This window comes from Aquimarina hainanensis (assembly GCF_042684685.1).
Classification (GTDB): Bacteria; Bacteroidota; Bacteroidia; order Flavobacteriales; family Flavobacteriaceae; genus Aquimarina; species Aquimarina hainanensis.
On record NZ_JBHULX010000004.1, the window covers coordinates 115,343 to 230,685 of the forward strand.

100 protein-coding genes (1 of these 100 cut by a window edge) are annotated in these 115,343 nt (G+C 35.2%); 55 read left to right on the forward strand and 45 right to left on the reverse strand.

Annotation, left to right across the window (positions count from 1 at the left end; translation table 11 throughout):
- Nucleotides 1-7: 7 nt before the first annotated feature.
- Complete coding sequence (locus ACFSTE_RS05960; RefSeq protein ID WP_378257642.1) at nucleotides 8-358, forward strand: hypothetical protein; 351 nt, start codon at nucleotides 8-10, stop codon at nucleotides 356-358.
- Between the two features lie 105 nt (nucleotides 359-463).
- Here ACFSTE_RS05960 and ACFSTE_RS05965 read toward each other — a convergent pair whose 3' ends face one another.
- The 3 genes from ACFSTE_RS05965 to ACFSTE_RS05975 form a co-directional block, all read right to left on the reverse strand.
- The gene (locus ACFSTE_RS05965; protein ID WP_378257640.1) at nucleotides 464-1,687 is read right to left on the reverse strand and encodes a phage integrase SAM-like domain-containing protein; all 1,224 of its coding nucleotides are present in this window, start codon (nucleotides 1,685-1,687) and stop codon (nucleotides 464-466) included.
- Between the two features lie 566 nt (nucleotides 1,688-2,253).
- Nucleotides 2,254-2,778, reverse strand: a complete 525-nt coding sequence (locus tag ACFSTE_RS05970) for an acyl-CoA thioesterase (protein ID WP_176028248.1) — start codon at nucleotides 2,776-2,778, stop codon at nucleotides 2,254-2,256.
- A gap of 222 nt (nucleotides 2,779-3,000) precedes the next feature.
- Entirely contained in the window at nucleotides 3,001-3,954 is a 954-nt protein-coding gene (locus tag ACFSTE_RS05975) for an HU domain-containing protein (protein WP_378257638.1), read from the reverse strand.
- Nucleotides 3,955-4,158: 204 nt separating this feature from the next.
- Between ACFSTE_RS05975 and dprA the strand changes: the two genes are divergently transcribed.
- Nucleotides 4,159-5,259: a DNA-processing protein DprA gene (gene dprA, locus ACFSTE_RS05980; protein ID WP_378257636.1), complete on the forward strand. Its 1,101-nt coding sequence runs from the start codon at nucleotides 4,159-4,161 to the stop codon at nucleotides 5,257-5,259.
- Here dprA and ACFSTE_RS05985 read toward each other — a convergent pair.
- The 5 genes from ACFSTE_RS05985 to ACFSTE_RS06005 are packed head-to-tail and all read right to left on the reverse strand — an operon-like array spanning nucleotide 5,256 to nucleotide 9,700.
- Complete coding sequence (locus tag ACFSTE_RS05985; protein WP_378257634.1) at nucleotides 5,256-6,179, reverse strand: polysaccharide deacetylase family protein; 924 nt, start codon at nucleotides 6,177-6,179, stop codon at nucleotides 5,256-5,258. The two genes, dprA and ACFSTE_RS05985, sit on opposite strands and share 4 nt — an antisense overlap.
- Before the next feature lie 15 nt (nucleotides 6,180-6,194).
- Nucleotides 6,195-7,292, reverse strand: a complete 1,098-nt coding sequence (locus tag ACFSTE_RS05990) for a glycoside hydrolase family 3 N-terminal domain-containing protein (RefSeq protein ID WP_176028252.1) — start codon at nucleotides 7,290-7,292, stop codon at nucleotides 6,195-6,197.
- 33 nt (nucleotides 7,293-7,325) lie between these two features.
- Nucleotides 7,326-8,174, reverse strand: a complete 849-nt coding sequence (locus ACFSTE_RS05995; RefSeq protein ID WP_378257632.1) for a sulfurtransferase — start codon at nucleotides 8,172-8,174, stop codon at nucleotides 7,326-7,328.
- Nucleotides 8,175-8,205: 31 nt separating this feature from the next.
- Nucleotides 8,206-8,658 (reverse strand): nuclear transport factor 2 family protein, encoded by a 453-nt coding sequence (locus ACFSTE_RS06000; RefSeq protein ID WP_176028254.1) that lies wholly within the window; start codon nucleotides 8,656-8,658, stop codon nucleotides 8,206-8,208.
- Between the two features lie 46 nt (nucleotides 8,659-8,704).
- Nucleotides 8,705-9,700, reverse strand: coding sequence for an NAD(P)H-dependent glycerol-3-phosphate dehydrogenase (locus ACFSTE_RS06005; RefSeq protein WP_176028255.1), 996 nt, complete (start codon nucleotides 9,698-9,700; stop codon nucleotides 8,705-8,707).
- Nucleotides 9,701-9,907: 207 nt separating this feature from the next.
- On the opposite strand from ACFSTE_RS06005, the gene ACFSTE_RS06010 reads away from it, so the two are divergent.
- Together ACFSTE_RS06010 and ACFSTE_RS06015 are read left to right on the forward strand one after the other, a co-directional pair.
- Nucleotides 9,908-10,825, forward strand: a complete 918-nt coding sequence (locus ACFSTE_RS06010) for a nicotinic acid mononucleotide adenyltransferase (RefSeq protein WP_176028256.1) — start codon at nucleotides 9,908-9,910, stop codon at nucleotides 10,823-10,825.
- Between the two features lie 222 nt (nucleotides 10,826-11,047).
- The gene (locus tag ACFSTE_RS06015; protein WP_176028257.1) at nucleotides 11,048-11,581 is read left to right on the forward strand and encodes a 3-hydroxyanthranilate 3,4-dioxygenase; all 534 of its coding nucleotides are present in this window, start codon (nucleotides 11,048-11,050) and stop codon (nucleotides 11,579-11,581) included.
- A gap of 86 nt (nucleotides 11,582-11,667) precedes the next feature.
- Here ACFSTE_RS06015 and ACFSTE_RS06020 read toward each other — a convergent pair whose 3' ends face one another.
- Nucleotides 11,668-14,142 (reverse strand): T9SS type A sorting domain-containing protein, encoded by a 2,475-nt coding sequence (locus ACFSTE_RS06020; protein WP_378257629.1) that lies wholly within the window; start codon nucleotides 14,140-14,142, stop codon nucleotides 11,668-11,670.
- 293 nt (nucleotides 14,143-14,435) lie between these two features.
- On the opposite strand from ACFSTE_RS06020, the gene amaB reads away from it, so the two are divergent.
- The 3 genes from amaB (at nucleotide 14,436) to ACFSTE_RS06035 (ending at nucleotide 20,484) form a co-directional block, all read left to right on the forward strand.
- On the forward strand, nucleotides 14,436-15,989 hold the full coding sequence (gene amaB / locus ACFSTE_RS06025) for an L-piperidine-6-carboxylate dehydrogenase (protein ID WP_176028259.1): 1,554 nt from the start codon (nucleotides 14,436-14,438) through the stop codon (nucleotides 15,987-15,989).
- Between the two features lie 264 nt (nucleotides 15,990-16,253).
- Nucleotides 16,254-19,913 carry a T9SS type A sorting domain-containing protein gene (locus ACFSTE_RS06030; protein WP_378257627.1) on the forward strand — a complete coding sequence of 1,220 codons (3,660 nt, stop codon included), beginning with the start codon at nucleotides 16,254-16,256 and terminating at the stop codon, nucleotides 19,911-19,913.
- A gap of 127 nt (nucleotides 19,914-20,040) precedes the next feature.
- Complete coding sequence (locus tag ACFSTE_RS06035) at nucleotides 20,041-20,484, forward strand: hypothetical protein (protein ID WP_378257625.1); 444 nt, start codon at nucleotides 20,041-20,043, stop codon at nucleotides 20,482-20,484.
- Between the two features lie 122 nt (nucleotides 20,485-20,606).
- Here the strand turns inward: ACFSTE_RS06035 and ACFSTE_RS06040 are convergent, their stop codons facing one another.
- From ACFSTE_RS06040 to ACFSTE_RS06065, 6 genes are all read right to left on the reverse strand, one after another.
- Complete coding sequence (locus ACFSTE_RS06040) at nucleotides 20,607-21,710, reverse strand: hypothetical protein (RefSeq protein ID WP_378257623.1); 1,104 nt, start codon at nucleotides 21,708-21,710, stop codon at nucleotides 20,607-20,609.
- A gap of 425 nt (nucleotides 21,711-22,135) precedes the next feature.
- Nucleotides 22,136-23,044, reverse strand: coding sequence for a DUF5694 domain-containing protein (locus ACFSTE_RS06045; RefSeq protein ID WP_378257621.1), 909 nt, complete (start codon nucleotides 23,042-23,044; stop codon nucleotides 22,136-22,138).
- A gap of 567 nt (nucleotides 23,045-23,611) precedes the next feature.
- A complete protein-coding gene (locus tag ACFSTE_RS06050; protein WP_378257619.1) occupies nucleotides 23,612-24,712 on the reverse strand; it encodes a DNA helicase PriA in 1,101 nt (366 codons plus the stop codon).
- Nucleotides 24,713-24,769: 57 nt separating this feature from the next.
- Nucleotides 24,770-25,915: an SPFH domain-containing protein gene (locus ACFSTE_RS06055; protein ID WP_176028265.1), complete on the reverse strand. Its 1,146-nt coding sequence runs from the start codon at nucleotides 25,913-25,915 to the stop codon at nucleotides 24,770-24,772.
- A gap of 101 nt (nucleotides 25,916-26,016) precedes the next feature.
- A complete protein-coding gene (locus ACFSTE_RS06060; RefSeq protein WP_176028266.1) occupies nucleotides 26,017-26,745 on the reverse strand; it encodes a metallophosphoesterase in 729 nt (242 codons plus the stop codon).
- 9 nt (nucleotides 26,746-26,754) lie between these two features.
- Nucleotides 26,755-28,275, reverse strand: coding sequence for a polyamine aminopropyltransferase (locus tag ACFSTE_RS06065; RefSeq protein ID WP_378257617.1), 1,521 nt, complete (start codon nucleotides 28,273-28,275; stop codon nucleotides 26,755-26,757).
- 50 nt (nucleotides 28,276-28,325) lie between these two features.
- On the opposite strand from ACFSTE_RS06065, the gene ACFSTE_RS06070 reads away from it, so the two are divergent.
- Nucleotides 28,326-28,889 (forward strand): hypothetical protein, encoded by a 564-nt coding sequence (locus ACFSTE_RS06070; RefSeq protein WP_176028268.1) that lies wholly within the window; start codon nucleotides 28,326-28,328, stop codon nucleotides 28,887-28,889.
- Nucleotides 28,852-30,033, forward strand: coding sequence for a glutathionylspermidine synthase family protein (locus ACFSTE_RS06075; RefSeq protein WP_378257615.1), 1,182 nt, complete (start codon nucleotides 28,852-28,854; stop codon nucleotides 30,031-30,033). Before ACFSTE_RS06070 ends, ACFSTE_RS06075 begins: the two co-directional genes overlap by 38 nt.
- Before the next feature lie 37 nt (nucleotides 30,034-30,070).
- On the opposite strand, the gene speD is transcribed toward ACFSTE_RS06075, so the two are convergent.
- From speD to ACFSTE_RS06095, 4 genes are all read right to left on the reverse strand, one after another.
- Complete coding sequence (gene speD, locus ACFSTE_RS06080; protein ID WP_176028270.1) at nucleotides 30,071-30,442, reverse strand: adenosylmethionine decarboxylase; 372 nt, start codon at nucleotides 30,440-30,442, stop codon at nucleotides 30,071-30,073.
- Nucleotides 30,443-30,475: 33 nt separating this feature from the next.
- A complete protein-coding gene (locus ACFSTE_RS06085; protein WP_176028271.1) occupies nucleotides 30,476-31,012 on the reverse strand; it encodes a hypothetical protein in 537 nt (178 codons plus the stop codon).
- 53 nt (nucleotides 31,013-31,065) lie between these two features.
- The gene (locus ACFSTE_RS06090; RefSeq protein ID WP_176028272.1) at nucleotides 31,066-32,202 is read right to left on the reverse strand and encodes an ATP-binding protein; all 1,137 of its coding nucleotides are present in this window, start codon (nucleotides 32,200-32,202) and stop codon (nucleotides 31,066-31,068) included.
- An 83-nt stretch (nucleotides 32,203-32,285) separates the two neighbouring features.
- The gene (locus tag ACFSTE_RS06095; protein ID WP_176028273.1) at nucleotides 32,286-33,041 is read right to left on the reverse strand and encodes an SDR family NAD(P)-dependent oxidoreductase; all 756 of its coding nucleotides are present in this window, start codon (nucleotides 33,039-33,041) and stop codon (nucleotides 32,286-32,288) included.
- A 325-nt stretch (nucleotides 33,042-33,366) separates the two neighbouring features.
- Here ACFSTE_RS06095 and ACFSTE_RS06100 point away from each other — a divergent pair, with 325 nt between their 5' ends.
- The 12 genes from ACFSTE_RS06100 to ACFSTE_RS06155 all read left to right on the forward strand — a co-directional run bounded on the left by ACFSTE_RS06100 (nucleotide 33,367) and on the right by ACFSTE_RS06155 (nucleotide 47,533).
- Nucleotides 33,367-34,368 (forward strand): AAA family ATPase, encoded by a 1,002-nt coding sequence (locus ACFSTE_RS06100; protein ID WP_176028274.1) that lies wholly within the window; start codon nucleotides 33,367-33,369, stop codon nucleotides 34,366-34,368.
- Nucleotides 34,369-34,439: 71 nt separating this feature from the next.
- Nucleotides 34,440-35,306 (forward strand): DUF58 domain-containing protein, encoded by an 867-nt coding sequence (locus ACFSTE_RS06105; RefSeq protein WP_176028275.1) that lies wholly within the window; start codon nucleotides 34,440-34,442, stop codon nucleotides 35,304-35,306.
- A 6-nt stretch (nucleotides 35,307-35,312) separates the two neighbouring features.
- Nucleotides 35,313-36,965, forward strand: a complete 1,653-nt coding sequence (locus tag ACFSTE_RS06110) for a DUF4381 domain-containing protein (protein WP_378257611.1) — start codon at nucleotides 35,313-35,315, stop codon at nucleotides 36,963-36,965.
- A gap of 2 nt (nucleotides 36,966-36,967) precedes the next feature.
- Nucleotides 36,968-37,972 carry a vWA domain-containing protein gene (locus tag ACFSTE_RS06115; protein ID WP_176028277.1) on the forward strand — a complete coding sequence of 335 codons (1,005 nt, stop codon included), beginning with the start codon at nucleotides 36,968-36,970 and terminating at the stop codon, nucleotides 37,970-37,972.
- A gap of 124 nt (nucleotides 37,973-38,096) precedes the next feature.
- Nucleotides 38,097-39,131 carry a VWA domain-containing protein gene (locus ACFSTE_RS06120; RefSeq protein WP_378257608.1) on the forward strand — a complete coding sequence of 345 codons (1,035 nt, stop codon included), beginning with the start codon at nucleotides 38,097-38,099 and terminating at the stop codon, nucleotides 39,129-39,131.
- Between the two features lie 37 nt (nucleotides 39,132-39,168).
- Complete coding sequence (locus ACFSTE_RS06125; RefSeq protein ID WP_378257606.1) at nucleotides 39,169-40,050, forward strand: tetratricopeptide repeat protein; 882 nt, start codon at nucleotides 39,169-39,171, stop codon at nucleotides 40,048-40,050.
- Nucleotides 40,051-40,208: 158 nt separating this feature from the next.
- Nucleotides 40,209-41,978, forward strand: a complete 1,770-nt coding sequence (locus tag ACFSTE_RS06130) for a BatD family protein (RefSeq protein ID WP_378257604.1) — start codon at nucleotides 40,209-40,211, stop codon at nucleotides 41,976-41,978.
- A 14-nt stretch (nucleotides 41,979-41,992) separates the two neighbouring features.
- Nucleotides 41,993-42,745 carry an SH3 domain-containing protein gene (locus ACFSTE_RS06135; RefSeq protein WP_176028281.1) on the forward strand — a complete coding sequence of 251 codons (753 nt, stop codon included), beginning with the start codon at nucleotides 41,993-41,995 and terminating at the stop codon, nucleotides 42,743-42,745.
- A 63-nt stretch (nucleotides 42,746-42,808) separates the two neighbouring features.
- Complete coding sequence (locus ACFSTE_RS06140) at nucleotides 42,809-43,138, forward strand: hypothetical protein (RefSeq protein ID WP_176028282.1); 330 nt, start codon at nucleotides 42,809-42,811, stop codon at nucleotides 43,136-43,138.
- Nucleotides 43,139-43,300: 162 nt separating this feature from the next.
- On the forward strand, nucleotides 43,301-44,878 hold the full coding sequence (locus ACFSTE_RS06145) for a SulP family inorganic anion transporter (protein WP_176031059.1): 1,578 nt from the start codon (nucleotides 43,301-43,303) through the stop codon (nucleotides 44,876-44,878).
- Between the two features lie 8 nt (nucleotides 44,879-44,886).
- A complete protein-coding gene (locus tag ACFSTE_RS06150) occupies nucleotides 44,887-45,525 on the forward strand; it encodes a carbonic anhydrase family protein (RefSeq protein WP_176028283.1) in 639 nt (212 codons plus the stop codon).
- 160 nt (nucleotides 45,526-45,685) lie between these two features.
- Nucleotides 45,686-47,533, forward strand: coding sequence for a SulP family inorganic anion transporter (locus tag ACFSTE_RS06155; protein ID WP_378257601.1), 1,848 nt, complete (start codon nucleotides 45,686-45,688; stop codon nucleotides 47,531-47,533).
- 41 nt (nucleotides 47,534-47,574) lie between these two features.
- Here the strand turns inward: ACFSTE_RS06155 and ACFSTE_RS06160 are convergent, their stop codons facing one another.
- On the reverse strand, nucleotides 47,575-48,084 hold the full coding sequence (locus ACFSTE_RS06160) for a CvpA family protein (RefSeq protein ID WP_176028285.1): 510 nt from the start codon (nucleotides 48,082-48,084) through the stop codon (nucleotides 47,575-47,577).
- A gap of 84 nt (nucleotides 48,085-48,168) precedes the next feature.
- Here ACFSTE_RS06160 and ACFSTE_RS06165 point away from each other — a divergent pair, with 84 nt between their 5' ends.
- The gene (locus ACFSTE_RS06165) at nucleotides 48,169-48,411 is read left to right on the forward strand and encodes a hypothetical protein (RefSeq protein WP_378257599.1); all 243 of its coding nucleotides are present in this window, start codon (nucleotides 48,169-48,171) and stop codon (nucleotides 48,409-48,411) included.
- 4 nt (nucleotides 48,412-48,415) lie between these two features.
- Entirely contained in the window at nucleotides 48,416-48,691 is a 276-nt protein-coding gene (locus ACFSTE_RS06170; RefSeq protein ID WP_176028287.1) for a hypothetical protein, read from the forward strand.
- A 13-nt stretch (nucleotides 48,692-48,704) separates the two neighbouring features.
- On the opposite strand, the gene ACFSTE_RS06175 is transcribed toward ACFSTE_RS06170, so the two are convergent.
- From ACFSTE_RS06175 to ACFSTE_RS06185, 3 genes are all read right to left on the reverse strand, one after another.
- Nucleotides 48,705-51,326, reverse strand: a complete 2,622-nt coding sequence (locus ACFSTE_RS06175) for a carboxypeptidase-like regulatory domain-containing protein (protein ID WP_378257595.1) — start codon at nucleotides 51,324-51,326, stop codon at nucleotides 48,705-48,707.
- A 707-nt stretch (nucleotides 51,327-52,033) separates the two neighbouring features.
- Nucleotides 52,034-52,936: a FecR family protein gene (locus ACFSTE_RS06180; protein ID WP_378257593.1), complete on the reverse strand. Its 903-nt coding sequence runs from the start codon at nucleotides 52,934-52,936 to the stop codon at nucleotides 52,034-52,036.
- A 195-nt stretch (nucleotides 52,937-53,131) separates the two neighbouring features.
- Nucleotides 53,132-53,644 (reverse strand): RNA polymerase sigma factor, encoded by a 513-nt coding sequence (locus ACFSTE_RS06185; RefSeq protein WP_176028290.1) that lies wholly within the window; start codon nucleotides 53,642-53,644, stop codon nucleotides 53,132-53,134.
- Nucleotides 53,645-53,718: 74 nt separating this feature from the next.
- Between ACFSTE_RS06185 and ACFSTE_RS06190 the strand changes: the two genes are divergently transcribed.
- The 6 genes from ACFSTE_RS06190 (at nucleotide 53,719) to ACFSTE_RS06215 (ending at nucleotide 59,810) form a co-directional block, all read left to right on the forward strand.
- Nucleotides 53,719-55,281: a 7TM domain-containing protein gene (locus tag ACFSTE_RS06190; RefSeq protein ID WP_378257591.1), complete on the forward strand. Its 1,563-nt coding sequence runs from the start codon at nucleotides 53,719-53,721 to the stop codon at nucleotides 55,279-55,281.
- 424 nt (nucleotides 55,282-55,705) lie between these two features.
- Nucleotides 55,706-56,587 carry a sugar-transfer associated ATP-grasp domain-containing protein gene (locus ACFSTE_RS06195; RefSeq protein ID WP_378257589.1) on the forward strand — a complete coding sequence of 294 codons (882 nt, stop codon included), beginning with the start codon at nucleotides 55,706-55,708 and terminating at the stop codon, nucleotides 56,585-56,587.
- Between the two features lie 24 nt (nucleotides 56,588-56,611).
- Nucleotides 56,612-57,742 carry a hypothetical protein gene (locus ACFSTE_RS06200; protein WP_378257588.1) on the forward strand — a complete coding sequence of 377 codons (1,131 nt, stop codon included), beginning with the start codon at nucleotides 56,612-56,614 and terminating at the stop codon, nucleotides 57,740-57,742.
- A gap of 72 nt (nucleotides 57,743-57,814) precedes the next feature.
- On the forward strand, nucleotides 57,815-58,171 hold the full coding sequence (locus ACFSTE_RS06205; protein ID WP_176028294.1) for a hypothetical protein: 357 nt from the start codon (nucleotides 57,815-57,817) through the stop codon (nucleotides 58,169-58,171).
- A gap of 187 nt (nucleotides 58,172-58,358) precedes the next feature.
- Nucleotides 58,359-59,378 (forward strand): phenylalanine--tRNA ligase subunit alpha, encoded by a 1,020-nt coding sequence (gene pheS, locus ACFSTE_RS06210; RefSeq protein WP_176028295.1) that lies wholly within the window; start codon nucleotides 58,359-58,361, stop codon nucleotides 59,376-59,378.
- Nucleotides 59,379-59,414: 36 nt separating this feature from the next.
- Nucleotides 59,415-59,810: a hypothetical protein gene (locus ACFSTE_RS06215; protein WP_176028296.1), complete on the forward strand. Its 396-nt coding sequence runs from the start codon at nucleotides 59,415-59,417 to the stop codon at nucleotides 59,808-59,810.
- Between the two features lie 223 nt (nucleotides 59,811-60,033).
- Here ACFSTE_RS06215 and ACFSTE_RS06220 read toward each other — a convergent pair whose 3' ends face one another.
- Entirely contained in the window at nucleotides 60,034-60,462 is a 429-nt protein-coding gene (locus ACFSTE_RS06220; RefSeq protein WP_378257585.1) for a DUF3592 domain-containing protein, read from the reverse strand.
- A 218-nt stretch (nucleotides 60,463-60,680) separates the two neighbouring features.
- Nucleotides 60,681-61,583 (reverse strand): hypothetical protein, encoded by a 903-nt coding sequence (locus tag ACFSTE_RS06225; RefSeq protein WP_176028298.1) that lies wholly within the window; start codon nucleotides 61,581-61,583, stop codon nucleotides 60,681-60,683.
- Nucleotides 61,584-61,860: 277 nt separating this feature from the next.
- Here ACFSTE_RS06225 and ACFSTE_RS06230 point away from each other — a divergent pair, with 277 nt between their 5' ends.
- The gene (locus ACFSTE_RS06230; RefSeq protein WP_378257581.1) at nucleotides 61,861-62,313 is read left to right on the forward strand and encodes a BLUF domain-containing protein; all 453 of its coding nucleotides are present in this window, start codon (nucleotides 61,861-61,863) and stop codon (nucleotides 62,311-62,313) included.
- A gap of 176 nt (nucleotides 62,314-62,489) precedes the next feature.
- Here the strand turns inward: ACFSTE_RS06230 and ACFSTE_RS06235 are convergent, their stop codons facing one another.
- The 3 genes from ACFSTE_RS06235 to trpS all read right to left on the reverse strand — a co-directional run bounded on the left by ACFSTE_RS06235 (nucleotide 62,490) and on the right by trpS (nucleotide 68,295).
- Complete coding sequence (locus ACFSTE_RS06235; RefSeq protein WP_378257579.1) at nucleotides 62,490-62,933, reverse strand: response regulator; 444 nt, start codon at nucleotides 62,931-62,933, stop codon at nucleotides 62,490-62,492.
- Entirely contained in the window at nucleotides 62,930-66,946 is a 4,017-nt protein-coding gene (locus ACFSTE_RS06240; RefSeq protein WP_378257577.1) for a chemotaxis protein CheB, read from the reverse strand. Before ACFSTE_RS06240 ends, ACFSTE_RS06235 begins: the two co-directional genes overlap by 4 nt.
- A gap of 380 nt (nucleotides 66,947-67,326) precedes the next feature.
- Nucleotides 67,327-68,295: a tryptophan--tRNA ligase gene (trpS, locus tag ACFSTE_RS06245; RefSeq protein WP_176028302.1), complete on the reverse strand. Its 969-nt coding sequence runs from the start codon at nucleotides 68,293-68,295 to the stop codon at nucleotides 67,327-67,329.
- Nucleotides 68,296-68,368: 73 nt separating this feature from the next.
- On the opposite strand from trpS, the gene ACFSTE_RS06250 reads away from it, so the two are divergent.
- Nucleotides 68,369-69,130 (forward strand): lysophospholipid acyltransferase family protein, encoded by a 762-nt coding sequence (locus ACFSTE_RS06250; protein ID WP_176028303.1) that lies wholly within the window; start codon nucleotides 68,369-68,371, stop codon nucleotides 69,128-69,130.
- On the opposite strand, the gene ACFSTE_RS06255 is transcribed toward ACFSTE_RS06250, so the two are convergent.
- The 4 genes from ACFSTE_RS06255 to recA form a co-directional block, all read right to left on the reverse strand.
- On the reverse strand, nucleotides 69,127-70,605 hold the full coding sequence (locus ACFSTE_RS06255; protein ID WP_378257573.1) for an outer membrane beta-barrel protein: 1,479 nt from the start codon (nucleotides 70,603-70,605) through the stop codon (nucleotides 69,127-69,129). The two genes, ACFSTE_RS06250 and ACFSTE_RS06255, sit on opposite strands and share 4 nt — an antisense overlap.
- Nucleotides 70,602-71,153, reverse strand: coding sequence for an RNA polymerase sigma factor (locus ACFSTE_RS06260; protein WP_378257571.1), 552 nt, complete (start codon nucleotides 71,151-71,153; stop codon nucleotides 70,602-70,604). The genes ACFSTE_RS06255 and ACFSTE_RS06260 overlap by 4 nt, the downstream gene beginning before the upstream one ends.
- A 12-nt stretch (nucleotides 71,154-71,165) precedes the next feature.
- Nucleotides 71,166-71,615 (reverse strand): hypothetical protein, encoded by a 450-nt coding sequence (locus ACFSTE_RS06265; RefSeq protein WP_378257569.1) that lies wholly within the window; start codon nucleotides 71,613-71,615, stop codon nucleotides 71,166-71,168.
- Between the two features lie 102 nt (nucleotides 71,616-71,717).
- Nucleotides 71,718-72,731: a recombinase RecA gene (recA, locus tag ACFSTE_RS06270; protein WP_176028307.1), complete on the reverse strand. Its 1,014-nt coding sequence runs from the start codon at nucleotides 72,729-72,731 to the stop codon at nucleotides 71,718-71,720.
- Nucleotides 72,732-73,260: 529 nt separating this feature from the next.
- Here recA and trhO point away from each other — a divergent pair.
- The 7 genes from trhO to ACFSTE_RS06305 all read left to right on the forward strand — a co-directional run bounded on the left by trhO (nucleotide 73,261) and on the right by ACFSTE_RS06305 (nucleotide 80,773).
- On the forward strand, nucleotides 73,261-74,292 hold the full coding sequence (gene trhO / locus ACFSTE_RS06275) for an oxygen-dependent tRNA uridine(34) hydroxylase TrhO (RefSeq protein ID WP_378257567.1): 1,032 nt from the start codon (nucleotides 73,261-73,263) through the stop codon (nucleotides 74,290-74,292).
- A 149-nt stretch (nucleotides 74,293-74,441) separates the two neighbouring features.
- A complete protein-coding gene (locus tag ACFSTE_RS06280; protein WP_176028309.1) occupies nucleotides 74,442-75,743 on the forward strand; it encodes a PSP1 domain-containing protein in 1,302 nt (433 codons plus the stop codon).
- Nucleotides 75,730-76,224, forward strand: a complete 495-nt coding sequence (locus tag ACFSTE_RS06285) for a gliding motility lipoprotein GldH (RefSeq protein ID WP_378257565.1) — start codon at nucleotides 75,730-75,732, stop codon at nucleotides 76,222-76,224. Before ACFSTE_RS06280 ends, ACFSTE_RS06285 begins: the two co-directional genes overlap by 14 nt.
- A gap of 4 nt (nucleotides 76,225-76,228) precedes the next feature.
- Entirely contained in the window at nucleotides 76,229-78,559 is a 2,331-nt protein-coding gene (locus ACFSTE_RS06290) for a penicillin-binding protein 1A (RefSeq protein ID WP_176028311.1), read from the forward strand.
- Between the two features lie 90 nt (nucleotides 78,560-78,649).
- A complete protein-coding gene (locus tag ACFSTE_RS06295) occupies nucleotides 78,650-79,348 on the forward strand; it encodes a CoA transferase subunit A (protein ID WP_176028312.1) in 699 nt (232 codons plus the stop codon).
- A gap of 61 nt (nucleotides 79,349-79,409) precedes the next feature.
- A complete protein-coding gene (locus ACFSTE_RS06300; protein WP_176028313.1) occupies nucleotides 79,410-80,051 on the forward strand; it encodes a peroxiredoxin in 642 nt (213 codons plus the stop codon).
- Nucleotides 80,052-80,116: 65 nt separating this feature from the next.
- On the forward strand, nucleotides 80,117-80,773 hold the full coding sequence (locus ACFSTE_RS06305; protein ID WP_176028314.1) for a CoA transferase subunit B: 657 nt from the start codon (nucleotides 80,117-80,119) through the stop codon (nucleotides 80,771-80,773).
- Nucleotides 80,774-81,262: 489 nt separating this feature from the next.
- Here ACFSTE_RS06305 and ACFSTE_RS06310 read toward each other — a convergent pair whose 3' ends face one another.
- Complete coding sequence (locus ACFSTE_RS06310) at nucleotides 81,263-82,954, reverse strand: ABC transporter ATP-binding protein (RefSeq protein WP_378257562.1); 1,692 nt, start codon at nucleotides 82,952-82,954, stop codon at nucleotides 81,263-81,265.
- 152 nt (nucleotides 82,955-83,106) lie between these two features.
- Here ACFSTE_RS06310 and ACFSTE_RS06315 point away from each other — a divergent pair, with 152 nt between their 5' ends.
- Together ACFSTE_RS06315 and ACFSTE_RS06320 are read left to right on the forward strand one after the other, a co-directional pair.
- The gene (locus ACFSTE_RS06315) at nucleotides 83,107-84,519 is read left to right on the forward strand and encodes a sensor histidine kinase (RefSeq protein ID WP_378257560.1); all 1,413 of its coding nucleotides are present in this window, start codon (nucleotides 83,107-83,109) and stop codon (nucleotides 84,517-84,519) included.
- A 204-nt stretch (nucleotides 84,520-84,723) separates the two neighbouring features.
- Nucleotides 84,724-85,503: an enoyl-CoA hydratase/isomerase family protein gene (locus ACFSTE_RS06320; RefSeq protein WP_176028317.1), complete on the forward strand. Its 780-nt coding sequence runs from the start codon at nucleotides 84,724-84,726 to the stop codon at nucleotides 85,501-85,503.
- 130 nt (nucleotides 85,504-85,633) lie between these two features.
- Here ACFSTE_RS06320 and nadD read toward each other — a convergent pair whose 3' ends face one another.
- From nadD to hemH, 6 genes are all read right to left on the reverse strand, one after another.
- The gene (gene nadD / locus ACFSTE_RS06325; RefSeq protein ID WP_176028318.1) at nucleotides 85,634-86,224 is read right to left on the reverse strand and encodes a nicotinate (nicotinamide) nucleotide adenylyltransferase; all 591 of its coding nucleotides are present in this window, start codon (nucleotides 86,222-86,224) and stop codon (nucleotides 85,634-85,636) included.
- Between the two features lie 13 nt (nucleotides 86,225-86,237).
- Complete coding sequence (gene gmk, locus ACFSTE_RS06330) at nucleotides 86,238-86,813, reverse strand: guanylate kinase (protein WP_176028319.1); 576 nt, start codon at nucleotides 86,811-86,813, stop codon at nucleotides 86,238-86,240.
- 47 nt (nucleotides 86,814-86,860) lie between these two features.
- Nucleotides 86,861-87,718, reverse strand: coding sequence for a YicC/YloC family endoribonuclease (locus tag ACFSTE_RS06335; RefSeq protein ID WP_176028320.1), 858 nt, complete (start codon nucleotides 87,716-87,718; stop codon nucleotides 86,861-86,863).
- Between the two features lie 139 nt (nucleotides 87,719-87,857).
- A complete protein-coding gene (locus tag ACFSTE_RS06340) occupies nucleotides 87,858-88,409 on the reverse strand; it encodes a CopD family protein (RefSeq protein ID WP_176031060.1) in 552 nt (183 codons plus the stop codon).
- 75 nt (nucleotides 88,410-88,484) lie between these two features.
- Nucleotides 88,485-89,876, reverse strand: coding sequence for an MATE family efflux transporter (locus tag ACFSTE_RS06345; protein WP_176028321.1), 1,392 nt, complete (start codon nucleotides 89,874-89,876; stop codon nucleotides 88,485-88,487).
- Between the two features lie 12 nt (nucleotides 89,877-89,888).
- A complete protein-coding gene (hemH, locus tag ACFSTE_RS06350; protein ID WP_176028322.1) occupies nucleotides 89,889-90,911 on the reverse strand; it encodes a ferrochelatase in 1,023 nt (340 codons plus the stop codon).
- A 220-nt stretch (nucleotides 90,912-91,131) separates the two neighbouring features.
- Here hemH and ACFSTE_RS06355 point away from each other — a divergent pair, with 220 nt between their 5' ends.
- Nucleotides 91,132-91,296 (forward strand): hypothetical protein, encoded by a 165-nt coding sequence (locus tag ACFSTE_RS06355; protein ID WP_176028323.1) that lies wholly within the window; start codon nucleotides 91,132-91,134, stop codon nucleotides 91,294-91,296.
- A gap of 102 nt (nucleotides 91,297-91,398) precedes the next feature.
- Here ACFSTE_RS06355 and ACFSTE_RS06360 read toward each other — a convergent pair whose 3' ends face one another.
- Entirely contained in the window at nucleotides 91,399-92,289 is an 891-nt protein-coding gene (locus ACFSTE_RS06360; RefSeq protein ID WP_176028324.1) for a helix-turn-helix transcriptional regulator, read from the reverse strand.
- A gap of 205 nt (nucleotides 92,290-92,494) precedes the next feature.
- On the opposite strand from ACFSTE_RS06360, the gene hemA reads away from it, so the two are divergent.
- The 7 genes from hemA to ACFSTE_RS06395 all read left to right on the forward strand — a co-directional run bounded on the left by hemA (nucleotide 92,495) and on the right by ACFSTE_RS06395 (nucleotide 98,738).
- Nucleotides 92,495-93,745, forward strand: a complete 1,251-nt coding sequence (gene hemA / locus ACFSTE_RS06365) for a glutamyl-tRNA reductase (RefSeq protein ID WP_378257554.1) — start codon at nucleotides 92,495-92,497, stop codon at nucleotides 93,743-93,745.
- A gap of 2 nt (nucleotides 93,746-93,747) precedes the next feature.
- The gene (hemC, locus tag ACFSTE_RS06370) at nucleotides 93,748-94,668 is read left to right on the forward strand and encodes a hydroxymethylbilane synthase (RefSeq protein WP_176028326.1); all 921 of its coding nucleotides are present in this window, start codon (nucleotides 93,748-93,750) and stop codon (nucleotides 94,666-94,668) included.
- Nucleotides 94,665-95,333 (forward strand): uroporphyrinogen-III synthase, encoded by a 669-nt coding sequence (locus ACFSTE_RS06375; protein WP_176028327.1) that lies wholly within the window; start codon nucleotides 94,665-94,667, stop codon nucleotides 95,331-95,333. The genes hemC and ACFSTE_RS06375 overlap by 4 nt, the downstream gene beginning before the upstream one ends.
- Nucleotides 95,334-95,390: 57 nt before the next feature.
- Nucleotides 95,391-96,419 (forward strand): uroporphyrinogen decarboxylase, encoded by a 1,029-nt coding sequence (gene hemE / locus ACFSTE_RS06380; protein ID WP_176028328.1) that lies wholly within the window; start codon nucleotides 95,391-95,393, stop codon nucleotides 96,417-96,419.
- 83 nt (nucleotides 96,420-96,502) lie between these two features.
- A complete protein-coding gene (locus ACFSTE_RS06385; protein WP_176028329.1) occupies nucleotides 96,503-97,279 on the forward strand; it encodes an EI24 domain-containing protein in 777 nt (258 codons plus the stop codon).
- Entirely contained in the window at nucleotides 97,276-98,178 is a 903-nt protein-coding gene (gene hemF, locus ACFSTE_RS06390) for an oxygen-dependent coproporphyrinogen oxidase (RefSeq protein WP_176028330.1), read from the forward strand. The genes ACFSTE_RS06385 and hemF overlap by 4 nt, the downstream gene beginning before the upstream one ends.
- A gap of 158 nt (nucleotides 98,179-98,336) precedes the next feature.
- Entirely contained in the window at nucleotides 98,337-98,738 is a 402-nt protein-coding gene (locus tag ACFSTE_RS06395; RefSeq protein WP_176028331.1) for a hypothetical protein, read from the forward strand.
- A 314-nt stretch (nucleotides 98,739-99,052) separates the two neighbouring features.
- Here the strand turns inward: ACFSTE_RS06395 and ACFSTE_RS06400 are convergent, their stop codons facing one another.
- The 4 genes from ACFSTE_RS06400 to ACFSTE_RS06415 form a co-directional block, all read right to left on the reverse strand.
- Nucleotides 99,053-100,849, reverse strand: a complete 1,797-nt coding sequence (locus ACFSTE_RS06400; RefSeq protein ID WP_378257548.1) for an NACHT domain-containing protein — start codon at nucleotides 100,847-100,849, stop codon at nucleotides 99,053-99,055.
- 745 nt (nucleotides 100,850-101,594) lie between these two features.
- Nucleotides 101,595-103,085 carry a carboxypeptidase-like regulatory domain-containing protein gene (locus ACFSTE_RS06405; protein WP_176028336.1) on the reverse strand — a complete coding sequence of 497 codons (1,491 nt, stop codon included), beginning with the start codon at nucleotides 103,083-103,085 and terminating at the stop codon, nucleotides 101,595-101,597.
- 202 nt (nucleotides 103,086-103,287) lie between these two features.
- The gene (locus ACFSTE_RS06410; protein ID WP_378257546.1) at nucleotides 103,288-106,890 is read right to left on the reverse strand and encodes an ABC transporter permease/M1 family aminopeptidase; all 3,603 of its coding nucleotides are present in this window, start codon (nucleotides 106,888-106,890) and stop codon (nucleotides 103,288-103,290) included.
- 94 nt (nucleotides 106,891-106,984) lie between these two features.
- Nucleotides 106,985-107,872, reverse strand: coding sequence for an ABC transporter ATP-binding protein (locus ACFSTE_RS06415; RefSeq protein ID WP_176028338.1), 888 nt, complete (start codon nucleotides 107,870-107,872; stop codon nucleotides 106,985-106,987).
- Nucleotides 107,873-108,036: 164 nt separating this feature from the next.
- Between ACFSTE_RS06415 and hemB the strand changes: the two genes are divergently transcribed.
- The 5 genes from hemB (at nucleotide 108,037) to ACFSTE_RS06440 (ending at nucleotide 112,644) form a co-directional block, all read left to right on the forward strand.
- Nucleotides 108,037-109,011: a porphobilinogen synthase gene (gene hemB / locus ACFSTE_RS06420; RefSeq protein ID WP_176028339.1), complete on the forward strand. Its 975-nt coding sequence runs from the start codon at nucleotides 108,037-108,039 to the stop codon at nucleotides 109,009-109,011.
- A 189-nt stretch (nucleotides 109,012-109,200) separates the two neighbouring features.
- Complete coding sequence (locus ACFSTE_RS06425; protein WP_378257544.1) at nucleotides 109,201-110,307, forward strand: DNA alkylation repair protein; 1,107 nt, start codon at nucleotides 109,201-109,203, stop codon at nucleotides 110,305-110,307.
- Between the two features lie 110 nt (nucleotides 110,308-110,417).
- Nucleotides 110,418-111,602 (forward strand): 2-dehydropantoate 2-reductase N-terminal domain-containing protein, encoded by a 1,185-nt coding sequence (locus tag ACFSTE_RS06430; protein ID WP_378257542.1) that lies wholly within the window; start codon nucleotides 110,418-110,420, stop codon nucleotides 111,600-111,602.
- A 35-nt stretch (nucleotides 111,603-111,637) separates the two neighbouring features.
- Nucleotides 111,638-112,072 carry an SRPBCC domain-containing protein gene (locus tag ACFSTE_RS06435; RefSeq protein ID WP_378257540.1) on the forward strand — a complete coding sequence of 145 codons (435 nt, stop codon included), beginning with the start codon at nucleotides 111,638-111,640 and terminating at the stop codon, nucleotides 112,070-112,072.
- 74 nt (nucleotides 112,073-112,146) lie between these two features.
- Nucleotides 112,147-112,644 carry a hypothetical protein gene (locus ACFSTE_RS06440; protein ID WP_176028343.1) on the forward strand — a complete coding sequence of 166 codons (498 nt, stop codon included), beginning with the start codon at nucleotides 112,147-112,149 and terminating at the stop codon, nucleotides 112,642-112,644.
- 68 nt (nucleotides 112,645-112,712) lie between these two features.
- On the opposite strand, the gene ACFSTE_RS06445 is transcribed toward ACFSTE_RS06440, so the two are convergent.
- Nucleotides 112,713-113,711: a sphingomyelin phosphodiesterase gene (locus ACFSTE_RS06445; RefSeq protein WP_378257538.1), complete on the reverse strand. Its 999-nt coding sequence runs from the start codon at nucleotides 113,709-113,711 to the stop codon at nucleotides 112,713-112,715.
- 499 nt (nucleotides 113,712-114,210) lie between these two features.
- Between ACFSTE_RS06445 and ACFSTE_RS06450 the strand changes: the two genes are divergently transcribed.
- Both ACFSTE_RS06450 and ACFSTE_RS06455 read left to right on the forward strand, forming a co-directional pair.
- Nucleotides 114,211-114,786: a GrpB family protein gene (locus tag ACFSTE_RS06450; RefSeq protein ID WP_176028345.1), complete on the forward strand. Its 576-nt coding sequence runs from the start codon at nucleotides 114,211-114,213 to the stop codon at nucleotides 114,784-114,786.
- Nucleotides 114,787-114,961: 175 nt separating this feature from the next.
- Nucleotides 114,962-115,343 carry the start of a hemolysin family protein gene (locus ACFSTE_RS06455; RefSeq protein ID WP_176031061.1) on the forward strand. It continues 692 nt past the right edge of the window, so only the first 382 of its 1,074 coding nucleotides appear in the window; the start codon lies at nucleotides 114,962-114,964; its stop codon lies off the right edge, out of view.

The window sequence follows — 115,343 nt, forward strand, 5'->3', positions numbered from 1 at the left end:
AATAAGAATGCATTTTGAAAATATTAATCAAGCAAAAAAAGAGTTAGTTGAAGCTATATTAATTCAACACAAAGCACTACTTGAGGATGATGATAAAACTCAGGAAGACAGTATAAATAGAGCTTTTAAAATCGATGAGTATATTAAACAAAACTTTGATTTAAGAGAAATGAAAGATTTACTGATGCATAATGACCTTGGTGTTAGATCATGGATTGCCAATATGCTACTACCTATATATGAAGATATATCTTTAGAAATTCTGAATAATATTTACAAACAGAATATTCCATTTATATCAATGAGTGCTCGAGCTATGTTTTGTAAATGGAAAAATGAGCCTATTTCCTTTGATTAAATGTAATAGTTAAGCTTGATCTTAGATTTTAATAAACTAACTTCTTTTTATAAGAATAAATTAAAAGGCACTGGAACTATTAACCCAGTGCCTTTTCCTTTTGATTTAATAATTTAAAACGTTTTGTAATGCTTCGTCGGTTTGTTTATGATCAAAGTTTTTTTGATAATTTGCTGTCGTACTTAAATCAGAATGCCGGTAGAGTTTCTGTAGTGATCGAATAGGAATTTTTCCTCCTGAAATATTACCAAAAGAATGCCGTGAGATATGGCAAGATAGTTTCTTTTTTATTTTAGCCAATTTTCTGATACGCCCTAAGTAATAGTTTATAGAGGCTATAGCCCTTTTTACTGCATAAAACAACTCCTCTTTATCGTTAAAATTAGTTCCTTCTAAAAATACAAATACAGGGCTTTCTGGACTTGTTTTATACTCTTTTAATTCCTCTAATATATCTAACGCTTGTTTAGGTATTAGTAGAGAATCGTATTTCCCGTTTTTTTTCATAGAGTAGTGTAAACGATTGTTAATTATTTTATTCCATAGTAGGGCTAATGCATCGCTCATTCTCATACCTGCCAAATAAAAGGAGAATAAAAAGATTTTTTGCGTATGCCATATCTTACTTCCTTTTTCAAAATTAAGTCGCTCTATTCTTTTTATTTCATCGGAATCTAAGCCTATTTTTTCACTCTCAGGAGGTGTCATTTTTATTTTTTTACCCTTTCTCTTTTTCCTAAATGGATAAAGCTCTGGTTTAATCAATTCTTGATCTATTGCATCATTAAACATATTTCTTATAAAAGAAAGAGAGTTTACTATTGTTCCTTCTTTATACCCCTCTAATTCTAAAAACATAATAAACTCTTTGATTCGTTTTCTGGTAATTTCTTCAAAGGTTATATCTTTTCCTTTATTATATTTTCGAAACCGTTGAGCAGCATATTTTGCATTATTCATAGTAGGAATCTTTTTCTTTCTCCTAAATTCATCTTCATACTCTTTTGCTAAATCAAAAAAGCTAGTTCCTGTTTTTTTTCCTTTTAGACGTTTTATCAGCATCGAAAAATCATAATCTTTACCATCGACCTCAAACTGGGTAATCATATTTTTGGCAGTGGCAAGTTTATTGGTTGCTTTATTATTTATTTGGAGATGGTTTAAATGAGTGCTTTTTACTTCATTGTTTTTATAATCCCAATGTTTCTCATCAATCCAGTCTATATGCACATATTTAGGTACTCTGTTTTTGGTAATTCTAAGAGAAATTGAGTACTGCCCTAAACTGTTTTTATTACTCTTATATAATAGTATTTTAAAGGTAGCCATTAATGATTTTTTTGACGTTATCACTCAAATCTAATATTAAACATTCATTAAACAAAACATGTATTTTAATGTGTTTTAATGATTTAAGAAGAAACGTAACCCCTTGTAAACACTATATTTTTAAGCATTTGGATATATTAAAATATATTAGAATACATTTTTTGTACTTGAAGAAAAAAAATATAGGGTTACAGAAAGTGGATTAACATGGTTTTCTACTATCGGAATTGACATTGATCGTATTAAAAGTAAAAAAAGATCTTTTGCCCATGCATGTTTAGATTGGAGTGAAAGACGATATCATTTAGCAGGTGCATTGGGGGCGGCTTTATATCATACTATGGTAGATAAAGATTGGATTCGAAGAAAAGAAAACACCAGAGAGGTAGTCCTTACATCCCATGGAGAGCAGGAATTAAATGCTCGCTTACAATTGAATATTAGAGAATAAGCATTTCATGACCTTAAAAATCATATGTTTTGTATATATAAAATATATAATTTAAAAGAAAGCCATCATAAAGATTTCTTTGTGATGGCTTTTATACAGTTATTTTTAAAATCGTTTATTTGTTTTCCTGAGCAACAAAAAGCGCTTTTAATTCAGTAGCATCATCCGGTTTCATTTTGCCGGCAAGTACTAAGCTTAGTTGTTTACGCCTCAGTGCGGCGTCAAAACGTTTTTTCTCTAATTCTGTTTGTGGTTTTATAGGAGGAACAGAAACAGGAGTTCCTGTTTCATTAACAGCTACAAAGGTATAAATAGCTTCGTTTGCTTTTGTTTTTTCACCGCTTTGTCTGTCTTCTACCCAAACATCGATAACCACCTCCATAGAGGTTCTAAAAGCTCTTGAAACTTTTGCTTCTACAGTAACTACACTCCCCAAAGGAACACTTTTGTTAAACGCAACATGATTTACTGATGCAGTAACGACAATTCTTCTGGAATGCCTTCCTGCAGAAATACCTGCAGCTCTATCCATTCTAGCTAGAAGTTCTCCTCCAAAAAGGTTATTCAATGGGTTTGTTTCTCCTGGTAATACAAGATCTGTTAAAACAGTTAGAGATTCTGAGGGGTATCTTGCTTCCATAATTATATACAATTTTAGAGCAAAGATAAAGAGGAGTATCGAATTGACGATACTTTCAGTATAAATATTCGACAAGTCGCTAAAAAATTATTATATAATGACCATTAGTCTTAAGAAAAATAGAAAAATAACCTCTTAATAAGGGATATGATTGATAAAAATGTAAAAAAAAGCCTATCCAAAATTAGATAGGCTTTTCTATATAATGTTTTTATGATTGGGTTATGGTAGTTCTTTTACTAATAACCAAGCTCTTTTATCATTGGTGTTTTTTATTTCCTGTAATGCTGTTAATGCCTCTTGTCTGGTAGAAAAACTAACGTAAGATACTTGATGAAGACCGAACTGATTAATTCCGATAAGTCGTGGCGAGAATCCTTTTTCTTGCAACTCTTCTATTTTTTTGTTTGCATTATCTATAAACCGGAATGCTCCTGCAACTATATGATATTTATGTGCTTTCGAGGGCACTTCTTCTTTTAGTGTAGATAAGCTTATAGCAGGAAGTGGGCTACTAATTTCAAAAGTAGCTTCCTGTATCCGTTGTTTGATAGTTTCAGTGGCTTCTTTATGCTCATTATCATTATAAGTGATTGTCTGATCATTGTATTTCTTTACACCAAAAAAACCACTCACACCAATAGCTATTGCTAAAACTGCTGCATATTTTAGGTAAGGACGCTCACGACGTTTTTCAGGAGTGAAGGCAATAGGCGCCTTTTCTTCTAGAGACTCAGTTTCTTCTTTATAAATTTCTCTTTGAATTGTAGGAGAAACAAAAGAGCTAAGTCCAAAAGCTTCAGTCAGGTAATTGTGTTGCTCAAAAGGTTCGAATTGAAGAGTGTCTTCTATCGAAACAAAGAAAGAACCAATTCCCTCTATAGAAACACGTTTTCCGTTAGTAAGTTCATTTTTTAAAGAAGCTACATATCGCTGAATTTTAGAAATGGCATCCGTATAGGAGATTTGTTCTGCAGAAGCAATATAGTTCGCTAATAACCCATCATTATTCTGTAACTGACGATTAAAAGAGATCAGTTTTTTTGGAGGGTAAAAAGCATTCGTAGCACTGTGAATAGAAGCCGACTCCCTTTTGGTCAAAAAAGCACCAAAATCAGGAATAATAACACATTCATAGCGGTATAAAAGTTCACTTATATAAGTAGCTGTATTCATTTATTTTCCTTAAAAAAATCAGAGGTTTCTGAAAGTCAATTAGATGGCGAGAATACATGCTCAATAATGAGTCATAACAATACATCAAGCCACCTAAGTCCAAAGGTAGAAAAAAATAAAAATGATATTAAAAGATCATAAGTGATTTTATTAACAGATTGGATTTTTTTTTGTTTCTTATGTTGATATACAATTGATTACGAAATGGAAGAGAAGCTAAAAGCTGTAATGATTTTAAAAAAAGCAGCAAATTTAGGAGATAGTTCTATTAAGAAAATGATACAAGCTGTTGGAAGTGCAGAAGGAGTACTGAAAGAAAAAGCAGCGAATCTTCTTAAAATTGAAGGAATTGGCAGTCAGCGGATACATGACATACATAATCCGGCATATGAGGCAGCGGTAGAAGAGGAGCTTTGTTTTATCAGAAATAATGCAATTGATTGTTATTTGTATGATGCTCCTGACTATCCATATAGACTAAAGCAATGTTTGGATGGTCCGGTTTTATTATTTGGGAGAGGGAACATATGTATGACACAAAAAAACGTAATCAGTATTGTTGGTACTAGAAGGGCTACAAGCTATGGTATTCGGTTTTGCGAAGAGCTTATAGAAATGTTAGCTCCTTTGGATCCGATAATTGTATCTGGTTTTGCGTATGGAATTGATATCACAGCACAGCGAGCAGCTTTAAATGCTGGTTTGCAGACGATCGGTTGTCTGGCACATGGATTAAACCAACTATACCCTAAAACACATAAAAAATATACAACTGCTATTGAAGAGAATGGTGGTTTTTTTACAGATTATTGGAGTACAGACCTGTTTGATAGAAAGAATTTTTTAGGTAGGAATCGCATTATTGCAGGAATCAGTGAAGCGACAGTAGTTATAGAAAGTGCAAATAAAGGAGGATCTCTGGTAACAGCAGAGTTAGCACATTCTTATAACAGAGATGTTTTTGCTGTACCAGGACGTGTTACTGATGTATACAGTCAAGGGTGTAATATGCTTATCAAAACACAAAAAGCGCATGTATTGACCACGGCTGCCGATTTGATTTATATGCTCAATTGGGAATTAGAAGAGAAACAACAACAGGCGCAACAAAAGCAATTGTTCGTGACCCTAGATGAAGAAGAGAAAACAATATTTCATTTTTTGGAAAACAATAATAAAGAATTATTAGATCATATTGCTCTTCATTGTCATATGCCTACATTTAAAGTTGCTTCTCTTTTACTTACAATGGAACTAAAAGGAGTAGTTCGTCCGCTACCAGGAAAACGTTTCGAACTTATCTAATGTGATTCCAACAGTTGATTGTACATCTTATTCATTTCTTTATTATCAGGAGCAGCTTTTAATAATTTGCTTCTCTTTTTTGGATCTTGAATCCACCGATACATCCAGGAAATACCCCATTTTTTATAATATGTGTTTTTAGAAGAGTATACGGGATCTTCTAATGCTTCTTTTATTGATATGAAACGATATTCTTTGGATTGCAAATGCTTGATGATTTTAGGGAGATAATCTGTGTTTAACACGTTATCATGACATAAGAAAATATGCCGTATGTTTCGTTTGTATTGATCTTGTGATAGTTTTTGATGGTACTCAAATACATTCAGGGTGTATGAAAGATATGTATCTCCAATATATCTCGCATTTTTAAAATCTTTTTTTTGCAACGCATTTTCATACAATGTATTAAAAAGCCAGTCCTCACTTTCTATGGTGAAAGGAGTAATTGTATACCCTTTACGAGAAAGAAAGTGCGCCATTTTCTTCTGAGAAATACTGTCTTTTCCCAGATTATTATACGGAAATCTAAAGTATTTCAGACTGTCTTCCTGTTGTGCCAAAACTTCTTTGGTAATTACCGCTCCTTTAATAATGTCTTCGGTAAAGGAGCTGTATTGTTCGTATGCCGTATGTCCATATGTATGATTTCCTGAAGTTACATTTTTGTTCGTAATCCATTGGACAAGTTGATTGTAATTCTGATGATAGTTTTTGTTTTGATAGAGAAATCCTTCGTTGATAAAAATAGCTACAGGCAATTGCATGCTATCTATTTTTCGTAATAATTCAGAAGAAAAATTGGTTTTTTCGAGTAATTGTACATTCGGTACATCATCAATGGTTATAGAAACAAAATTCTTTTGGGCAGCTAATGATTGAAGTAAAAATAAACTGCCAATACATAGGATTCTATACATGGGTATGAAGAAGGTTTATTGAATAATTCCCGCGCAGATTTTTAAACGAATTATTTTTTTTACAGAGGTAGCAACCTGTTTTTTATAAGCAGGATCAGAAAGGGTTTCCTTATAGATATTTTGCATCGTTCGTTCTTCATTTTGAGGCATTAAAATGAGATCACAACCTGCCTTTGATGCTAATAAAGGAGCGTTTTTTAGAATAGTAACCGCTTTCATGATGTTTAGAGCATCAGAAATGATAATCCCTTTGAATCCCATTTCTTCTTTTAATAGTCCGGTTACAATTTTTCGAGAACAGCTAGACGGGATACCATCAGTGGCATATTTGTCATTGTTTTGTATTGTTATATGAGCAATCATGATTGAAAGAACGCCATCTTCAATAATTTTTTTGTAGTTAGCAACCTCTTGTAATGGTCCATCTATATATACACTTCTTTTGTGAGTATCTCCTTTTACCAGTCCATGTCCTGGAAAATGCTTTGCAGTGGCAATAATTCCTTCTTTTTGAGTATGAAGAATAAACCGGTTGGCAAGTGCTACTACAGTGTCTTTATTACTGCCATAACTTCTTGATTTAATTGCTTCATTGGCAGCACTAACATCAAGAACAGGAGCATAGTTATGATGTACACCAATTTCTTTGAGTTCTTTATTAATAGTACTGGTAACCTGATCAGATTGTTCAACTGTTTTGATGTCAATAGTTTTGCCAACATTTTTGGCTCCTTTTATTCTACTACTGAATAAACTAGGTTCTGCATCCATACTAAATAATAAAGGGATGGAGTTATTTTTTTTGCTGATGCTATTGAGCGTATTGATATGTTGGATATGTTTCTTTTTATAGCCTTTTAAGAAAACGACTCCTCCTATTTTGTTAGCAGAAGCTAACTTATTAACGGTTGCTACAGATTTTCCCAGTTCTCCGGCTGAGGTAATGATCATTTGTGCAATTCGTTCTTGTTCACTTAGACTATTATATACAGAATCTACCTTGGCAGTCAATAAGGAATCTGAGGAATAGAAATCTTGTAGAGAAAACTGCTGTTGGGCAACAATTGATAATGGAAGGAGTAAAGCAATAAGGAATTGAGTGGTTTTTTTCATAATAATATAATAATAGGCTAGAGAATATAAAGGTTATGAGGTAATAGGTACATTAGGTAATTGACCCCATTCACTCCAGGATCCGTCATAAATGACTCCCATAGGATACCCTGCAAGTTGAGAGGCTAATAAAATGATACAAGCTGTAATTCCTGATCCACAACTAAAAATTAATTTCTTATTAGCAATAGGCAGCGAATTAAATAAGGATTGTAATTGAGCTGTTGGCAATATCGTTCCATCATCAGATAAGACGCTGGTATAAGGTAAACTAATAGAGTTAGGAATGTGACCTCCTTTTAGATCAGCTCTTGGTTCCGGGGCTGTAGCTTCAAAACGCCCTTTAGAACGAGCGTCTAATATACAGTTGTCTGTATGGTGGATACTATTCATAATATCAGTAACAGAGGCTACGTGTTCAGGGCGGAATGATGTTTTGAAATGAGTAGTAGAAAAATGAGATCTCTTCTCTACAGAGGTTGTAGGGTATCCTGATTTTACCCAAACAGGAAGTCCTCCATCTAAAACAGCTACATTTTCGTGCCCCATTGTTTTGAACATCCACCAAGCCCTGGGACTACTATAAATTCCCAATGTGTCATATATGATTATGGTATGATCAGAGGAAATCCCTAATTCTTCACAACCTTTGGCAAATACCTCTGGCGTTGGAAGCATATTTGGAATTGAATTTGTCTTGTCCGAAAAAGTGTTTTTAATATCGAAAAAACGTGCATTCTTTATCTGAGAAGTAACTGATACATGATCAGATGCAGTTACTTTTTTTATACTGGCATCCAGAATGATAATGTCAGGATGATCTAGATGTTCTGCTAGCCACGCAGCAGAAACAATAGGAGAAGAAAGCGTAATTTTTTTCATTGTAGAATGTGTTTTTTAAAATAGTCGATTTCTATTTTTCAAATCGATCAAGCATATTCAGTACCTGTTTTCTAAGTTTTTTTCTGAAAAAAGAAGTTCCTCCTAATAGTTTTCCTTTCCACCCTAATGCCTGACCAGCCCAGTTACGGATGTTAAACTCATCATGGTGTTCTATAATTTTACCGTCCTTAAATACAAAAGAAGCACGAATTGTATTGGTGACAGCCCGTCCTGTTTTACTAAATGTATATTGCGCTTTCCAATTAGCAGAAGCTTCTTTTTCTGTGGCTTTTACATCAGAAAACTCCACGCGGAGATCCTTTCCGTTTTTGCAAAGCATTCGCCACATCTTTTTTGCCTGTTCTCCTTTAAGCGTTCCAAAAACCGGATCACTAAAAGTAACATTGCTGTGATAACAAGCGTTCATTTTTGTAGCATCACGTTCCTGAAATGCTGTGTAAAAATTCTGAATTAATTCATCCATAACCTTATTCTGTAAGAATCTATAGAAGGTATGAAGATAAGAATAATTAATCCAGTTTATCGGCTAATTTTCTAAAAACCTTACTAGGATCTTTATGATTGTATAGGACGTTATAAACAGCGTCGATAATAGGAGTCCTTGCTCCTTTAGACTCATTGAGCACATAAGCACTTTTAGTTGCGTAAAAACCTTCTGCCACCATATTCATTTCCATTTGAGCACTTTTTACGGTATAGCCTTTCCCAATCATATTTCCAAACATACGATTTCTGGAAAAAACGGAATATCCGGTCACTAATAGATCTCCTAAATAAGCAGAATTGTTAATATTTCGCTTCATTTTATGAACTTTCTTGATAAAGCGTTTCATTTCCCGAATGGCATTACTCATTAATACACTCTGAAAATTATCTCCATACCCTAGTCCATGGGCAATACCTGCAGCAATAGAATATATGTTTTTGAGCATAGCAGCATACTCAGTTCCGATGATGTCATCACTGATTTTACACTTTATATATTCGCTTTCCAAATGAGAAGCCATTAAAGTGGCTTTTTTCTCATCAATACTAGCAATCGTTAGATAGGATAACCGTTCCAGAGCAACTTCTTCTGCATGACAAGGTCCTGTAATCACACCGATGTTATCTAATGGGATGTTATACTCCTGATTAAAATGTTCCCCTACAATCAGCCCTGTTTCAGGGACAATTCCTTTAATTGCAGAAAAAACTATTTTACCTTTTAGATCAGTATTCAGTTTTTTTAATTCACTATATAAAAAAGCGGAAGGGATGGCAAATATCAGATAGTCAGCATAGGCTACCGCTTCATTAATATCATCAGTTAGCTTGAGCTGATGCGTTTTAAATTCTACGGAGCTGAGATAATTAGGATTATGTTGTTGTTTTTTTAGATGCTCTATTGCATAAATACTTCTCATATACCATCCTACTTCTGTAAGATTTTCACAAAGCATTTTTACGATTGCTGTTGCCCAGCTTCCTCCACCGATTACGGCAAATGTTGGTTTTTCTTTCATTCAAGTAATTTTCAATTAACATCCAGTAGTTGATGATTTGGGTTTTCTTAGATGCCTTTGTAGTTCCAAAAAGAGGTTTACACACAAATTAATTGAGTGCTCAAAAGTAAGTAAAATACACTATAAAATAAACTTCTGTATATCAGAGTTTTATTTTTTTGGCATGCGTTTTGGTTCTCTAAAAGCAAATAGTAAACCGATACAATTATGAAAACACTAAAAATACTTTCGGCTTTTATCCTGGGGATATTACTTTTTACTTCATGTACAAGTGAAGTAGTTGTTAACGAGTTTCACGAAGAACCTGTTGTTACTTTAGATGAGGTATTGCATAGCTATGAAATTTGGTATGTAGATATCGAAAGAACACAAGGGAATGGAGAAATTCCATTTTTTCAGCAGGCATTTACTGTGTCTTTTAGAAATGATACATTCTTTGCGAATAACAATTTAGTGGGTATTGGGGATAATGGAAATGGTTTTGGGTTAGACGTCGGTTTTTTTGATGCGTTTGGTACAGAATTAACAATAGATCACGATATTGATGGGGTTTATAATTTGATTATTACTCAATTAGCAGATAATGAGATTCGTGTTCATGATCCCGTGTTAAATACAAGTTATTATTTAATAGGGTATCAAAGAAATACCTTTGACTACGACAGGGTTTTTTATGACAATATTCATTACTTTTTACAAGAATATACCACATGGGAGAAAGTATATACTAGTGAATTTGGTGTGATTAATGAATTTGATGAAGAGACCTATATTGCTTTTTTACCTTTTGGAGCAGGAGACAATTTCAAGAGTTCTAAAGACCCAAACGGTATGCGAATCCCAAGTATTTTCTATGATTATGAGGGGCATTATGAAATACAAGACGTTTTTAACAACTTAAATAGGAAAATTTTAACACTTGATTATAGCTATCTAGGCAATGAACACTTTGAGTTGTCCGTTATAAACGATAGAAAGATAGAGTTGCTTCACCCCTCTTCAGGAACGGTGTATCATTTTGAAGGAAGAGAATATGTGCAGATAAAAAAGTCTACTCATGGAAAAACAACTCAAAACACAAAGAAAAGAATAAAAAAAGCTGATTTTATGAAGCTTTCAAGATAGTAAGACTTTTGGTTGGTTATTTAGTTGGAAATCGCTCTGCAAGAATTTTCTTGTCTGAGCGATTTCTATTTTTTAGAAGTTTTTGTTTTATTCATTAGAGAGAAAAAATAACCCAATCTAGGTTTTTAACAGATGCTTTTTTTAAAGAGTTAATATGAGAACAAGTGCAATGGAGAAAGTTCTCAGGTAATTCCGTAATTTTATACACTAAAATTGCATGATATGGGAATTCAAAAACCATTCAATCTCAATCAATGGATTGAGGAAAACAGAGATACATTAAAGCCTCCCGTAGGAAATAGAAATTTATATAAAGATGCTGGAGACTATATAGTAATGATTGTAGCAGGTCCTAATGCTAGAAAAGATTATCATTATAATGAAACAGAAGAGCTTTTTTATCAGTTAGAAGGAGAGATAGAAGTTCATATTCAGGAAGAAGGAGTAAAAAAAACGATGAAATTAGGACCTGGAGATATGTATTTGCACCCGGCAGGTGTTCCGCATTCACCAGTACGACATGAAGGTTCATTAGGTTTGGTTATCGAAAGAAAACGAGATCATTTAGAAGCAGATGATGGATTGTTATGGTACTGTGATCACTGCAATACCAAGTTGCATGATGTGTATTTCAAATTGAATGATATAGAAAAAGATTTCTTAAAACACTTTAAAGATTTCTATTCTAATAAAGAACTTCGTACCTGTAATAATTGTGGTAAAGAAATGCCGGTAGATAAGCGATTTATCGGGTAATAAAAGAGGGGCTCGTACGAGCCCCTCTTCTTTTTTGTACTATATCCATTTCTATAACTAGGATAAGATTCTTACGGAAGCACTCCCTATTTTTTGAATACTTTTTTTACCGTTGTTTTACCGTTTATTGTAATGGTCAAGAAATATATACCTCTTCGCAAAGAGGCAATGTCAAACTGTTGAGTAAAAACGCCTTTTTTCTGATGCTTGATTTCATCGGAAAGAAGAGAGTCTCCTTCCATATTTTTCAAAGTGAAGGAAACCGTATTATTGGTTTTTTCTGTTTGATAGGTAATCGCTAGTTGCTTGGTGGCCGGATTCGGATAAACATTCAGGTTAATAGCAGGTTTGCTGTTTTCTTTGAATATATCCTCTTCTTTTTGACCATATACGATATCAAAACGCTCCCCTCCGATAACACCTCTTTTGTTACTTTGAACTACATCATAAATAAAAGGACGTCGGTATGGAGTGTCTTTGAATAATTTGAATTGCATTTGTAAAGAGAATGTTTCTCCGGGTTTAAGAGGAATTCCTGTCATTACAGCTTTTGGTTCGAAAATTTGAATGGTATTTCTTCCAACAACTTCGATCCCTCTACCATCTCCATAGGCTTTCCAGCGCTCGAATAACTCCGGACTCATTGTGGCAGTAATATTTCCGTGTTTTAAGAAATGGTTGGTCGTGTTGGTTCCGTATATTCCATCATAGAAGTTCAGATCAATAATATCTTCTCTTTTAAGATCAGTATTGCGCACATATACATTCGTATAACTTACATTATTCGATGGGTTGGCATCATAAACAGATACATTTTTCCAGGCAACATTATTATTGTTTCTGGTATTACTGTTTACAGATGAGGTTTCTACACCAATCGGGTCTATTTGAGAGATAACTCTGGCGATTAGACAAAAATGATGCTTGTCATAATCAAAATCATTCGGATTTGGAGGATACCATGGAATTTCAATAATAGTTTCATCTCCGGGATTCAAATTCGGAATATTTAATGGAATACTGGTAATTTCATCCCCATGTAATAGATAGGAACCTCCAGGAGTAAAATCATAAAAGTTGATCCAGTTTGTCGGCCATGATAAACCTGTGGATGCCTTGGAGAAATAAACACGTAGTTTCCCATCTGAAATAGGAGCACAACCTCTGTTTTTTACTCGTACATATACTCCATTAGGACTGGTCGTTTTGTACTCCGGGTTTTGATGGCTGGTTCCTCCGTCCATATTTTGACGTACCCAGATATCTCTACTCGTGTACATGGGTCCGCTAAATGGGTTGGGTTCTATTCCAGTGTCACTACTACTGTGATAAGGAGTACGATTATCCATAATGTATAAATCCCCTGTCCCATTTAGGGTAAGTTGATCTCCCAGGTTAACCGGAACCTCATCAAATTGAGGGGTTTCTGGTCTGGAATCTTGTGTTTCTGCGTAATCAAAAGCTTCTCTTTTAGTAACTACCCCATCTGCATTTACATCAGAACCTACAAAAACCCCTGAAGGAAAAGCTTCATTGACAGCAGATGTCCAATAATAGACGAATTCATCCGTATTAATAGTGGGACCTGCCCAGGACAGTTCATCATGTCTGGCAGCTGTAGCAATCACTCGATTTGGTCCGGAAAGGTCATCAATAAACCCTCCACTGTTACATTGTTCCATTACAATAGAAATTTTACCAGCATTTACTTTGTTTACCTCGGTAGCAAATTCATCGTCATTTATAGTCTCTCCCCAAAGGTATAATAAAGTATCCCATGCAGTTGCTCCAGAAGTGTCAACACCTCCATGGTCAGTAGTAAAAATAAAAAGTTCGTCATCTTCATCCAGAATTCCAGATAGGGTATTGAATACTGAAGTAATATTCGCATGCGTAGCAGAAAACTGAATGTCATTGTCCCCATCTCCGTCGAGGTCAGGATTAGAATTCGTCCCGTTGGAAATATCAGCTGCAGGATTAGTTCCGTCTGACATCAATGTATAAATATTAGCATCTGCATATCCGTATTTGTTAACCAAAGTTTTGTAAACGAAAGAGCAGTCATTCCAGTATCTTACATGGTTATTCCCCTGATTCCATCCTCCACTGATAATTACTGCGTATTTATTAGAAGAAGTACCACAAGGAATATTGTTTACCTGCTTTGCAAAATCTAGAAAGCGTTCCCGGGTTTCTATATGTTTTCTCAATACTTTCATCTCCCGGATCATATCAGGAGGAGTAGTAGCTTTGGTAATTTCATAACGAGCTGTTTCTACATCAAAAAAGATGTATTGAGCAGGGTGTTCCCAGTTAGCATAAGGCGCTTCATCAATAAAAAAGAGCCAGGAATGTGATTTAGGACTCCTAATGGTTTTGTTAAAACTTCGAATGCTGTAGTTAGGAGGGAGAACCTCCTGAGAACCATAAACCCACTGGTTTTTATCTTGTGATATAACTCCTTTTTCCAATAGAATTTCATAAGCTTTTTCCATTGGAATCTGCGACCATATGTGGGCGCTGGTCAAAAAAAGAAATGTGAAAATTACTAGATTTTTCATAATTGTCGGTTTTAATATTAGTGAGTGCAAAGGTTTGTTTTTCAGAAGGATAATGTAAGAGTTGATACCCTGTTTCTAAACAGGTAAATAACTAGGCTACGGTAAGGTCATTCCGTAGAATTAAAACGTATAAAACCAAATCATTTCTTTTTGTGTGAGAATTGTGTGAATTTGATTAAATTTATGAGCTAATGAAAAAAAATAACTTAAAATATCTCTGTAAAAAGAGAAATAGAATTTTCATTACAAAAACACAGTATCTTTACCTTTTTCTTTAAAAAAACAACAATAAAATGGCAGCGATTGCAACAGATTTTGGAATTCAGGAAGCGCTACAACAGTTAGGTGTTTCTGAACAGAATAAAGGAACATCTACCGGAGCAGACTGGTTTTCTTCTGGAGAAGAAATCTTGTCTTATTCACCTGTTGATGGAGCATTGATAGGAAAAGTATTTACCACAACTCAGGAAGATTATGAAAAAGTTATTCAGACAGCAACAACAGCTTTTGCTTCTTGGAGAAAAGTACCGGCGCCTCAGCGAGGAGAAATTGTCAGACAATTTGGAGAAGAGTTAAGAAGATTAAAAGAACCTTTGGGGAAATTAGTCTCTTATGAAATGGGGAAATCCTACCAAGAAGGATTAGGAGAAGTGCAGGAAATGATTGATATCTGTGATTTTGCCGTTGGGTTATCTAGGCAGTTGCATGGATTGACAATGCATTCAGAGCGTCCGGGACATAGAATGTATGAGCAATATCACCCGCTGGGAATTGTAGGGATTATAAGTGCGTTTAACTTTCCGGTAGCTGTATGGTCATGGAATACAGCATTAGCATGGATATGTGGAGATGTATGTGTGTGGAAACCAAGTGAAAAAACACCACTTTGTGGGATTGCCTGTCAGAATATAATAACTAAGGTCTTACAAGAAAACAACCTACCTGAAGGAATCTCCTGTTTAGTTAATGGAGATTATAAGGTTGGGGAAATGATCACTACAGATAAGAGAATTCCTTTAGTTTCAGCTACAGGCTCAACCAGAATGGGGAAGATTGTTGCAAGTACAGTTGGACAACGATTAGGAAAATCATTGTTAGAATTAGGAGGGAATAATGCGATTATTGTGACACCCGATGCAGATATCAAGATGACAGTTATCGGAGCAGTTTTTGGAGCAGTTGGAACAGCAGGTCAGCGATGTACCTCTACACGTAGATTAATAATTCACGAATCTATTTATGACAAAGTGAAAAATGCAGTAGTAGATGCGTATAAGCAATTGAGAATAGGAAACCCGCTAGATGAGAATAATCATGTAGGTCCTCTTATTGATAAAGATGCTGTAAAAGGATATCAGGAAGCGTTACAAAAAGTAGTAGAAGAAGGAGGAAATATTATAGTAGATGGAGGTGTTTTATCAGGAGAAGGTTATGAAAGTGGTTGTTATGTAAAGCCAGCTATTGCAGAAGCAAACAACACTTATGAAATTGTACAACATGAGACCTTCGCCCCGGTATTATATCTGTTGAAATATAGTGGAGAAGTAGAAAATGCTATTGAAATACAAAATGGAGTGACACAAGGACTTTCTTCGGCAATTATGACAAATAACCTTAGAGAGGCAGAACGATTCTTATCAGCAGCAGGTTCTGATTGTGGGATTGCCAATGTAAATATAGGAACCTCAGGAGCTGAAATCGGAGGAGCATTCGGTGGAGAAAAAGATACCGGAGGAGGAAGAGAATCCGGTTCTGATGCCTGGAAAGTCTATATGAGGCGTCAGACAAATACAATAAATTATACTACAGAATTGCCCTTAGCACAAGGTATTAAATTCGACCTCTAAGTAGGGAATTCTTAATTTTAAGAGATTAAAAAAGCATCGTTTCAAATAGAAAATTGAAACGATGCTTTTTTTATTTTTTTTACTTAAAAAAAAGAAGAGAGGATGAGTGTTATACATAGATAAACAAAGGGAATATTGTTGATTCACAGGAGGAGAATACTTGTGATATTTGCGGGTTAAGTGTAAAATTTTTGCTAAAAATTAAGACAATTGATATAATTTTAGGTTAAATTTGGATAATTCTCACAAATTAAATTTGAAATTATGAAATTGTCATTACTCTTCACACGAAAGAGTGTTTCAGTTTTTGCAGTGCTGTGTATTGGATATACAGCCGGGGCTCAACAACTGAAGACACAAGCCGATCAGCAACCCATTACAAAGGGGCACTCGCTTTACAAAGCATCTAAACTTTATGACAGTAAATCCGGTCCTGTTGAAACAAAAATCTCCAGAGTAGGAGATAGAGCATTGGACAGGATGGAGTACGAATTCAATCTTTTAAAAAACCCTTACTCCGGAAAAATTCCAAAAGGAATCAAAGATTTAGAAATTGAATTCTCTAAGAAAATCAATACCGGAGATGATTTTAAGAAATCTGCAGCTTCTATGAAAGGAAGTTTTTCGTATTGGAAAAATCGGGGACCTCATAATGTTGGAGGTAGAACAAGAGCATTAGCAATTGATGCGACGAATGAAAATGTAATTTTTGCAGGAGGGGTTTCTGGAGGACTTTGGCGTTCAACTAACGGAGGAACCACCTGGAAAAAAGTAACACGACCTAGACAATCCCCCAGTATTACCTGTATTGTTCAGGATCCAAGACCGAGAAAACAACATATTTGGTATTATGGGTCAGGAGAAAGATCAGGAAACTCAGCTTCTGGAGGAGGAGCGTTTTATGGAGGGAATGGAGTTTATAAGTCCATGAATGGAGGAAGAACCTGGAGATTACTTCAAGCTACAAATGATGGAGAAATTGGTTCTTTTTCTTCTTTTGATTTGATTAATTCTATTGCAGTAGACCCAACAAACGGAGATCTATATGTAGCAACCTTTGAAGGATTGCACCGTTCTCAGGATGGAGGAAGATCATTTGAAGAAGTGCTAGCAGGAGGTCGTGATAACCGAGTAGAAGTAACGATTTCTTCTACAGGAGTTATCTATGCAACCATCGATTCGGAAGGAGATCCAAACAAAGGATTTTTTACATCTACTGATGGGGCAAACTGGACTGATATTACCCCAGAAACAATGCCGGAAACATATGGTAGAACTGTCATGGGGATTGACCCTTCTAATGAAAATACTGTTTACTTTTTCTCACAAACCCCAGCTGGAGCAGGAGAATTATTATTCAAATATGATGCAGGAGCAGGAAGCTGGACTGAGCTTACAGAAAACTTGCCAAATACCATTGGAGGAAGAGCAGGAAACCTGAACTTACAGGGAGGATATAATATGGTTGTAAAAGTACACCCTTCGAATTCTGATATGGTATTTGTAGGAGGAACAAACTTATACAGATCTGAAACAGGATTTACAACTCCTACAGGAAGAGAAGGATGGGTAGCAGGATATACCGCAGCTAGTGATAGTTATGCACTGTATCCAAACCAGCATCCAGATCAGCATGCCTTAGTATTCTATCCGTCGAACCCTGATAAAGTATTGACAGGAAATGATGGAGGAGTTTTTGTTACAGAAGATATAACCGCTACATCTGTAGATCCAGAAGCAGTAGTATGGACTTCATTAAATAACGGATATGTAACTACACAACCATATGCGTTTTCTTTTGATCCAGATGCTAATAGTGATGATATGTTAGCAGGATTTCAGGATAATGGAACCTGGTTTACGAATTCTACGAATCCAACAGAAGCATGGGCAGAAGATTTTGGAGGAGATGGATCTGTGAATGCAATAGCAGACGGAGGAAGAACCAGATATGTTTCTTCGCAATTCGGAAATGTATATCGACTTAATTTTGATGAAGCAGGAGAATATGAATCTTTTACGAGAGTACGTCCCGCAGGAGCAAATGGTCTTGGTTTTGTGGCTCCATTTATTTTGGATCCTAATAATGACAACATTATGTATATGCCTGCAGGAAATATTATCTGGAGAAATAATAATCTGGATGAGATCCCATTATTCTCTAATGCATTGGCAACGGTTAATTGGGTAAGTTTAGCGAATACTGCTGCAGGAGGAACGATCACTGCTCTTGGAGTTTCTAAATATCCAGTAGCAAATCGCCTGTACTATGGAACTAATAATGGGTTTATATACAGAATGGATAATGCTAATATCGATAATCAGGCAGTAGTAGATATCTCCAGTGGAAAAGGGTTACCTCCAGGGCATGTAAGCGATATTACAGTAGATCCATCTAATTCGGATCGATTAATCGTTTCATTTTCTAATTATGGGATACAAAGTTTATTCTTGTCAGATGATGCAGGAGAAACATGGGTGAATATTAGTGGTAATTTAGAAGAAAACCCTGATGGAACAGGAAATGGACCTTCTGTACGAGGAGCGGCATTCTTTGGTAGTAGCCAAGGGTTCTTTGGTACTAAAAGACAAAAAGTATTTGCAGCAACCAGTACAGGGTTATATTATGCAAATAGCTTAAGAGGAGAAAAGACACGATGGATTAAAGAGCCAATAGTTATCGGTAATGCGGTAATTCATCAAGTAAAAACAAGAAAAGATGGTTTTGTTGGTGTAGCTGCACATGGAAACGGACTATTTAGTGCCAGATTTCCTATGATTTTAAATCAGTTGCCAGAATCTACATTAAGCGTTGCATATTTATTACCAGATTTGGACGCAGATGTGAATAGCGAAGATACTGTAATTGATGTGGAAGGACTATTTACACAATCAGCAGGGAATGCTATTTCAATAGAGTTAACAAATTCGAATCCTGATTTAGTAACAGCTACCTTAAGTGGGAATACATTGACACTATCGTATGCAACTGATGGCGTAGGGCAGGCATCTATAGGATTGATTGCTACTTCAGGAAAAGAAAAAGTAGCCGAAGGATTTACAGTAAGTGTAAGCAAGCCTGCTTTATATGAGCAGACTGCTGCAGCAATTAATTCAACCCCATCCCAATTATTCCTTGATTTTGGAGGATTGGCACAATCAGCTGATGATTTTGTCGTACCAGAAGGGTATACCTGGAAAGTAGACCGTGTATTAGCATTTGGAGGGGCGAATAATGCTCCGGAATTAACAAATGCGACAGTAGTTATTTATGCGGACAATGGTGGAGTACCAGGAGATGAGGTGTATAATAGTGGAGCACTGGCACCGATTTCAGAGCCTAATGATGCAAACCTGAATCTGTTACTTCCCGAAGAATTGGTATTGGAAAGTGGTAATTACTGGTTATCTGTATATGTAAATCTGACATTTAATCCTGGGGCTACTCAATGGTTCTGGTCTTCTCAGGAAGCAGGAATAGGAGCAGAGTCTCATTTTAAAGATGATTTGAATCTATTTGGAACAGGAGCAACTGACTGGACTTCTCTTTCAGTAGCTTTTGGAAAACCACAATTAGATCAGGTATTCCAGATTTACGGAATTATACAGGAGTCAGGAACTGCTGGAGTTGGACAAGAAGTAGCTAAGGATGAGGCGTTAGTAACATTGGATGCAGAATTAAAAACTGCGATCTGGCCTAACCCTTCTTACAATACATTTATGTTTAATTTCAGAGCGATGGGAGCTCAGAAAAAAGTATCTCTTCACGTATTTGATATTACAGGAAAAATGGTGCATGAAGCTTCTGATATTGATGTGAGATCTGAATATGTTTGGAATGCATCTGATAGACCTGCTGGATTCTATTTTGTGAAAATAGAAGGAGAAGGAATTAGTAAAAACCTAAAGCTTATCAAACGATAAGTAATATATAAGCTTTAAAATAAGAATCTAAAGATTGCCTGGGAATGATTTTTGTAATAATTCATTACAAAAAAGTTACCAGGCAATTTTTTTAATTTTAAAAAAAATAATTGATAAAAATATAGTGATGAGTAAGGTGTTATTTGTGCTTATATGTATCGGATGTATTTCTTGTAAATCACCAGGGATTGCACAAGAAAAAGATGTGAAAAAAGAAAAACCAGCTACGACAGTAAAGAAACCTCAATATATGGGAGAAGAGGAAGCCATTAATCCGGGAACCCTTCTTTTTACAGCGGAATTGATCAGCCTGTCAGAAAACAAAAAAGCAAATGCATGTGCCCAAAAGAATACGACAGTTGCAGTGGTCCGTGTGATTACTCTTATTGGAGCAGGAGCAGGGGTGACTCGTGTGGTAAACCCAGGAGAAGAAATAGCACTGGGAGTAAGTGCTGCATTTTATAAAAGAAATAAGGGGGATACAAGTGGAAAGAAATTGAAGATTCAGGTGTTGGAGGAAATCTGTTTCACCAATAATCAACCGGGATATAAGGTATTGCGAATTGAATAAAAAAACTTTCTTGTCTTTATAGAGAAAGAAAGCTGTTTAGCTACGCTAAGATAATGGTCAATCTGGGGAAAAGAATTAATAGAAAATGCCAATAGCTTTTTACTATTGGCAATAAGATTTCTTTAGTCTTTTATGTTTTCTATCGTTTTGTTTATAACATAACAGAGATCAGGTCTGAATAAAGGAAAAGGAGGAAGACCAATGGAGTTGCATTCTTTTGAATACCATTCGTTTAAATCGGTTAGTAGTTTTTCTTTTTGAGGGTAATTGAGAGGTTTTTTTCCTGTAATATAATCTCTCAAATCCCAATCGATGTATGTACTTTCATAGGCGTTTTGTATAAGAACACTGAGCTCTTCACAGGACATATTTTTGGCTAACTTTGGTATATGATTGATATCACTTATAGGATTGTCGTTGGAACATCTATCGGCATTTGCCGGCCAGTCTCGTAAATATTCGGCACACGGTAGGATTTTCCAGGTGATTACATCTTTAGTAAAGTGTGTTATCGGATCAGTGTTTCCAAGGGATGCATCTTCGAATCCGCAAATTCTGGGAGAGACTTTGTCTGGAGTTCCTGCTGCAATACCAGAGGTGATTAATTTTCCACTACTATCATACGTACATTGTTGTCCGGGAAATTTTTTTCCATCAGGAATCCATCGAACTTCTGTAGTTGCTCCATAGTGATAATCTTGATTGGCAGCACCGCAATCCTGCCATTGTCCAGGAGGGTTCAAAGTTTTCCCTAAAGAAGATGCATCAAAATAAAAACAAGGGCAATCAGGAAGATATTCATACCATTTTTGAGAGATAGTAAATACGCCACCTTCTGAGGAGGGTTGATTAGGGTAATACCAATTTCCAGACAGTTCTTTTTCGTTAGAAAAAGGAACAGTATATTCTCCGTTTAATACGATATTGGATCCGCTTATTAGATGGGGTTCTGTCCAAAAGAGCATATTGTTTTTAAAATGCCCTTCCATCACTGTTACACTATTTCGTAAAGTTGGCCAATAGAGTTCTCCTGAAAAATGACAACCGTCAACATTTTTTACAATCATAATCATCGGGTATTTTCCATAGTTATACTGATGAAATTCTCCAATCCATTCTCCTTTTAAAAACTCCAGATCAATACAGTTTGTAGATGCATCATCTTTTTGGCAAGCAAATATGGCTAATAGTAGAATGGATAGGACCAGGTAGGTTTTTTTTATCATGGTTTTCTTTTTTGTTCATTAGTAATAATCTTGCTATGGGATTACTGAGTAAAAACCAAAAATGATCTTAACTGGTTCCATGGTATTTTAGTAGCGGTAAAGGGTAAAAACTACTCTTTTTAAGCTTTAGGGAGGAGCTTTACTTATAAATAACAAGGAAGAGATTAAGGAAAGTACGGGGCAAAGGTATTCTTTTGAGTAAATGATTACAATAGAGGAAAGTGGGGATTTTTCCCCTTTTTTTGAGCAGATTTTAGGAAGAATATAATTGACCAGTGTTTCTTAGGTGCTATAATCGGATACGAGAGCTTCTAAATAACTCTTAAGAAATACAAATTTCATGTGTTTATCACGGAGAGAAGGTTTCTTGAGTATTATTTAGCTATAGAATAAAAAAGCAAGATAATAGATGTTGAGTTGTAGGTTTATTTTGTTAAATAACTGTTTGTTTCTATATAATCAAAATCTGGGGAATCAGTAAAGAATTGCCGTAATTGCCAAACATGTCCAGCTCCATAAATAAGCAAAAGTCTTTCTTGTTGATCAAAATTAGTAAGATCGTATGCGTTTGCAAAAATTCTTAGGTTTCTACGATACCATCTTCCAACAGAATCTGCTCCTACGTAATGATCTCCAGCTCCTTCTAAAATAGTCTCGGTTAAATAAGCCTGATGATCTTTTAAACGATTTGAAGGGGTATTTATTAAAGTCAGATGTTCTGTTAGTGATTGGGTTGAAGTTAAGGAGTCATGTAGTCTGTATAAAGCGTTGTAGTCATAACGACTTGTTTTATTGTATTGCCCTGTAGATTTGAGATAAGCCTCTCTGTTGTATGAGTCCCAATCTAAATTAGCACCGAACCATTCAGAAGGTGCATCAGTACAATAAATCTTATCATGCTTTAGTTTTTTAGCTAGTTTAAAAGCAATTTGGTATGTCTCATCTCTCTTGCTGGTAATATCATATGAGTCATGTACATATTGTTGGTATTGTTCATTGATGCGATCGTTCATTTTAATACGATCAGATTCGATCAATATTTTTGTTGGGTTGTATTTTGCAATTTTATGTAGTAATATTTCTAATTCTTTCTGTCTGCTTTCTTTTAGAATGTCAAAAGAGTATTGTTTTTTGTAGCTATCGAAATTGGGGTTATTAAAATGAAAGATCCCTAAAATCATCACTTTAGCTTTGTGTTTCCCTATAAAATGTTCTGGCTTTATCACCAAATTTTCTTGTTTTGATGATGTAGATTTTTTGATAGCTCTGTTTTCTTGAGATATACAAGAGAATGGTAAGATTAATAGTGTAATTCCATAAATGAGCTTTTTCATAATACGATATTTCGTTTTCTAAAAGATAAAGAGTTTACCGGATTGTTACAGCTTATAGAGTAAAGAACCGTATTTATGAAATGTGATTGTGGGTGGGTATATAAAGTAACCGGAAGAGAGGTGTTTAATACGTCTCAAAGTTGAACGACAGCCTCTTCTGCCACTGTTCGTTTCAACTTTGAGATCATTTGCTATTGCTACGGGTTATGGGGTAAAATATATTATAAATTTCATTTGTATATGTTTCTTTTTAGAGGCAACTAATGGTACTTACTTTATGTTTCATATACATTGAATATTCTTAAAAATCTTGTTGTAAAAGTAGTAGGAAAGAGAAAAAAAATCGAGAGAAGATAGTTTAAAAACAAATCACTGTAGATGAAACTATGAGAAAGTATCGATGAATGGAACTTGATAAAAAACTAATTTTTTAAAAAAAAGAAAAAACACACACCCTAATTCAGAAAAATAAGCAGTTATGTTTCCAAATTCTTGTTCGTTTATAACAAGGGGTTTGTGTTATATAGACCTGATATAATGATGGGGGGTGATTTTTTTATGTTTTATTTATTGAAAAAACACTACCAGAACCCCAATAACCAGTATTATAAACAAAACGAAGAAAAAGATCTTCCAAAAGGAATAAGGACGTTTCCCTGAGATTGTACCGGTTTGTCCATTGATGAAAAAGTTGTACTTGGTTCCACTATACTGATATGAGCTAACATATACTGGTAATAAAATGTGCTTAAATGTTTCTTCAGATAAGTTCATATTTATGTTGTGTACTCGTTGTTCATCTCCTCCAATATCTCTTTTTGCCCAGGAAGTTGCGATTTTTTTAGCCTCTTTGTTAGACTGTAAGTGCCCATCTTTTAGTGATATTGTGTATTTCTCGGTAATAAAACCTGCTAGAAAGCTGCTGTTAAAAGGTTCTAAGGCGTCGAGTTTCCAGTTGGTTATTTTTGCAGGGATTTGATTTCTGTGTTGATTAGAAGCACTGATAAGTGTATCATCGATGAAACCAGTAATAGTCCCTTTTGTAGAAGACCATCTTGTACGGCGTTCACTGCGAGTTTTGGTTACTGTTTTCCCATTTACAGTGGTGGTGTAAGGAACCGTTACATAATAATACGTTCCACGCTGTCCTGTATAGGAGGCATACAGCTGTGCATCAAAAGTCCAATAAGGGAGATATAGCCCTTTGGTATATTGAGGATCCAAAGCTGCTTTTTTTAGATTATTAGGGGCAAACCATAAGTCTTTTACCCAATTCATAAAAATCTGATGAGATTTTTTCTGATCGAACTGAAAAGGGAGAATTGCTCCAGGTAATATCCAATCTTCCGTATAGGTGTCTTCTACAATTAATGGCATTGTACAATACACACAATGCAAGGATTTGTAGTTCTCTTCTATATGTTGATTGGCACCACAGTTTTTGCAGTGAAGCATAGTGATCTCTTCTGAGTGAGACTGAGATCCCATTTCATTGAGATATGGCTTAAGCTCTAATTCTTCGAATCCAATTTCTGAAGGGCTGATTTCTTCTTTGTGACCGCAATAATCACAAGTAGTCATGTGGGTACCAGGCTTGTATGTTAATTCGGCCCCACAATTAATACAGGACTTCTTTTGTTCAGAAATCGTTCTTTTTTGTTTTTCCATAGGTATAAAATCCCGGCTTTTGACAGCCGGGAGATTGCGAATGTAATCAAAATGTATTTATGCTCCAGGTAAGGGAGGAGGTGTGTTGCCACCTAAAAATACTTTTAATTCTTCAATATCTTTTAATGCTGCCCAATTAGCCATTCCTTGTTTCCAGATCAGTGTATCTTTATTAATAGTTCGGTTAGCAAATAGCATTTTTAATTGTTCAAAAGGAACGGGTCCTGCTTGTTGTCCGTTAAATGCATAATGATATACCGTTTGAGCAGGCATTGGAGGAGGAGTCGAATGGTTGGCAGCAGTTTGTTGAGGAGTAGTTTGTTGTACTTGTGATGCCATAGGGTTCATCATTCCGCCCATTTGTTGCGCCAGTACAAATCCCATTCCCATTCCCATTCCAGCTCCAGCAGTTCCTCCTTCATTTGCAGCAGCAGCTTCGATTGCCTTGGCTGTTTTGAATTTGGTCAACCTGTCCAGATCAATCTTGTCAATACGACTATATTCAAAAATTTCTTTCTTTAATTCTTCCGGCATAGAGACATTTTCTATGTAGAATCGCTCTAAAGTAATTCCTACCAGATTAAATTCAGGTTGCATCACTTCCAGGCAAGTCTCTGATAATTCGCTCGTATTTGCAGCATATAGTTCTATCGGAAGATTAGCTTCTCCAATAGTATCTGTAAAACGAGTAGCGATCAGGCTTTTGAGGTGTTCATTGATCTCAAAATTAGTAAAGTTAGGATGTGTTCCTACTACATCAATAATAAACTTACCAGCATCACTGATTTTAAAAGCATAGGTACCAAAAGCCCTGATTTCTACAAGACCAAACCGATCGTCGTTTAATGTAATCGGATTTTTTGTTCCCCATTTTTCATCTGTAAATAAACGTGTATTTACAAAATATACTTCGGCTTTAAACGGGCTGTTGAATCCATATTTCCAACCTTTTATGGTTGTTAATATGGGTAAGTTTTGTGTGTTTAGTGTATATGTTCCCGGAGTAAATACATCGGCAAGTTGCCCTTCACTGATAAAAACAGCAGTTTGTCCCTCTCGAACAATAAGTTGTGCTCCGTTTTTTATCTCGTTCTGATAGCGCTCGAATCTGTGAACAATTGTATTATTGGTGTTGTCTAACCACTCTACAATGTCAATAAATTCATGGCTTAATTTTTTCTTTATTTCGTCAAAAATTCCCATTATGTTCAATAATTATGAATACTAGTTTCTAAAACTACGAAATAGAACCGAAAAAAAACAGTAGGAGGTGTGCCGTTTTGATTTTCGGGGATCTTTCTATACTAATTTCTTCCTTTTTCACCTGGATATAGTTGAAAAACAGGGTCACTCTGCCAATATTCTTTGGTATCTGCATTTAAGATCGTCAAAGGACCTTTAAAGGCAGCTCCGGTGTCGATATTCCAAACAGAGGCAGCCTGAGTTGGAATCGTTTTATTAATGCGAGTTACAGGAGTGTGACCGATAAAGATCTCGTCAAAAAGTAATAATCTTTTTGGATAATGTATACTAGACTCGTCCAAATTAGGGTCTAATGCGAGTGCCATTTCCCAAAGAGTGCGATCCCAATAAAAATTTTTGGGAAAATATTCCAAGTGAGGTCCTTTTAGATTTGTGAACCCCGCGTGCAAAAACAAACGATTCTTAGCATCAATATGATAATTATTCAGGCGTTCATAAAATTGAATATGTAGGGAGGTTTCTTCTTTGGATAGTGCGTTGTATCCATCCATGGTTACTTTTCCTCCGTGTTGTAACCATTCCGGGAAATACTGTTTTTCTGACAGCCAAGTATAGCAAAGATCGTCGTGATTTCCCCGAATAAAAATACATTGATGTGTTTGTTGCAGCTCAATTAAATAAGAAACGAGTGCTGTGCTGTCACTCCACCCATCTACATAATCCCCTAAAAAAATTAAGGTATCTTCTGGAGTTACTTGTGCTTTTTCTATTACTTGTTTTAGTGCTTTGAGTGCACCGTGAATGTCACCGATGACAAGGGTTCTGTTCATTTGTGTGATTTATTTTGTGTTTGTGGTAAAATCTGATTTCCAGGTATTCCAGTCGTCCAAAAAATAATCTAATATGATGGGGTTGTCCAAGGTATTGATCTTGGTAGCTGCAATAGAAATATCTTTTGGCATTTGAAACGAGGAAACAGCTTGTTTGGTATCTAAAAATTGTAAATTATCGGTAATGGTAAGTTGATCTGGGTCGATATCGTTATTTGCTGCGATATGAAAACCCCAATCTCCAAAGGAAGGAATATATGTATGGTATGTTTTGACAAATGGGAATACAGTATTCAAGGTTCTGTTGATACAGCTGAAAACAGTGTTAGAGAAATAAATTTCACCGGATTGAGTAACAAAAACCCCATCTTTCTTTAAGTTGCGTTTAGCCATTAAAAAAAACTGCTTGCTGTACAATCGAGCAATTGCTTCATTTACCGGATCAGGGAGGTCGGCTATAATAATATCATAAGGTTCCTGGTTGGTGAATAAAAACGTAAATGCATCTTCAGTAATAAGGTTTACTTTTGGGTGGGTTGCAGCATGTTGGTTGATATGAGTCAGGTGCGGGTTTGTTTTTGCCAGATAAAACATGGTGCTATCGATATCTACAACATCAATCTGAGAAACCAGAGGGTTTTTTAATACCTCCCTGCTTGCCAGATTTTCTCCTCCACCAAGAATCAGTACTTTTTCAGGTCTGGAGTGTGCGGCAAGGGGTATATGAACTAAGCTTTCATGATATCGATGTTCATCTGCAGAAGAAAACTGAATTACCCGATTTAGGTAGAGCCGAACATCCTCCTGCTTTTTGGTTAGTACTATTTTTTGATAAGGTGTCTGAACATTCAGAACAATGGGATGTTTGTATATTTTTTGATCCCATATTTTTAATAACTGCCCTCCAAAGAGCACAAGAGTAAGAAGCAATAGGAGAGCAAAAATTCCAATTAAGGTAGTTGCTATTTTCTTTTTGAAGAAAGTGATATTCAGAAATAATCCCAATAGGATATTGACAATTCCAAAAAGAATAGAAGAGTAAAAAAGACCAACAAAAGGAAGTAAAATAAAAGGAAATAGTAAGGTGGCAATCAGACCTCCTATATAATCTAGTGATAAGACATGAGAGAGATTGCTTTTAAAGTTTTTAGTGCTGGAGGCAAATGTAAGTAAAGGAACTTCCATACCGGTTAATAATCCGATGATGAAAATAATACACAAAATCAATATTTGTAGTACAGTTGTATTAACATTAACAAAAAGAAAATAGAGAAGAGGAACGGAGATCCCTCCAATAAAACCAAGTGCATACTCAATGAGGATAAAGAATTGAAGAGATTGGTTTTTTAGATATTTAGATAAAAAAGCTCCAATCCCCATAGAGAAAAGATAAATACCAATAATAATAGAGAATTGGCGGACACCATCCCCTAGAAAATAGGTGGCAGTCGTACTAATCAGGAGCTCATAAATAATGGAGCATAGTCCGGCAATAAATACGGCTAGGGGTAATAGGATTTTTTTTTTCATATAAATTGACTATGTTTGAGGAAATATACTGACCCAATTAAACTTCAAAGATGAACAAAAAAACCATAAATGCCTTTGTCTTGTCCAGAAAAATGGTAGCAGCAGGTCTTATTTCTACCAGTTTGTTAGTGCAGAGTTGTGGAGGAGATGGTTCTCCAAGAATTAAGGACTCTGTAGAAAAAACAGTGTACGAGTCTACTAAAGGTGTTGTTACAGAAGTAGAAGAGGTAGAACCAGGTAATGAATATAAGATTATTGATGAACGTATTATTGATGAAAAAGAAAAGTCAATAGCAATTGTTCATACATTAGAAGGAACTACTGATACATTGTCGCTTCGTACAATGAAAGACGAGAGCAGTTCTAATGGAAGCTATAGACATTCTGGTTTGAGAAGTATTTTACTGTATTCATTAGCAGGTTCTTTTTTTAACAGAAATTTAGGAAGTGTATCTCCGAATGCGAATAATTATAAAACACCTGGTGCTTATGAAAAGTCAACTGGGTTAAAAAATGATTTAAAAAGTTCTGCGACTACACGTAGGGTTCGTGTTCCGGGAAGTTCATCAACAGGATATGGTAAAGGAAAATCTTTTAGATCCTTTGGAGGATAGTCGTTTTAAGGAAATTAAGCGATTAAAAAAGAAACATGTTCCTCATCAATTACATTGGTATTTGAAGGAGGATTATTTTTCAGAAGAGTTGTTAGGGGTTTATCCCTCTGAGATACATCAATTTACAAAAGCAGCTGAAGAAGCATACCAATTGTTTGAAAAAGCGACAGCGCATATTATTGCCAATGATGCTTTGGAAAAACTACAAATCCCATCTTTTTTTAAAGAGTGTATTGTGCATAGCTGGAACAATCGTAAGAAGCATGCCTTTTTATACGGGCGCTTTGATCTTAATGCCGGATTCAATAATACAAGAGCGAAGGTTATTGAGTTTAATGCAGATACCTGTAGCACATTACCAGAAACTATTTTTTGGCAACCCTTACAATTAGAAAAACTAGGAAACCAGTTTAGGCAGTATAATACACTGGAAAGAGATATTACCGAATCGCTGAAAAACTTACGCAGTTCCATGTCTCATGAAAAACCAGTTTTTCTGGCTTCTACATTCGGATATAAAGAAGATATATTGAATGCCAATTGTGTAATGGGTGCAGCTTATAAGGCGGGGTATGAGCCTTTCTATTGTGATCTGGAGCAGGTTGTTTTTTCTGAAGAAGAAGGAGTTTTTTACGAAGTTGGAGGAGAATATCAACCCGTAGATGTATGGTTTAAAATTGTGCCTTGGGACTGGATGTTTACTGAGGAACCGGAATTAGCAAAAACATTGGCAACCATTGTTCAAAAAGAGTTATGTGTGGTGTTAAATCCTGCATATACAGCTATTTGGCAAAACAAAAAATTCCTGGCGTATATTACAGAGCATTTTCCGAATCAGGTGATTGCAGAAACATATCTGACAGAAGAAAAACTGCAAGGAAGAGACTATGTGTCTAAACCTATATATGGACGGTTGGGGGAGAATGTTACCCTTTCCAGAGGAAAAGAAATACATTCTAAAGGAGATTATGGTCAGCAGTCCAGAGTGTACCAACGATTTTATCCTTTGGTAAAAGACAAAGAAGAGTACTATTATCAGACAGGAGTTGTGTATACCCAGAAGCCCTCTGCAATAAACTTTAGAACACAAGAGAGTCCCATTATTACAGATGATTGTGAGTTTATGTCACATTTTATCTGGTAATGTTTTTAAGAGGATTTATAGGCGGCTTTCTGCTGTATTAAGAGGCATTTGAAGCTCCACTTTGACTAATATTTCCCCTTTTTAGCTCGTGGATTTCAATCGTATCAGAATGTAATAAATCAGCAAGCATGTTCTTGACTAAGGTTACGTCAAAATCTTTGCAGGAAAACACATCGATAGCAGCATAGCTATGTTCTGGCCATGTATGGATGCTGATATGACTTTCCTCTAATAATATAAACCCGGTAACTCCAATAGGATCAAACTGCTTAAATGCTTCCTGAACTTTGGAAAGTCCTAGTTCGTCTACTACCTTATGAAGTACTTCTCTGATATACGGAACGTAAGAAAGTTTTTGGGTGTCGTTAGTATACACATCCCATGTACAATGTAAGCCTAAATGAGGCATAAATCTTATGTAAGAATTAAATTATTAGTTCTGTTATTCTTCTCCTCTGGAGCTTTGTATTTGCTCCATCAATTCATAAGGGTCACTTAGTTTTAATAAAAGCGTGTATTGTTCATCACTGTCAACCTGTACCATTTCCGGAAGCGATTCTCTAGGGCCGTAATCCCAGGATACTTTTGTAATTACATTGCTTATTACATCGTAATTTCCTTCTATCTCTGTTCCTAAATAAGTGATTTTTTTAGAAGGAAGTGTGCTGATGTAACTATTTTGAAATGCAGGACTTCCATAATATTGTTCACTGAGAAGGTATCTCGTTTCTGTAGGGTTCACCATATACAGACGTTCTGTAAAGTTGTGAGTAATAATACTATCATTAGCCAGAGTAACCGTATGTTCCCCTTTTCCCATTTCTACCCAGACAACTTCTTTGGCAGGGACTTCAACAAGTAAAGTGTCTATTTTTACCTCTACAGGAAGGTTAGTAGGATTGTCAATAGCTAAATCTACATTGTTGCTGCATGATAGCGCAAGAAAACTAATAAATACAAGAAGAAATATTTTTTTCATAATTGGGATTGGGCTTAGTAAACTGAGGCTAATATAACGAAAATAATAAAGAATCAGCTATATCTTACTTTTCTTAAAATACGAATGGATTCTTTGTACAATTGATAGACCTCTGTACTGTACAATTTTATGTATGGTTTAGCACCTTCCAGTTTTTCTTTTGCTTCTTTGAACTCATTAAAATAACAAATAAGATAGGTTCCAGGTAGCGCAAACAGGTCTTTTTCTTCTTGCGGGGATAATGGAACCTTGTTTTTCAGCTTTTCCAGAATTGCATTGTTGTTGTTGTAAAAATGATATAAGGTTTTTCTGTTGAATTTTGGAGGCTTGAATAAAAGCTTATTCTCTATATCATAGCTGGCATTGTTTTTAAAAGAAATAGTAACCTCCTCCAGGGGGTAATACTTATAAGAGTTGTTAAGTCCGAGTTGTACATACTCGATAATTTTGAATTTTTCATCCGAAATATAGATACTTACCTCATCAAACTGAGAGTAGAACAATTTTACCTGTTCATTGATAAGAGCGATATCTACACGGGAATAATAAGTATCTTCTTTGGTTTGCTTCTCCTTACCAGCCCAGCAAATAACAAAATACTCCTTAAATACCTTGTAGTTAGGGTTGTAGTCTTTTCTGGAGCTCATAAAATCAAAGACTCCATCTAGTGTAAGTTTGATGTTATTACGTGCATGGCTTTCTATTGCTTCTACAACTGTGGAGTTGGTGTCTTTTAGCTCTATGTCAAAAACCTTAGGCATACTCATGCTACCTTCTCTAAAGAAGACACTGCCTCCATAGTATTTCCAAATATTTTTTCTCAAAGAACAGATCTTGTTCTTGATGGCACGAATAGAAACAAGACCGACAACTTTATCACTGGGTAAATGAGGGAAATGGATATTTTCATAAGCAACCAGAGGGGGGTTGTCCAGATAGGCATTTACCAGATTTTGAATTTTACTGTCATCAAAAAAATCTACTCCAACAATTCTGTTGTCGTCATCTTCAACTCCGATAACGATATAGGAATTGTTTTCTGGGTTAGAATTAGCCAAAGCGCAAATGTGTTTCAGAAACTTGGCTTTTCCTTCCTTTTCAGACAAGTTTAGTTTTCGTTTTTTGTCATAAAAACTATTTTCATCATTATGAGCCAATAAATTTTTAATAAGAAGACGTTTGTTAATCACAATAAAAATGTTTTTTAGTAGAGGTTAATGCTTCTTGGTTGGACTCAGTATTTTTTGATTAATGATCTGTGTGTCGGGTGATATCAGACAGAAGTCTTATTAATAATAGAGGCTGTTGCCTGGGCGGTAGGATATACAACCAGGTCAGCAATATTGACATGATAAGGTCGAGTTACAACAAAAGCTATAATATCGGCAATATCTTCTGCAGATAATGGAGTGTATCCTTCATAAACAGGTATTGCTTTTTGTTGATCTCCTTTAAAGCGAACTTCACTGAATTCAGTAGCGACCAATCCGGGATGTATTGCCCCAACTCTGATACCGTGCTTATTGAGGTCTATTCGCATTCCTGTATTGATGGCATCCACAGCAGATTTACTAGCACAATATACTCCTCCATTAGGATATACACTTTTAGCAGCAATAGATCCAATGTTAATGATGTGCCCTGATTGACGGCTGACCATTCCTGGAATAATTGCTTTAGAAACATACAGTAATCCCTTTACATTAATATCAATCATAGCATCCCAGTCATCAATATTCCCTTCTTGAATTGGATCGAGCCCATGTGCATTTCCAGCATTGTTGATTAGAATATCAATGTTTTTAAAATTATCAGGAAGTGAATCGATTTGTTTTAATGTTTCTTCCCGGTCTCTGATATCAAAAGCTAAGATGTGTACTTGCACCTGTTTTTCTAATTCTTCCTTTAATGCGAGTAATCGTTCTTTTCTTCTTCCACATAAAATGAGATTTATTTGGTGTTTAGCAAGTTCAATTGCAGTAGATTTTCCGATACCACTTGTCGCACCAGTAATGAATGCCGTTTTCATAGTTTTTTGTTTTTTTCAATCCTGCAACATTACAAAGTGAGTTTCGTCTTTGGGATATACCATTGCAGAAGGCGATGAAAATCGCTATGTCAAATTTTTCTTTAAATATAATGCAAAAAAAGAGTTTAATAGAAATTGTTTTGCGTAATGATTTTAGCAGGCTATTTTGTAGTTGATTTATAAAGTAGCTGTTTGAAAGAAACTTTTAAAATTAGGATAGTTGAGGAGAAGCAAATCTCATCTGGTAAGTTAAACGAAAAATATTTGGACGATTTGCAATGTTTGTATAGGAATATTAAATTCACGGCTTTAAAAATAAAAATAGATGGAAGAAAACAGTTCTATTGATATTACCTCAATAAATGAAAAGATACAACAGGAATCTGCTTTTGTAGACTTGTTAACTATGGAAATGAATAAAGTGATCGTAGGTCAGAAACACATGGTCGAACGATTACTGATAGGGTTGTTAGGACAAGGTCACATTCTATTGGAAGGGGTTCCTGGTTTAGCAAAAACCCTGGCGATTAATACGTTGTCCAAAGCAGTACATGGAGATTTTAGCCGAATTCAGTTTACTCCGGATTTATTACCGGCAGATGTAATAGGAACCTTGATTTATAATATGAAAGAGAATGATTTCTCGATCAAGAAAGGACCAATTTTTGCTAATTTTGTTTTAGCGGATGAGATTAACAGGGCTCCTGCCAAAGTGCAAAGTGCCTTACTGGAAGCAATGCAGGAAAAACAAGTGACAATCGGAGATGAAACTTTTGTGTTAGATAAGCCATTTTTGGTAATGGCTACTCAAAACCCGGTAGAACAGGAAGGAACATACCCGCTACCAGAAGCACAAGTCGATCGTTTTATGCTGAAAACAGTTATAGACTACCCTAAATTAGAGGAAGAGCAACTGATTGTACGAGCAAATCTTAAGGGATCTTTTGATACTGTAAATCCAGTGGTTTCCTTAGAACAAATCCTTAAGGCACAACAAGCTGTGAAGGAAGTGTATATGGATGAGAAAATCGAGAAATACATTCTCGATATCATTTTTGCAACGAGATATCCAGAACGTTATGGACTGGAAAACCTAAAACCATTAATCGGTTTCGGAGCTTCTCCGAGAGGGAGTATCAATTTGGCAACTGCAGCAAAATGCTACGCCTTTATTAAGAGAAGAGGATATGTAATTCCTGAAGATGTGAGAGCTATTGTACATGATGTATTAAGACATCGAATTGGAATTACTTATGAAGCAGAAGCAGAAAATGTAACTTCAGTAGATATTATCAATAAGATTGTCAACGAGATCGAAGTGCCATAGAGAACAGTTGTCAAACTGTTAGAACCCTGTATAGAACATACAATTACATGAGCACCTGCTGAAACAAGATTATGGATACGAAAGAGCTACTAAAAAAAGTACGAAAAATAGAAATAAAGACACGTCGTCTTAGTGATCATATCTTTGGAGGAGAATACCACTCTACTTTCAAAGGTAGAGGGATGACGTTTAGTGAGGTTCGTCAATACCAGTTTGGAGATGATGTACGGAATATTGACTGGAATGTAACCGCTCGTTATAACGAACCATATGTAAAAGTTTTTGAAGAAGAAAGAGAGCTAACCATGATGTTAATGGTAGACGCTTCAGGTTCTCAGTTGTTTGGTACAAAACAGCAGTTCAAAAAAGAAATCATCACAGAAATAGCGGCAACACTTGCTTTTTCTGCAACTCAAAACAATGATAAAATCGGACTTATTCTATTTACGGATGAAATAGAACTCTTTATTCCCCCTAAAAAAGGAAGATCTCATGTATTGAGGATTATAAGAGAATTACTTGAATTCGAACCGAAAAGTAAACAAACAAATATCACGGAAGCACTCAAGTTTTTGTCTAGTGTTATGAAGAAAAAAGCGATTGTTTTTATGCTTTCTGATTTTATAGCAGATGAATATCAGCAAACGCTAAAAATAGTAGGGAAACGACATGATGTGACTGGTATCAGAGTGTATGATCAAAGAGAAGAAGAAATTCCGAATCTCGGATTGGTACAGATGGAAGATGAGGAAACCGGAGAAAGTGTTTTGGTGAATACCAGTTCTAAGAAGGTAAGACGTAATTATGCCGCTTTTTATGCAGAAAAGACAGCGTATTTTAAAGATAGTTTTACCAGAAGTGGATCGGGCTCATTAAGTACTAGGGTGGATGAGAGTTATGTGAAAAAATTATTAGGATATTTTAAACGTAGAGGGTAGTTAAACATGATGCAGATACGGAAAAAAACAGAAGATACATACAATAAAAGCTACCTGATACTCGCTTTAGTTGTCTTTTTATTGGGGCTGGGAAAGCATCAAAGTTATGGGCAGGTAAAAACAAGTATCAATGCAACTTCTATAAAAATAGGTGAAGAGTTGAAGTATACTCTTAAGGTAGAGGTAGATACAACAGCAGTAGTAGTGTTTCCTGAAGGAGCTACTTTTTCTCCTTTAGAAGTTATTGAATCATATGCGATAGACAGCACAAAGAAAGATGGAAAGTTACAGTTATTGAAAGAATATGGTTTGACTCAATTTGATTCTGGTCATTATACGATTCCTCAACAGCACATTCGGTTAGGGGATAAAATAATACTGACAGATTCCTTAAAGGTTGAAGTGCGTGATGTACCGGTAGATACTACTAAGCAAAAAATGTATGCGATCAAACCTTTGGTTGAGGTAGAATCTAAAGCAGAATATTCCGGGATATTACCAGTGGTTTTGATGATTATAGGAGGGGTACTGCTGATAGCTGTTATAGTATTTTTGTTACTGAGAAAACGCAAGAAGAAGATCGCAAAAGAAAAAGAATTACCACCCTATGAGAGAGCTATTCAAACCCTTCAGGAGATTGATCAATCGGGATTATTAGCAAAGGATTCTCATAAAGAATATTATTCTAAGTTGAGTGATACCGCGAGAAAATATATAGATGAAGAGATATATGATCATGCGATGGAGAGTACAACGGATGAGCTGATTACACGATTAGAATCAGAGATTGCTTCCGGGAGTTTGACACTGGATATCGAAACAGTAAAGGAGTTGGAAAACGTTTTGAAAACAGCAGATATGGCTAAGTTTGCAAAATCAAAACCAGATTTAGGGATTGCCAAAGCTGACCGAACAGTGATTGAGCAAATCATTCATAAGACTAAGGAGGCTATTCCAGAACCAACCGAAGAAGAACTGTTAGCAGATGAAACATATCGTCAACAAGTAGCGATAAAACAACGGAATAAAAATATTGTCATCGGTAGTGTTGCTACAGTAGCATTGGTAACAATCATGATTGTCGTATTGGGATTAGTAAGAGGTTTTGGAGTACTTAAAGATGATATATTCGGGCATCCAACCAAAGAATTGGCAGAAAAACAGTGGATAACAAGTGAATATGGAGCGCCAGCTGTAACTATTTCTACTCCAGAAGTATTGATCAGAAACACATATCAGTTGACAGAAGAGCAAAAACAGATCCTGAAAGGGAATGAGAGTTTTACTTATGGAAGTTTGTTGGATAACTTTTATATCGTCATTTCTGGAGTAAAGTTCAAGAAGGATACAGAAGTTGATCTGAAAAAAGCAGTAGAAGGAGTTGTAGGTTCTTTTGAAGCTCAGGGAGCAAAAAACATTACCGTTAAAGATGACGAATACAAGACATTGGCAGGAGCAGAAGGAATTAAGATTTTCGGAACATTGGAGGTAGAGAATCCGGTATTAAAAGAAACGCTAAAGAAAGAATATGTTATGCTAAACTTTGCAGAAGGAGGAGGGTTTCAGCAGATAACAGTAGTTTATAATCAGGAGGACCGATATGCGAAGGAGGTAGCCGACCGAATAGTAAACTCTGTAGAATTAAAAAGCACCAAATAATTATGTTTGAAAATTTCACATTCGAGAACCCACAGTTTTTTTGGTTGTTTTTATTGCTGCCAGGGGTAATTGCCTGGTATTTTTGGAAAAGAAATAAACAACAGGCGGTACTGAAAATTTCCAGTGTCAAAGGATTCAAAGCAGAAACCTCTGTATTAGCTAAAATAAAGCCAGTGTTGTTTTTACTTAGAATACTTTCTCTGGCATTGCTGATCATTGCATTGGCACGCCCAAGAACGGTAGATGTTTCTTCGAGAACTAAAACTACAAAAGGAATTGATATTGTGATGGCAATAGATGTATCTGGTAGTATGTTGGCAAAGGATTTGCGACCTAATCGTTTAGAAGCTTTAAAAAAGGTAGCTGCTGATTTTATAAAAGGTCGCCCAAGTGATCGTATTGGATTAGTAGTATATGCAGGAGAGAGTTATACCAAAACTCCGATTACTAGCGATAAGACTATTGTTTTAGGAGCGCTTAAGGATATTAGGTATAACAATGTTCTGGAGAATGGAACAGCTATTGGAATGGGGCTGGCAACAGCTGTTAATAGATTAAAAGATAGTAAGGCAAAAAGCAAAGTGGTTATTTTGCTTACGGATGGTTCTAATAACTCAGGATTTATTGACCCTAAGATAGCCTCGGAACTTGCAGTAGAATATGGAATAAAAACATATACAATAGGAATAGGTACCAATGGAATGGCATTGGCTCCAGTAGCAATACGCCCTAATGGCTCGTTTCAATATGGAAATGTACAAGTAGAAATAGACGAAAAGCTATTAAAGGAAATAGCAAAGGTGACCAAAGGAAAATATTTTAGAGCAACTAATAATTCAAAACTAAAAGAAATATATCAGGAAATAGACAAACTAGAAAAAACCGATATAGAGGAATTTAAATTCTATAACTATGAAGAAAAATTCAGAATGTTAGTTTTGCTTGCTGGTTTGTTTTTGTTGTTGGAGATCTTGTTGAGGTATACGGTTTTTAGAAGTTTTGTCTGATAAACAAAAAAAGAACCTCAATAGAAGTCTTAGGGGAGTATTTTGAAATAATTTTTGATTTTGAGGGCACACCTCAAAATAGTAATAGCTCACTTGGTGAGTACAATATTAGGAATAGTAAGTTATGTATGTACTGGAAGAAAAGATATATTTTTGGCTGTTGTTGGTGATTCCCATCATTGTACTTCTGTTTGTAGGAGTATTAGTTTGGAAGAATACCACTCAGAAAAAATTTGCAGAGAAACATTTGCTAAAAAGATTAAGTCCGGATCAATCTGTACTGAAGTCTATTCTCAAAGTAACTGTTGCTTGTCTGGCAATTGCTTTTATGATTATAGGGTTGGTTAATCCTAAGATGGGAACCAAACTAGAAACTGTAAAAAGAGAAGGGGTGGATGTTGTATTTGCTATTGATGTTTCTAAAAGTATGTTGGCAGAGGATATCGCTCCTAACCGATTGGATAAGGCAAAGCAGCTAGTAACTCAAATCGTGAATAATCTGGCGAGCGATCGGGTAGGAATTATAGCTTATGCAGGAAGTGCATTTCCTCAGTTACCCATTACTACAGATTATGCTTCTGCAAAAATGTTTTTGCAGTCAATGAATACGGATATTTTATCATCACAGGGAACGGCTATTAATGAAGCAATACAACTGGCAAAAACATATTATAATGATGAAGAGCAAACAAATAGGGTGTTATTTATTATTAGTGATGGAGAAGATCATGAAGGAAATGTAGGAGCGATAGCTAAAGATGCAGCAGCAGAAGGAATTCGTATTTTTACCATTGGGGTTGGATCAGCAAAAGGAGGCCCTATTCCTATTAAGAGAAATGGGGTAGTTCAGAACTATAAAAAGAACAATCAGGGAGAAACGGTAATCACCAGACTGGATAAAAATACCTTGCAGGAGATTGCCGATCAGGCAAATGGGGAGTACATCGATGGGAGAAGTACGAATAAGGTAATTGAAAAAGTAACATCTCTATTACATAATATGGATAAAAAAGAGTTTGAAACCAAACAATATGCAGACTTCAAAGATCAGTTCCAATGGTTTCTGGGGATCGCCCTATTTTTATTAATTTTAGATGTTTTTTTATTAGAAAGAAAAACAGCCTGGTTAAAGAAATTAAACTTGTTTAATGAGCGATAGTATTAGTAGAGAACAAGTGCTAACATAAAATAAGCAGATGAAGACGAAAATAATACTCTTATTTATTCTACAAACAATTGTAGGGTTTGGACAAGAAGAGAGACAAAAAATAGAAGAAGAAGGGACGCGTTTTGTAGCAAATGCTAATGAAGTATTGGTTAAAGATGGGAATTTCCCAAAAGCAGAAGGAGAATATAGAAAAGCAATTGCAGTAAACCCGGCAGATGCTACGGCAAAGTATAATTTAGCAAATGCATATTACAACTCCAGTAAGTTTGACGAAGCGACAAAGCGATATAGCGACATGGTCAAGGTGGCCACAACCAAAGCAGAAAAACACAAAGCTTTCCACAATCAAGGAAATGTGTTCATGGAGCAAAAAAAATACAAAGAAGCGGTAGAAGCGTATAAGAATGCGTTGAGAAATAACCCAAAAGATGAAGAGACGCGTTATAACCTTGCTTTGGCCAAAAAGAAATTAGAAAAGGAACAAAAGAAAAATAAACAGAATAAGGATAATAAAGACAACAAAGATAACAAAGACAATAAAGATAAAGATCAAAAGGACAAGGATCAGAAAGATAAAGATCAGAATAAAGACAAGAAAGAAGGAGGCGATGAGAAGGAGAATAAAGGAGATAAGGGAGATGAGAAAGATAAAAAAGGAAAGGATGAAAAAGATGATCAGGGAGATCCTAAAGATAAAGATGATAAAAAAGATAAAGGAAAAGAAGGAGATAAAGAGAAGAAGGATCAAAAACCAGAACAGGGAAAACCGAAGCAAATGCAAGGAAAGCTTTCTCCTCAGCAGGTAAAAAGCTTATTAGAAGCAATGAATAATCAGGAGAAAAAAGTCCAGGATAAAATAAATGCTAAAAAAGCCAAAGGCGCAAAAGTAAAAACAGAAAAAGACTGGTGATTTTATGAGATAATCAACTGCCTCGGGGACAAGCACATGAGGCACTCAAAGGAAACTACCATAAAATATTTCGGCATACATGTCGGAGCAGTTACACCTCACTTAGTGAGTAAAGCAATGCAAAGAACAGTCTGTAGAAAGAAATGCTATAAGAACAAATGAAATTACAATTAATTTTTCTAACGCTATTTTTAACGCTGATACAAGCGGTAGAGGCTCAGGTCAAATTTGAAGCCAAAGTGAGTAAGGAAAAACTCGGGATGAATGAGCGGTTGCGGGTGGATTTTGAAATGAATCAGGATGGAGATAATTTTACACCCCCTAATTTTTCAGGTTTTCAGGTGATAGGAGGTCCTAACCAATCGATTAGTAATACCTGGGTAAATGGAAAACGTAGCTATTCGAAATCATTCAGCTACTATTTGTCGCCAACACGTCGTGGGAAATTTACTATTAAGCAAGCAACTATAGAGATCAATGGAGAAACCTATAAAACACTACCTGTAAAAGTAGAAGTTACAGCATCAGTTGATAAGCCTAAGGATGGGAATAGTTCGGATGTTATTGCTAGTGAGAACTTGCATTTGGTAGCAGAAGTATCCAAATCAACTCCTTATCTGAATGAAGCAATTACTGTAGAGTACAAACTTTATGTGAGTCCCCGGATTAATGTGAGTAACTGGAAAGAATTAGATAGTCCCAAATACAGTGATTTTTGGAGTCAGGCTATCGATATGAAACAACTCAAAGTAAGAAATGGAGAGTATAATGGAGAACCTTATCGCTATGTAGTTTTGAGGAAAACAGTGTTATATCCACAAAAGACAGGAAAACTGAATATAGAACCGTTAACGCTTTCTGTAACGGTAGATGTGCCAACAAATAGACGCGATTTTTTTGGAGGTAGATTGTATACATCTATCGATAAAAGGGTAGCTGCAGGAAACAGAACCATACGCGTAAAACCTTTGCCAGAACAAGGGCGTCCAGATGACTTTACCGGGGCGGTTGGTACTTTTGAATTTGATGTGAAAGTAAACAAGAAAGTCCTGAGCGCTACAGAATCGCTAGAAGCTAGAGTGTCTGTTTTTGGGAATGGGAATCTGAAATTATTTGACATACCTACTTTATCAGTGCCTAATGGATTAGAGAAGTACGAACCAGAGCATAATGAACGTGTGCGTACAAATCTGTCAGGAATGGCAGGAACGATATCCGATACGTATACGTTGGTACCGCAATATAAAGGGAAGTATCCTTTGCCTTCTTTGTCGTTTAGTTATTTTGATCTAAAGACAGAAAGTTATAAAAGAATTACTTCAGATGAGATTATAATAAATGTTAATAAAGGACCAGAGGGGAATACTGAAGTTGAAGGAAATGATGAATCAAATGAGACGTTTAAAAAAGTGGTAACCCAGGTGGGAAATCAATTTCGATTTATAAAAACAGATACGACTTTGACACTGGTTGAAAAAAAATATTTCTTTAAATCTACCCCGTATTGGTTAGCCCTGACACTCCCTTTATTAGCTATTCCAGTATTTCTTTTTCTAGGGAAGAAACGGGAGGAAAGAAAAAGTGATGTCAAAGGAAACAGAGTGAGAAAAGCTGATAAGCTGGCGAGAAAATACCTGTCTGAGGCGAAGAAAAATCTAGGAGACCAAAAGGCATTTTATATTGCCATGGAAAAAGCATTGCATAATTACCTGAAAGCAAAATTGTCCATTCAGACAAGTGATATGAGTAAAGAACGTATTCAGCGCTTACTAAAAGAAAAGAATGTGGATGAGGCAACTTCTATTGAGTTTATAGCGTTATTAGAGAGTTGCGAATTTGCGAGGTACACACCTTCTTCTGGTTCGGCAATGCAACAAGATTACGACAAGGCATCAAGAGTGATTGCAGCAATGGATAAACGATTATAAAACAAAGCTGAAAAATGAAGAGAATAATTTATATCATAGTTTTATTATGTTCAGCGATAGTAACAGCGCAAGGTCAAACGTTTCTTGAACAGGCAAATGCATTATATACCTCTGAGAAATATCAGGAGGCAATTAATATGTATATGAAGGTAATTGATCAGAAACAGGAAGAGTCAGTTGCTTTGTATTATAATTTAGCAAATGCGCATTATAAATTGAGTAATATCGGACCGAGTATCTATTATTATGAAAAAGCATTAAAACTAGATCCTAGTGATAGCGATGTATTGAATAACCTTGCTTTTGCACAAAAGGCAACCATCGATAAGATAGACAGTATGCCAGAAGGAGTAATTACGAAAGTAATAAAATCTGTAACGAACCTGTTTACTTTTGATGGGTGGGCATGGATTTCTGTAATAGGAATTATTTTGTTTGTTGTTTTATTCTTTTTGTATAGTTCAGCAACGATCGCTATGAGAAAAAGGTTTTTCTTTATAGGGGCGTGGGCAATGTTCTTTATAGGATTTTGGGCTGTTTTTATGGCCTTTAGACAGTATGATTATGTAACAGAAAATCAATTTGCGGTTATTTTTTCATCAGAGGCTGAGGTAAAAAGTGAACCAAATTTGAAGAGCGAAAGAGTCTTCGAGCTACATGAAGGAACCAAGGTGAAAGTGCTTGAAACAGTGAATGATTGGAAGAAAATAAGACTAACAGACGGTAAAATAGGATGGATGCCGGCTGATAATCTAAAAGAATTATGAATTTTAAAGAGGATTTAACAATTCCTTGAACAAGTGTTAGTATATTTACATAAAATTGCAATAATGTTCGCAAGAAAAAGACAAATAGCGAAAGTATTAATCGTGTTTGGTTTTATTCTTAGCCTCTCTAACTATGGATTGGAGCTGGTGAACGTTTTCATGTGCCATGATGAAATAACCTATAGCCTTATTGATTCAGAAGAAAATACTGACCCCAAAGAAAAAGAAGGAAAAGAAAAGGAAAGTGTCGATCAAAAAGGAAAAATCTCTCAATTTTTTGATATGAGTAGCATGGCTTTATGCAATTTGCTTATAGAGGTTTACCCACAACAACGATTTCTTAATTCGGTCGTCTTTCTGGAATTTACCACCCCTCCTCCGGAGACCATTTGATACAATCATCTTACCAAAATGTATATCATAAGCAAATAATTACTGATTCCAGTAGTGAACATGTTGCTTGTTTGTGATAAAATAAGTATTATTAATTTCTATTTAATCTAACCTGCTTTTGTAGCATGTTACAAAAGCCCGACTTAATTTATTATTATGGACATTTTTAAAAATATAAAAAATGATCTGCCGGCAAGTATCGTAGTATTCTTTGTAGCATTACCTCTTTGTTTAGGAATCGCTTTAGCCAGTGGAGCCCCTCTTTTTTCAGGATTGATAGCAGGGGTTGTAGGAGGAATTGTGATAGGAGCACTGAGTGGTTCACAAATAGGGGTGAGTGGTCCTGCGGCTGGTTTGGCAGCAATCGTACTGGCGGCTATAGGAGTCCTGGGATATAAGAGTTTCCTTTTAGCAGTTGTTTTAGGAGGAATTATTCAATTTTTGTTCGGTGTTTTACGCGCGGGGATTATCGGATATTATTTTCCCTCTTCAGTAATTAAAGGAATGCTTACAGGAATTGGAGTAATCATTATCCTTAAGCAAATTCCTCATTTCTTTGGGTATGATAATGACCCTGAAGGAGATTTTGCCTTTTTTCAAGTAGATGGAGAAAATACCTTTTCAGGAATTATTAATATGTTTAATAACATCAGTTTAGGTGCTACAATCATAGGAATAGTTGCATTAGCAATTTTAGTCTTATGGGATAGAGTATTGGTGAAAAAAGCAAGAATTTTTCAGATAATTCAAGGACCTTTAGTAGCGGTTGTTTTAGGGATTATTTTTTACGTGTCTACCAAGGGAGACGGACAATTTGCTATTGCAGCAGATCATTTGGTAAAAGTGCCAATTCCAGATAGCTTCGATTCGTTTTTAGGACAGTTTAGTTTCCCTAATTTTAGAGCTATAACTAATCCCGAAGTTTGGATTACTGCATTTACAATTGCATTGGTAGCTAGTTTAGAAACATTACTATGTGTAGAAGCATCTGATAAAATTGACCCGGAAAAAAGAGTAACGCCAACTAATAGAGAATTGTTAGCACAAGGAACAGGAAATGTGATTTCTGGATTGATAGGTGGACTACCGGTAACTCAGGTAATCGTTCGAAGTTCGGCGAATGTGCAATCCGGAGGAAAAACAAAACTATCTGCAATCATTCATGGGTTCTTACTATTGATTTCTGTAGTAACCATTCCTGCATTATTGAATAAAATTCCACTATCAGTATTAGCGGCTGTCTTATTAGTTGTAGGGTATAAATTGGCAAAACCTTCTGTTTTTAAGAGCATGTTTAATGCTGGATGGAAGCAGTTTTTACCTTTTATCGTTACTATTTTAGGGATTGTATTCTTTGACCTGTTAAAAGGAATTGGATTAGGACTACTGGTAGGAATTGTAGTGATTCTGATCAAAAGTTATCAGAACTCTCATTTCTTACATATAGAAGATAGTGGTAATGGACAAAACAGAATTAAAATGACCTTGGCAGAAGAAGTAACTTTCTTTAATAAGGGAGCCATTTTGAAAGAATTAGACCGTTTACCAGAGCAGACATATCTTACTTTAGATGTGAGAAATACCAGATACTTGGATGCAGACATTATAGAAATTCTGGAAGATTTCTCTGAAAAAGCTAAAAAACGGAATATCGATATAAAACTAATCTCGGAACGAGGAATTGTGGAGAATCCGGATAGTTATATTGGCTTTTTCAAGTTGAGACCAAAAACAAACTAATATATATTATGAAAGCACATACTAAAGAAACTCAGGCGGCAATCACGCCTAAGCAGGCATTAGCTATTTTGAAAGAGGGGAACATTCGTTTTCAGAATAGTCAAAAAGCTGATAGAAATCTGTTAGAACAGGTTAGCGACACTAAAAGCGGGCAATTTCCATTTGCAACAGTATTAAGTTGTATCGATTCCAGAGTCTCGGCAGAGTTAATCTTTGATCAGGGAGTGGGGGATATTTTTAGTGCAAGAGTAGCTGGAAATTTCGTGAATGAAGATATTTTAGGGAGTATGGAGTTCGCGTGTAAGCTGGCAGGAACAAAATTAATTTTGGTTCTTGGTCATACCAGTTGTGGTGCTATCAAAGGAGCTTGTGATGATGCAAAACTTGGAAACCTGACCAGTTTGATAGGTAAACTTAAACCTGCAGTAGCTGGAGTAACAAAACCAGAAGATGCTTCTTTGAGAACTTCTAAAAATATTGATTTTGTAAATGAAGTAGCTGTAAAGAACGTACAGTTGACAATTGATGCAATCCGAAAAGATAGCGAAGTACTCAGAGAGATGGAAGAACAGGGAGAAATCATTATCGTTGGAGGAATGTATGACATTCAAAATGGAAAAGTAGATTTTTTCGAACATCAGATATAATTTATAAAGGCTGATATACTTCTCTGAAATATAGAAATTGAAGAGATCATATAGAGGTAACCTTTTTATAATAGTCTTTAGCCAGTGTTCTTTTGAATACTGGCTTTATTTGTTTACTTTGGTTTGATTATTTTATTACAAAGTATAATTTCAGTACTATATGAAGCAATTTTTTTCGAACTTTAAAGGAGATGTGTTTGGAGGGCTTACTGCCGGTATTGTGGCACTTCCTTTGGCGCTAGCTTTTGGGGTTTCATCTGGTTTGGGACCAAGTGCAGGGCTTTACGGAGCGATTTTTATTAGTTTTTTTGCAGCTCTTTTCGGGGGTACAAATACACAGATATCTGGTCCGACCGCACCTATGACAGCTGTGAGTATGGTGATTATTGCCGGATTGATCGGAGCCCATGAAGGCGATGTGTCAAAAGCCTTACCCGTTATATTATTTGTTTTTCTGTTAGCAGGGTTGTTACAGATTGTTCTTGGTGTTTTGGGAGTTGGAAAATATATAAAATATATGCCATATCCAGTAGTATCCGGTTTTATGACAGCGATTGGAGTGATGATTCTAATTACACAACTACTCCCTGCTTTGGGGTATTATCCCAAAGAAGATACTGACTTTGTCAAAACATTTGTACCAGAGGCGGAAGAAGTGATTTTGAATAAAATATTAAAGGAAGAAGCAGGAGAAGGGATTCTTGTATTAGATAATTTTAAAGAGACAATCGATAGAGCGGAGAAGATCACTCAGGAACAAGTTCAGATGGAAGCAGTTGCGTTGGCAGCAGCAGACTCTTCTGGGGTTTTAGGAGCGGTTAAAGGGTTGTCCAGAGCGATTTTTAAGATTAATTATCTAGAGTTGACACTCTGCTTATTAACCATATTGATTATTTATGGATTTAAGCGAATAACAACGACGATTCCGAGTACATTGGTAGCCTTATTACTAGTGTCTGGAGGGGCCTATATTTTAGGAGTTAAATACAGACCTATTGAAAAAATACCAGAAGGTTTCCCTACATTTAATATGGATATCTTTACGGAGTTTAGTTATGCGCAGATTAAACCCTATATTTTTTCTGCTGTATCTCTCGCCTTTTTAGGAGCGATAGATTCTTTGTTGACGTCAGTTGTAGCAGATAATATAACCAAAACAAGACATAAGCCCAGTAAGGAATTAGTAGGACAGGGAATAGGAAATACGATTTCTGCGCTTTTTGGAGGACTTCCAGGAGCTGGAGCTACAATTAGGACAGTTGTAAATATTAATGCCGGTGGAAAAACAAAGCTATCCGGAATGATTGCAGGGGTATTACTCTTAGTGGTTTTATTAGCTCTGGGACCTGTCGCATCTCAGATACCAAGTGCTGTATTAGCAGGAATTCTTATTACAGTAGGGATTGGAGTGATGGATTATAAAGGGCTAAAAGCAATTCCTCATATCCCCAAAGTAGAGGTCGTTATTATGTTAGTCGTATTGGTGTTATCTGTTTTCTGGGATTTGGTATATGCAGTAGGGATCGGACTGATTTTAGCATCCTTACTATTTATGAAAAAAATGGGAGATCTTACGGCTTCTAAATCTACGGTGCAAAAATTAAAAACATCGGATACTGAAGAGAAAGAGTGGAAAGACGAGGCTGGTTTCCCTAAAGAATTAAAAGAAGAAGTTTTTATAAAACACTTAAATGGTCCTGTGTTTTTTGGGTCTACTACAGAATTCCAGCAATTAGCACAGCAGATTCCCGATACTGCCTCACATGTAATTCTACGGATGGATTTGGTACCGTATATTGACCAGTCTGGGTTGTATGCAATGGAAGATATTTTATTAGATCTGGAACAGCGTTCCATCAGTGTTTATATTGTAGGGATACAAAAACAACCAATGTACCTGATGAAAAAAATCGATTTGATCCCGGATTTGATTTCGGAAGAACGAATCTTTGAAACCTTTGATCCCTGTATGAGCTCTCTGAAAAAAGTGATAAAGGATATTCATTAAAACAAATAAAAAAAGCGCCTATTTGGCGCTTTTTTTATTTGTTATGCTTGCTTCTCTTCTTCGGGATTTACTTCTTTAAGAATATCAGGAAGTAAAGAAGGAGCAAATTTTCGTACCGGAGTATATAGTATAGATGATTGTAGTGTTTCTTGTTTTACGATGGGAATTACTTTGTTTCCGGCATCCAGAAACATGAGAATAACACTGATGATAAAAGCGACCTTTAGAAGACCGAAAAGACCTCCTAGGAGTTTGTTTAGAATACCTAATGAAGCAAAGTCTGCAATTTTGGTTAAGATTTTACCTGCCAGAGAAACAAGTAGAACAACAGCGATAAATGTAATAGCAAACGCAGTTAATTTTAATATGTTTTCCTGCCAATCTACATATTGTTTTAGGTACGCACCTATATGATGAGAAAAATGGATAGCTATATAAATACCAGCTATAAGAGCTACTAAAGAGGCTAAGGATACAAACAGTCCTTTGTTTAATCCCCTGATTACCCCCCATAATAAAAGGACACCTAAAATAATATCAATATAATTCATTTGGAATAAGTGTTTTGGCCTAAGATACTATTTTATATTCAATAAAATTTATATTTTTGATATAAGATATATATACTATATACTATGAGAAAAATTATTGATATTGAAGAGGAGTTATTGCCTAAGCTTAAATTGTTGGCTGCATTAGAGAATTCTAGCGTAAAGAGAGTTATGGAAGATGCAGTGTCTTGGTATATTAAACATAAACAAAAAGAACGTATAAACGAAATGTCTCAGGAACAAAAGGAAGATTTAGGTCTTTTGCTTTTAATGCAACAGGCAAAATCTGATGATGCTATTAGTGGGGGTGAGTTTTTAAACCTGTAAGCAGATGGATATCAAAGTTTCTATGCAGTTTGTCTCGGATTTTAAAAAGATACAGGACCCTTCTTTCCAGGAAAAAATAAAGAATGTGATAAAAGAGCTTACCTCCGTTGATCACATCAGTGATATTTCTCAGTTCAGACGTATTGGAGGTACGGAGGATTCCTATAGAATGGGGATCGGGTTTTATTACTTGATAAGTAGAAAAACAGCAGATAATGAACTTACTTTTTTTCGGTTATTACACAGAAATGAAGTATTGGATGTATTGCATATCAAATAAAGTTCAGGAAGCACTAAAAATACATTCTAAACACTAAGTTAGGAGTAAAACCCAACGATTGCTGTTTTAAGGAGTTCAATTCTATTTTTTCGGTTAAGGCGTTATCGTCTAATTTGTAATTTACAGAAATCGGAACTTTTCGGTTATAAATATTTAAAAAAGAAAGACCGAATTGTCCTCTCCAATGGTCTCCTTTATTGAAGTTAAAGCGATAAATTGCTGAGACATCTAATCGGTGATAATTAGGAAGCCTGCCTCCATTGATTTTTCCGTAACTTATGTCCTCATCTCTAAGCGTTGCCCTGGTAAAAGGAGCACCGCTTCTCCATAGCCATCCCAGAGAGAACTCCCAGTTTTTTACCTTGTATGAATTGGAAATTCTAAAATTATGTGGGATATCATTGTTTCCGGAAAATGAATGTTCCTGAATATCAGGAAATGTGTATTTGACATTATTATAAGTATAACCTATCCAGGTTCTGAAATTTTGAAACCGTTTTTTTAGAAATACATCAATGCCCAAGATGTTACTTTCTCCTGTAGAAGGTTTGTCAGATACTGTTGTAAAACCATTGGTGAAAGAAGTCAATCCTTCTATTTTTTTTAGATAACCATCAATTTCGAAGTTCCACCCTTTTTTAGAAAACAAGACTCCTGCTGACACTTGTCGGCTTTTTAGGACCGGAATATCCCTGTTATCAGAGTTAACCCATATATTATTTCCTAAACGAAGCCCTGGGTTGTCGAATTCCACAAGTTGACTAATAGGTTGATACCGAAATTCCCCGGTGGCTTTAATCCTTACGTTTTTGGTGATGGGGTGTGTGATGTTTAGTCGGGGTTCTGCATAGTATTCGTCATTGATAGAGTAATAGGTTTTTCTCACTCCAAGACTAATTACACTTTTGTTTTTGGGTTGATATTTATAGGTGGAATAAATCGTACTCGTATTGTTTTTTATATTGTCCAGACTGCCGACAGCACTAGAAAATTCTCTGTCTGATTGAATATTGTAGAAGACATTATTTTTAGAAAACTGATATCCGATTGTAAATGAATTGTAATCATTGATATAGTACTCTACGTTTGCATCAAAACCAAAATCTTGTACAGTATTTTCTCTGGTAATTTCATCTTCTATGGATACGCCTTCTTTTTCTTTCTCAGTGTAATGATAATTATATTGATAATCGATATAGTATGATTTTATGGAGTGATTCAAAGAATTTCCTTTTGCTCCCTTCCATGCGATACTAATTCCTTCATTTTGTATCTGAAGTTTATCAGTTGCAATATTTTCTCCGTCATCTAGCTTAAAAGCAAGCATATTTCGGGTAAATAGTCCGCTGGTGGTTATTTTATCTTGTTCTGTAGCATCAAATATCATTTTGAAACTTCCGTCATAGAAGTAGAAATCATTATTAGCCAGGACATCTTCTACATCAATTTCCCCTTCATCTTCATCCTCACCGTCTTCGTCATTATCTCCGATACTAATCGCCATTCCTTTGTTTTCAGAAGTTATTTTGGTGTTTTGAAATACTCTTTCTGCATAGGTCTTATAAGTAGGAGTTTGCAGAACATCGGTAAAAGATCGCCTGCCAGATACAATGACACCAAGTTTGTCTGTGATAGGGGTTTTTAAATAAAGATCAGCATGTGTACCGTTAATGCCTAAACCCCCTGTGATTCTTTCTGGTACTTCTGTATCCCCAGAAATATCGATAACACCGGAAACTCTATCTCCATATTGAGCATCTGCTCCTCCTTTGATAACAGTAGCTCCTTTTACAATGTGAGGGTTAAAAGCAGATAACATCCCGAAAAAATGACCAGTATTATACATTTTTATATCATCCCAAAGAATCAGGTTCTGATCAGGAGAACCTCCACGTATTTGGATTCCCGTTACAGTTTCATCTGGGCTGCTAATTCCGGGAATAAGTTGCATGCTTTGTAGAATATCAGGTTCTGTAAGTCCAGGGAGTATGCCTAGTTTTTTATTAGAAATAGTTAAGGAACCGTTTTTGTTTTTATCGATTCCTGTAGTAATATATTCAAGGATTAATACTTCAGTAAGTAAAGTGCTTTGTTGCTGAATATGAATTGTGAGACAGGTTTCTTTTTTTATAGATGAAACAGGAATACTCTTATGATCATATCCAACATAAAGAATATTAATGGTGCTTGTTGCAGAAACATTATCAAGATTAAAATACCCTTCCTCATTTGTTATGGTTCCTCTATTGGAATTTGTAATTTCAATAGTGGCATAAGGAAGTGCTTTTCCACTTTGTTTATCATAAACATATCCACATATAGAGACCTTCTGAGAAGGAAGACGGATGATTATCTGTCGTTCTGTTACTTTTTTGAACTCTAGGGCGGTAAGCTCCCGTAAAGATATTAGAATGTCTTCTATAGAACTATTGTTAATGTGTATTGATACTTTTTTATTTTGTACAACTTCATTGTCGTATGAGAAAATAACCTGATACGATGTTTCAATTTCATTTAATAGCGTTTGTAAAGAAGTTTCTTTATATGTTTTTGTTACCTGTGCATTAGCTGACAAGGAGTACATTAGTAGTAATAAAAATAGTTTTCTCATAGACCATTCAGCAGGGGAGTGCATCTATTGTTTTTGTTTAGGTTTATTAAATAATGGGGATAAAGCAGGAGTAAACTTCGTTAAAAAAACAAAGAAACAGAAAATAAATTTATAACGTACTTTATACATAAATAGTGTTCCTGTATTCGGATTGAATATATTTTTTTGTTTGATATTCAGTGTTTTGTTTTTTTAGTGAAATGCTTTTTGATAAAATGTTTTGTCTGCCATAGATGTTATATTCCCTTTGTTTTCAAAATTATACTTCTTAAATAACAGTTTAAGACGTGATTACCCTACCATTTTGTAAGGTTTTTTTGTAATGTGTAAAAAATCAATTATTTAGGTAGGGTGTAGCGCATTTCAGATGTTATTATTCTACAACTATTTTTTTGCGGTCAGTGAAGGTACATTTGGTTATTAAGAATTTTCCGTGCTCTGATGTGGCTAAATGATATAGAAAAAATGAATTTCCCCCTAGATGGAGAGTTTTTATACGGTCTCTCTATTCAAAACCGCGTTGAGTTGTGTGCAAAAAGGGTTTGATATGGTTGAATATCAAACCCTTTTTTATGTTTTTCTAATATGGTAAAGTATTCCGGTGTATAGTAATATTTACATTGCATCGAAAAGGGTCGATTCGATAGTTACAGCTTAAATACCTTGAAGCTTGCTCCAGACTAACACCTGTTTCTTGTGTAATACCTGATTTTGCTTGTGCAGGAGAGGTTTTATTTTACAAACAATGTGACTGTAGTATTTTCTTTTGAATACGTTATTCCCATTGGAGTAAGTACCGTTTCTAATGCGATTTCCAGATCAGTATGAATAAACCCTCCGGTAAATATTTTTTCCTGTGGGATAGCACCTCGTACAAATGAGATATTGTATTGCCTTTCTATTTCGTCCAGTACTTCTCCCAGAGGAACACTATCAAACAGGCTTTCCCCTTTTTTCCATAAAGGTTCTGTATGAAGTGTTTTTTCTTCGGATATCTTTTTATTGATGACAGAGATCGTTTCTCCTTTTTCTAATTTTACAGAATAATCTTCGGCAGTAGTAACCTGTACTTTTCCTTCATAACAACTGACTTTGTATTGATTGGCTCTGTCTTTTAGGTTAAATCTGGTTCCCAGTACCTTTACTTCTCCCGAGGTAGTGTGGACACTAAACTTTTCTCCTTTGGTAACAACGAAATAAGCTTCTCCTTTAAGTTGAATTTCTCTGTTGTTCTGCCAGAAAAAACGTTTGTATCTAATAGAAGAAGCTGCATTTAACTCTACAGAACTTCCATCAGGAAGTGCAACAGTACGTTTTTCTCCATGAGCAGTAGAATGGGTGATGGTATTAAAGAACAATCCTATTATAAGCAGAATAGAAGCAGCTGCGCTAATTGTGTATAAAAGAGGTTTTAAACGTATTGTTTTCTTTGAGTGTTTTTTAGTAAGCTTATCAAAGGTATGTTGTAGTTGTTGTTCTTTTTCAAATGAAGGTGCTCTGAAATAAGTAAGTCCACGACGTATCTTTTCATATTCCTTGAATTCTGAAGTATTTTTGAAATCTTCCAATTCACTATCCGTAAGTTCATTGTTTAACCATCGGGCTAAAAATGTTTCATTGTCTTGTTTTGACATAACATCCTAGTGTCGTGTTATTAATCAGTGATTTGATATACTCGATACATCGAGTAATACTTGCTTTAAGGATCCCCTCGAAATCAAAAAAGCATTTCTTATGTAATTCCTCGCATGTATACACAGAGGAGGTTTACTATCTAAACAATTCATAAGCTAAATACCCTACCTTTATTTTGATAAAATATGGTTTGCCTATATGTTTTTTATGGTTTTTCGCAATGATTTTAAGGCATTGTGCATTCTTTTTTCAACGGCCTTAACGGATATTTCCAGCATTTCTGCGATTTCCCTATATGTTTTCTTGTCAATTCTGTTTAATAAAAAAACCTCACGTTGTCCATCAGGAAGTTGAGAGATGGATCGTTGTAACTTATCCATGAACTCTTTTTCTTCAATAATAAAATCTGGAGATTCGAGGTTTTTATCTGTATGCGGTAAACTCGCATAGTGTAATTTTATCTTTTTATGAGCAACCTGATTTAAAAAAAGATTGTTAGCGACCTTGTACAAAAAAGCTTTTGATTTTTCATAAATAATTTTTTTACAATTATCCCAAAGTTTGATGAATGCTTCCTGTATTAAATCCTCTGCCTGATCGACATCTCCACATTTGTAATACATATAATTACGCAGGGATTCGGCATTCGTTTCGAACACTTCGGTAAAGACTTTTTTCTCACAGATTGATTTAGGCGACGGGGTCATTACAATAAAAAAAAGAAGGTTTTAAGGTAGGGTGTATCCCCTTTCACCTGTTATAAAGCCAAAAATAGCAGTTTATGAGTTTTAAAACAAATATTGTTCTTTTGATGTCAATTCTGATAGTGGTTGTCGTATCTATTAGCTTCAAATTAGACCCTATTCTAAAAAGCTATGACGCATTCAATGCAGAAGAAGTGTACACGGTTACATATGATTATTTTCTAAAATCTTCTGATGCGAATACTTATGTAAAAACATATTTACCACAAACAAATGACAGACAGCGAATTTCTGTAGAAAATGTAAGTAAGGATAGTACACTCGTCTTTTCTGAAATAACAGACTATAAAGGGAACAATAGAGGGCATTGGGAAACAGAACTATCAGATTCATATTATTCATTGAACTATGAATTTACATTCGAAGGAAAAGCAAAAGAATTCTCTATTCCTGCTAATTTCTCTCGGGATATGTCTACAGATGCAGAGTATCTTCGACCGGGTAAGTATATCCAATCAGATGACGACCGAATTAAACAATTAGCCATACAGCTGGGAAGCTCAGCAAAAAACGATAAAGAACGAATCAGTGCATATTATGAGTATGTACTCTCAATACCTTCGGCCCCTATTATTACGCTGACAGATGCCTTAACTGCTATAGAGCAGAACAGAGCTTCGTGTAATGGAAAGAGTCGACTTTTTGTAGCATTGTGTAGGAGTGCTGGATATGCCGCGAGGATTAAAGGAGGGATCATTTTGCAAAATGTAAATAAAAGAGTTTCTCATGTATGGGCAGAGTTATGGATCAATAAAGAGTGGGTGCCTTTTGATGCACTGAATAATCACTACGCATATGTGCCATCAAATTATTTAGAGATTTATAACGGAGATGAATTTTTGATAACACATACACCTCGTATTCAGTTTGATTATGAGTATCAAATAAAAAAAGTATACCAGATTCCTTTTTTCAATATGACATCAGACGAATTAAAGAGTCTTACCGGATTTACTTTATGGAGTCTGATAGAAGGAAATGCAAAACAATTTCCAATTCACCTGTTATTGTTATTACCAATAGGAGGTTTGTTGGTTGCTTTTCTAAAAAACATAGTAGGAATTAAGACGTTTGGAGTGTTTCTACCGGTTTTAATAGCTTTTTCCTTGATGAAAATAGGGGTTTTTGTAGGGGTACTTTCTTTAATAGCACTGATTCTTTGTGTAGGGTTAGTCTCTTATCCTTTTGATAGAATGGGGTTGTTGTATACTCCGAAATTGGTCATTTCTCTTGTTATTATTGTCTCCATTATGATTGGAGCAATTTATATAGGTATGAAAAATGAAATTCCCTGGCTGACCACTTTTGCCACCTTTCCGATTATTATTCTGACTATCACATCAGAACGATTTTCCAGAACCATTATAGAAGAAGGGTATAGGACAGCGATTGATCGACTTTTACAAACCTTGTTAGCAACTGTGATTTGTTATGTAGTTGTCTCCCGACCATGGTTGCCGTCTGTTTTAATTGTATTTCCGGAATTAATCCTTCTGGTTATTGTGGCTTCCACCTGTCTGGGACGATATATCGGAATTCGATGGGTAGAGTTTTATCGCTTCAGGTCGATACTAAACTAAAACTAATTAAGAAGAAGATGCTATAGTTATAGAAGTAAGGGAAATGTAAAAAAAATGCTTCGCGAAAAACTATAATTCACACGAATAAAAAAACATGCTTTTATGGGCACTGCAAAGATCGCTTGCAGGAAGCTCATAGGGAGAGTATACATCATTAATTAAAAACCAGGCGCTGTGAGTAGGGGTCATAATATAGGGTATTAGTAGTAAACAGATTTGTTGTAGCGATAAATTAGTTTAAACATGTATTCAATATAACCTTTTTATTGATTGCGGAATCCCTGTGAATCATCCTGGTTTTTTTAATAGAAAACAATCAAAACAACGAATAAAATGTAAAACACACATACTGATAATAAGGCTCTTTAAAACTGATCAACGTATTGTCCCATTAACCTAAAACAACCCATTAAATAAAAATGCTATGTTGAGTAAATTATTAAATATCAGAGCACATAAGACCTCCGGAATTGTGGGGTTGAATGAACGAAATTTAAAACTGATTTACCCTAATAACCCGAGGGAATATTATGTGTTGGCAGATGATAAAGTGCTGACTAAAGAAGTGTTGCAAATGAGCAATATTCCTTGTGCCCAAACATACGAAGTAATCCGAAGCAATAGTGAAATCAAAAGGAAGTGGAAAAATTGTTCCATGTATGATAAGATTGCTATTAAGCCAGCAAAAGGATCCGGTGGTGGTGGGATTATGATTTTAAAAAAGAATGAGAACGACAAGTGGATCAGTGGAGGAAGAGTTGTCGAAGAACGAGAAATTTTTCAGCATATGGCAGCCATTATAATGGGTTTTTTCTCTCTGGGATCAGATGATAAGGTATTAATAGAAGAATGTATTGAGCCTCATCCTTTTTTTCATGAAATATATCCAGAGGGTGTTCCTGATTTTAGAGTCATTTTACTGAATCATGTTCCAATTATGTCCATGCTCAGGATGCCGACTGACAGATCTGACGGAAAAGCAAACTTACATCAGGAGGGGATTGGGATTGGAGTTGATATGGAGAAAGGAACTTTATCAGAGGTATATGATGGGCACCGGTATTATAATTGCCATCCGGATAGCAAAGCAATTGTTTCAGGAGTAGCTATTCCATATTGGGATAAAATCCTTGAAATATCTATTGCAACGGCCAAAGCTTTTCCTCATAAATATTTAGGAGTTGATATTGTTATCGATAAGGACAAAGGTCCCCAAATAATGGAAATTAATGTTCGACCAGGATTAGCTATTCAGTTAGTTAATAAAAAAGGCTTGAAAAAAGCCGGTACCTCATATAACAATTAATAAAAATACAATAGTAAAAGAAACATGATGAATAGATTAATAAGCCTTTTTATTCTGATAAGTAGTAATGCCATTGTTTTCTCGCAAGGGAAGCACAAATTTGAAGCGGGGACATCAGGCGGGTATGAGTATAACTATTTTAGAAGCCCTACAGAAATTAGTGTTGGAGAAGAAATATTGCATAAAGAAGACCTTATCTCCAGTAGTTTGTATCAGGACCTGGAAATGAAATATAACTATCGCTATAAATCCAGAAAGAATAAGCTTCGGTTCGCAATTAATCCGTCTTCACGTATTTTCTATGAAAACATAGATGATAGCTATTGGAATTTAAAAACAAAGGCAAATTATGAACATAAGTTTAGTAGAAAGTCAGGAGCATTTGTCGAAGGACGATTCGAAAGAATGAACAGAGAAGGATTGGGAGGAAGTCAAGATGTATTGATAAACCCATTGGGGTTTTCTAATTATGGAGTTTCTTCTGGGGTCTTTTTTGGGTTGATTAGAAGAAATGAGTTAAAATTGGAGGCGTTTTATAACTTCAAGGATTTTGATGCATTTGGAGTACGGGATTTACAATATCAGGAATATGGAGGGACAATCTCTTCTGTACAGAAATTCAGAACTAGAAAATTAACACATACGCTGGGGCTTTCTATTACATTAAAAAAGCGGATGTATGATACCTATAATGGGGACTCTTCTACCCCGGAAGGAATCAGGGATTGGGATTATGTCAAAGGAGTATTGAATTACGGGCTTCCGGTAAGCAAAGTACTGGAGTTCAAACCAGGATATACATATTATGTGAGAATAGATAATTCCTCAGGGCGTTCTGGATTTAAACAATACGGACCAAAAATAGGATTGAAATACGATAATAAAACAACAACCATAAGAACATCTTTTTCGTATATCACCAGAGAGTATTCAGATTTAGAGGCAAGAGATAATGAAGGGAAAACCGGGGAAAAGATAACTTATGGATATGCCAATTTCGGACTAAACGGAGCGCATAAAATAGGAAGGAATTTGTTTTTTACAGCTACTGTTTTTTCTAGAATCAGAAAAACAAATTATACAGATATTGCCGCTCGATCATTTAGAAACTATAGAAATCAATATGTAGGCATAGGAATATTGTCAAAATTTTAAGATTTATTAGCAAATACAATATGGATTTATGGATGAAGCATTATTTTTGTGCTTTAACAAAATAATTGACTTATGTCCAGAGATGAACAATTGAAGGAGAGGTGGAAGACAGTGGTCAAAAAATTGTCCGATCAATTTGCAGATGGAGATACCTTGGATTTAGATTCGATCATTTACCTTATTGGAGTTCAGGAGCTTGGTCAGGTCCATCGAAGTTTTAAAAAAGATGAGAAGCTAGACCTCATGCATATTGCTATTTGTAGATTGTTAGAACCATATGGGTACTATGAATTCGACTATTTTGACCAGGAAGGGTGGCCACATTATAAAATAAAAGAAAGATTACCGAATCTAAAATCAGGAGAACAATCGATCCTGATGAAAGAGGCCATCGTCACCTATTTTTTAGAAAACGAATATATTCGTTGAATAAGGCAGGAATTAAGAGTTTTAATTCAGCTATATAAAAATGATCCTTATTTTTTATCAGTGTTTTTTGATGAGAAATAAGGATCGTTTTTGTTACGATATACCAGAATATCAAAATATCGGGAAAGAATCCTGAATTTGATTCTTGAAATTCCTTAAATTTGCTGTCCTATATAAGAAAAACACCATGATTGATAAGATCAAAGAGCACATTGAAGAAGTAGAAAAATTTCAGGCAAAGACCAAGGAAGAATTAGAAGCATTCAGAATAAAATTCTTAGGAAAAAAAGGATTGGTTAATGATTTTTTTTCGGAATTTAAAAATGTTGCAAATGAGCAGAAAAAAGAATTTGGTCAGGTGGTGAACACGCTGAAAAATGTTGCTTTAGAACGCGTAGACAGCTTAAAAAACACTTTGGAATCCAAGGAAGAAGAAAAAGGAAGTTACGGAGATTTGACACGTCCTTCGGATCCGGTTTCTCTGGGAACCAGACATCCGATTTCATTGGTTAAGAATCAGATTATTGATATTTTTTCTCGTATAGGATTTAATGTGAGCGAAGGACCAGAGATTGAAGATGACTGGCATAATTTCACGGCGTTAAATTTACCCGAATACCATCCGGCAAGAGATATGCAGGATACCTTTTTTATTCAGACAGATCCTGATATTTTATTACGGACACATACCTCTTCCGTACAGGTGCGTTATATGGAGAACAATCAACCACCTATTCGTACGATTTCTCCGGGTAGAGTATATCGAAATGAAGCAATTTCTGCAAGATCGCACTGTTTTTTTCATCAGGTAGAAGGACTCTATATTGATAAAGATGTTTCTTTTGCAGATTTAAAACAGACATTACAGTATTTTACTACAGAGATGTTCGGGAAGTCTAAAATACGATTACGACCTTCTTATTTCCCGTTTACCGAGCCAAGTGCTGAGGTAGATGTGTATTGGGGATTAGAAACAGAAACAGACTATAAAATGACCAAAGGTACTGGTTGGTTAGAGATAATGGGATGTGGAATGGTTGACCCGAATGTTTTAAGGAACTGTAATATCGATCCTGAGGAATATAGTGGTTTTGCTTTTGGGATGGGGATAGACCGGATCGCATTATTACTATACGGAATCTCGGATATCAGAATGTTGAGTGAAAATGATCTTCGCTTCTTAGAACAGTTCAAATCGGTATTGTAATATCACATATTGTATTTTGTTAAAGAAAAGAAATGTATGAGGAAAGATATTGAAATCCCAAGAGTAGAGAACGTATATATTGCCGTTGTAAGAGAATGGAATGAGGAATTTTTAGCTCGGGATTGGAATTCGTATATCATTAATGATAGGGATACTCCTATAGAGATGGTTTTGGTGGTTACAAAAGGATATGATAAGGATCGGAAAACATCCTTATTACGACATGGGATTGGAACCATAGCAGCCAAATCCTCTGCGAAGATTGAAATGCTTCAGGAAGAACTACTAGCCATGAATAACGAGTTTTCGGTTACTTTTTTTGCCGAAGGGAAACTATTTGATAAAAAATATGTTTTCAAAAAAAATACAATTAATGAAAATGCCTTTCAGGATCTTCCGGTAATGGATCAAAAAGGAGTTCTTGTTAAGTAAACTATCTAAAAAGAATATACGTATAGGGATGTTTTAACCCTTGCTGTTGAGTAGGATTGTGTTGGATAGCTGACTATTTTCTAAATTATAAAAACATAAAAGAAACTGCCTGAAGAGGCAGTTTCTTTTTTTTATTATAGGTCGATTACGAGGAAATCATCTGGGGATATTTCATTATGTATTATATTAATTGCGATAATGGCTACTTTTGAAGTAGATAAATCTACGGAATGCTTTGATAATTCACATATAGTGTCCAGAGTCCCCAAATTAAACTAATAATCCCAAGGATCATAAAGCTATAGCCAAACCATTTCCACCCCCGAAGTGAAGATAATACATCATAATGCCCTGATTCATCTATAGTGTATAATACTTTTACTGTTGTGCCAATGTTATTTTTAGGAGCGCCATATCCCGTTTCTAATCTTGTTGTAATGTTTTTTCCTTTCTTATTCTTGAAAGTGACTTTTGGAAAATATTTAAAGTGATCGTCCATATAATGTTCTACATAGTCTATGATTGTAGCATCTATTATTGTTCCTTTTTTGATCATGCGATTCAACCTTTTCAAATGCCTTATACTAACTGTTATAAAGACTATGGCTATGGTTAATAGTACAAGTACCGGAAAAAGAGTCATATATTTCATATTGGTTGTGGTTTATTAAAAGTGATAGTTATTGCTTCTTAGGGAAGAAGCCTAAGTGTAAAAGTCTTTATGTCAAGAGGAGAATTGTAAGGGTGTACGGCTGTCCAAACCATCTCCATCTTCTAAATGAAAAAGGGTTTTTGTGTGTCTGGTGACTTGAAAAGCATACGTCCTTAGTCTCGAGGGGTATGATCTATTCGATAAGGAAATATGATTGATCAACATACGGCATTCCATATCGGGCTATTTTTTAGGAATGCTATAAATGAATGACTTTCTGTTCTTTTTCCCTTTTCTTTAATGTAGAACTTTCCATTGTTTCTATCCCACCCTAGAATAAGCCATTCATATTTTATTTGAGTGTATAAATCATAAATTTGCTTTAATTCTTGTAGGCATTTAATTAATGTCTCTCTGCTTTCAAACCTATTGTCATTTTTGCCAATTGCTTCTCTAATAATTTTACGGTCTTCTTCTGTAATATTGTCAAAGTCCCTGTTCAATAAATGTGTTATTGTTTTATTGTTTTTAATTTGGGAAGCAATTCTTTGTATCTCAGCTAGGTTGTCACTGTATGAAAACCTGTTTTCTTCAGTGTAGCTAAATTCAATATTTCTTTCACTTTCAACTCGTAACCCTAATGGAATAAGCTGTATCATAACTTTTGTATCTGTTCCTTTTCTGGGAATTTCAAAATCAAGATAGAAAGCAGCAATGTGATTTGGATTATCTATTTTCTTTTGAAAAAAACCTTCTGCTTCAAAATCAAATGGGAATATTTTGTTTACACTGTCACTTAGACTAATGCCTTTTTTCCAGGAACAACTCCAGGAGTATTCTTTTATAAAAATGTACTTATTTTTGCTGGTCTTATAGGCACCAATAGTATTTTCACAGTTACAGCCACAAGTAGGAAAACTCCCTGAAATTTTTAAATATCCGTTTTTGGAGTCATCTATAATTTCATCATAGTCCACATTGCCATCACCGTCCATATCTTCAAGCATTGAGTAGCAGCTTTGTGCTTGTGTCCAAAGCTTCTTACTCAAGGTTTTGTTATTCTGAGCATATATTATTTGAGAGATCAGTATTAGTGTTATTACATATAGTATTCGATTCATTCTGTAAGGTATTGTTTTATTGACACTGCCAAAGGGTATACTATCCCAAGGCTAGCCTTGTTTTCAACAAATATTTCGTGGGCTTGCCTCGAGGTAGTTTACTCTTAATAGGTAAATATCTAATTTGAGCATAGGTGTAAAATACCTTAGCTGTTTAATACTGAGTAATCTTTTTTGTTAAATGTTTCATAACTGATGGCAAAACAGCTGTGTTTTTTATAGTGTTTGATGAAAAAAAACAGTAAATTACTTAGACTAATAAACCTCTTAAAACACAATGAAAGGAATTGTATATGTGAGTCAAGCTGTTGATCAGTTTACTCCAGAACAACAGAAAGAATTATCAGATATGGCATCTGGTATGAACGAACAACACGGAATAAGTGGATATCTGTATTATGAGAAAGGGTATTTCTTGCAATACATAGAAGGAGAAGAAAAAGAAATGGATCAGTTGTTTGAAAATATTTCAAACGACAAAAGGCATAAGCTACTAAGTTTTCAATCTATAGATGGGATAGAAGAAAGGAAATTTCCATTCTGGCATATGCATCGATTGACAAAAAACTCCTTAATCCAGATAAAAATGGAGAATATTCTAATGGACTATTTGCAATATCATGAGAAAAATAAAATACAAGGGTATAATAGCTCCAGAATAAATGAAGACCACATTTGGGAAATGGTAAATAAGCTATCTCAATTCAGAAATAAACTAATGTATTATTAAGCTAATTCAGTAAACCTACTCGATAATCGAAACTCAAGCCATATGAAGGTTTACCCAACTACCTTTGTTTCTATATAAATGTATCGTACTTAGATTGATGTGATACGGCATAGAATATCTATCAGGCAATACGGATATAAATAGTTTGTCTGATAGGTGTATAAAGGTCTTAGATTTTAATGCAGTACTTCGAAGTTGTTAATGTAATGTTTGGCAATCGTTTTTAATTTAGAGAGTTCCAAAGGTTTTTCTATGTAATCAAATATTAATGTATTGTCTAAGGCTTTTATTCTGTCTTTGCACCAGTTAGAGGTAGTAAGGAACACAACAATCATATCTGCTCTTACTTTTTTCTTGATTTTGGAATAGTGTTCCAGAAATTCGAAACCATCCATTAACGGCATATTAATATCCAGAAAAATAATGTTAGGACGGGGGAACTTTTTAGAAGAGTGTTCTTCAGAAAATTTCCCTTGTTTTAATAAAAAATCAAGTGCTTCAATTCCATTAAGTGCCTCGTGTACTTCATTAGCAATATCTGCTACCTGAATTAACTTCTTGTTAAAAAAATTAGTAGAAGGACTATCGTCTACTAATAAAATACAGTTTACCTTTTTCATGTTTTATTAGTTTTTAAAATAGTAAAATAAAAGGTAGCTCCCTTTTCTTTAAGAGATTCTACCCAAATATTTCCTTTATGATTATCAATAATTCGCTTGCAATTTGCAAGGCCAATGCCTGTTCCTTCATATTCATTTCTTCCATGTAGGCGTTTGAATACTTCAAAAACTTTTTTATGATTCTTAGGGTCGATTCCTATCCCGTTATCCTTGACATGAAATTTCCAGAATGACTTTTCCTTTTTGTATCCAATGTCAATAATGGAGGTGTTTGGATTTCGGTATTTAATGCTGTTAGATAATAGGTTTTGGAATAATTGTCTTATTTGTATTTTGTCACATATTATAGTTGGTAGTTTCTTTATATTAATGATAGTGTTGTTTTCTGATATTGGTTGTTGTAAATCATCTAAGACTTCTTTCATAAGTATATTGAGATCCACAGCTTCAAAGGTTAATGATTTGTCATCTAATTGAGAGTAGACGAGAAGGTCATTTGTCAACGTAATCATTCTATTAGATGCATTTTCTATAAACTCCAGATATTTATTAGCTTCTTCATCAAAAAGATCTTCATATTCAGATTTAAAGAGCCCTGTAAAATTAGTAATGGTTCGTAAAGGTTCTTTTAGATCGTGGCTGGCTAAGTAAGCAAAACGTTCCAGTTCTTCGTTTAATTCATTGAGTTTGTGTTCAGCCTTTTTTCTGTAGTCGACATCCATGAGTGTTCCTACGATTTTCTGAACTTGCTTTTTATGATTTAGTAAAGCCTGTGCATTGATCAGAAACCATCGATATCCGTCTTTTTTGGTTTTTATCTGAACTTCTTGTTTGAATAAATCCCCGTTTTTGATATGATTTTCTAATCCTTTTTCAAAGCTTGTTAACTGATTAGGGTGGATTAATTTTCTGAGAAATGTAAAATTTGATGGCGTTTCATTAATGGAATACCCTAATAGTTTCTGGAATTCTTCTGACCACCAGGCAGCATCAGTTTCAGGGTTACTCCATTCCCAGAGACCTGCTCCTGATCCCATAATTGCTAACCTAAAGCGTTCTTCACTTTCTTTTAGTTGCTGTTCCATGTCTTTTGCCTTAGTGATTACATTCGCAATTCCTAAAATGCTGTTTACACGTCCGTCTTCTTCTTTTTCATTTAATTTATCAGTACATAAAATCCATATATACTCAGGTTTTTCTTTTTTTAAAACCCGGTATTCGATTTGGAAAGTTTCTTTTTCTGTTATATGCTTTAATTTTGCATAATGATCAATAACCTTTGGATAATCATCTGGGTGAATGATTTTTTCTAGGAAATGATTCCCCAGGGAACTGATATCATCAGGAGTGTATCCTGCTTCTGTCCATATACTGCCACTGCTGTAAATATACTGATCATTATGAGGGTCGTAAATATATATGATGGCAGGATTGGCATTCATAATATGTGTTAGGAAATCGTTGAGACGCTCCTTGTCATACATGATAGACTTTATATTGTGAATATTGATAAAGTTTACTACAGCTCCTCTAATGGTGTCCCCATGGTATTTATAAGGCACAATCTCCATCATAAACCAGATTCCTTTAGCATTTTGAACCTCTTTTTTATAAGGTTCATGAGTTTCTATAACAATCTTGGAAAATTCAGCAAGGTTATCGCCTCCTAGTGTTCCCGAAAAATGGTGGATTGGACGACCGATATCTTCAACCCTCAGTTGAAAATGCTCATTGATTAATGGGGTAAACTTTCTTATTTTTAATTCTTTGTCCAGGAATATAGTTCCAATATTTGTGTTTTTTACCAAATTCTCAATATCGGAGTTGAGTTCCATAAGCAAGGTGTTCTTTTCTTGTAGTTCACCATTGACTGTATGTAATTCTTCGTTGACAGATTGAAGTTCTTCATTGGTGCTTTGAAGTTCTTCATTAGACGCCAATAATTCTTCATTAGTCACTTGCATTTCTTCGTTGGAAGTTTCCAGTTCTTCTATAGAAGCTTGTAGGCTTTCTCTGGTTTCTGTAAGTGCCTGTTCTAATTCATCCACTTCTTTTTTCTGAGAAAACCTGAGATCTATGGATTGTTGCTTTTCTTTTGCAGTGACTTTTCTGTGAAGTTCTTCGATAAATGTTACAATAAAAACAGGGTTGTTATCAGTCATTGTTTTTATAGATTGAATGACTATTGAGACTATTTTTATTTTGTTTCGCTGAATAAGAGTTACCTTTTTTTTGCAGGTAGTTTTTTTGCTGGACAGTAGTTTTCTAATACTGGTAAGAAGGGGAACACTATAATCGTTAGAGAGCATTTTGAGCAGATTGTTAGAAAACCCTTCTTCAGGAAAATGAAGGTATTTTTTTACTTCTCCAAATGCCTGGATAATTTCATAGTTTTTATCGACACATATACTTACTGTTTTTGTTTCGTTGATTAAGGTTTGATTAATCAACTTTTCTATTTTATCAGTAAACGGACGCTGAATTCTATTGCTTGGAGATTTTTTCAGATCATCTTTATAGATTCTCCAGTTTTCTTTGGTATTCGCTGAGGTGATTTCAGGACTTATTGTTTTGTAGAATATTTTCCATTTAGTGTCTGTTTTGTCAAAATTTTTATCGAGTAAACCAAGGCTTTCAGAATTACCTAAGAAAAGGTATCCATGTTGATTAAGAGCGTAATGAATATTAGTTAATACTTGGTTTTGAATGTTGTTCTCCATATAGATAAGCATGTTTCTACAGGAAACAAAATCAACTTTGTTAAAAGGAGGGTTGTTTAATATATCGTGTTTGGAAAATATAATATTCTGACGGATAATCGGAGATATCTGATACCCGTTATCTTTTTTTACGAAATAATTGTCTATTCTTTCTTTAGAAACTTCGTGCTCGATATTGTGATAAATCCCTTTAGAGCCGGTATTGATAGAACGTTGATTAATATCAGTGGCAAAAATTTTATATCCAATTGAATTGATCTTTTTTGCTCGGAAATACTCTTCAAATAAAATGGCTAAAGAATAAGCCTCTTCTCCTGTAGAACAAGCAATGACCCATATTTTAATTTGGTCGCTGTTTTTATCTTTTAATTTCTTGCTAACAATTGCCGGAATTACTTTCTTTTGAAGGATATTAAAAGCTTCTTTGTCCCTAAAAAAAGAAGTAACGCCTATTAAAAATTCATGTGCTAAAATAAATTTTTCTTCGGCATCATTTTTTAATAGTTCAATGTACTTTAGAGTAGAAGGGCTTTTTGTAATATTGATACGTTTGGTTATACGTCTAGATAAGGTTGGTTTTTTATAAAAAAAGAAATCGTATCCAATATGGTTTTTTAATATTTTGAGAATAGTTACTAGAAAATCTTCCTCTCCTTCATTTATAGAGGAAATATCATGATGTGTTTTAAGGTTTTGGACATAAGACACTAATTGTTCGGGAATTTCTTTGACAGGCAGTATAAAATCACTTAGTCCATTCGATATAATACTCATGGGCATTCCATCGAACTTCGAATCTTCAGGTGTTTGGACAAATAATGTACCTCCAACTTCTTTAATGGCTTTGGCTCCTTTTGTGCCATCAGAACCTGTGCCAGAAAGGATAACTCCAATTGCCTTTTCTTTTTGATCTTCTGCTAATGACCTAAAAAAAATGTCAATAGAAAAGTTCACCAAATTGGAAGAAGATCTGGCTGTTAACCAAAGCTTTTTGTTTTTGATAATAATGTTTTTGTTTCCAGGGATAAAATAAATATGATTAGGTCTCAAAACATCTCCTTCTTCTATCTCGCTAATAATCATATTGGTGTGCTTGGATAGTAGTTCTGGCATTACACTTTTATAATCAGGAGATAAGTGTTGGATGATAACAAAGGAAAATCCTGTGTTCCTAGGGCAGTTGTTTAAGAATTTTTGTAACGCATTTAATCCTCCGGCAGAAGCTCCTATGCCAATAATAGATGTAGGTTTCTGGGTTGTATTTTCCTTTGTTTCAAGGATTTCTTTTTCCATGGAAAAAATTTAAATTAGTGTATTGAGTTCGGAATGTGGAGTTTGGTATTTTAATTTAAGGAAAAATAGGAGTCCTAAAAACAGGTAAAACTATCTGTTTTTTATAATTAGTAACTTGTTATTTTATAGGTGTTAAGGTTTTTGTGTACTCAGAAGAAGTTTTTATGTCTTTTTTGGTGTTTTGCAAAACCTGAAGGAAAACCAAAGAATACAATAAGGTAATTTTTAGCCAATAAAAAGATAGAAGGAAGGTCGAAATTATGCAGTACAGTATAATGCTAAAAATACTGCCACGCTGATATAATGATATCAACGTGGCAGGGGATGTATTTTAATTTTTTAGAATTTAAGGAATGTAGTGTATTCTTTTGATGGGCTTTTTAATATCCCATTTTCTCTCTAACTCGATTTAATACCTCATTTGCTATTTTAGTAGCTTTTTTAGCACCGATCTCCAATGCTTCGTCAATTTCATTTAGATTATTCATATAGTAGTCATAGCGTTCTCTAGGCTGTTCGAATTTGGTGATCAGTAATTCGTATAAAGCTTGTTTTGCATGACCATATCCATAGTTTCCTCCGGTATAGTTATTTCTCATTTCAGCGATCTCTGCAGGAGAGCCTAAGAGTTTATATAGTGAAAACACATTACAAGTATCAGGATCTTTAGGTGCTTCAAGAGGAAGGCTGTCGGTTTCTATAGCCATAATTTGTTTTCGCAGTTTTTTGTCTGGTAAAAACAAATTGATGATATTTCCTTTGGACTTACTCATTTTAGAGCCGTCAGTTCCGGGGACATACATTGTTTCTTTTTGAACCTGTGCTTCTGGAAGAACAAAGATTTCTCCTACTTTGTTATGTATTCTAGAAGCCACATCTCGCGTAATTTCCAGGTGCTGTAATTGATCTTTCCCTACAGGAACGATTTCTGCATCATAAAGTAGAATATCGGCAGCCATGAGCATAGGGTAGGTAAATAATCCTGCATTTACATCTTCGAGCCTGTCTGCTTTATCCTTGAATGAATGGGCAAGCGTAAGCCTTTGATATGGGAAGAAGCAATTTAAATACCAAGATAGTTCTGTTACTTGTGGAATATCACTTTGACGATAAAATACACTTTTTTGAATGTCTAGTCCAAAGGCAAGCCAGGTAGCAGCAGTGGAATAGGTGTTTTCTCGCAGTGTTTTAGCATCTTTTATTTGGGTTAAAGAGTGCATGTCTGCAATAAACAGGAAAGAGTCATTTTCTGGTTGGTTAGATATTTCAATAGCCGGCATAATAGCTCCCAGAATGTTTCCTAAGTGTGGAGTTCCTGTACTTTGTACGCCTGTTAGAATTCGTGACATAATATATTTTGGTTTCGCGCAAAGGTATATCTTTTGTTCAGATAGCTCAAATCAATTATGTATTTTTGAAGTTATGGTAATTTTAAAAAAGATAATCATCCTGTTTTGGAGGATCTGGTTTTATATAATGATGGGGGTTCCTATTATTATAATGTTTCCTTTATTATTATTGTTTACTTCCCGGGATCAGTGGTATCCTTATTTTTTTGTTTTGGCTAGATTTTGGGCAAAAATTGTACTTTATGGAACAGGTTTTTTTCCTAAGGTAACCAGAGAAGCTACCATAGATAGAAAGAAAAGCTATATGTTTATAGCCAATCATACTTCTATGGCTGATATTATGTTGATGTTGTATTGTGTGAAGAATCCTTTTGTTTTTGTAGGAAAAAAAGAATTGGTGAAAATTCCTGTATTTGGTTTTTTTTATAAGAGGACTTGCATTTTGGTGGATAGAGGTAGTCAGAAAAGCAGGAAAGAAGTTTTTGTTCAGGCGCAGGCACGATTGCAGTCTGGAATTAGTATTTGTATTTTTCCTGAAGGAGGAGTGCCTGATGATGAACGTGTAATATTGGACGTGTTTAAAGATGGAGCTTTTCGATTGGCAATTGATCACAAGATTCCGATATTGCCATTGACATTTTTTGATAATAAGAAACGATTTTCTTATACGTTTTTTAGCGGGTCACCAGGGGTGATGCGAGCTGTTGTTCATAAAGAAATTCCTACGAACACTCTTTCTTTAGAAGATAAGAAAGTATTAAAAGAAGCTTCCAGATCAGTAATCCTACATGCTTTGGAGAGTGACCAGAAAAGCCTGTTGGGGGGTACTGTTTAAAAAGAGAAGCTTACTCCGGTATATACTCCAAAATAATAAGGTTTGAAATCTTCTGCATTGCTATTAAAGCCATTAATTTGATATTTGAAAATGGGTTCCAGATTAAGTAAAAAGTGCTTAGATAGTTTATAGTCCAGCCCTAGTCCCAGATTGCTACTATAGCTAATGTCGTTGATGTTATTAGCTTTTCCGATATTCGTTTCAAAATCTCCTGAGCTGATAGAGATGCTATTATCATCTAAGAAAAGAGAACTAAATCCACCAATCAGATGAATTCCTATTTTTTGATCCGTAAGGGTGTATTTTAACTCTATAGGGATTTCTATATATCGTATGTTCTGATTCAGTAACCCAGGATTTTGTTTAGAAAATATAAAGGCTTCGCCATCCAGAGATATAGGAGAAGGAACCGGCGTTTTTATGTCAGAAACAACAATTGCATTTGCGTTTGGTGCATAATCAATACTTTCCAGGTTGTTTCCTATTATCGCAGGAGAGTATCCTACGTTTTCTGTGCCATATCCCAACGTTACCTTATTGACACCGGAACGGATGCTTAATTTTTTATTTATTTTATAAGCCACTTGTACTCCATAGCTGATGTTGATATCACTACTTTTGTTATTGTCTGCAAATTCTGGATCTATTGAAGAGCCATTGCCAACAGAACCATAATATACTGGCGCAGCATTAGGGGTTACACTCCATTTCTTATAAGGTTTTTCTGATGTTCTTTTAAGGTTGGTTTCCTTTTCGGTAATGGCATCAAAAATTGACTTTTTAGCAGGCTCTTCTGTAATGAAAGCTGAGGTTTTTTCTTTTGGAGTGGAGGAATCTTCAATGTCTTTTTTTGTGCCGTTTTGAGCAATATTTTCTTTCAGATGAGCATCGTTGTTTTTAAAGGTAAAAGTATTTTTTTTACTTTCAGGGCTAGGAATATGCTCGGGAGTATCTGATATATGAGTCTCTGGTTTTTTCGAAATATTTTTTTGATGAGCAAGAAGTGGTTGCGCGCTACGAGTTTTCGAAGAAATGGTATGAGTGTTAGAAGGGGCAGGTTGTAGTTCTACTGTTTGAAATTCCCTCTGGGTAGGGGGTGTACTTTTAGACTCTATGGATGTGTCTTTTTCACTTGCGATAGTAGTGTTAGAAGAGGTGTTTTTTATTTTTTCTACCGGATTGTCGTTTGAAAGTTTTTCTTCAGATGAGGTGTTGTCAGTTTTCTGAACAGGAGATTCATTAACGACAATATGTTGTGTAGGGGCTTCCGGATTTTCTTTTGAGATACTTATTGATACGATTATAGCAATAATCGCAGCAACTCCAGCGATTTTGAACCAAAGAGGAACAACACGTCTTTTTTTGCGCTGATGTTGTTGAACTTTGATTCTTTCCCAGACAGCAGGGTCAGGAGTAACTTCAAAATCTTTGAATTTTTCCTGAAATAATCTATCTATGTTTTTTTTATCTTTCATCTCCTTTCTTCAACTTGTTGAAGCTTTAGTTTTTCAATAGTTTCTATTTTGCCTTTTAATATATATCTGGCTCGCGCCAGGTTAGATTTTGAAGTTCCGGTAGAAATGTGTAACATCTCGGCAATCTCTTTATGAGAATATCCGTCTAATACATATAGATTAAAAACGAGTCTATATCTATCAGGTAACTCTTGAATAATCTCTAATAAATAGTCTAGAGAGATTTCTTCTTCATCAATTTCTATTTCGATATCTTCTATTTGTTCTTCATTAACGATCTCAAGTACTTTTTGTTTTCTGTACTGTTGTAAAGCTATGTTGATCGTAATTCTTTTCAGCCAACCTTCAAAAGAACCTTTGTTTTTAAACTGACCAATTTTATCAAAAATAGTAATGAAAGCATCTTGTAATATGTCCTCTGCAGCAGTGTAGCTACTGCTGTATTTAAGACAAATAGAAAACAGTTTGCTGCTATACAGTTTGTATAGCAGCTCCTGTGCTCTTGGGTCTTTCTTTTTGCATTTTTGTATGAGTTGGTCTATACTCAATATTCTTATTTTTTAATTAGGTTCTTCTTGTACGACAGGAACCTCGACTGTCAAAAACTGATTTTTTCCTGCAGCATCTTCTCCTTGCCAGAATTCGAATATGTATGATTTTTCTCTTCCGGCAATGAAGTCAAAAGAAACCGTTGTGGTGTCGTTCTTAGGAAGTGTGTCACATGCTCTTTCGTTAAAAACAATATTGACAACAGATACCGTTCTTTTGTTCTCAGATCTTCTATAATCATATCCACTAAATGTATGACATGTGGTAGGACGAAAGAAGGATGTTTTTATTTTGTATGTTTTTCCTGTTACAAACGCTTCCGGGATATCTACAGATTCAACAGGAACTAATTCGTAGAAAAAACTAATGTTATCATCGTCTTCTACACAACCTAAAAATATACTCGCAGTGAGTATTATTAACAATATGCTTACCTTTCTCATAAAACTTTTTTTCTTCATTGCATGTTTTTTTCATTAGATGGAAGTAAGCAAAATGGGTTGCGTATAAAGTACAAAAAAAACCCGAAGATTCGGGTTTTTAGTATTTTAAGAAAAAAGAAATTAGCCTTTTGCGATTGTGATTGCTTCTTTGATTTTTTCTTCGAGCTCTTCCATTAATTCGGGGTTGTCATTTAGTAATGATTTTACGGCATCCCGACCCTGACCAAGTTTAGTGTCTTGGTAGCTAAACCAGGATCCACTCTTTTTTACGATTTCATAATCCACTCCTATATCGATAATTTCTCCGTTTTTAGAGATTCCTTCTCCATACATAATATCGAATTCTGCAGTTCTGAAAGGAGGGGCTACTTTATTCTTTACAATTTTAACTCTTGTTTTATTACCGATGACTTCGCTATTACTATCTTTTATCTGAGTAGACCTCCTAATATCCAGACGAACAGAAGCATAAAACTTTAGTGCGTTTCCTCCGGTGGTTGTTTCCGGATTTCCAAACATAACCCCAATTTTTTCACGAAGCTGGTTAATGAAAATTACAGTACAATTCGTCTTACTGATAGAACTGGTTAATTTCCTTAATGCCTGAGACATTAATCGGGCATGAAGCCCCATTTTAGAATCTCCCATTTCTCCTTCAATTTCGCTTTTGGGAGTAAGCGCAGCTACAGAATCCACTACAATAATATCAATTGCTCCAGAACGTATCAGGTTATCTGCGATTTCGAGTGCCTGCTCTCCGTGATCGGGTTGAGAAATGATTAAATTATCGATATCAACTCCGAGCTTCTCTGCATAAAAACGGTCAAAAGCATGCTCCGCATCAATAAAAGCAGCAATTCCCCCGGCTTGTTGAGCCTGTGCAATTGCATGAAGAGTTAAGGTTGTTTTACCTGAAGATTCAGGTCCGAAAATCTCAATCACTCTTCCTCTTGGATATCCTCCGACACCTAAGGCTAAGTCTAAGCCCAGAGAACCAGTAGATATTGTTTCAACTTCCTGGATGGCACTGTCTCCCATCTTCATTACAGTTCCCTTTCCATAGGCTTTGTCTAACTTATCCAGTGTTAGTTTTAATGCCTTTAATTTCGATTCTTTTTCTTTTTCAGTGCTCATGCGTTTGCTTCTTTTGAATTGATGTTGGCTAAAATACTACAAGTTTTTTGTATCCCAATTTTTTCATTCAAAGGATATGTCTGAATTTATCAACAATTCAAAGAAAAAATATTTTTATTCTTTGTACGCAACCAATTAAGTAGAGTCGCATCTTATGGGTATAAAAGCAATTTTGAACAAATTACAATTCCTTGATAGCGCATTATGAAGTTTGTTAAAACAGTTGCAAAGCAACATGTAGGAGAATCTGTCATCACGGCTGTCAGTTATTGTATAGTTGAAGGAGGCTAGCTTCGTTAGTTTAATATTTTATCGTAAGAAAAATTAAATTAACGAATTAGCCAAAAAAAAGCGTTCTATGTGATCACATAGAACGCTTTTTTTATAGAAAACACCCTCTCTCTTATTTTAAATAAATCTATATTACAGGTAGAGGTTTGTAAGAAAGTAGTATTTCTGGCATTTATACAGTTAGTATTTGTATTTTTGCAAAAATATTTTCTTTAAAAACTTAAAATAATAGTATAGCATGCAACTGTACAATAAATTAAGCGCTAAAGAGAGAGCAGCCATTATAGACGAAGCTGGAACAGAACGCTTGACGTTGTCTTTTTATCAATACGCGCAGATTGGAAATCCTGAAATTTTTAGAAACCATCTTTATATTGCTTGGGATGACCTGGATGTATTAGGTAGAATATATGTCGCTCATGAAGGAATTAATGCACAGTTATCTGTGCCTGCTCCTAATTTTTTAAAGTTCAAAGCACATTTGGATAGTGTTTCTTTCCTGAAAGATGTCCGTCTTAATATTGCTAGAGAACAGGATATGAAATCCTTTCTAAAATTAAAAGTGAAAGTCCGGAAAAAAATTCTGGCTGATGGATTGAATGATCATACTTTTGATGTAACAAACAAAGGAGTACATGTCGGAGCAAAAGAGTTTAATGAGCTAATAAGCAGAGAGGATACCGTTCTGGTAGATATGAGAAATCATTACGAAAGTGAGATTGGGCATTTCAAAGGAGCGATTACCCCAGATGTAGATACTTTTAGAGATTCTCTGGATATTATAGAAGAAGATCTTAAAGAACATAAAGAAGACAAAAACCTGGTTATGTATTGTACCGGAGGAATTCGATGCGAGAAAGCCAGTGCGTATTACAAGCACAAGGGATTTAAAAAAGTTTTTCAGCTAGAAGGAGGGATTATAGAATATGCGAGACAAGTAGAAGAAGAAGGGTTGGAAAACAAGTTTTTGGGAAAGAACTTTGTCTTTGATCATAGAAGAGCAGAACCCATTTCTGATGATGTTATTTCTAATTGTCACCAATGTGGAAAACCTTGCGACACGCATGTGAATTGTGCTAATGAAGCCTGTCACTTATTGTTTATTCAGTGTGAAGATTGTGCAAAAGCAATGGACAGTTGTTGCTCTAATGAGTGCAAAGAAATCAATAGTCTTCCTTACGAAGAGCAAAAAGCCCTTAGGAAAGGAAAGATGAATAGCAATAAAATATTTAAAAAAGGACGTTCAGAAGTGTTGAAGTATAAGCAGTGATGCTAAAATATTTTGAAGACTGTGGTTCGTAAAATAATTCTTGTATCTTTATCAGTAAAGATTGTAAGAGAAAAATAAAATTTCAGATCAAATTAAGAACCGTTTTTGCAATGAGAAATCATTGGCAAATAGCAATATAGAAAGAGATTATGGGCTGTAGTAGTTGTTCCTCTAAAAATGACGGACAACCAAGAGGGTGTAATAATAATGGTACCTGTGGTACCGATGGATGTAATAAACTAACAGTTTTTGACTGGCTGTCAAATATGGCGTTACCGAATGGTATGGAGCTGTTTAACTGTGTCGAAATACGTTTTAAAAATGGAAGAAAGGGATTTTATAAAAATATAGATAACCTTTCTTTAAGCATTGGCGATATTGTTGCTACGGAGGCTTCTCCGGGACATGATGTCGGTGTTGTATCCCTTGTTGGTGAACTGGTGAAAATCCAGATGAAAAAAAAGAAAGTTCAGGTAGGAAGCGAAGAGGTAAAAAAAATATATAGAAAAGCTTCTCAAAAAGATATAGATATATGGCAGAAAGTGCGAGCCAGGGAAGAGGCTATGAAAGTCAAATCCCGGGAGATCGCTATCCGCCTTCAATTGCAAATGAAAATCTCTGATATTGAATTTCAGGGAGATGGATCCAAAGCTACCTTTTATTATACGGCAGAAGAAAGAGTTGATTTTAGGCAATTGATTAAAGAGTTTGCACACGAGTTTAATATCCGAATTGAAATGCGTCAAATTGGGTTTAGACAGGAAGCTGCGAGACTCGGAGGTGTTGGTTCTTGTGGTAGAGAACTATGTTGTTCTACTTGGCTTACAGATTTTAGGTCTGTTAATACCAGTGCAGCGCGATATCAGCAATTATCACTCAATCCTCAAAAGTTGGCAGGGCAATGCGGGAAACTAAAATGCTGCCTTAATTACGAATTAGATGCGTATATTGATGCCCTGAAAGATTTTCCTAGAACAGAAACAAAATTACAAACAGAAAAAGGAGTGGCAGTATGCCAGAAAATTGATGTTTTTAAAGGATATTTGTGGTATGCGTACGAAGGGGAGTGGATGAATTGGCATAAAATCTCCGCAGAAGATGCAAATGAAATTGTTCAGGCAAATAATAATAAGGAAAAAGTAGCAAGTCTGGAAGAGTATGCTTCTGATTTGTTAGAGGATACTAAAGTTGACTTTGAAAACGTTGTAGGACAAGATAGTTTGACCAGATTTGATCAGCCAAAACGGACAAGAAGAAAAAACCGGTCAAAAAATAAAAGAAAGCCTGTGCAAAAAAAAGCTCAGGAAAAGAAAACGCAGGAAAAGAAAAAGAATACGAAAGGAAATGTTGCTTCCAAAAAGAAAGTAGACAATAAAGCTGCTAAAAAAACGAATAACCAACAACGCAATAAGAAACGAAAACCGCAGAAAAGAAATAATGATAAAGTGTAAGCTGTTTATCTTAGCCATTGTTTTTATAAGTGTAGTTTCATGTGACAATAACAGAGTGTTTGATGAATATCAAACACTGCCTGCTAGCGTTTGGAAAAAAGATAAAACACTTACATTTGTTATCCCAAAACTAGATTCATTACAACCCTATAATTTATTTATAAATATCCGTAATAATGATGACTACGAATACAGCAATCTGTTTTTGATTAGTGAAATGAAATTTCCAAATGGAAAAATTATTAAGGATACACTAGAATATCAGATGGCGGCTCCAAATGGTAGTTGGTTGGGAACAGGCTTCTCAGATCTTAAAGAAAGTAAGCTCTGGTATAAAGAGCAGGTTAAATTTCTGGAGGATGGAGACTATGAAATCTCAATACAACATGCTATGAGAAAAAACGGAGAGGTGTATGGGGTTGATGAACTACTGGGAATAACAGAAGTAGGATTTAGAATAGAATTCGCAATAAACCATTAATTATATGTCAAAAACACCACCCAAATCAACAAAAAAAGTGGCAAAACCTTCCAGTACCGGTACTATTAAATATATTAAGTGGTTCTGGATTGTTTTTATTCTGGGGATTAGTTCGGTGATTTTATTATTTCTTTTAGCAAGTTGGGGAGCTTTTGGAGATATGCCGAGATTTGAGGAATTAGAAAATCCTAAAAATGATTTGGCAACGCAGATCATTTCTTCTGATGGCGTTCAGATAGGAACTTTTTTTGAAGAAAACAGAACTCCTATAGAGTTTAAAGATTTGCCAACACATCTTACAGAAGCTTTAGTTGCTACAGAAGATGCACGATATTATGAGCATTCGGGGATTGATGCCAGAGGTACGCTAAGGGCAATTGTGTATTTAGGAAAGAATGGAGGAGCAAGTACAATTACACAACAATTAGCGAAACAGCTTTTTCACGGAACAAGAACAAAAGGATGGAGACGATATACTCAGAAAATTAAAGAATGGGTAATTGCTACCAGACTGGAGCGTCAGTATACCAAGGATGAAATTATGACGATGTATCTGAATAAATATGATTTCCTGAATCAGGCAATTGGTATTAGTTCTGCCTCGAGAATTTATTTTAATAAGAGTCCAAAGGAATTAAAAAAGGAAGAAGCTGCAATGCTTGTGGGGATGTTGAAAAACTCCGCATTATACAACCCTTTGAGAAGACCTGAAATGGTAACAAAAAGAAGAAATGTAGTGCTATCTCAAATGGAAAAATATGGATACATAAATGTAGCAGAAAAAGATAGCTTACAGCAATTACCATTGGGGATAGATTACGCCCCGGAAGGGCATTCCGATGGATTAGCAACCTATTTTAGAGAATTTGTAAGAAGCTGGATGAAGAAATGGGTGCGAGATAACCCAAAAGGAGAAGATGAAAATGGTCCGATACTATATGATATATACAGGGATGGGTTGAAAATTAATGTAACGATTGATTCCAGAATGCAGAAATATGCAGAAGAGGCTGTAAAAGAGCATATGTCTAATTTGCAAAAAGAGTTTGATAAACAGGAAAAAAGCAATAAAACAAGTCCTTTTAGAGATCTTACAACAGAACAAATAGACGGGATCATTAACCGCGCGATTAAAAACTCTGCCAGAAGAAGAGCGATGTTGGCCGAAGGAAAAAGTGAGGAAGAAATAAAAGCTTCTTTTGATAAAAAGACTAAAATGAAGGTATTTTCCTGGAAGGGAGAGGTTGATACTATTATGACACCGAGAGACTCGATTCGATATTATAAAGGTTTCTTAAGAGCTGGAATGATGTCTATGGAGCCGCAAACAGGGCAGGTAAAAGCCTGGGTTGGAGGAGTAGACTACAAGCATTTTCAATATGATCAGGTGTATCAGGGAGCACGTCAGGTAGGATCTACTTTTAAGCCTTTTGTATATGCTACAGCGATAGATCAGTTAAAGCTTTCTCCTTGTGATACCATGCCGAGATCGCAGATTACGATTCCTGACGGATCACATGGGGTTGTGGGTAAAGATTGGATTCCTAAAAACAGTGATGGTAAGTATGAAGGGTATATGACTTTAAAAGCTGCACTTGCTAACTCGGTGAATACAATATCAGCTCGTTTACTAGATCGAATTGGTCCGGAACCCATTGTGCGATTAGCTCAGAAGATGGGAGTGGAATCAGAAATTCAGGAAGTAGCTTCTATTTGTTTAGGATCTGTAGATCTGAAATTATCAGAGATGGTTGGTGCTTATAGTACATTTGCTAATCAAGGGATTTATACAAAACCGGTAATGATTACTAGTATTGAGGACAAGAACGGAACTATTCTATATCAATTTGTGCCCGAGACGCAAGATGTAATCAGTAAAGATGCAGCTTATGTAACTGTGAACCTGATGGAGGGGGTAACTCAGTCAGGATCAGGGGCGAGACTTCGTTCAGGACCGTCAAACAGATATGACTACAAAAATGTGATCACAGGATATCCGTATCAATTCAGAAACCCGATAGCAGGAAAAACAGGAACTACGCAAAACCAAAGTGATGGATGGTTTATGGGAATGGTACCTAATCTATGTACAGGAGTTTGGGTTGGAGGAGATGATCGGGCAACCCACTTCAGAAGTACTTTATTTGGACAGGGAGCAGCGATGGCGCTTCCTATTTGGGGATTGTATATGAAAAAATGTTATGCCGATGAATCATTAAAAGTATCCACAAAAGCATTTCCAAAACCAAAAGATCTGAGTATAGAGGTTGATTGTAAGGAGTTTAGAAAGAGTATCCAAAAGGATGATGACTCCGGAGATGAGTTTGGATTTTAATCGATGTGTTTTTTGTGATGAGATATATGGTCTGTAAAGGCTAAAGTGATGTAATTTTTAGTACTTTTAGAGTGCTAAAATTAGAACACTATGATTCGAAAAACAGTAAGTGGGGTTACTGAAGCCGTTGCTGGGATTGAAGATAATATGACTTTAATGCTGGGAGGTTTTGGTTTATGTGGTATTCCGGAAAATGCAATAGCAGAATTAGTAAAACGAAATGTAAAAGGATTAACCTGTATTTCTAATAATGCAGGAGTTGATGATTTTGGATTAGGTTTATTACTTCAGGAGAGGCAAATAAAGAAGATGATTTCTTCTTATGTGGGGGAGAATGATGAATTCGAAAGACAGATGCTGAGTGGAGAACTGGAGGTAGAGTTAATCCCTCAGGGAACACTGGCAGAACGTTGTCGTGCAGCTCAGGGAGGATTTCCTGCGATTTATACTCCGGCTGGTTACGGTACAGAAGTAGCCGAAGGAAAAGAAACGAGAGAGTTTGATGGGAAAATGTATGTTTTGGAACATGCTTTCAAAGCAGATTTTGCCTTTATTAAAGCATGGAAGGGGGATGAAGCAGGAAATCTCATATTCAAAGGAACAGCAAGAAACTTTAACCCTTGTATGTGTGGAGCGGCTAAAATTACAGTGGTAGAGGTGGAAGAACTGGTGCCAGCTGGAACATTAGACCCTGATCATATTCATATCCCAGGTATTTTTGTACAGCGTATTTTTCAAGGAGAAAAGTATGAGAAAAGAATAGAACAGCGTACAGTGCGAAAAAAATAATCCCATATTGATTTTCAGACAGTGTTTTATCATTTTTTATAAATTTTAAAATTCACAAATCATGGCAACATTAAGACTGGGTGATGAAGCACCCAATTTTGTAGCTCAAACAACACAAGGCGAAATCGATTTTCATAACTGGCTAGGAGATAGTTGGGGAGTTTTGTTTTCGCATCCTGCCGATTATACCCCGGTTTGTACAACAGAATTAGGAACAGTGGCTAAATATGCAAAAGAATTTAGCGATAGAAATGTAAAAGTAGCTGCGCTGAGTGTAGATGGACTGGAAGATCATCACGGATGGATTAAGGATATTAACGAGACGCAACAGACAACGGTTGATTTTCCTATTATTGCAGATGAAGAACGAAAAGTATCAGAATTATATGATATGATTCATCCCAATGCAGATAGTAAAATGACAGTTCGTTCTGTTTTTGTTATTGGTGCAGATAAAAAAATCAAATTAATTATTGTGTATCCCGCTTCTACTGGTAGGAATTTTGATGAACTATTACGTGTTATAGATTCATTACAATTGACAGCCTACCATAAGCTGGCTACGCCTGCAAATTGGAAACACGGAGAAGATTGTGTTATCTCTCCGGCCGTTTCTAATGAGGAAATACCAGCATTATTTCCTAAAGGGCATAGAGAGGTGAAACCTTATTTGAGATATACGCCTCAGCCTGATTTAAACTAAAGAAAATTTATATGCCTCTTGTTTTAGATAGACAAGAGGCGTTTATTCTCCTAAAAACAAATGATATGTTAGACAAAATAGGAATAGCAAAACGCATCGCAAAAGAAGTGCAAGATGGGTATTACGTTAACCTGGGAATAGGAATTCCTACTTTAGTAGCTAATTATGTTCCTGAAGGAATAAATGTAGAATTTCAAAGTGAAAACGGAGTTTTGGGGATGGGACCCTTTCCGTATGAGGGGGAAGAAGATGCTGATATTATTAATGCAGGTAAACAAACAATTACAACCTTGCCAGGAGCGTCTTTTTTTGACTCCTCTACAAGTTTTGGAATGATTCGGGGGCAACATGTCGATCTTACAATTTTAGGAGCAATGGAAGTGGCTGAAAATGGAGATATCGCCAATTGGAAGATTCCCGGAAAAATGGTGAAAGGCATGGGAGGAGCGATGGACTTAGTGGCAAGTGCCGAAAATATCATTGTAGCGATGATGCACACAAATAAAGCAGGGAAATCCAAACTGCTAAAAGCGTGTTCTCTACCATTGACAGGAGTGAGCTGTGTAAAAAAAGTAGTGACTAATTTGGCTGTTTTGGAAATAGAAAATGGGAGTTTTAAGCTGTTAGAAAGAGCTCCTGGAGTTAGTGTGGAAGAAATCAAAAACGCAACAGAAGGAAATTTAGTGATTGAAGGAGAAATTCCGGAAATGCAGCTTGATTAAAATAAAGAAAAGGAAATTACGTTTTCTGTAAAAGTGCTTATTTAGTAAATATGTAAATAAAAGACTACAATTAAAATTAAATTGACGAATACTTAAAGTGATACTTTAACGGTAAAACCATAAGTATTTATTTTAAATGTTAAAATTATGTGTATTTTGTCGATTTTTTGTGTTTTTTAACGTGTTTTGAATATTTTTTTTGCAACTTAGGATGCGAAAAATTTGAAAATCAAGATAAAAACACCCATACATATTAAATACTAAGTTTAACCCCCCTTATTATTGCACTTAATTATGAAAAAGCAATTTAATCGTCTTCAAAAATCAGTAAAACCTACAATGGACTTTATTTCTAATTGTATGTACTTGGCTAAAAAAGTATTTTTGTTGATGTAAAAAAAAATTAAAGATTGTTGCTACAATTATCCCAAATCAGCAATGAACTAACCTGTTAAATTTCTATTTAACAGGTTTTTTTTAGGGCTAAATTTAGAGACCTTTAGGGATGGCATTAATTAACCGTCTGGTATATTCTTTTTTAGGGGAAGTATAAATATCATCAGCATCTCCTTTTTCTTCTATTTTACCCTCATTCATAACCAGTAGTTGATCGGACATGTACTTGACTACTGCGAGATCATGTGAGATAAAAATATAGGTAAAATTAAATTTTTCTTTTAATTCATTTAGTAGATTAAGTACTTGTGCCTGTACAGAGATGTCCAAGGCACTGACAGACTCGTCGCAGATAATAAGTTTAGGTTGAAGTGCGATAGTTCTGGCAATTCCTATTCGTTGACGTTGTCCTCCGCTAAACTCATGAGGATATCGATTAAAGTGTTCGCTGGAGAGACCTACACGTTGTAAAAGTTCCAGTGCTTTTTCTTTTCTTTCTTTTTTGCTGTTGTATAATTTATGAGCCTTCATAGGCTCCATAATAGCATTCCCAATCGTTAGCCTTGGGTTTAGTGATGCATATGGATCTTGAAAAATAAGTTGGATTTCTTTTCGCAATGTTCTAATTGCTCGGGGAGATAGCTGTGTTATATCCTTGCCTTTATAGAGAACTTGTCCCTTGGTGGCTTTGTCTAACTGTAAGATTGTATTTCCCAGTGTTGATTTTCCACAGCCTGACTCTCCTACAAGACCTAAGGTTTCTCCTTCGTAGAGTTTAAAACTCACATCATTAACAGCTTTAAAAGAAGTGTTTTGAAACCAGCCGGTTTTAGAGAAATAAGTCTTTTCCAGGTTAATGACCTCCAAAAGAGGAGGATTGCTGTATAGCTTTTTATGAAAAGCATGTCTTTCTTCAGAAGAAATAATTTTTTGTTCAAAAGTGTTTCCTGAAAGAAAGTTTTCTATTGTAGGGAGTTTTTTTAGTCGAACATCTAAGGATGGGCGAGCGCTTATAAGTGCTTTTGTATACTCTTGCTGCGGATGCTTAAAAATGGAATAAGCAGGACCATATTCAACTGTTTTTCCCTGGTACATAACCAATACATTGTCTGCAATCTCAGAGACTAAGGAAAGATCATGAGAAATAAAAAGAATACTCATTTTATATTCTTTCTGTAAGTCTTTTAGGAGTTGGATAATTTCTTTTTGCACAGTTACATCTAATGCGGTGGTAGGTTCATCAGCAATTAAGAGATCAGGTTTGCAAGCAATCGCCATGGCAATCATAATTCGTTGTTTTTGACCGCCGCTTAATTGGTGAGGATAGGCATTATAAGCATGCGCAGTATCAGGTAATTTTACTTTGTCAAAAAGTGTGATTATCTCTTCTTTTGCTTGTTTAGAAGAAATGGTTTTGTGCTGCTTGAGAACTTCCAGTACTTGCTCTCCACATTTCATAGAAGGATTAAGAGAGCTCATAGGTTCCTGAAAGATCATAGCAATCTGATTCCCTCTGATGTTTTGAAATTCTGATTCGGAAAGTTGAAGAATTGAATTCCCTTTGAAGTATATATTCCCATGATCAATCCGGGATTTTTTCTTGGGAAGTAAACCTAATAATGAGAGGGAGGTTACGGATTTTCCACTTCCGGACTCCCCAACAACTCCTAACACTTCATTAGTCCCAATGGTAAAGGAGATATCATGTAAAATGGTTCTGTATTTTTTCTCTGAAAAAAAAGACACGGAAAGGTTTTGTACGGAAAGTAAAGTAGTGTTGTCCATAAAGTTAATAACAAAGGTAAATTTAGGGAATTAGTTCTGTATTTAGGAGTGTTTGGCGAAAACTATTTTGGATTGATATTTGCTATCTTTATGCCTTAAAGTATACCATGAGGCTATTTAAACTTTCACTACGAACACGAATTTTTGTGTCGATGACACTATTAGTGTTAATTGCTTCCATATTGATTGTAACGGTTTCTATATATCAGTATAAGGAAGAAGCAGAAGATTATCATAAAAAGCGATTGGAACGAAAAGAAGAGCGTATAAAAGTAGCGATAGATAATGCGTTGCGAAGTACAACTTATCCGATTAGCGAAGAGAATATTCCGTTGATATTTAGAGAAAATAATAGGATATATCAAATCTCTCAGGAGCATACGCTGCCAATCAATATTTATGACTTGTCAGGGAAGTTATTACTCAAATCAGAAGGAGCATTTAGTGATGATAATGCCATTAGCCAATTGAGTAAAGTTGTTATGGATACACTGATGCTTCTGCCAGATAAACGATATCTTATAAAATCAAAGAGAAATGGGGAAAAATCCAGATCGTCTTATACATATATCACGGATTGGCGGTCAAAACCTCTGGCAATTTTAAATCTGCCCTATATAGAAGATGATGATCTTATTACCAGAGAGCTTTTGGAGTTTTTAAGGCGATTAGGAGGGGTCTATCTGTTGATGCTGGTCATTGCAATTGCCTTGGCTTATTTTTTGTCAAAATATATAACGAGATCCCTTAAAACTATTTCAGATACGATCGACCAGACACGACTCGATAAGCAAAATAAACGGATCGAAATATGGGACACCTATGATGAGATTTACTCGTTAATAAACGCGTATAATAGTATGATCGATGAACTGGAAGAAAGCGCCGTAAAATTAGCTAAAAGTGAACGGGAAGCAGCCTGGAGAGAAATGGCAAAACAGGTAGCACATGAAATAAAAAACCCACTTACTCCTATGCGACTTACTGTGCAGAGTTTTCAACGAAAATTTGATCCTTTAGCTCCGGATATAAATCAAAGGGTTAATGAATATAGTAATACATTGATTCAGCAAATTGATACCATGAGCTCGATAGCCTCGGCCTTTTCTAATTTTGCCCAAATGCCTGCTCAGAAAAATGAAACCCTGGATGTGGTTGAGATTGTCGGGCTGGCATTGGATATTTTTAATGAAGATTATATCGCTTTTATTCCCGAGGAAAAGGAAATTATTGCAATTTTTGATAGAACTCAATTAATACGAGTGGTTACAAATTTGGTTAAGAATGCAATTCAGGCAATACCGGATGATAGTACACCAAAAATTTCGGTTCAGGTACTGATAGAAGCAAATGAAGTTGTGATACGTGTATCTGATAACGGAATTGGAATTTCGAAAGAATATGAACGAAAAATATTCGAACCGAAGTTTACCACTAAAAGTAGTGGAATGGGGCTGGGACTAGGTATGGTTAAGAATATTGTCGAAACCTACAAAGGGAGTATTACTTTTGTTACCAAAGAAGGTGAAGGAACCATATTTACTGTAAGATTTCCTAAAAAATAAGACCTTTTAATGAGAATAAAGCAGGTATTAATGTATGATAGGCTTTATTAATGAAAATAATATAATATTTTCGCAAAGGATTATTGGTAGTATTGATTTTAATGTGGTTTATTCCGGATGTTTCCAAAATTTAAACGCATCCCTAATATAATATCTTGGGTGTTTGTACCTGGGTGGTTTACTAAGAATTAAAAAGCAAAATATATGTATACTAATATTATTACATCTCAGGAAAAAGAGATTGTTACGATAACAATTAACAGACCTTCTAAGTTAAATGCACTTAATAAAGAAACTATTCAGGAATTACATCAGGCATTCAAAGAAGCAGATGAGGATAAAACGGTACATGTGATCGTGGTTACAGGAAGTGGAGAGAAAGCATTTGTAGCGGGAGCTGATATTAGTGAGTTTGCGAATTTTTCTGTCGCACAAGGAGAAGAATTAGCAGAAAAAGGACATGCGTTACTATTTGATTTTGTAGCAAACCTTTCAACACCTGTAATTGCAGCGGTTAATGGCTTTGCTTTAGGAGGAGGTTTGGAATTAGCTATGGCAGCGCATTTCAGAGTCGCGAGTAATAATGCAAGAATGGGATTGCCAGAGGTTTCTTTGGGGGTTATTCCTGGATATGGAGGAACACAACGCTTATCTCAATTGATTGGGAAAGGAAGAACAATGGAACTGATTATGACAGCAGGAATGATTGATGCCAATCAGGCGTTGTCGTATGGGTTGGTGAACCATGTTACATCTCAGGAAGAATTATTGCCAATGACGTATAAACTGGCAGGAAAAATAGCTAAAAACTCTTCTGTAGCCATTAGTAGTGCTATAAGGGCAATTAATGCGGCTTATGAAGATGGGGTGAATGGATTTAAGACTGAAATTCATGAATTTGGAGTGTGTTTCGGAACAGCAGATTTTAAAGAAGGAACAACTGCTTTTTTAGAAAAAAGAAAACCAGATTTTCCTGGTAAATAATAGTAAGGAAAAACCCTGTTTATCAGGGTTTTTTTATTGGTACTGCCAAAGGGTGTAATCCCCCAAGGCTCGCCTTGAAATTGAAAATTTGTTTCCAGCGAATGTCTCGCGGGTTTGTTTCGAAGGTCGTTTATTTATAAAAATTCATCTCGTCAATGTATTTCCAGACTTCCTTTGGAAGGAGAGGGGTTACATTTTTTCCTTCTTTAATTCCTTTTCGAATAGCAGTAGAGGAAATCTCCATAATAGGGGCTTCAATACGATGTATATGTGGGTGGTCAATAAAGTTTTCAGGAATACTTCCTTCAGAGATTCTGGGGTAGACATATATTTGATAGTTTTCGAGGATGGCTTCATAGTTTTTCCATTTGTGAAAACTTTTTAGATTGTCTTCTCCCATAATCAGGTTAAATTGATATGAAGGGTGTTTTTCCTCTAGATATGCCAGAGTATGAGATGTGTAATTAGGTTGTGGAAGTTTGAATTCTATATCACTTGGTCTGATTTTAGGATACGATTCTGTTACTCTGTAAACCATTTCATATCTGTGATGATTATCAAGGAGTGATTTCTTTTTCTTAAAAGGATTATGCGGAGTGACAACCATCCATATTTCGGTAAGATCTGAATGCTCAGCCATATGATTGGCTAAGATAAGGTGCCCTATATGAATGGGATTGAATGTTCCAAAGTATAAACCGATTTTTTTTGAGGTGTTCATGGTTAAAAGAGCGCTACTTTTCGGATAAAAATGTTTTGGTTAACTGATATACTTCTTGTTTTGCATTTTCCAGATTGTCATTGGTTACAATGGCATCAAATTGAGGAGCGGTAGCCAGCTCGGTAGAGGCTTTGGCAACCCTCATATTAATTTTATCTTCAGATTCTGTTTTTCTTTTCTTTAATCGGATTTTTAGCTCATCAATACTAGGAGGCTTTATGAATACGGCAAGTGTTCTTTCTGGATAAGTCTTTTTGATATCCAGTCCTCCTACTACATCAATATCAAAAATGACATGTTTTCCATTATCCCAGATACGTTGCACTTCTTTTTTTAAAGTCCCATAGAAATTATCGCGATATACCTCTTCCCACTCAAGAAATTCATCGGCTTTGATTTTTTCTTTAAACTCTTTTAGGGATAAAAAATAATAGTCTTTTCCGTGAATTTCTCCTCCTCTAGGTTCTCTGGAGGCAGCAGAGATAGAAAATCCTAAATTTAATTCTTCTTTATGAAGTAGATATTTTACTAAGGTTGTTTTTCCGCTTCCCGAAGGAGCAGATAGAACAATTAGTTTCCCTTCTTTCATGTCTTTTTTTATTAATCTCTTATTTGGTTAAAACTTCTCTATAGGGTTTATAAAACATTGAGAAGTTGTTCTTTTATTTTTTCTAATTCGTCTTTCATTTGAACGACTAATTGTTGCATAGGAGCGTAGTTGGACTTGCTTCCTATGGTGTTAATTTCTCTCCCGATTTCCTGAGTGATAAAACCGAGTTTTTTTCCGTTGGAATCTTTAGAGTTCAGTGTGGTGACAAAGTACTCTAAGTGATTAGCTAGTCGGACTTTTTCTTCTGTAATATCGAATTTCTCCAGGTAGTAAATGAGTTCTTGTTCAAATCTGTTTTCGTCTACATCTTCTTTCAGGTCTGAGACAGCTTTATGCAATCGTTCTTTTACTGCTTCAATCCGTTCTGGATCGATTGCTATAACTTGCTTCAATAACGAATTGATATTTTTAATCCGGATGTTAAAGTCTTTTTCTAAAGCACTCCCTTCATCAACTCTATAGCTTTCTATTGCGATTAAGGCAGTGTTTAGGGATTCTTTGATTGCATTAAACTCTTCTTCGTTGATTTCTTCTCGTTCGGTTTTTAATGCATCAGGCATTCTAACAGCCATTTTCATAAGCTCTAAGGCTTCCCCGTCATGAATATTAGAAAGCTGTTTGATGTATTCTTTAACGATTGCTTCATTCACTTTGGTAGATGTTTGTTCTCCGGTGACTTCTACATATAAGCCAAAATCAATTTTGCCTCGGACTAATTTTTTTGCAATAGTATTTCTCATCTCTAATTCTTTCTCTCTGTACTGAGAAGGGATCCTCGCGTTGAGATCTAGATTTTTACTGTTTAGAGATTTTACTTCTATTGTTATTTTCTTTGTGGGAAGCTGTAAGACGGATTTCCCAAAGCCTGTCATTGATTTAATCATAGCATTCTGTCGATTCTCGTTAAAAAAGTACACGAAGATACGGAAAAGTACTGAGGTGTAAGTAATGGAGAGTGATTATACGTTGTTACAGGGATCAAAGTGTATCATTGTTTATTGCTAAACAAACAACTTGGTTTTCTTAGGTATTTGGGTTTTTTTCTCTGATTTTTTTGTAAAGCTTAAATCCCAGCATCAGCAGTATGGAAAGCAGGATGATTCCGATAACCCCATAGATCCAATTGATAGCATCTCTAACAATCACCAGAAAAACAACTGAAAATAAAATAATGGTAGAACCTTCATTCCATAATCGCATTTGGTTCGAAGTCCATTTGACAATATCGTTTTGTAATTGCTTAAATATTTGATGAGATTTTAAATGATATGCGAATAGCAGTATTACAAAAGTAAGTTTGACATGCATCCAGGGTTGTTCTAGATAATTCGGAATTAAAATTAGTAGCCAAATTGCAAACAAAGTAGCTAAAATAGCTGAGGGCCAGGTGATGATAAACCAAAGCCTTTTCGCCATTAATTTGAGTTGGTCCCCCAAAATTTCTTTTTCAGGAGAGGGTTTTTGGGAGGCTTCAATCTGATACACAAATAATCTAGGGATATAAAATAATCCGGCAAACCAGGTAATAACAAAAATAAGATGAAGAGATTTAATATAAGGGTAGTATGCTAACATAAAAGATAATGTGTAAGTCACAGGTTTTTTGCAAGGTATTGATTTATATGGTAATTATATCTTTAAATGATTTTTTTAATTTGTGGTTTTAGGAATGAGTTCTTTGCGTATTTCTTTATTTAAGTAATATCCGGTAAGAAGAGTAGATAAAAGATCGGCAATAGGGAACGACATCCATACACCAAGTTCTCCATAATAATTAGGTAATATGAGGATTAAAGGAATTAAAAAGAATCCTTGTCTTGATAAGGTGAGCAGTAGGGCAGGGGTTGCTTTGCCAATCGCCTGAAAATAGGCAGCGCCAATCAACTGAAGTGCAATAATCGGAGTTGCCAGAAAAACAAGTCGCATGGAATTGGGAGCGTGTGCCAGAACATATTGATTCAGAGCTAGTTCCTTAGCTGTCATATTCGGATCATTACCAATGAATAAAGAAGCAATTTCTGCGGGAAAGATCATAAGGCCAATAAAAACCAGTGTAGCTACCAAAGCTGCATATTTTATAGCAGTATTTATGGATTGACGCACACGATCGTATTTTTGAGCCCCATAATTATATCCTGCAATAGGTAGAAACCCTTGCGTAACTCCAAAAACGGGAAAAAGGGCAAACATTAACATTCTCCCTATGATTGCATATACAGCGATTAATGCTTCTTGTCCCAGATTGAATAAGATATTATTCATGATAAGATAGGTAATGCTTACCACGGCCTGTCTTGCTAGGGTAACTCCTCCTAAAGAAGAAATTTCATGGACGATTTTTCTTTTGAGTTTTAAGTGGCGGAGTCGAATTTTTAATTCGGAGTTTTTAGATAAGAAAAACCATAAGATAGTGAGAAAGCAAGAGGTGTAAGAGAGGGTGGTAGCCCAAGCAGCACCATGCATCCCCATGTCCAGAAGGTATATGAAAATATAATCCATAAGAAGATTTCCTATGGTAGGGATAATCATAGCAATCATGGCAAAAGTAGCTTTCCCTTCTGCTCTTACTACCGTATTGCCCATCATGGCAAAACCCAGAATAGGAACTCCATATAGCACGATGATGTAGTATATTTTTGCATACTCAAAGATGTCTCCTTTTCCTCCGAATCGGGGAATGATACTATCAGCGTAGTATAAGCCTACAAGAACCAGAGAGATCGTGCATAAAAAAGTAAGTGTTATTTGATTTCCAAAAGAAGTTAGTGCGGTTTCTTTGTCTCCTGCACCAAGCGAACGCGAGATGATACTGGACCCTCCAATACCTATTGCCATTCCCAAAGCAGCAATAAAAAAAGAAACTGGAAGAACAACGTTTATAGCAGCAATTGCTACAGGACCAATCCAATTTCCGACGAATATGGAGTCTATTAAGACATTAAGAGACATAACCAGAATTCCTATAGAAGCTGGTACAGCCTGTTGTATTAATAGTTTACCAATAGGTTTAATTCCGAGTTCTTCGGATGTTGCTTTCGCCATATATCGTTTTTGTTATTTTTGATCAGACCATTCATTTACCCAGTTGGATACGATTTGTGCCCAATCTTCATTGTCATTAAGACAAGGTACGGTAGTAAAGGTATCTCCCCCTACTTCGTGAAAAATTTCTTCTCCCTCCATTGCAATTTCTTCTAAGGTTTCTAAGCAGTCAGAAACGAAGGCAGGAGTGACAATCGCCATATTTTTAATACCGCTTTTCCCCATTCTTTCGATGGTTCTGTCAGTATAGGGCTGTAACCAGGGGTCAAACCCTAATCGAGATTGAAAAGAAGTTGAATAAGAACCTTCTTTTAAGTTGAGTTTTTTAGCAACTTCTTCTGTTGTTTTCAGGCATTGATGACGGTAGCAAAATTGATGTGCCTTAGAAGGAGTATTACAGCATGATCCGTCTATTTTGCAATGAGATTTCGTAATGTCACTTTTTCTGATATGTCTTTCCGGAACACCGTGATATGAAAACAATAAATGCTCATAGTTCTTGTCTTTTAAGCTTTCTGCAATACTCTTGGATAAAACCTCAATATACTCAGGCTTGTTGTAAAAAGCAGGAAGATCACTAAGTGTCATATCGGGAAAATGTGCAGCTCTGATTTCTTCTGCAAGGACAAGAATAGTCTCAGTTGTAGCCATTGCGAATTGAGGATATAGAGGAATGATAAGCACATCAGTGACTCCCTGATCATGTAGTTCCTGTAATCCTTTTTTGATATTCATTGATCCATATCGCATCGCTAAACCGATAGGGATGGATGTCTTTTCCGAGACCTTCTGCTGCAGCCTTTCAGAAATCACAATAAGGGGAGAACCTTCTTCCCACCATATTTTTTCATAAGCCGCTGCAGATTTTTTGGGACGGGTATTAAGAATAATTCCCTTGACAAGTAAAATACGAGCCCATAAAGGGACATCAATTACTCTTGGGTCCATTAAAAATTCGCCTAGGTATTTTTTTACATCTTTGGGGTTTGTACTATCTGGTGATCCCAGATTGACAAGGAGAACTCCTTTGCTCATCTTCAAAAACAATTTTAATGAGGCAAAAATACAAACTATTGGTTGTATTGTAGTGAAAAAGTAATAAGACTTATTAATGATGGTATTAAGAAATAATTGATAAATAGCATCTTGGGCAAAGTATTATGTGCTAATGAAAACATATTTTTCGTTAAAACCAGAGGAAGTAATAGCTGGATGTGTAGAAATTAGTATTTTTAGAACATAAAAACAGAAAGCAATGAAAAGAATAATTTTAGATGTAGAGAAAGAAAAACTGCCTTTTCTTTTAGAGCTATTAGATCAGTTCGAATTTGTTTCCGTAATTAATGATGAGACAGAAGGTGATAAAGGAATGTATGATTCGATTGTTTCTCTGCAAAAAGGAGAAGGGATTCCTAAATAAAACAATCTTAGTAGGAATACATGAAGGATTATATTAGAAATGAATTTTTCTTTTCTAAGAAACCATTGTGTAGTAACATTTCGATTGTCAGATAAAAAATAATTAGCTTAAACTGGTAATGTATTTTTTAGGTGTTGTTCCGAACTTCTTTTTAAACGCTGCGATAAAATGACTTGCTGTACTATAGCCTACTTTTAGACCGACCTCATTGACATTATAACTTCCAGAAGCTAGAAGTTTTCGTGCCATTTCCATCTTATAATCAAAAAGGAAACTGTAAACAGGCTCTCCGTAAATTTGCTTAAAACCATCTTTTAATTTTTTCAAAGAAAGTCCTATTTCATTAGATAATTCCTGAAGTGTAGGAGGTTCTGCCATTCGGGCAATAATAATTTCTTTAGCCTTTCTTATTTTCAAAACATTTTCTTCGTCTACCAGAAAAGGGCATTGCTCTATATCGGTATCTTCTGTTCTGTTGAAATAGAGACTTAATAGTTCATATATTTTTCCTTTAAAATATAATTGTTTAATAGATTGGTGTAGGCTGTAATTGATGATTTGATTAAGTACTACAGACATCGAAGGAGAAGTAACTCCATCAGAATAGTATTTTTTGTCACGGTTTCCTACACCTAAAAAAGGAATGTAGTCAGCTTCTTTAGAAAAAAGAGAATGAAACTTTTGAATAGAGATCAAAATAGATATCAGTGCCGAACCTTTTTCCATTTCCAGGTTCATTGGCAAATCCCGTTGCGGATTATAAAGAAGTAAAGAATGATCTTTAGTTAGCCCGATAGCATAGCTTCCATTGTTGAAATTGAATTTGGTACTTCCTTTTAAACAAAAATGAAATTGAATAAAACTACTGTCTATTTCACGTATAACACATTGACTGTTATCGGTTTTATTTTGGAATTTCAAAATGAAAAAGCCTTCTTCTATTTTTGTTTCTTCTAAAATCCCTGGAGCGTTATTTTTTAATTCAATTTCCATCGTTATAAAATATTATCTATTTAGAATGAGTCTAAACTGTGAAACCGAAAATCGTTGGAATCCCTACAAAAATAAGGGATTTTTATGATTATTAGGTAGAAATAACCTCAGAAAACCACCTTTGCGTTATTTTAAATTCCTCTGGCGTTATTTTTTACAAAGGAAGAGGAATACTTTTGTAAAGGAAAAATATAGAATACGATTAATGGAGTCCCAGTTAAGAGCAAAAGGAGCGAGTTTTTATACGATTGGATTGAGCTACAAGAAGGCTGATGCAGAAACAAGAGGTCATTTTAGTATCCCAGAAGATGCTAAAGTCACAATTCTTAATGAAGCTAAAAAACAAGGTATAGAGGTATTACTTGTTACTTCGACTTGTAATCGTACAGAACTACACGGATTTGCTCAACACCCTTTTCAGCTGATAAAATTACTATGTGAACATACGCAAGGAACGATAGAAGAATTCGAGAAAGTGGCTTATGTACATAAAAATAGTAAGGCAGTTCATCATTTATTTAGAGTAGGGACAGGATTGGATAGTCAGATTTTGGGAGATTTTGAAATCATCAGTCAATTAAAGAAAGGGTTTAAAACCTCTAAGCAAGAAGGTATGACCAATCCATTTTTAGAGCGTTTGATCAATGCAGTTATTCAGGCAAGCAAACGCGTTAAAAATGAAACGCAAATTTCTTCAGGCGCTACTTCTGTTTCGTTTGCTTCAGTACAATATATGCTAAATAATGTACAGGATATTTCTCATAAGAAAATCTTGTTATTCGGAACGGGAAAAATCGGACGGAATACATGTGAAAACCTTATTAAACATACTAAGAATGATCATATTGTTCTGGTCAACAGAACAAAAGATAAGGCAGAAAAAATCGCTGGTAAGTTTAATCTGATCGTAAAAGATTATGAGAATCTGGAAGAAGAAGTAAATACGGCAGATATACTGATTGTTGCTACAGGAGCGCATAAACCTACCATTAGAAAAGAGATGATCAATAGAGAAAAACCACTATTGATTTTGGATTTATCGATTCCCAGAAATGTAGCTGCAGACGTAGAAGAACATGCAGCAGTTTCTCTTATCCATTTGGATTACTTGTCTAAGATGACAGATGATACGCTGGAGAAAAGAAAACAATATATTCCTCAAGCAGAGGCCATTATTGAAGAAATAAAAGAGGAATTCGATAGTTGGCTGCAAACTAGAAAATTTGCACCAACCATCAAAGCGTTAAAAAATAAACTATCCACGTTTAAGGACTCTGAAATAGAACTTCAAAGAAAGAAGATTTCTGATTTTAATGAAGAACAGGCAACGATTATTAGCGATCGAATTATCCAAAAAATCACCAATCATTTTGCTAATCATCTTAAAGATGAAAATATTTCGGCAGATGAAAGTATTGAGCTGATAAAAAAGGTATTTCAACTTCAAAAGCAATAATTTTGACAAGAACTATTCGTATCGGAACCAGAGATAGTGAACTTGCCTTATGGCAAGCGAATACTGTTAGAGAGCAGCTCGAGAAATCAGGGTATACAACCACATTAGTTCCTGTTAAGTCTACAGGAGATATTGTACTGGATAAACCCCTTTATGAATTAGGAATTACAGGTATTTTTACTAAAACATTGGATGTTGCTATGCTTAATGGGGATATTGATATTGCAGTACACTCCATGAAAGATGTGCCTACGGCCTTACCCAAAGGAATTGTCGAAGCAGCAGTGTTAAAAAGGGCTGCAACGCAAGATATTTTGGTGCATAAAGGACTGGATTTCTTAGATAATAAAGGAATAATTGCTACAGGAAGCCTTCGAAGAAAAGCACAATGGCTTCATCGATATCCTGAGCATACAGTAGTGGATCTTCGAGGAAATGTCAATACCAGAATGAAGAAGTTAGAAGACAATGATTGGAATGGTGCCATTTTTGCCGCAGCGGGTCTACAGAGAATTAATCTTACTCCTGATAATTTTATAGATTTGGACTGGATGATTCCAGCACCTGCTCAGGGAGCAATGTTAGTTGTAGCAAAAGAAGAAGATGCATTTTGTCTGGAAGCACTATCGCTTCTAAACGATAAAGAAACACAAGAATGTGTAGCTATAGAACGAGATTTTCTACGCACTTTAGAAGGAGGGTGTACCGCTCCTATTGGTGCATTAGCGAGTAAAGTAAATGATGTGGAATACCGGTTTGAAGGAGCGTTGTTTAGTCTTGACGGAACTCAAAAAATTCAGGTAGAAGAAACATTTTCTTTAGGAAAACACGAAGGCTTGGGAAAAAAACTGGCAGAGAAACTGTTGGATGAAGGAGGGAAGGAATTAATGAAAGAAATAAAAGAAATTCTTAAGAAAGATTGAATGAATACCTAAGCATATTATCTACTAAAAAGCTGAAAAAAGAACAATTACACCAGCTATTTCAGCAAAAGGTTAGGTATTCTGAATATAGTGCTATAAAAATAACGTTTATTGATTTTGAATATAGCAGTTTTGTGAAAAATGGAATTTTCACAAGTGTAAATTCGGTCAATTCCGTTTTAAAAAAAAGAATACAGGTTGAAACTGCTTTTTGTGTAGGAGAAAAAACAAAAAAAAGATTAGAAACACAGGCTATTCAGGTAGCGGTTACCGAGCGTAATGCACGAAATCTGGCAGAGAGATTGGTAGAAAAATACAGAGGAGAACAGTTTACCTTTTTTTGTGGAAAAGAAAGAAGAGATGAATTGCCGGCGATTTTGTTAGCAAATAAGGTGAAGTTTGATGAGGTGGTGACCTATACTACCAGTAAAATCATTAAGGAGTTTGATACACAATTTGATGTTGTTTTGTTTTTTAGCCCATCAGGAGTTAAGAGTTTTGTAAGAAAAAATAATCTACAGAATACCCTGGTATTTTGTATTGGCAATACCACTGCTTCGGAGGCAAAAAAACACACTGATATGGTAGTAGTAGCCAATACTCCAACAGTGGAAGGAGTACTTGATCAGGTACTTTACTTCATCAGTAATGGTGTAGATAAGTGAAAGGAATAAAAAAATAATTAATAAAATATATGCTGCATATGCAGTATCAGAAGAGAAATGATAAAGAACGATTTATTTTTAAGAGCGTTAAAGGGAGAAACAGTATCAAGACCTCCAGTATGGATGATGCGTCAGGCAGGAAGGTATTTACCTGAATTCAGAGCACTAAAAGAAAAGTATGATTTTTTTACACGATGTAGAACTCCGGAATTAGCGGCAGAGATCACGGTACAGCCTATAGATATTATTGGTCCGGATGCAGCAATTCTGTTTAGTGATATCCTGGTGATACCACAGGCAATGAACATTGAAGTAGAGATGAAAGATGGTGTCGGACCATGGTTGCCTAATCCGGTTCGTACTATGGCAGACGTAGATAAGGTAGTTGTACCGGATGTGCACGAAGAACTGGGGTATGTTTTTGACGCAATTAAGTTGACAAAAGAACAATTGGACAACAGAGTTCCTTTAATTGGTTTTGCAGGTTCTCCATGGACTATTTTATGTTATGCAGTACAAGGACAGGGATCTAAAAACTTTGATCAGGCAAAAGGATTGTGTTTTTCTCAGCCTCAAGCAGCGCATAAATTATTACAAAAAATTACAGATACTACCATAGCATATCTAAAAGCCAAAGTAGCGACAGGAGTAAATGCAGTGCAAATTTTTGATAGTTGGGGAGGAATGTTATCCCCGGTAGATTATCAAGAGTTTTCGTGGAAATACATCCAGCAGATTGTAGATGCCTTAAAAGATGAAACTGAAGTTATTGTTTTCGGAAAAGGATGTTGGTTTGCATTAAAAGAAATGGCAGAATCAGGAGCTTCAGCTATTGGAGTAGACTGGACATGCTCAGCCAGAAATGCGAGATATTTAAGTGGAGGGAATATTACACTACAAGGAAATTTTGATCCTTCGAGATTATTATCGCCTCCGGGAGAGATTAAAAAGATGGTTAAGCAGATGATTGATGCATTTGGCAAAGATCGATATATTGCTAATTTAGGACATGGTATTTTACCCAATATTCCTGTGGATAATGCCAGAGCTTTTGTAGATGCGGTCAAAGAGTATGGAACATACTAACAGATGCGAATTATAGTATAAATCGACTGTTTTTGTATCCATTTTTTAAGGGGCTTTTTTGTTTATCAATTACGAAGTAATATATGTTTAAAAACATTTTATCTGGAATTAAATCTTATTTTGGGACAGTATCGTTAATCTCAAAATTGAAATTGTGGAAGTATTTTGCAATTCCGATTTTGATCAGTTTTCTGTTGGGAGGTGTTTTTATTGCATTGGCATATTTTCTGGCTTCTCCGTTAGGAATGCTCATATCCAAAATATGGGTATGGGAATATGGAAAAGAAACATTTACTTCTATCAGTGTGTACCTGGGAGGCTTTCTTGTTATTGTAATGGGAATTGTCGTGTATAAGCATATTGTAATGGCTTTATCAGCACCATTTATGAGTCCGGTTTCTGAGAAAGTAGAACGGCATTTGGTCGGAGATATATCACATATACACAGACAGACAACCTTTAGAGCACAATTATTAAGAGGAATTAGGATCAATATAAGAAACCTGATACGAGAGCTCATTTTTATTTTACCCCTTGTTGTTTTAAGTCTGATTCCTGTGGTTGGGATAGTCGCTACAATTTTGATTTTTGTAGTACAGGCGTACTATGTTGGTTTTGGGAATATGGATTATACAATGGAACGACATTTTTCATATAAAGACAGTATCGAATTTGTCAGAAAACATAGAGGAGTAGCCATAGGAAATGGTCTTCTGTTTATGCTGATGTTATTTATTCCAGTACTGGGATTTATTTTTACATTACCCATTTCGGTGGTAGCCGCTTCTACAGAAACGGTACGGGTATTGAAAAATGAGAAAAAATTTGAAGGAACCACCTTGGAAACTAAAGAAATATGAAAGAAAAATTTTATCAATATATTCAGGAGTTACAGGATACGATAACAGCTTCTTTAGAGAAGATAGATGGGAAAGCTACCTTTAAACAAGATATTTGGGAGCGGGCAGAAGGTGGAGGAGGAAGAACAAGAGTGATAGAGAATGGAGCTGTTTTTGAGAAAGGGGGAGTGAATATTTCGGCAGTACACGGACCATTACCAAAGACAATGCAGCAGTATTTCAAGGTTGGAGATGTAGATTTTTTTGCCTGTGGGTTATCTCTGGTAATCCATCCCAAAAGTCCAATGGTACCTACAGTACATGCTAATTGGAGATATTTTGAAATGTATGACAAACAAGGAGCTATTGTCGATAGCTGGTTTGGAGGAGGGCAGGACTTAACACCTTATTATCTGTTCGAGGAAGATGCGCAACATTTTCATCAGGTGTGCAAAGATGCTTGTGATAAACATGATACTACTTTTTATCCTGCGTATAAAGAAAAATGTGATACCTATTTTTATAACGCGCATCGAGGAGAAGCAAGAGGAGTAGGAGGATTGTTTTTTGACTACTGTAAGAAAACAGAAACAAAAACAATGGAAGACTGGTATGCCTTTGTTACGGAAGTAGGAAATAGTTTTTTGCAGGCGTATTGTCCTATTGTAGAGAGAAGAAAAGAACTTCCGTTTACCCAGGAACAAATCGATTGGCAGGAGATCAGAAGAGGACGATATGTGGAGTTTAACCTTGTCCATGATAAGGGTACTTTATTCGGGTTAAAAACAAACGGACGTATCGAAAGTATCTTGATGAGTCTTCCCCCCAGAGTACAATGGCGATATGATCACCATCCCGAAGAAGGAAGTAGTGAGAATGACCTGATTTCTGTGCTAAAAGCACCGAGAACATGGGTGTAATATCATAATTATCGTTAATAAAGAGAGCTCCTGATATATTTTTGGTAACTTTATTGGTACCGCTAGAAAGAGTATAATGCCTCGAGGCTTGTCTGGAGTAGTTTACGGAGTTGATCATGCATTGAGATTGTCTGGTGGTATCCTTAAAGAATTCGGGTATGAGAACTTCTATTTTTGTTTTTCTGGCAGTAGTTATATGTGGATGCGCTATCGAGTTGCCTCCTACCACAGATAACATCAATAAAATTTTTGAATCAAAAGATTTTACTTTTGCCTTTATTAATTCAGAAGGAAACGAAAAATCCTTAAGTTTTGTCAATGATTATTTAGTCTATAAGAGTGAAGCTCCTACCTACAGAAGAGAGGTTACCTATCAGGAAGTAGTATTAATTAACCGCTTTATTCAGGAACTGTTGGATGATCATCAAAACGATATAACCTCAGATAAAAGTGCCTATTATAAGGTATATAATACAGCTTATAAAATAAGGATGTACCCAAAACAGCTAGGTGAAGAAAGGTTCATGGAGCTGCTTTCATTTTTAAAATTAGTGGACTGAATCTTTCGTAGCGATAAATCGAGCTGTAAAATCACGGTTTTCTGCTGTCAGATTAAAAAAAGTTTCTTGTATTGGCTTCTGTGGCTACTCTTATGGATCAATTCAATAAAGGAAGATTCTCTCTCTAAATAGTTATCTAAGCTTAGATGAATAACTACGAAATCGACTATGGTATTGTATTTGGTATGATTGGAAAAAAGCAAGAATACAACAAATAATTGTTTTTTTTAAATCAGTAAGTTATGCTCGTTTAGGAAAAAATATAAGGATAGGTCCAAAAATATTTTGGTTGTGCAATAGTTATCGTTGTTAGACTATGCTTTTTCTTTAAGTAAAAGGTCGAATAATTTGGATGAATGATTCTCTTTTCTCAATTCAATGGTTTTTTTTGCATGATTTAATGATTCTAAAATGCCTTTAGAAAAAAACCTAGCATTGTTATAAAACTCTTTCGTCGCTATATCAGTTGTTTTTAAGTCAGCTGTTAGATAGATTTTACTTTTTCCACTATCTACACTGTTTTTTTTATGCTTATTAATCCATTCTGAATCATCACTTATAAAGTATTTAGATTTTTTCCCATTTTTAATATTTAAAATAATAAAATATACCATTTCATTTATGATACCATTTTTTACAGTTCCAAATAATATACCATTCCTAAATTCAAATTTTTCCCACATTATTCTCACAAACCTTAAATAATGAGAAATTCCAATGTTCTTATTAAGTTTTATTTTTTCGAATAAATCATTAATAAATGGAATAATAATTTCGAATTCCATAAAGTCAGGGTCAAGTTCATGAACCAATTTATAGACATTGTCTTCTCTAATATTTGATTGGTATTTTTTTAATAAGGTTTTTTTAGTTTCTGTTTGGGACTCTACGATAAATTTTGCTGTAAAATATTCTTGAAAGGAACGATGAGTAAAATAAATAAAAAGCCCATCTTCTACCAGTAAACATACAGATTGTAGTAAATCAGTCAGGTAGCTTGAAGAATTAAAATCATAACATGATAGCTCTTTAGCTTGATCAATAAATTCTAAAGCTTCAATCCTGGTTAGTTTAAATTTTCTTTGTTCATATGTTAAAACACAAAAAATAGATAGGATTTTTGAAAATTCTTGAATGTCTAATTCGGTTTCTCTTTTCCTATTGAACGCTCCTTTTAAAGCATCATGTCTTTGAAATAAAGCTTCAAAAGCTTGGTTATAAAACACACTAAGTTTATTAGGGATATCAGCGCTATAACCATATGTAATTAGCATTATTGATAACAATAAAGGATTAGAAAGAAAGGATTTGTGTTTCTCAAATAAATTGTTTTTTAAATCGGAAATAAACTTTTCTTTAATGATCTTATCGGCAGGTAACTTTTTGATTAAATTGATACTTTTTTCAAGAGATAAAGGTTCAATGTTAAAAATTGAAAAGGTTGTTAATTCAGAAATATTTAAATCAGGTCTTGTAGAAAGTATAATGCTACAATTTGAATAGCCTTTTGTTAAATCATCAACTTCTTTTAAAAGATATTTTCTTTTTTCAGGAAAGACTTCGTCTAGACCATCTAAAAAAAAGATATAATGCCCTTTCTTCATTGATTTATTCAGAAAGGTTTTATCAAAATCTAATCCGAATGTATTAAATGTGTGATTAATAAAATCTTTTAAAGTTAAATCTTTAGAGTTAAGATCACGTAATTCAATAAAAACGGGTATTTGCTTTTTTGCAGAAAAAGAATTAACAAATAGATGTTTTAACATAATTGATTTTCCAGCTCCTCCAGTACCAGCAATTATTATGTTTTTATTTGCATCTAATAAAGCTTTTATATTTGCTGATTTTATTAATACATCATTGCACTTTAAACCTAATGGAACATAAAAAGTGTTTAGATTTACATTTGAATCCCTGTAAAAGAAAGTCTTAGATTTACCATATCTTGAGAAGGATTCATCAAGGAATTTTTTATAACCAGTCTTTAATGTTAGTTGAATTTTTTCTTTAGTACCTTGAATTAAATTTTCACTAATTTTTGTTAAATCATTGACTTTTAAATTTAAAAACTCAGCGATGATTTTATTTGGGTCTATTTCTTCTGTCATTCTTTTCTTAAATTTAGTCTTACAATCAGATATAGTTCCTTAGTAATTATATATCTATTGTAAATAATAACTATTGTTTTATCAGTCAATGATAGAGATAAAAAATAAAAATGCTTTGCGGATTTCCGTAAGGCAGAAAAAATAAAAAACTATATAAGGTATTATCTTTTCTGTTGTATTTCCAGAAACAGGTCATTTGGCAATGAGGGTGATCGCTCCTATAGAAGCAGGATAGAACAAGAAGACGAACACGTTCTTTATGGGGTATAGCCATCTATAGGGGCTCGATCGTATACCTTCCCCTTAGATCCCCTTGTAAGACTTGTTCGAAGCGTTCATTTAATGCTTGTCTATCCACAGTTTTGGGGAGCAACCCCTTAATGAAAGCCCTTCTTTCTATTATTTTGGGTAAACAGCTATTAACAGAAAGGCTCAGAATCCGTTTCGGAAGCCTTTGAAGTATTAATTTAATGTTTCGAAATACTTTTTGCTGGGCTAGACTCCATGCCTAGAGGGGGTCGCCCCCTTGTTTATTGTATACAGCTGTGGAGAGGGTGTTTTTGTAGACATTATCAATATCTAACTGATGAAATAGGGGTGTTTGATGAAATTAATACCTGTTGATCGGGTAATTGTACGATAAAAAAATAAGCCCTGTAAGCTGAAGAAAAGAATGAGGAATAGCGATATATTATTCCTCACTTTTTATCGGTACTGCCAAAGGACTTGCTTCGAGGTGGTTTACTTAATCCAGAACTTTAAAAGCTTTGATCGCAGTATTTGGTTCTATAATATTATATCCTTCCCAAAACTCAGGCGTATATTTTGATAAATACGTAGGTTTGCTATTCTTGTTTTCTTTATGAGTATCATAAGTAGCTTGATCGATGTTCTCAGAATTAAAGACGACAAGCTCTGATTTATATATGGTAGACATAACCATGTCAATCCCTAATGATAATTCGTTCTGTTTTCTTTTTCCTGAGACGAACTTGTTCTTTTCGATGATTTTTAAAGGACGGTTTACACCAAACTTTTCTCCGGTAATCTTTTCCATAAAACGAAGATCGTATTTTTGGTTTGCATTCTTTGAAAACAGTAACTTCCCTTTATAGGTAGTTTCCTGAAACATAAGTCCCAATAGTTTAAAGCTTTTTAATAATCGGGTGTTTTCATAATCGATACGAACCACCGCAAAATCTTCTGTGTTAATATATAACGTTCCTTTAAAATCTCCCCTCCTTTTAGGGGTGAATTCGATAATATATACACTGTTATCGTCTATATAGGTATAGTCCTTTAAGGAGAAATGATACCTTCCCGGTTTTTCTAAAATATTTAGTTTGGATGCTCCGTGAATAAACAGCTTAGAGAAGAGTTGATTGATGTTGCTTTTACTGGAAATAAAAAAGCCATTATTTTTATTTGGGGAATCGATAGCTTCTTTAACCGCAGCGGCTTCTTTCTCATGCTCTATAATTGAGTCTACCTGGACTTTCTGACTAAAGATCCCGGATTTAAATTTTAAATAAGAGTCTTTTTTTACATTGTTTTTAAAGATGGTTTCTATCTTTTTGCCCATCTCTTCCAACGACCCGGTATTGTTTTTATCATATAGTTCTGCTGCTTTGATGATGGATAGTTTTTGTGTATTCTTATTGCCGTATAAATCCCCTAAAATTTCTGTGTAATACGATGTTTTTTGTGGGATGGTGGTAATTACACTATCCACAAATGCTTTATTAAACTCTTCTATGGTTGATTTTTTGAAGTCGACATCTAATTTACTCAGGTTTGTAAAATCGGAGTTTCTTAAAAACAATCTTTTGTGAGTAAGCGACGTATTGTAATTTTCTTGTAGTCGTTCTGTTGTTTTTTCTATGATTTCCGCTGCGCTTAGATGTTTGTTAGAGATAAATACACGGCTGAGTTCAATCGTTTTTGGAGCTATGGCAATAATACTGTCGATTGGAATGTGAAAAGCGACAGCCGTTTTTTCGTATCCCATAGAAGAGATGTAAATCGAATCTTGGGGAGTGTGCTTTTTAGAGATCGTATAACTAAACATGCCTTCTTCATTAGTAATCACTCCTTCATTAGGAAAAAACTCAATAGTAGCATATGGAATTGGGGCTCCTGTTTTTTGGTCAATTACTCTCGAGGTAATTGTCTGAGAAAAAGAGATAGTAGACAAGAAGAGGAATAATATTAGTAAGGAACCCGTAATTTTTTTCATAATGGATGGTATTTTGATTGATGATGATATACAGAAGACTGATTGGGAATGAATTTGTTACATGAAGCCTGGTATAAAAATGTCATAAATAGAAAATCACGACTAAAACAGCGCTTTTTAATCGTGATTCTCAAGAGACAACTATTCAATAAGGGATTCCCTTATTATGAGATAGTGTTTGTCTGTAAGTTAGTATAAAAAATTATAATTCATCAACATTTTTTAGATTATCTCCTGATGTTCTGTCAATGAGTTTATTATAAGGGTCAATGCCTGCTTTTACCGGTTTTTTATCAGTGATAATTGTAAAGGTGTTTTCTCCGGGAGACAGCCATTTTCTATTCAGATAATACGGGTTTTTAATAGGCACATCTTCTGCATCGGTGATATCCTCTCCAAAAAGACCAATCTCTATATAGTTGGTGTTTGTGTCTGTTTTTATTTCTTTACCACTATCGCTGTAGTATGTTTTTTTAGAATCGACGGTAAAGGTGGTTTCATAGGTGTCGTCTTCCAGCTTTTTAGTAGTCGCTTTAGTAACCCTGTTTTCGTATAAAACAATCTCTTTGAATCCGTCATCTACTGCATATTTTAGAGAGTCAGGTGTGATGTCTCTGATGGCGTGATAAAGATTTTCAGAGGTTGGGTATACCCCTTTTTCAAAATACTTGTATTCCATAAGAAAAGATTGCAGTGCCTGATTCATTTTTTCTTCTCCAATCAAGTCCTGTAATTCGTACATAATCATAGATCCTTTTCTATACCAGATATGTTGACCGATTTCTACATTGAGAAGAGATCGTTCGGGTTTAAGACTGAAACTTCGGCTTCTTAGGTAACTATCAAGAGAGTATTTGAGAAAATTTTTGATTCCGTGTTCTCCATATTCATGTTTCATTGTCATGAGCGAAGTATATTCTGCCAGTGTTTCTGAGATAATATTAGCTCCAGAGGTTTTACTGGGAGTAACAATATGCCCCCACCATTGATGTGCAACTTCATGAGTAGTTACCCGGAATGCATAATTAAAATCTTCTGCCTTGTCAAAATCAGCTACAAACCCAAAATCTTCTGAGTAAGGAATAGTAGTAGCAAAAGATTGTGCAAAAGTAGCATAGGCAGGAAACTCTACAATTCGAATCACAGAATTAGGATATTCATAAAAGTTTTTAGAACAGTAGTCCAGAGCTGCCTTGACTCCATTAATAAAATGCTTCAGATTTCTTTTGTGTTTTGGAGAGTGATAGATCTCAATAGCCACTTCTTTTCCTTTGGGGGATATCCAATTAGCCTTTTCGGTATCATAAGAAGCAGATACGACATTAAAGAATAAATCGGTAGGAGACTCTAACTGATATTGATAATACGCTCGTTCGTCTTTTGTCCATTGTTTTTTTAAAATTCCGGGAGCAATAGCAATCTGATCCTTAACCGTACTAATGGTTGCTTCGAAATTTAGATAATTAGCATCTTCATTAAACAAATTCTTTTTTAGAGCAGCAGAATCTGTTCTGGGAGGAAACAGATACTCTAGTTTTTCCAGTCCGTGTTTTCTTCTGATTCCATTGTCTACCAGGCTTCTTTCATAGTAGAATCTAGGGAAAATAGAACTGTTTATAAAGGAGCCATTGTATAGAATTTCTTTTTCCAGTTGATTAGCAAATCCTTTAGCTTCAGAGGAAACTTCTACCACTAAAGAAGCTCTGGTGCCAGGAAGTAGTGGTTTGGGTAATTTATATATGGAAACTCTATAAACACTATCTTGTATTGCAGGGGATAGTACCGTATTGTTATATGTTACTTTGGTCAGTTTGGTATTTGCCCCCGGATAGGTGATTTCCATAAACAGTGTATCAATGGGGGTAGGATAATTATTGGTGATTGTATATATCCCTTTTGCCGCAACACTTCTTTTTTTTGGGAAAAGATCAATAGTCACTTTTAAATCCGTAACCTGAGGATGTGCTTTATCCAGGTATTTTGAGTATTTTTTCTCAGCTTCTACCTGAACTAAATTATTGTATTCTTCTCCGTGAATCTTATTGAGAACTTTTAGGTTGTAATAGCAAAAACCTGTAATGGCAATAAAAGAAATTAATGCCAGACATAGACCTAAACCAGTTTGTATCGAAAACCGGTTTTTCGCTAGCGTTAAACGTTCTTTTCCGGAAGAAAAGAAACCACGAGTCCAAAACAACTTTCCTATGATGACTAACAATAAAGTTAGGGATAGCCAATATGCATTCATCCACATAGTGCCTTTTAAGTAATGACCAAAACCATTCAAGTCGCTGACAAAGCTGGGGGTGGTATTCCCAAATAGTAATAAAGGGTTGTTGCTTTTAAAACCAAGAGAAACCAACATTGGTAGTCCAATATAGATGGCAATGATGATAAAGTGACCTAAAAATTTATTGTTTACAATAACATGAATAAAAAATGCTAAAAAAAGTGTAATGAGATAGGCAGGGAGAACGGATGTGAAATAAAAGGTAAAATACATTCCCAGTTCATACTTGGTGTATCCTAAGAAAGTCTGATAGAGCAACCCTAATAAAATATTAGCAAAGACTAGTAAAACAGCAATACCTGATAGGGAAAGGATCTTGGAAAGATAAAGACTGGTGTTTTTGATAGGTAACGCATCATAAAAAACAAATGTTTTGTTTTTTCGGGTTCGGTGAACTGCTTCTCCTGCATAAATGATCAATATAACAATAGCTAATAAAGTGACACCTCCCGAAAGCTTTTCTACCATAAATCTGGTCAGGGGTAGATTTGGTGTTTCGTAGGTTTTATTGGATAAATAGGTAGTGAAAATTGCAATAATTCCCCCGATAATTAAAAGAATGCTGAAAATAGGATCTTTAACAATTGATAAAAACTCTATTTTGGTTAATGATACTAAGTTATTGATGTTTGTTTTCTTATCAAATTTTTGAGTAGGAATGAGTGTCCCGGAAGAGACAAAAGCATCCGTATCGGTTTTTTGCTTTTTGCTTTTGGATAACAGAAAGCTTTTGTAATTAAAGCGAAAAAGAGTGAGAAAAAACAAACCGAATGCAATGCCAAGCCAGATAAGTCTGTTTAGTAAAAACTTTCCGTATATCGGAAGTTGATTTGAATTAAGTTCATTGATGGACCAGTATTTTTTTACAAACCGAAAAGCTCTTCCGCCAAAAGGATCTAAGTATACGCTGAGCCATTGATTATCGAATGAATTCAGGATATTTCCAGAAATGCTGTAGAGAATGAATAGTAAGATCCCCCCGAGATAAATAATAGGCATCTTCTTGAAAAATGCCATCAGGCAAAAGAAAAGAGCCCCTACGAGTAAGGCATTTATTTGCAGAATAAAGAAGAAGGGCAATAGGTAAGAAGAAGGATGAAAAGACATAAAAGTACCGTAATCAGGTCTATCTAAAAAGATACTAATCCCAAAACCAATAAGTACTCCTAATGTGGTGCATATATTTAATAAGGATGCGATAGCAAAACTTCCTAGAAAACGACCTAATACATAGGATTTTTGAGAAATAGGGAAAGTGAAATAGGTCTGTGCAGTATGGTGTTCTTTATCCCGAAAAATAGGAACCCCCATGATAGCGGCATAAAAGAAAATAGAAAGGATCGATATAATAGTAATGATATCTATGATATTGTTAGGGCTGTTGGTGAATTCTGCGGTCACGGATTTTTGAAGCACAGCAGCCAGTATTCCCATACCAAGGCATAGTGTTACATAGATCCAGGTGACAGGCCTTCTCAGTCTATATTGCAGTTCGAATAAGAATATTTCTTTCATCAGTTTTTTATTTATAAAGCAGTTGGGTGCTTTTCACGAAATGTCATGTTTGATAGAAAAATAGATGTTTATACATCTGTTTTTTCTGAAATGATTACAGCGTTAGAGGTGCTTTTTTAGGGCGGGAGATACTATAAAAATAGAAATCTTCGAGGTCATTGGCTATCGGGAGAAACCCTTCACCTGGAGGAGTCTCACTAAAGATGTTGATATTTAATTTTCCAGCCCTTAGGTAATTGGTCAAAACATTATAATGGGCTTCATAATCAGCTAATGCTGATTTTTCAATGCTTTTAGAATAGACTTTTTGATTTAGTGTGTCAGAAAGTTCCTGAGGTTTTCCCTTTACTAAAATTTTCCCTTCATTAAAGACAGCCATCTCATGGCATAAGTTAATAACATCATCTACAATGTGCGTACTGAGAATTACCACAGCATTTTCTCCTAATTCGCTCAATAAATTATGAAAACGGTTTCTTTCCATCGGATCAAGCCCTGCAGTAGGTTCATCTACAATAATCAACTGAGGGTTTCCTATTATTGCCTGTGCAATCCCAAAACGTTGTCGCATCCCTCCGGAAAAATCCCCGAGGTTTCTGTTTCTGAATTTGTATAAGTTTACTTTATTAAGAAGTTCCAGTACATATTCTTTTCGTTCTTTGGTATTCGTAATTCCTTTTACTTTTGCAATATGAGTTAACATCATTTCTGCGGTTACTTTGGGGTATACCCCAAAATCCTGAGGGAGATATCCTAAAATTTTTCTGAGCTCCTCCGGTTGTTTAAAAACGTCAATGTCGTTAAAAGTTATAGCTCCGCTATCAGCTAATTGCAAGGTAGCAATCGTTTTCATTAAAGTAGATTTTCCTGCCCCATTAGGACCGAGAAGACCAAACATTCCTTTCTCTAAGGTGATACTCACATTATTTAATGCTTGTGTCCCGTTGGCATATGTCTTATTTAGGTTTTTAATCGTAAGCATACAATTCTTTTTATGAATCAATTTATGAATTGGACGCTATTTTTGATGTTATGTTACAGCAGGTGTTTTTCAGACTGTTAAAAGAGGAGAAAACTAAGGAGGAGAAATAGAGACGATAGGAGATATATTGGTATCTTTGCTAGATCAAAATATAGTAGGAATTCATGCAACAAATTCGAAGAAACAGAAGATTGAGAACGAACGAGGCGATTCGATCTTTAGTAAGAGAGCAACATATTACACCGAATGATTTTTTAGTTCCCCTTTTTGTCGTAGAAGGGAAAAATGTTAGAGAAGAAATTCCGTCTATGCCGAATTATTACAGGTATAGCTTAGATATTTTAGAAAAAGAAGTAAAAGAATTATGGGCGCTGGGGTTGAAAGCTGTATTGTTGTTTGTAAAAGTGCCGGATCATCTCAAAGATAACCAGGGGACAGAAGCTGTTAATCCTGATGGATTGATGCAACAAGCCATAAAAACCGTTAAAAATGCTACGCCCGATATGCTGGTTATGACAGATGTAGCATTGGATCCATACTCCTCTTACGGACATGATGGGATAGTTGAAGAAGGATATATAGTGAATGATAAGACATGCGGTGTTTTAGCAAAAATGGCATTGTCTCATGCGCAGGCAGGAGCAGATTTTGTCGCACCCAGTGATATGATGGACGGTAGAATTCTCGCAATGAGAACCTTGTTAGAAAAAGAAGGTTTTTTTAATACGGGAATTATGAGTTATAGTGCTAAGTATGCCTCCGCATTCTATGGTCCATTTAGAGATGCACTGGATTCTGCTCCCGGTTTTGGAGATAAGAAAACATATCAGATGGATTTTTCCAATAGAGAGGAGGCGATAAAAGAAACGTTGATGGATATTGATGAAGGAGCTGATATTGTAATGGTAAAACCAGGATTATGTTATCTGGATATTGTCAGAGATGTGAGAGATGTGGTTGATGTCCCTGTAGCGGTATATCAAGTTAGTGGTGAATATGCAATGATCAAAGCAGCTGCCGAAAAAGGATGGTTGGATCATGATGCTGTCATGATGGAACAATTGATAGCTATGAAGAGGGCAGGAGCATCTGTAATAGCGAGTTACTTTGCAAAAGATGCGGTAAAACTTATCGGATAATAAGCAAGAAGAAGCATTCTTAAGAAGTGACAGAAGGCAACTGCCTCAGGGCAAAGCCTGCAAAGTATTCAAAAGAAACTACTATAAAATTGTAAGACAGAAGTGTCAGAGCGTTTAAACCTACTTTAGTAAGTTAAATAAGGGATCGTTTTTATTCCTTTTTGTGTGCTTTAATAAGACTAAGAATTCATGGCAGAATTATTCAAAAACATATACAACCTCTCTTTTTTTAATAAGATAATTCCTTATGTAAAAAAAGTGGTCCCGTATTTTGAAGCTGAAGAGTTTATCCGAAAAATAGTTGATAAAGATTGGGAAAAGAAAGAGCTGAAGCAACGAATGCGTCATATAACAGAAGTGCTACATAGCTGTCTTAAAGGGACATTTTCTGATCAGGTTGCTGTAATTACAGATGTTATTGATATGCTGGAAAAAGAGGGGATTAGAGAAGAAAGTATAGAATTCATGTTTTTTCCAGATTTTATAGAAATGTATGGGATATCACAATATGAAATATCGATAAAAGCCATTGAAAGAATTACACAGTTTACCAGTTGTGAATTTGCAATTCGTCCGTTTATTATCAAATATCCCGAAAAGACGATTTCTCAGATGCTACTCTGGTCAACACATACACATCCTATGGTAAGGAGGTTAGCAACAGAAGGTTGCCGTCCCCGCTTGCCTTGGGCGATGGCATTACCAGAACTCAAAAAGAATCCAGCGCCAATTCTCGCTATTTTAGAACAATTAAAAACGGATGAATCAGCATCTGTACGGAGAAGTGTAGCCAATAACCTTAATGATATTTCCAAGGATAATCCCGAGATCGTTATTGATCTGGTTCAAAAGTGGAAAGGAATCTCTAAAGAGGTGGATTGGGTAGTGAAACATGCCTCCAGAACATTGTTGAAAGCAGGAAATACAAAGGTATTACAGTTATTTGGTTTTGGAGCGGTAGATATGATAACAATCAGTGATTTTACGATACACACGCCAACGGTGATTATCGGGGATGCACTCCGTTTTTCATTTTTAGTAAAGAATACCAGCTCCCATGCTATAAAAATCAGGGTAGAATACGGGCTTTACTATATGAAGGCGAATGGGCAACTGGCAAAAAAAGTGTTTAAGATCAGTGAAAAATCATATGCAGGAAACTCGGTAACTCCTATTAGTAGAAAACAATCCTTTAAGATCATTACTACGAGAAAATTCTATGTGGGAAAGCATAAGATTTCTTTGATTTTAAACGGAAAAGAACAAGAAGCACATGAGTTTTTGTTAGTAAAATAAAACCAATGATTGGAAATAAATAATTGACTTGGTTATGGTTTTCCGTAAAATTTAGAATCTTAATTCCTTTAGTTTCGAGAGTGATAAACTCTTAAAACTAAAAGGAAGCATTGAAAAAAATTAGTACAGTTGGAATCATCGGTCTTGGTGCAGTAGGTTGTGGCATCGGTTACTTTATTCAAAAATCAGGAAAACAAGTAATCGCTTTTAAGAATAAAAGCAAACAAGAAAGCGTAAATAAGTCAGGGATTTTTAGAGAAAACATAAAAATCCGAAACAGTGCAAAAAATATAAACGTACCTCCAAAAGATGTATTTAAACCAGAAATAACATATTCTTTAGATGATCTCATAAAGAAAGCAGACCTTATTTTGTATTGTGGGTTATTTCCTGAATATGATAATGTCTATCAATTAAACTATGAACAAAAAGAATATATAAAAGATAAAAAGATTCCTTTTTTGATTTTTCCGGGAGTGTTTGGGGCAAATTGGATGATGTCTTCTGATGATTTTTTTTCGGGGATAGTAGCTTATTCTCCTGTGTTCTCTACGAGAGAAAAAGAACAATACGGGAAAGAGGAGATCATCAATATAAAAGGGGTAAAAAGTGCTATACCATTAGCTTATGAAGATCAAAATCTTAGACGTATTCTGATACACTTTTTTAATGAGGTATGTGGATTTAATAAGGATACAGACACATTTGTAGATGGAGGGAGACCTCTATTCGCATCTTTAGGTTCTCCAATTGCAGCAATCAATGGAGCAGCCATATGTGATAATGGAGAGCAATTGTTAGCAGCAAAAGGAAATAAAATAAAAGTAGCGCTTTACGCCTTGCGTCACCAATATGCAATACTATTTGAAGAAGTGTTCAATGAACAGTTAAAAATTGGAATGGTGTTGGGGGCTGATAAAAAAATTCCAACTATTAAAGATTGGCTAAGGAATAGATTACAAAAAGTAAGAAATGGGACAATATCAGAAATGCTTTTCGAAATCTATAAAAATCAATATGTAACGATTTCTGAAAATGATAGAAGAATAAAAGAAACAGGAAGAACATTGCTCTTTTTCAAAACATTTGCAGAGGAAATAGGAGAAAGTGTCCCTGCTGTATGTCAGTTACTTGATGAGGTGAATTTGTTAAAAAAAAGACTAGGAAAATTACCATGCAACCCCAAACAGGAACAAGGTATTATTAAAGCTGCAAAGGAATATGCACGCTGGGCGCAAAGAAAAATGAGAAGTAAAGACAAGAGAAAAGAGGTGTTGTCTCCTTCTGTTTTTTGAGTATATTGTGCGACCTAGAAACTAATAAAAAAACGATGGATCACTCATTGAAATCGGAGCGAATTTTGACATTGCGAATAGACGCAAAAGATCTGTGGAAGGTGCTAACAGAATCAACATATACGAAACAATATATGCTTAATTGTGCTGTAACTTCCAATTGGGAAGCAGGAGATACGATTGTTTGGGAAGGAACCTATGAAGGGTATGAAGCTTTTCAAAAAGGTAAAGTAATCGAAATAATTCCTTATGAAAAGATAAAATATTCCACTTTTGATCCTAATTTCGGTCTGGAAGATATCCCGAAGAACTATATCCATGTGAGTTATCTGATATCTAGTGAAAATGATAAAACAATATTAAAAATTATCAACGAGACTTTTGATGGGAATTATGATCGGTTACACCATATCAATCAAGGATGGGAAATGGTCTCTGATAAGATAAAAAAGGTAGTGGAAACACTATAGGTTTTCTTTGTTGACGAGAGTGAGCATGAGGACTTTTTCTATGAATCGAAAACGTAAAACATACTTATATGTGCATGAAAACTGTATTGATTTGCTGGTTGATACCTGTATGGGTTTTTAGTCAAAAAGTGTCACTGGATGTATTTGAAAATTTAGTGAATAAAACATGGGTGGCCGAAGGAACCTGGGGAGATGGGAGTAACTTTAAACAGGAGTTAATCTTTTCATATGATTTGAATGGAACTATAATTACTGCAGATAGTTATGGTTTTGTAGATAAAGATCAAAAAGAATGGGGTAAACGTGCTCATGGAGTGCGACAGGTAGATGTAGCTTCAAATACCTTGGTTTTCTGGGAGTTTGATGTGTTTGGTAATATGACTACAGGGACAATGTATAGCAAGGGGAAAGATATCTATTACCAATATCGCTATGGTGAAGTGTTGCTTACGGATATGTGGAAGTATGTAAATGATGCTACTTACTCTTTTATTGTAGGGGAATTAATAGATGGAGAGTGGAAGAAAAAGTACTTGGAAACGACCTTTACGGTAAGTACGCAAGAAAAATAAAAACAGGGAGCATAGAAAACTCCCTGCGATCTTGATTTAAAAGAAATGTAGACGTAATTGCATTACGTTTAATAGCGAAATGAATATTTTGTAAATACTGGGAAATGATCCGATAAATCTTCACCGTTTTTCATAGGTCTCAATACCTTCATTTCAGGAGGTGTTACAGGAGATTTGTGTTCTGTACTATGTAAGATGTAATCTAAAGAATCATTGTAGTTCGGATAATTTTTAACAACGATTGTATTTTGATTCGAATAGGTCCCCATTTCTGTAGAAGGATTGAATGTGTAATTAATTTCAGCATGTAGAATATGCTTCATTTGAGCATAATCAGAGGGGTTTGTGTATTCGACATTCATATCCCCTGCATAGATAAGAGGTTCATTTTTTGAAATAGAAAAGCCAGTGATCCAGTTTTTTATTTCCCGAAGTTGACGCAGTCGTACGCTACTTCCGTTATAAGCATTATGATCCGCCTGAAGATGTGTTCCTACGATGTTGTATATGTAGTTGTCTTTTTTGATTTTTACAAAAGCAGCTCCTTTGTTTGCATAATAATCTGGAGTTCCATATCCCGAATGCTCGAAAACCAGCTGATGTTTTTCTAAAATAGGATATTTGCTGTATATGGTTACTCCTCCGTTGACAACAAACGGGCTGTTAGAGCAGTTGCCGCTGATTGAGTTCCAGTAGTTTCCCGCATAGCAAAATTGACCTACCAGACGGGTGTTATATGGATAATAACGTGATAGTTTATCTAGTAAATAGGTTTCTGCTTGTTGGTTAAAGCCTTCCTGAAAAACAATAACATCAATAGAATTGCGCATGCTTTTTAGGTATTCCAGTTGGGCAATGGCACGTTCTTTTTCTTTGTAATGACTAACCGAAGCAATACCAGGTAGATGAAAAATATTATAGCTCATTACGTGCAATGATTTTTGTATAAAAGGAACTTTAGAAGAACTCTCTTGTATCGTGTTTTGTAGCGTGGTATCATCATCTTTAGAACAGGAAACTAAAAATATAGAACAGAAAAATAAGGGGATAAGTACTCGAAATTTCATGGTTTGCGTTTTTTATTGTTTGTGAAACAAAAGTAGAAGGGAGATGCTATCTGCTGATTACTAAAAAGCTACTATTGTATTAAGAGTAGTGGTCGTATTTTAAATAAAAAATACTTGGTACGTAAATTCCCTCAGAATGAGATGTACGCAGCATTAAGAGGAGATCAGTACTGATTTTGAGACAAATTTTGGAATACTTAACCTCTGATATTTTTCATATAAGGATTGAGGTCAAAATAGATAGAATAGAGGTTTTTTGCAGATTAGATAAGGAACTTTGTGATAAAGTCTATATATTTAAGATCCAGCAATAAACAAAGAAACCAGATTCCTTTTATTGTTTCTCCATAGAAATCAAAGAGGACTAAGATATCGTTTTTATGAAGAGCTTTTTCTGATGGAAGGTTGAAAAAGTATACAAATGAAGACAATTAATGTTAGAGATGGGTGGCAAGGCAATTTTCTGTGGGAAATAAATTTTTGAGAACGATTAAAACCTATGAAAAAAGACGAGTTAACCGTAGAAGAATGGGGAATGTTATTTCCGGTGATAATAAGACCACATAAAAAAGAATGGAATACAAATTTCTTGCAAGAGAAGAAGTTGTTAGAAAAAATACTTCCAGATCATACAATCAAACGCATAGAGCATTGCGGAAGTACTTCTATAGATGGGGTTTGTTCTAAGGATGTCATTGATGTAATTATTGGAATCCCAGAGGAAAAGGTGTTTGATCCAGAAGTTATATCGCAAATGAAGAAATACGGGTATCGGTATTTTAAGCAAGAAAAAAGTCATCCTCATTATATGATTTTTGTAAAGGGATTTGAATGTGGAGAAGGAGCAGAACAGCGGTTTTTTATTCATATGACGACCTTGAGTCACGAAGAAATCTGGGAACGCATTTTTTTTAGAGATTATCTGAGAACACATCCTGATATAGCAGAAGAATATGGAAGGTTAAAAGTCGAATTGGCAACTAAATTTGCTACTGATAGGATTTCATATAGAAAAGCAAAAACAGCATTTGTAATGAAGATAACCCACAAAGCAAAAACAGCATCTAAATGGTAACTTTTGTTGAGACAATTGTACAAGGCGCTATATAGAAGAACATTTTAATTTCAAGGGGAAACCCCAGGGTGTTTCAATCTCGATTATCAAGTAAAAAAAGGATCAGGAGTTCTTAATCCTGAAAATACAGACCAAAATGCGTACCTTAGCAAAAACAATTTTTGGAACACATTTTATGACACTTTTACTAGTATACGGGCTACTATCTATTTTCTTTTCTTTTTTATGTTCAATCCTTGAGGCTGTTTTGCTAAGTGTGACCTCCACATTTATCAATGTAAAGAAAAAAGAAGGGAAATCGTATGCCACAAAATTAGAAGACCTGAAAAAAGACGTTGATAAACCGTTAATTGCTATATTGACAATCAATACACTAGCACATACAGTAGGAGCTATTTTGGTTGGAGTGGAAGCAAAGAAAGCTTTTGGAGATGAAGGAAATGGAGTCTTGATAGTGTCGGTTGTTATGACTATTTTGATTCTGGTATTATCAGAAATTATTCCCAAAACAATAGGAGCTACTTATTGGAAACAACTATCTGGATTTACAGCAACCG

Coding starts and splice junctions, on each gene's coding strand:
- ACFSTE_RS05960 (WP_378257642.1), top strand. CDS start 8: ATGCATTTTGAAAATATTAATCAAGCAAAAAAAGAGTTAGTTGAAGCT.
- ACFSTE_RS05965 (WP_378257640.1), bottom strand. CDS start 1,687: ATGGCTACCTTTAAAATACTATTATATAAGAGTAATAAAAACAGTTTA.
- ACFSTE_RS05970 (WP_176028248.1), bottom strand. CDS start 2,778: ATGGAAGCAAGATACCCCTCAGAATCTCTAACTGTTTTAACAGATCTT.
- ACFSTE_RS05975 (WP_378257638.1), bottom strand. CDS start 3,954: ATGAATACAGCTACTTATATAAGTGAACTTTTATACCGCTATGAATGT.
- dprA (WP_378257636.1), top strand. CDS start 4,159: ATGGAAGAGAAGCTAAAAGCTGTAATGATTTTAAAAAAAGCAGCAAAT.
- ACFSTE_RS05985 (WP_378257634.1), bottom strand. CDS start 6,179: ATGTATAGAATCCTATGTATTGGCAGTTTATTTTTACTTCAATCATTA.
- ACFSTE_RS05990 (WP_176028252.1), bottom strand. CDS start 7,292: ATGAAAAAAACCACTCAATTCCTTATTGCTTTACTCCTTCCATTATCA.
- ACFSTE_RS05995 (WP_378257632.1), bottom strand. CDS start 8,174: ATGAAAAAAATTACGCTTTCTTCTCCTATTGTTTCTGCTGCGTGGCTA.
- ACFSTE_RS06000 (WP_176028254.1), bottom strand. CDS start 8,658: ATGGATGAATTAATTCAGAATTTTTACACAGCATTTCAGGAACGTGAT.
- ACFSTE_RS06005 (WP_176028255.1), bottom strand. CDS start 9,700: ATGAAAGAAAAACCAACATTTGCCGTAATCGGTGGAGGAAGCTGGGCA.
- ACFSTE_RS06010 (WP_176028256.1), top strand. CDS start 9,908: ATGAAAACACTAAAAATACTTTCGGCTTTTATCCTGGGGATATTACTT.
- ACFSTE_RS06015 (WP_176028257.1), top strand. CDS start 11,048: ATGGGAATTCAAAAACCATTCAATCTCAATCAATGGATTGAGGAAAAC.
- ACFSTE_RS06020 (WP_378257629.1), bottom strand. CDS start 14,142: ATGAAAAATCTAGTAATTTTCACATTTCTTTTTTTGACCAGCGCCCAC.
- amaB (WP_176028259.1), top strand. CDS start 14,436: ATGGCAGCGATTGCAACAGATTTTGGAATTCAGGAAGCGCTACAACAG.
- ACFSTE_RS06030 (WP_378257627.1), top strand. CDS start 16,254: ATGAAATTGTCATTACTCTTCACACGAAAGAGTGTTTCAGTTTTTGCA.
- ACFSTE_RS06035 (WP_378257625.1), top strand. CDS start 20,041: ATGAGTAAGGTGTTATTTGTGCTTATATGTATCGGATGTATTTCTTGT.
- ACFSTE_RS06040 (WP_378257623.1), bottom strand. CDS start 21,710: ATGATAAAAAAAACCTACCTGGTCCTATCCATTCTACTATTAGCCATA.
- ACFSTE_RS06045 (WP_378257621.1), bottom strand. CDS start 23,044: ATGAAAAAGCTCATTTATGGAATTACACTATTAATCTTACCATTCTCT.
- ACFSTE_RS06050 (WP_378257619.1), bottom strand. CDS start 24,712: ATGGAAAAACAAAAAAGAACGATTTCTGAACAAAAGAAGTCCTGTATT.
- ACFSTE_RS06055 (WP_176028265.1), bottom strand. CDS start 25,915: ATGGGAATTTTTGACGAAATAAAGAAAAAATTAAGCCATGAATTTATT.
- ACFSTE_RS06060 (WP_176028266.1), bottom strand. CDS start 26,745: ATGAACAGAACCCTTGTCATCGGTGACATTCACGGTGCACTCAAAGCA.
- ACFSTE_RS06065 (WP_378257617.1), bottom strand. CDS start 28,275: ATGAAAAAAAAAATCCTATTACCCCTAGCCGTATTTATTGCCGGACTA.
- ACFSTE_RS06070 (WP_176028268.1), top strand. CDS start 28,326: ATGAACAAAAAAACCATAAATGCCTTTGTCTTGTCCAGAAAAATGGTA.
- ACFSTE_RS06075 (WP_378257615.1), top strand. CDS start 28,852: ATGGTAAAGGAAAATCTTTTAGATCCTTTGGAGGATAGTCGTTTTAAG.
- speD (WP_176028270.1), bottom strand. CDS start 30,442: ATGCCTCATTTAGGCTTACATTGTACATGGGATGTGTATACTAACGAC.
- ACFSTE_RS06085 (WP_176028271.1), bottom strand. CDS start 31,012: ATGAAAAAAATATTTCTTCTTGTATTTATTAGTTTTCTTGCGCTATCA.
- ACFSTE_RS06095 (WP_176028273.1), bottom strand. CDS start 33,041: ATGAAAACGGCATTCATTACTGGTGCGACAAGTGGTATCGGAAAATCT.
- ACFSTE_RS06100 (WP_176028274.1), top strand. CDS start 33,367: ATGGAAGAAAACAGTTCTATTGATATTACCTCAATAAATGAAAAGATA.
- ACFSTE_RS06105 (WP_176028275.1), top strand. CDS start 34,440: ATGGATACGAAAGAGCTACTAAAAAAAGTACGAAAAATAGAAATAAAG.
- ACFSTE_RS06110 (WP_378257611.1), top strand. CDS start 35,313: ATGATGCAGATACGGAAAAAAACAGAAGATACATACAATAAAAGCTAC.
- ACFSTE_RS06115 (WP_176028277.1), top strand. CDS start 36,968: ATGTTTGAAAATTTCACATTCGAGAACCCACAGTTTTTTTGGTTGTTT.
- ACFSTE_RS06120 (WP_378257608.1), top strand. CDS start 38,097: ATGTATGTACTGGAAGAAAAGATATATTTTTGGCTGTTGTTGGTGATT.
- ACFSTE_RS06125 (WP_378257606.1), top strand. CDS start 39,169: ATGAAGACGAAAATAATACTCTTATTTATTCTACAAACAATTGTAGGG.
- ACFSTE_RS06130 (WP_378257604.1), top strand. CDS start 40,209: ATGAAATTACAATTAATTTTTCTAACGCTATTTTTAACGCTGATACAA.
- ACFSTE_RS06135 (WP_176028281.1), top strand. CDS start 41,993: ATGAAGAGAATAATTTATATCATAGTTTTATTATGTTCAGCGATAGTA.
- ACFSTE_RS06140 (WP_176028282.1), top strand. CDS start 42,809: ATGTTCGCAAGAAAAAGACAAATAGCGAAAGTATTAATCGTGTTTGGT.
- ACFSTE_RS06150 (WP_176028283.1), top strand. CDS start 44,887: ATGAAAGCACATACTAAAGAAACTCAGGCGGCAATCACGCCTAAGCAG.
- ACFSTE_RS06155 (WP_378257601.1), top strand. CDS start 45,686: ATGAAGCAATTTTTTTCGAACTTTAAAGGAGATGTGTTTGGAGGGCTT.
- ACFSTE_RS06160 (WP_176028285.1), bottom strand. CDS start 48,084: ATGAATTATATTGATATTATTTTAGGTGTCCTTTTATTATGGGGGGTA.
- ACFSTE_RS06165 (WP_378257599.1), top strand. CDS start 48,169: ATGAGAAAAATTATTGATATTGAAGAGGAGTTATTGCCTAAGCTTAAA.
- ACFSTE_RS06170 (WP_176028287.1), top strand. CDS start 48,416: ATGGATATCAAAGTTTCTATGCAGTTTGTCTCGGATTTTAAAAAGATA.
- ACFSTE_RS06175 (WP_378257595.1), bottom strand. CDS start 51,326: ATGCACTCCCCTGCTGAATGGTCTATGAGAAAACTATTTTTATTACTA.
- ACFSTE_RS06180 (WP_378257593.1), bottom strand. CDS start 52,936: ATGTCAAAACAAGACAATGAAACATTTTTAGCCCGATGGTTAAACAAT.
- ACFSTE_RS06185 (WP_176028290.1), bottom strand. CDS start 53,644: ATGACCCCGTCGCCTAAATCAATCTGTGAGAAAAAAGTCTTTACCGAA.
- ACFSTE_RS06190 (WP_378257591.1), top strand. CDS start 53,719: ATGAGTTTTAAAACAAATATTGTTCTTTTGATGTCAATTCTGATAGTG.
- ACFSTE_RS06195 (WP_378257589.1), top strand. CDS start 55,706: ATGTTGAGTAAATTATTAAATATCAGAGCACATAAGACCTCCGGAATT.
- ACFSTE_RS06200 (WP_378257588.1), top strand. CDS start 56,612: ATGATGAATAGATTAATAAGCCTTTTTATTCTGATAAGTAGTAATGCC.
- ACFSTE_RS06205 (WP_176028294.1), top strand. CDS start 57,815: ATGTCCAGAGATGAACAATTGAAGGAGAGGTGGAAGACAGTGGTCAAA.
- pheS (WP_176028295.1), top strand. CDS start 58,359: ATGATTGATAAGATCAAAGAGCACATTGAAGAAGTAGAAAAATTTCAG.
- ACFSTE_RS06215 (WP_176028296.1), top strand. CDS start 59,415: ATGAGGAAAGATATTGAAATCCCAAGAGTAGAGAACGTATATATTGCC.
- ACFSTE_RS06220 (WP_378257585.1), bottom strand. CDS start 60,462: ATGAAATATATGACTCTTTTTCCGGTACTTGTACTATTAACCATAGCC.
- ACFSTE_RS06225 (WP_176028298.1), bottom strand. CDS start 61,583: ATGAATCGAATACTATATGTAATAACACTAATACTGATCTCTCAAATA.
- ACFSTE_RS06230 (WP_378257581.1), top strand. CDS start 61,861: ATGAAAGGAATTGTATATGTGAGTCAAGCTGTTGATCAGTTTACTCCA.
- ACFSTE_RS06235 (WP_378257579.1), bottom strand. CDS start 62,933: ATGAAAAAGGTAAACTGTATTTTATTAGTAGACGATAGTCCTTCTACT.
- ACFSTE_RS06240 (WP_378257577.1), bottom strand. CDS start 66,946: ATGGAAAAAGAAATCCTTGAAACAAAGGAAAATACAACCCAGAAACCT.
- trpS (WP_176028302.1), bottom strand. CDS start 68,295: ATGTCACGAATTCTAACAGGCGTACAAAGTACAGGAACTCCACACTTA.
- ACFSTE_RS06250 (WP_176028303.1), top strand. CDS start 68,369: ATGGTAATTTTAAAAAAGATAATCATCCTGTTTTGGAGGATCTGGTTT.
- ACFSTE_RS06255 (WP_378257573.1), bottom strand. CDS start 70,605: ATGAAAGATAAAAAAAACATAGATAGATTATTTCAGGAAAAATTCAAA.
- ACFSTE_RS06265 (WP_378257569.1), bottom strand. CDS start 71,615: ATGAAGAAAAAAAGTTTTATGAGAAAGGTAAGCATATTGTTAATAATA.
- recA (WP_176028307.1), bottom strand. CDS start 72,731: ATGAGCACTGAAAAAGAAAAAGAATCGAAATTAAAGGCATTAAAACTA.
- trhO (WP_378257567.1), top strand. CDS start 73,261: ATGCAACTGTACAATAAATTAAGCGCTAAAGAGAGAGCAGCCATTATA.
- ACFSTE_RS06280 (WP_176028309.1), top strand. CDS start 74,442: ATGGGCTGTAGTAGTTGTTCCTCTAAAAATGACGGACAACCAAGAGGG.
- ACFSTE_RS06285 (WP_378257565.1), top strand. CDS start 75,730: ATGATAAAGTGTAAGCTGTTTATCTTAGCCATTGTTTTTATAAGTGTA.
- ACFSTE_RS06290 (WP_176028311.1), top strand. CDS start 76,229: ATGTCAAAAACACCACCCAAATCAACAAAAAAAGTGGCAAAACCTTCC.
- ACFSTE_RS06295 (WP_176028312.1), top strand. CDS start 78,650: ATGATTCGAAAAACAGTAAGTGGGGTTACTGAAGCCGTTGCTGGGATT.
- ACFSTE_RS06300 (WP_176028313.1), top strand. CDS start 79,410: ATGGCAACATTAAGACTGGGTGATGAAGCACCCAATTTTGTAGCTCAA.
- ACFSTE_RS06305 (WP_176028314.1), top strand. CDS start 80,117: ATGTTAGACAAAATAGGAATAGCAAAACGCATCGCAAAAGAAGTGCAA.
- ACFSTE_RS06310 (WP_378257562.1), bottom strand. CDS start 82,954: ATGGACAACACTACTTTACTTTCCGTACAAAACCTTTCCGTGTCTTTT.
- ACFSTE_RS06315 (WP_378257560.1), top strand. CDS start 83,107: ATGACACTATTAGTGTTAATTGCTTCCATATTGATTGTAACGGTTTCT.
- ACFSTE_RS06320 (WP_176028317.1), top strand. CDS start 84,724: ATGTATACTAATATTATTACATCTCAGGAAAAAGAGATTGTTACGATA.
- nadD (WP_176028318.1), bottom strand. CDS start 86,224: ATGAACACCTCAAAAAAAATCGGTTTATACTTTGGAACATTCAATCCC.
- gmk (WP_176028319.1), bottom strand. CDS start 86,813: ATGAAAGAAGGGAAACTAATTGTTCTATCTGCTCCTTCGGGAAGCGGA.
- ACFSTE_RS06335 (WP_176028320.1), bottom strand. CDS start 87,718: ATGATTAAATCAATGACAGGCTTTGGGAAATCCGTCTTACAGCTTCCC.
- ACFSTE_RS06340 (WP_176031060.1), bottom strand. CDS start 88,409: ATGTTAGCATACTACCCTTATATTAAATCTCTTCATCTTATTTTTGTT.
- ACFSTE_RS06345 (WP_176028321.1), bottom strand. CDS start 89,876: ATGGCGAAAGCAACATCCGAAGAACTCGGAATTAAACCTATTGGTAAA.
- hemH (WP_176028322.1), bottom strand. CDS start 90,911: ATGAGCAAAGGAGTTCTCCTTGTCAATCTGGGATCACCAGATAGTACA.
- ACFSTE_RS06355 (WP_176028323.1), top strand. CDS start 91,132: ATGAAAAGAATAATTTTAGATGTAGAGAAAGAAAAACTGCCTTTTCTT.
- ACFSTE_RS06360 (WP_176028324.1), bottom strand. CDS start 92,289: ATGGAAATTGAATTAAAAAATAACGCTCCAGGGATTTTAGAAGAAACA.
- hemA (WP_378257554.1), top strand. CDS start 92,495: ATGGAGTCCCAGTTAAGAGCAAAAGGAGCGAGTTTTTATACGATTGGA.
- hemE (WP_176028328.1), top strand. CDS start 95,391: ATGATAAAGAACGATTTATTTTTAAGAGCGTTAAAGGGAGAAACAGTA.
- ACFSTE_RS06385 (WP_176028329.1), top strand. CDS start 96,503: ATGTTTAAAAACATTTTATCTGGAATTAAATCTTATTTTGGGACAGTA.
- hemF (WP_176028330.1), top strand. CDS start 97,276: ATGAAAGAAAAATTTTATCAATATATTCAGGAGTTACAGGATACGATA.
- ACFSTE_RS06395 (WP_176028331.1), top strand. CDS start 98,337: ATGAGAACTTCTATTTTTGTTTTTCTGGCAGTAGTTATATGTGGATGC.
- ACFSTE_RS06400 (WP_378257548.1), bottom strand. CDS start 100,849: ATGACAGAAGAAATAGACCCAAATAAAATCATCGCTGAGTTTTTAAAT.
- ACFSTE_RS06405 (WP_176028336.1), bottom strand. CDS start 103,085: ATGAAAAAAATTACGGGTTCCTTACTAATATTATTCCTCTTCTTGTCT.
- ACFSTE_RS06410 (WP_378257546.1), bottom strand. CDS start 106,890: ATGAAAGAAATATTCTTATTCGAACTGCAATATAGACTGAGAAGGCCT.
- ACFSTE_RS06415 (WP_176028338.1), bottom strand. CDS start 107,872: ATGCTTACGATTAAAAACCTAAATAAGACATATGCCAACGGGACACAA.
- hemB (WP_176028339.1), top strand. CDS start 108,037: ATGCAACAAATTCGAAGAAACAGAAGATTGAGAACGAACGAGGCGATT.
- ACFSTE_RS06425 (WP_378257544.1), top strand. CDS start 109,201: ATGGCAGAATTATTCAAAAACATATACAACCTCTCTTTTTTTAATAAG.
- ACFSTE_RS06435 (WP_378257540.1), top strand. CDS start 111,638: ATGGATCACTCATTGAAATCGGAGCGAATTTTGACATTGCGAATAGAC.
- ACFSTE_RS06440 (WP_176028343.1), top strand. CDS start 112,147: ATGAAAACTGTATTGATTTGCTGGTTGATACCTGTATGGGTTTTTAGT.
- ACFSTE_RS06445 (WP_378257538.1), bottom strand. CDS start 113,711: ATGAAATTTCGAGTACTTATCCCCTTATTTTTCTGTTCTATATTTTTA.
- ACFSTE_RS06450 (WP_176028345.1), top strand. CDS start 114,211: ATGAAAAAAGACGAGTTAACCGTAGAAGAATGGGGAATGTTATTTCCG.